Raw genomic sequence first — 114287 nt, forward strand, 5'->3', positions numbered from 1 at the left:
CGCTGCGCGGCAAGATTGCCATTTTGCCGCGCAATACCGATATTGGAGGGGCGATGACCAACGCAGACGCGTTTCCCCTCGATCCCGGCCAGACCCAGCGCTCCGAGCCCCGCCTCAGCGATCGGCAGGTGGTGCTGATCTCGAAGGCGCTGGCCGAGCCGCGCCGCTACCAGATCCTGAAGGACCTCGGCGCCTCCAGCGCGCCGCTGGCCTGCAGCTGCGTCGTCCAGAACCAGCAGGTCAGCGCCGCCACCATTTCCCATCATCTGAAGGAACTGGAGACGGCGGGGCTGATCGAGATCGTGCGCGAAGGCAAGTTCGCAAGCCTCGTCCTGCGCCGCGACGTGCTCGACGCCTACCTGGCCCAGCTCTCCCAGATCTGACCCAAGAGAAGGAAATCCGGCCGCGGCCGAAAATTTCACCGGACTCGCCTCTTGTAACGATTAGACGATTATCTAACTGTCTAATCAACTCATACCAACAGGAGTGAATGAGTTGAGCAAACTGACAGGCAAGGTTGCGGTCGTAACGGGCGCATCGAAGGGCATCGGGGCGGGCATCGCCAAGGAGCTGGCCGCCGCCGGCGCCTCCGTCGTGGTCAACTACGCCTCCAGCAGGGAGGGCGCCGACCGCGTCGTGGCGGAGATCGAAGGCAGAGGCGGCAAGGCCGTCGCTGTCCAGGGCGACGTTTCGAAATCGGCCGATGTGACGCGGCTCTTCGCCGAGGCAAAGGCGGCCTATGGCTCGCTGGACATCCTCGTGAACAATGCCGGCGTCTACCAGTTCGGCGCGCTCGAGGACGTCACCGAGGACGAGTTCCACCGGCAGTTCAACACCAACGTGCTCGGCCTCCTGCTCACCACCCAGGAAGGCGTGAAGCATTTCGGTGCCGAAGGCGGCAGCGTCATCAATATCGGCTCGACCATCAGCCAGCTGCCGATGCCCAATTCGTCGATCTATACCGCCACCAAGAGCGCGGTCGACGCGATCACGCATGTGCTGTCGAAGGAGCTCGCGGGCCGGAACATCCGCGTGAACTCCATCAATCCGGGCGGCGTCGAGACCGAGGGCACGCGCACGGCCGGCGTCATCGGCAGCGATCTGGAGAAGCAGCTGGTCGCGCAGACGCCGCTCGGCCGAATCGGCCAGCCGGGCGATATCGGCACGATTGCCGTATTCCTGGCTTCTCCCGATTCGGGCTGGCTTACCGGTGAACTGCTGCTCGCCTCCGGCGGCATGCGCTAACGGGCAATACCCGGCACGCGCGCATCCTCCGATGCGGGCGTGCCGGTCTCGCCGCGGCCTCACTTGACCGCTAAACCTTGCCGGAAGGCTCGCCCGTCCCAACTTCAGTTGCTACACTAGCCGGGGCGGCGGGCGTGGCGGACAAGACGGAGCGGCAATGACCGAGCCCGCGGGCAAGACTGCGGACAGCAACAAGACGGGATCGGCGCTGCCGGCCGCGCTGGAAGCGGCGGCGCAGCGGCGGATCACGACGGCTGTCGGCCGCGCGCGCCGGGTGCTGGTCTGGGAAGCCGCCTGGCCCCGCATCGTCCCCATCCTTTGCCTCGGCGGTCTCTTCCTCGTCCTTTCCTGGCTCGGCCTCTGGCCGCGCATGGCCGATCCGCTGCGCTATGTCGTGCTGGCAGCGTTCGGCATCGCCTATGTCGGGCTCATCCTCCATCTCGCGCGGATGCCGCTGCCGTCCCGCGACGAGGCGCTCGCCCGCGTCGCGCGCGAAAGCGCCATGGAGCATCGCCCGGCCACCGCCTTCGGCGACCGGCTGTCGCAGCCGAGCGACGATCCGCTGACACAGTCGCTCTGGCGTGCCCATCGGCTGCGCCTGCTCGAGAGGCTCGACCATCTCTCCGCCGGCCTGCCCTCGCCGGGCATGAACGCGCGCGATCCCTATGCGCTGCGCTTCCTGCTGCCGCTGGTCCTGGTCGTCGCCTTCCTGATGGCCGGGCCGGACCGGATCGACCGCATCGCCGACGCCATCCGCCCGGCCGCCGCCGCGACGGAGGCGCCGCCGCGGATCGACGCCTGGGTGACGCCGCCGGCCTATACCAGCCGGCCGCCGATCTTCCTGACCGGCGACGCGGCCCGTCCCGGCTCGCTCGATCCGAATGTGCCGCTCAAGGTGCCGCAGGGCTCCGTCGTGACGTTGCGCATGCCGGCCGAGCCGGATCTCGCCGCGCACGCGGTCTCCACGGGCGGCCAGCCCCTCGTCTTCGATGCGGCGCCGCCGCCGAAGACGCAAACCGACGCGCCGACGCCTGCCGAGCACAAGCTTACGCTTTCCAGGGACAGCGCCCTCACGGTCGCGCGCGGCGACCGCACCCTGCTCTCCTGGTCCTTCGCCGTGACGCCGGACGAGCCGCCGAAGATCGAATTGACGCGCGAGCCGTCGGCGACACAGAGCGGCGCGCTGTCTCTCGGCTACTCGGTCAGCGACGACTATGGCGTGATGTCGGCCGCCGCCGCCATCAGCGCCCCGGAAGCCCCGGCCGAAAGCGGCGCGCGGCCGCTGGTCGCCGCGCCCGAACTGCCGCTCAATTTGCCGCGCCTGCGCATGCGGGAAGGCAATGGCGAGACGATCCGCGACCTGTCGGCCCATCCCTGGGCCGGCGCCAAGGTCAAGATGCGGCTGACCGCCACCGACGAGGCCGGTCAGACGAGCGAGAGCCCGACCATCGAATTCACGCTGCCGATGCGCGCCTTCCGCAATCCGATCGCGCGCGCCGTCGTCGAGCAGCGCCGCGTCCTGGCGCTCGACGCCCGCAAGGCGCCGAACGTCGCCATGGCGATCGACGCCATCACGCTCTATCCGGACAAGTTCAAGACCAACGGCCCCTATCTGGCGCTGCGCACGGCCTATCACCGGCTGACCGGCCAACCGAGCGACGCCGAGCTGGTCGAAACGGTCGATTTCCTCTGGCAGATCGCTCTCGGCATCGAGGATGGCGACCTGTCGCTGGCGGCACAGGACCTGCGCGCCGCGCAGGAGGCCCTGCGCAAGGCGATCGAGAGCAACGCCTCCGACGCCGAGCTTGAAAAGGCGATGCAGGACCTGCGCGAGGCGATGGACAAGTATCTGGAGGCGCTGGCGCAGGACGCGGCCCGCAATCCGCAATCGGCCAACCGGCAGCCGATGGATCCGAACACCCAGGTGCTGCGGCCGGAAGACCTGAAGAAGATGATGGACCAGATCGAGAATCTGGCGAAGACCGGCTCGCGCGACGCCGCCCAGCAGATGCTGAGCCAGTTGCAGCAGATGATGGAGAACCTCGAGGCGAGCCGCTCGCAGCAGGGCCAGGACGGCCAGAACGGCCCGATGAACCAGGCGCTCGACAAGCTCGGCGAGATGATCCAGCGCCAGCAGCAGCTGATGGACCGCACCTTCAAGATGGATCCCGATACCGATGGCAGCGGCGCCGAGGCGCAGCCGATGTCGCCGGAGGAGCGCCAGAAGGCGCTGCAGGAACTGCGCGAGGGCCAGCAGGGCCTGCAGAAGATGCTGCAGGAGCTGCAGCAGACCATGAAGCAGCAGGGCATGCAGCCGGACGGCAAGCTCGGCCAGGCCGACCGCTCGATGGGCGACGCCGCCGACCAGCTCGGCGAAGGCGCGCCCGGACAGGCCGTCGGCCCGCAGGGGCAGGCGCTGCAGGCGCTTCGCGAGGGCGCGCGCAGCCTCGCCGACCAGATGGCCCGCCAGAACGGCTCGGCCACCCGCCAGGGCGGCCCGATGCCCGGCCAGGACCCTCTCGGCCGCCAGCAGCAGGGCCGCGGCACCGATCTCGGCTCGACGGTGAAGGTGCCGGATGCGATCGACACGCAGCGCGCCCGCGAGATCCTCGACATGATCCGCAAGCGCCTCGGCGACCCGTCACGGCCGCTGATCGAACGCGACTATCTGGAACGGCTGCTGCAGAAGTACTGAGGCGAGATCGCTTCAGCGGAGCGGCGCATCTGGCATGCAGGCACGCCAGCGCCCCACCCTCGCCGTCATCCCGGGCTTGACCCGGGATCCATTCAGCCGAGGCGACGGCGGATCCCCTCTCCCTCGCGCGGGAGAGGGCTAGGGTGAGGGTCTACGCCCCTACGCCACCGCAGCCCGGAGATTATTGGAGTTCAGCGCGCATTTGACGACGTGACGGATCTCGGCGAGCGAGAACGGCTTCGTCACCACGTCGAAGATCAGTTCGGCGAGACCGTCGGCGCGCTCGCGCTGATCGGCGAAGCCGGTCATCAGCAGGATGGTCAGGTCGCGATATTGCGACGCCGCCGCGTGGGTCAGCGCGATGCCGTCCATGATCGGCATCTTGATATCGGTCAGGAGCAGGTCGAACTGGCCGTTCTCGCGGATCAGCACGTCGAGAGCGTCCTCTCCATCCTCCGCCGTCAGCACCTCATGGCCGTCGAGCATGAGCGCGCGCGATACGAACATGCGCACCGCGTCATCGTCTTCGGTCACCAGAATGCGCGCCATCAGGTCCGTTCCCAGAGCATGATCCTCCGGAACGAAACGCTTCCCGGATCGGATCATCGATCAAACAATCAGGCTGGGATCATCCCCCATTCCCCTAAACAGATCGTGACTTCCGTGCCGGAAGAGGTCGCCCAAAACGGAACAGGCGCGCCGGAAACCGACGCGCCTGTCCAAAAACCGTGGAAAACAGGGCCTATTCCGCGTCTTCGACGACGCCGACGAAGGGCAGTTCGCGGAACGCGTGCGCCACGTCCATGCCGTAGCCGACGACGAACAGGTCCGGGCAGTTGAAGCCGACATGCTCGGCCGTGATCTCGGTCGCGCGCTTGCCGGGCTTGTCGAGCAGTACGGCGATGCCGACCCGGGCGGCGCCCCGCTCCAGCATCAGCTTGCGGGCGAAATCGAGGGTTCGGCCGGATTCGAGGATGTCGTCGATCAGGAGGACGTCGCGGCCGGCGACCTCGCTTTCGATGTCCTTGACCACCCGGACCGAGCCCGACGAGGTGGTGCCGGCGCCATAGCTCGACAGCGAGATGAACTCGACCTCCGGCGCCATCCCGGCCGCGTGCAGGGCGCGGATCAGGTCGGCGGCGAAGACGAAGCTGCCCTTGAGGATCGAGATGACCAGGAGGTCGCGATAGCCGGATCCGGCGATCTCGGTGGCGAGCTCGGCGTTGCGCGCGGCGATCTCGGGAATGTCGTAGAGGACGCGGATCGACCGGCCACGGACAACAGGCATCAGTTCATTCCTTCGTTGGCGGAAGCGGTGGCGCGCGCCGCGCGCCGTCCCGCTCACCCGGCCGGGCGATCGGGCCCGGGGAAAGCAGTTCTCTTAGTCGCCGGCCGCGCGAATGTCACCGAAAACGCGACGGCGGCGCATGAATCCGGGCCGATCTCCGCGATTTGTCGCAAGTCGTAGCCATTGCACGGCGGAATACCCGCGCCGATTAGCGAAAAAGAGCCTCGTACCGCGGCTTTTCGCGCCGGCGCCGACGCCAGGCATGCCGTCGCTTTGCCTTGATCGGATGGCATATCGGGCAGGAACCGCCCGGAGACCGGGCATCGCTAACAACTCGTTAACGCTGATCCCGGCAAGCTGTGCGAATCGTCCGCCGCCTCGGCGCGGCGGCCTTCAGCGCGGCCGGACCAGCGGCCGCCACGACACAGAGAGAGCGGAAGCAGGAAAAATACGGTGATCCGCTTCGAGAATGTCGGCCTGCGCTATGGCATGGGAGCCGAGGTCCTCCGCGACCTCTCCTTCCAGATTGCGCCGAAATCCTTCCAGTTCCTGACCGGCCCTTCCGGCGCCGGCAAGTCGACGCTGCTGCGCCTGCTCTGCCTGTCGCTGAAACCGACCCGCGGCCTGATCACCGTGTTCGACCGCGACGTCGTCACGCTGCCGAAGGCGGAGCTGCCGGCGCTGCGTCGCCGCGTCGGCGTGGTGTTCCAGGATTTCCGCCTGCTCGACCACCTGACCACCTTCGAGAACGTCGCGCTGCCGCTGCGCGTGCTCGGGCGCGAGGAGGCGAGCTATCGCGCCGATGTCATCGAGCTGCTGAAATGGGTCGGCCTCGGCGACCGCATGCAGGCGCTGCCGCCGATCCTTTCCGGCGGCGAGAAGCAGCGCGCCGCGATCGCCCGCGCCCTGATCGGCCAGCCCGAGATCCTGCTCGCCGACGAACCGACAGGCAATGTCGACCCGCCGCTGGCAAAGCGCCTGCTGCGCCTCTTCGTCGAATTGAACCGGCTCGGCACTTCCGTCGTCATCGCCACCCACGACATCGGCCTGATGAACCAGTTCGATGCCCGGCGCCTCGTGCTGCATGAAGGACGGCTCTCGATCTATGAGTGAGCTCGCCACCCACCGCGGTCCAGGCTTCTTCGGCCGCATGTTCGGCTCGATCCTGCCGTCGCGCCGCCGCGCCCGCTCGGGAAACACCGTCTCGGCGCCGATCGTCCCGTCGCAGTCCATCGCCGGCAAGTCGCTGATGATCGTCATCGCCATCATGAGCTTCCTCGCCTGCCTGACGCTCGGCGCCGTGTCGCTGGTGCGCGACGCCTCGCTCGGCTGGCAGGCCGACATCGTGCGCGAAGTCACTATCCAGGTTCGTCCGGTCGACGGCGTCGACACGAATGCCGAGGCGCAGAAGGCGGCGACCATCGCCGCATCGATGGCCGGCGTCGCCCAGGCCCGCGTGCTGGAGGACTGGGAAAACGCCAAGCTGCTGGAACCCTGGCTCGGCAGCGGCCTCGACATGAGCGACCTGCCGATCCCGCACCTGATCGTCGTCGAACTGGCGGATCCCGATGCCGTCGATCTCGTCGCGCTCGCCTCCCGCCTCAATACCGAAGTGAAGGGCGCAAGCCTCGACGATCACCGCAGCTGGACCGACCGGCTGAAGACGATGGCCAACGCCACCGTGATCATCGGCGTCTCGATCCTCGGCCTCGTCTTCATCGCCACCGTGCTGTCCGTGATCTTCGCGACGCGCGGCGCCATGGCCTCGAACCGCGACATCGTCTCGGTGCTGCACTATGTCGGGGCGGAAGCGAATTTCATCGCGCGCGAGTTCCAGCGTCATTTCCTGTTTCTCGGCTTGAAGGGCGGGTTGCTCGGCGCATCCGGCGCGGCGATCCTGTTCGCCGTCCTCTCCTTCTTCATCGGCCGCTCGATCGCGACGCCCGAGGGCGACCAGGTCTCGGCGCTGTTCGGCCGCTTCGCCATCGGCCCGACCGGCTATCTCGGCGCCCTCGTCATCGCGCTGCTGATCGGAATCATGACCGCGATCACCTCGCGGCTCACCGTCTACCGCCACCTGGCCTCGATCGAATGACCGGCGGCGCGCCCTTGTCCCCGTCACTCGGTCGTCACCATGGTGTGACTTCTGCCCCTTCTTGGCCGCAATCGGCTCGCAAGCTGATCGGCATGAGTGACGCGGCCCAAACCGGAACGGATCTTGGCCGACGGAATTTTGCCGGCCCGGCCTCGCATGGCCGCTTGCCGGCCCCCGGCCGCCGCCCATTCGTCACGGTGCTGCTGCTCGTCGCCATCGCCGGTTCGATCGCCGGCCTCGACTTCGCCCGCTTCGCCAGCCAGGTCGCCAACACCACGCCGCCGACCGACGTAACCGCCGAAGGCATCGTCGCGCTGACCGGCGGCACGGCGCGAATCGACGGCGCACTGGCGTTGTTGCGCGACAATCGCGCCGAAAAGCTGCTGATCTCGGGCGTCAATCCGGCGGTCGGCCGGCACGACATCGCCCGCGCAGTCGAAAGCGCCTATGGCGCCGTGCTGGACCAGCGCGTCGATCTCGGCCATGCGGCACGCGACACGATCGGCAATGCCGACGAAACCCGCGCCTGGGTCGAGAAGCAGGGAATCCACTCGCTGATCATCGTCACCAGCGACTACCACATGCCGCGCAGCATGGTGGAGCTGGCCCGAGCCATGCCCGGCGTGCGCCTGATTCCCTACCCGGTTTCGAACAAGCAGCTCGAAATGGACCGCTGGTGGCGACATGGCGCATCAGTAAAGCTTCTCCTCGGCGAGTACCTGAAGTATACGCTCGCTCGTGCGCGGCTCGCCTTCGAGACGCCGCGGGGGGAAAGCGGGACCGCGATGGCGGCGGAAACGCATACTCACGCGACAACCGGCGGGGTCCTGCGCTGACGCCGTATCTTTCGACGCCGACGTAGAACCGCACCATGCTGACCCTTCGTTCACTGCTCTTCCAGGCCGCGTTCTATCTGATCATGGCGATCATCCTCGCCGTGACGCTTCCGTTTTTCTTCTTCCTGCCGCACCGCGCCGCCATCGCCGTGGTCAAGTTCTGGACCGCCTCGTCGATGTGGGCGCTGCGCGTCTTCGCCGGCACGAAGATCGAGGTGCGCGGCATCGAAAAGCTGCCGAAGGGCGGCGGCCTGATCGCGCCGAAGCACCAGTCTGCCTTCGAGACGATGGCGCTGTTCCATCTGCTCGATGACCCGACCTATGTCATGAAGCGGCAGCTGATGTGGATCCCCCTGTTCGGCTGGTACACGTGGAAGGCTGGCATGATCCCGGTCGACCGCGCCGGCGGCTCGAAGGCGCTCCGGAAGCTCGCCGCCGATTCGAAGGAAGCCGTCGAGGCGGGCCGCCAGGTCATCCTGTTCCCCGAGGGCACACGCCGCACCGCCGGCTCGCCGCCCGACTACAAGTTCGGCATCATCCATCTCTATCGCGAGCTGAAGGTGCCGGTGGTGCCGATCGCGATGAATTCGGGCCTCTACTGGCCGCGCCAGAGCTTCCTGCGCTTTCCCGGCACCATCGTCATGGACGTGCTCGACCCGATTCCGCCCGGTCTCGATTCGAAGACCTTCCTGGCGACCCTGATCGGCGCGCTCGAGCCGGCGACCGACAAGCTGCTGATCGAGGCGGCCGAGGGTCCGAACCCGCCGCCGCTGCCGCCCGAAGCGGTCGCCCGCATCAACGCCGTCCAGGCGAGCGAATCAGCGTGATCAACTGGCAGGCTCGGCCATCAGCCGCGCCGCCAGCCATTCGAGCAACGGATCCTCTATGCCGAGCCCGGCGAGGTGAGCCGCGGTCGCCAGCACATAATCGCGGTTGCTGCCGGCCTGGCCGACGCTGTCGCGCACCTGCGCCAACACCGCCTCGCGCGAGAGGTCGCCGGCATATTGCGGGTGGGTGCGATCGACGACATAGGTGATCGCCCGCACATAATCGCGCGCCGGCCGCTCCAGCCGGATGTTGCGCTCGACCTCGATGTAGGAATTGGTGACGAGCTCTCGCTCGCGCAGATAGGCGAGGACGACATCACGCGCGCCATCGGCAACGCGAAACGCCATGCCTCGGCACGAGCCGCCCTTATCGAGGCCCAGCACAAGGCCCGGATGTTCCGGCGTGCCGCGATAGACATAGGACTGGATGCAGAAGGCCCGGCGCTCGCCCTCGAGATGGGCGGGAATCGCCTCTTCGAAGGCGAAGCCCGGCCGCCACATCAGCGAGCCATAGCCAAAGACCCAGAAATCGGACATGAGTTCGTCCTCGAAAAGACAGATTGTCACCGCGTAACAGCCGCCGCCCGCCACATCAACGGAGGAAACGGATGATCGACCCGGCCAAGACGGACGCAACCGCGACAGTGGACGCCGCCCGGCCCCGTTCCGCCCGGCGCAAGTTCCAGTTCGTCATCGTCGCAGCCTTGCTGCTGTGCGCGATCTGGGCCGGCGGCTGGTTCTGGGCCAACCGGATCGCCAGCGAACGCATCGCCGCCATGAAGGCCGATTTTGTCGCCGAAGGCGGCGTTCTCGGCTGCAACGCCGAATCGCTCGGCGGCTTCCCGTTCAAGTTTACGCTCGACTGCGCACCCGCTTCGCTCGAACTGCCGTCGAAGGGGCTCAAAGCCCAGGTCGGCGCGATGGAGGCGATCGCGCTCATCTACAATCCCGGCCATGTGCTCGCCTCGGTGCAGGGGCCGCTGGCCCTGAAGGCGCCCGGCGATCTCGGCGTCGAGGCCAACTGGACCTCGCTGCAGACCAGCGTCCGCGTCGGCACCTCGCGCCTGAAGCGTTTTTCCGCCGTCGCCGACGATCTGACGACCACGATCAACGCCCCCGCCAATCCGCGCCTTCCGACGGCGGCAAGCGCCAAGCACGCCGAACTGCACCTGCTGCAGAACGACGCGGACGCAACGGCTCTCGACCTCGCCGGCACGGTCGACAATTTCGCCGCGACGATTCCCGGCGCGCCGCCGCTGCCCGCTCTCTCGGCCAAGCTCTACGCCATCCTGCCGGGCGCGTTGCCCGAGCTCCGCGACGGCCACGTCGATCCGCTGCCAGCCTGGATCGCCGCCGGCGGCCAGGTCAAGCTCGGCCAGCTCAGCCTCGATGTCGGCGGCTTCCTGGCGAATGCCAGCGGCGATCTCACGGTCGCGCCGGACGGCGTCATCTCCGGCAAGGTCGCGATCCGCGTCGACCAGCTCGAGAAGCTGCCGGACCTCGCCGAAACCATCCATCCCGGCAGCCGCGACCAGGTCGCACAGATCCTCGGCCCGCTCTCGGCCTTCCTGAAGCCGGTCCAGGTCGACGGCAAGACCTGGCGCGAGACGACGCTGACGATCAAGAACGGCAAGGTGTCGGCCGGCTTCATCCCGCTCGGCCGCCTGCCGCCGCTGAGGCTCGGCACGGCCGCCGCCATCGCCGGGAGCTGAGGTTTCTGGCGCGCGGCTTGCTTGCAACGGGCATGATGAGACATCGGGAGACGCGCACATGAACGACAATTCCCAGCCCGCCCAGAGCCCGCTGCGGCTGATGGTGATCAATCCGAACACGTCGGAGGCGATCACCGCGAGGCTTCGTGCGCTGGCCGAGGACGAAGCCGGCAGCGCCGTCACCGTCTCGGCCGTCACCGCCCGCTTCGGCGCGCCCTACATCTCCGACCGCGCCGGCGCGGCGATCGCGGCCGAGGCCGTCGTCGATGTCGCCAAGGCTGAACTGCTGGATGGCGCGGCACCGGATGCGATCGTCATCGCCTGCTTTGGCGATCCCGGCATCGACGCCCTGCAGGAGGCGGTCCCCTGCCCCGTCGCCGGCTTTGCCGAGGCGGGACTGCGCGCCGCGGCGGAACAGCCGGGACCGTTCATGGTCGCCACCAATGGCGAAGCCTGGTGCGACATGCTCGCCGAGCTGGCGGCGACGATCGGCCTCTCCGACCGGATTTCCAGCTTCCTGTCGATCGGCGACGCGGCGGCGCGCGATGCCGAACTGTGCCGCGCGATGATCACGGAAGAGGCAGAACGCACCGGCGCGGCGCGCGTCGTGCTCGGCGGCGCCGGGCTGATCCCGATCCTCGCCGACGTCGCGGCGGAGCTGCCGCTACCGCTCGTCGACCCACACCGCGCCGCCATCCGCAAGGCGATCGCGCTGGCGCGGACGAGCTGAACACTCACCTCTCCCTCAGAGAGGTGAGGAAGAGCCTCCAACCTCAGGTCTTGGCCTGATCCGGCTTGGTATGATCCCGGCGGCCGAAATCGGGGGCGGACGTGTCCTGGCCAATGGCGACGATCGAACGACGTATGGCGCGGGTCCGCGTGAACAGGTCGAAGAGCGTGTCGCCGTCACCGTTGCGGATCGCCCGCGTCAGCGTCGCCAGATCCTCGTTGAAGCGACCGAGCATCTCGAGCACGGCTTCCTTGTTGTTCAGGAAGACGTCGCGCCACATCGTCGGATCCGAGGCCGCGATGCGGGTGAAATCGCGAAAACCGGAAGCCGAGAATTTCAGCACTTCGGAGCGGATGCCCGATTCGAGATCCGAGGCGGTGCCGACGATGTTGTAAGCGATCAGATGCGGCAGATGGCTGGTGATCGCCAGCACCAGGTCGTGGTGCTCGGCGCTCATCGCCTCGACATTGGCGCCAAGCGCCCGCCAGAACGCCATCAGCTTCTCGACCGCGGCGGGATCGGCCGTCTCCGCCGGCGTCAGCACGCACCAGCGGTTCTGGAACAGGTCGACCAGGCCAGCGTCCGGGCCCGAATGCTCTGTGCCGGCGAGCGGGTGGCCGGGGATGAAATGCACCGCCGACGGCAGGTGCGGCGCCATCGCCTTGACGACCGAGACCTTGACCGAGCCGACATCGGAAACGATCGCGCCGGCCTTCAGATGCGGGCCGATCGCCTTGGCGACGTCGCCCGACGCGCCGACCGGCACGCAGACGATGACAAGATCGGCGCCGCGCACCGCGTCGGCCGCGTCGGCGAAATAGACGTCGCCGAGGCCGAGTTCCTCGGCGCGGGCGAGCGTCGCCGGACTGCGGGTCGATATCGCGATCTCGCCGACCACGCCGCCCCGGCGCGCCGCGAGCGCGATCGAGGCGCCGATATGGCCGATGCCGACCAGGGCGAGCTTGCCGAAGAGAGGATCCGTCATCAGCGCGCCGTCCGGTGCAGGAAGTCGCGCAGCGCCGCGATCGTCGCCTCGTTGGCCTCGGCCGAGCCGATGGTCATGCGCAGCGCATTGGGCAGGTGATAGCTGGTCATGGCGCGCAGGATGATGCCGTGCGAGACCAGATAGTCGTCGGCGTCCGCGGCGCGGCGGCCCTTCTCGTCCGGGAAATGGATCAGCACGAAATTGCCGACGCTCGGCGTCACCTCGAGGCCGAGCGCACGGATACCCTCGGTGACGCGCGGCAGCCATTCCTCGTTGTGGGCGACGGCGGCGTCGAGATGCGCGCGATCCTTCAGCGCCGCGATGCCGGCGGCCATGGCCGGCGCGGAGACGTTAAACGGACCGCGGATGCGGTTCATCGCGTCGATGACCTCGGCCGGACCATAGCCCCAGCCGAGGCGGACGCCGGCAAGGCCATAGATCTTCGAGAAGGTGCGCGTCATCAGCACGTTCGGCGAGGTGCCGGCGAGCTCGATGCCGCTCTCGTAGTCATTGCGGCGGACATATTCAGAGTAGGCGGCGTCGAGCACCAGCAGCACGCGCGGCGGCAGCGCCGCATGCAGGCGGCGGATCTCGCTGAACGGCAGGTAGGTGCCAGTCGGATTGTTCGGATTGGCGACATAGACGATGCGCGTCCTGTCGGTCACCAGTTCGAGAATGCCGTCGACATAGGTCGTCATGTCCTTCTCCGGGGCAACGACCGGGGTGGCGCCGGCAGCCTGGATCAGGATCGGATAGACGTTGAAGCCATGCTTCGAATAGATCGCCTCGTCGCCCGGCCCGAGGAAGACATGGCTCGCCAGCGCGAGCACGTCGTCCGAGCCGTTGCCGCAGATGACGCGGGACGCGTTGATGCCATAGGCGTCGGCGATCGCGGCGCGCAGTTCCGCGGCCGAGCCATCGGGATAGATCTCGAGCTTGGCAGCGACACCCTGGTAGGCGGCGACCGCCGCCGGGCTCGGCCCGAGCGGCGTCTCGTTCGAGGAGAGCTTGTAGACCTTGGAGCCGCCCGTCGCCTTGGAGCGACCCGGCACATAGGGGGCGATATCCAGCACGCCCGGCCGCGGCACGGGCCGGTCGGCGGGCTTGGTGTCCGGCGTCTTCGACGACTTGTTCATCACGATACTCCCGCCTCGTCGAGGCGCTCATAAAGAACGGGGTTGGCGTCGACATCGCCGATGGCGATGCCGCGCGACAGCGCGCCGACGCGCGCGACATCCTCGAAGCCGGCACGCGCCGCCAGGGCGGCGACAGCGACGCCGGCCGGCAGCGCGATCAGCTTCTCGGCGCCAGCTTCCGCGAGAACGGTGCCGCCGGCGGCCGTGATCGCGGGCCAGGGATCCTTGCCGATCGCCGTCACGGCGAACAGGTCGAGATCGGGCGGCGTCGGGTCGGCCAGCTCCGGCGCGATGACGAAGGCCGGATGCTCGGCCGGACGGCCGGCGATGCGGATATAGGGCGACAGCGCCATGATGCGCGGCGCCGACGGACGGCCAAGCGCGCGCCACCAGGCGCCGGCGGAGGCCGGCTGTTCAGCCGAGACGAGACCGAGGTCGGTGCCCGTCTCGCGGATATGGTTGATCGTCGCCACCGCGTCGGCATAGCCGTGCAGCGCTACCGTAAAGCCGAACAGGAAGCGGGCCGTATCGCGCAGCTGGTCGCGGGCGACGCCCTGGTCGATGCCGACGTCGAAGCGCGCCTGCATCCGCGTGAAGGTGGTGATGATCTCGCGCCAGATGTGCTCGACGGTCCAGATCGGCAGAGCGCCCTCGTGGCGGGAGACCAGGCGGCGCATCATGTCGGCCTCGCGGCCGGGCCGGAACGCCGCACCGGGGCGGCTCGTGCCCTTGACCTTGATCAGCGTGTCGATCGCGGTGCCGCGCTCGATCAGACAGCGATGCATCTCGGCATCCAGCTCGTCGATGGTTTGCCGGATGCGGGCGAGTGTCGCCGCATCTGCTTCGCTGGCAGAATTCTTTGTCACGGTCGGGGCCATCGTCGGATCGGCTCTGGGCGGGAAAAACAAGGACCGCCCGAGGCGGCCAAGGCGGCCGATTCATAGGCAAGCGCAAAGGCAAAATCAAAGAAAACATTGCGGATCGGCATCACCGCGGGAACCGCAAAGCCGGCGGCGCCGAGGCGGACGACGACCGAAAGCGCCTATCCGGGTGGCGCCAAGGCCGGCCGGAAGGCGGGCTGGTGGCGACGGCGGCTCCGCGCCGGCAGGCCCTGATAGACGAGCTTCGTCGCCTCGACGATCTGCACGCCGGCGAAGCCCGGCCACAGCATTTCGCCGGCCCGCTCCCAGGCGCGGCCGTTCTGGATCATCAGCCGGCTGCTGAAGGGAGGTGCGAACAGCGCGCCGCTCCAGGCGGTCTCGCTGAATTCGGTATTGCGCAGCAGCGTCGCGAGCTGGCGGCGGCTGAAGGGTCGGCCATAGCCGAAGGGAGTGCGCTCGACCCGCGCCCAGATGCCGCGCCGGTTCGGCACGACGATGACGATCTTGCCGCCCGGCACCAGCACGCGCCAGAGCTCGCGCAATGTCTCGCGCGCGTTCGACGCGGTCTCAAGGCAGTGGATGACGAGGATGCGGTCGATCGACGAATCGGTGAGCGGCAATTCGTCGTCGGCGACGAGCGCGGCGAGATTGCCGCCCTCGGACGGCCAATTCATCACGCCCTGCGCCGCCGGCATGAAATTCAGCACGCGTTCCGCATGCGGCAGGAACGGCGCGAGATAGGGCGTCGCGTAACCGAGGCCGAGCACCCGGTCGCCGGTGACGCGCGGCCACAGCGCCGCCAGCTTGGCGCCGACGAGGCCCTGCGCCACGCCGCCAAGCCGCTCGGCATAGAAGCTGGCGAGGTCGAGCACGTCGGGCGTCAACGTCCGGCCCTGTTCCAAGCACGATCTCCCCTGTCGATGTCGGCGCGACGATGTTAGGTAACGATCCGAACCCACGCCACCCCATCCATACGCCCATATCGGAGATCGTCATGGCTCTCGCAATCTTCCAGTTCCCGTGTCTTTCCGACAATTACGGCGTTCTGATCCACGACGAGGCTTCTGGCCGCACCGCGGCGATCGACGCACCGGACGCAGCCGCCGTCAGCGCCGCCCTGGCCGAGAAGGGCTGGACGCTGACCGAAATCCTTACGACGCATCACCACCCCGACCACACGGACGGCAATCTGGCGCTGAAGCAGGCGACCGGCTGCACCATCAGCGGCCCGAGCTACGAGGCCGACACGATTCCCGGCATCGACCGCAAGCTGAGCGAAGGCGACGTCTATGATTTCGCCGGCCATCCCGTGCATGTGATCCACACGCCGGGCCACACGCTCGGCCACATCGCCTATTACCTGCCGCAGGACGGCGTCGCCTTCGTCGGCGACACCATGTTCGCGCTCGGCTGCGGCCGCGTGTTCGAGGGCACGCTCGACCAGATGTGGAGTTCGCTGCAGAAGCTCGCCGCCCTGCCGGACCAGACGGTCGTCTATTGCGGCCACGAATACACCGAATCGAATTTCCGCTTCGCCATGACCATCGACGGCAGCAACCCCGCCCTCGTCGCCCGCGGCGAGGAGATCCGCAAGCTGCGCGCCGCCGGCAAGCCGACCGTGCCGACGACGATCGCCGCCGAGAAGGCGACCAATCCCTATCTGCGCGCCGACGACCCGGCCGTGCGCGCCGCCCTGAACATGCCGACCGCGCCTGCCTCCGACGTCTTCGGCGCCATCCGCACCGCCAAGGACAATTTCAAGTGAGTTCGGCCGAGGAGATCATTGGCCTGCTCGGCCTCGAGCCGCATCCGGAGGGCGGCTATTATCGCCGCACCTTCGAGGACGGCGTCACGCAGGACGGCCGGCCGGCCTCGACGGCGATCTACTACCTGCTCGCCGCCGGCATGAAGTCGCACTGGCACCGGATCGATGCGATCGAAGTCTGGCACTATTATGCCGGCGCGCCGATCGCGCTGTCGCTGTCGGAAGATGGCGGCGTCACGGAAACCCACCGCCTCGGCCCGGATCTTCTGGCCGGAGAGCGGCCGCAGGTCGTGGTTCCGACCGGCTGGTGGCAGGCGGCAGAGAGCCTCGGCGACTGGACGCTGGTCGGCTGCACAGTGGCGCCGGGCTTCCGTTTCGAGGGCTTCGAACTGGCGGCGCCGGAGTGGGCGCCGCTCGACCAGCCCGAGCGATACTGAGGGGAAAACCGCCATTCTTTACCGAGAGTGGCGAAGCGCCATCGCCAAATCAGAGATCGCCCGTTAAGGTGCTTGCGCCGTTGGGGCGACGGCTTGGGTCTGCGATCGGAGTGGGGGGATGACGTTGGTGCACCGCAGGAATAGGTCATGACGGCCCCAATCAAGAGCGTTCTCTTCGTCGACTATGACAGCCTCTACCTCAGCCTTCGCGCCCGGGACCCCGGCATGGCGCGGCGTTTCGCGCTGCGCCCCGGCGTCTGGCTCGAGGCGATCGAAGCCGGATTGCTGCAGGAGCCCCGCGGCGAGGAAACGGCCCGCCGTCGCATCCTGATGCGGCGCTGCTATGCCGATCCGAAGCTGCTCGGCAAGGCGCGCGCCGCCTTTACCGGTCAGGGCTTCCAGATCGTCGATTGCCCGCCGCTGCCCGGCCGCGAGCGCAACTCGGCCGAGATCCACATGGTTCTCGACACGATCGACGCGCTGGCGCACCAGACCGGCTTCGAGGAATTCATCCTGCTGTCGGCGGATTCGGACCTGACGCCGGTGATCTTCCGGCTGCGCTCCTATAACCGCGCCACCTCGATCTACACGACGCTGACCACCTCGGCCGGCTACCGCGCCATCGCCGACGGCGCCATCGACGAGCAGGCCCTGATCGCGCTGCTGGCGCCGACTGCCGACGCCGAGACACCGGAAGCGACGGAAGACGCCGAAGAGGAAAACGCGCAGCGGCCGAATGGCGGCGAGCGCGACGGACTGGCGGGCCTCGCCCGCCGCATCCACCAGGCGACCAACGTCCCGCTGTTCGCGCCGCGCGTGTATGGCGAACTCTTCCGTGCGCTGACGCGCGAAGTCGCCGAGAACGGCTATCACTTCCAGACCACGGCGGAGAACGTCGCCGCCCGGCTCTCGGCCAATGGCCGCAATGCCTCGCGCCGGCAGATCGCCTTCGTCGTCAAGGGCCTGGCTCTGAAGGGCCATGTCTTTTCGACCAGCGACAGCCCGGAAAAGCTCGCCGAGGCCTTCAAGGAGCAGGTGCTCTATCTCGCCCGCAACGCCGGCGTCGAGATCGACGAGGGCATGGAGACGCTGATCAGCACCTGGATCGTCGGCCGCGAGACCGGCAACGCCCCGGCGGCGCTGCCGCCGCCGACGCCGGCCCCCGTGCAGGCCCCTACCCAGATCGCCGCCGCGCCGGCTCCGGCCGAACGCCCGGCGCAGCGTCCGATTCCGTCGCCGCCGCCCATGTCGGTCGCGCCGTCCATTGCGGTCGCGCCGCAAGCCCCCACGGCGCAGCCGGCCTGGGCTCGCCCGTCGGCGCCGCAGCCTGACGTGGCCCACTTCCAGGTGCAGCCGCCGGCAACGCAGCCGCCGATCCCGGCCGCCCCGGTCTTCGCGCCGCAGCCCGCGCCGACGCCTTCGGTTTCACCGGCGCCTGTTTCGCCTTCGCCCGTGTCGGCTTCCCGCCTGTCGGCGCAGCCGCTGGCCCAGCCGGCCGCTCCCCAGGCGGCGCCGCGCGAGGCACGCCCGATCAGCCTGCAGCCGATCTCGGCGACGATGCAGCCGCCGGCCCGGCCGATCCAGGTCCGCGCCATCGTCGAGCCGGTCCCGGAGCCCGGGGACGAGGCCACGGCGGCAGCCGCGCCGGTCGAGAAGGCGCCTCGCCCCGTCGTGCAGCCGGCCGCTCCGGTCGTCGCCACGCCGCCATCGCCGCCGCAGGCGGTGCTGCGCACGGAAGTGAAGGTCGAGGCGCCAGCCCCGGCGCCCGAACCGGCGCCGCGCCGGAGCCAGGTCGACCCGGAATCGCTTCTGGCGGAGATTTCCTCGCCCCAGCCGACCGCCCGTTCCAACATCGCGCCGCCGCGTGCGCGCGTCGCCCGCCCCGCCCAGCCGGAGCCGGTCGAGGAGCCGGCGTCGCGTCCGGCCCAGCCGCGGCCGGCCGCGCCGCGCAGCGGCACCGTCAATCCGATCGCCGTTCGTCCGCCCGCGCGCCGCAGCGCCGCCCCGGCCACCGCCGAGGACGAGATCGACCCGCGCGATCCGATCGAGAGCTCGATCCTCGCCGCGATCGCCCAGGCGGTCGATGTCCTGGTTGATGATGGCAGCCAGACGGAAGCGCAAGCGCCCGCGGAGGCCGAGCCGCGGCAGCCGCAGCGTTCGACCCCGCCACGGGCCCAGACCCGCGCACCCGCCCGGATTGCGGCGCAGCCGGAGCCCGCCGCCTCGCCGCAGAACCTCCTCCAGGAGGTCCCCGACGATGGCGACATCGGCGACGAGATCCAGCGCATCCTCGCCGCCTACAGCCAGAACCGGAAGCCCGGCCGCTGAGCGAACCCGGCGCGGGAGGTTCCAGAAAAGAAAAGGCCGGTGCTCCGCACCGGCCTTTCTCGTATCAACCGCCCGCCCAAGCCGGAAGGCGGTCAGCCATTCTCCGCTCAGCCATTCGCCATGTACTGGCCGCCATTGATGGTCAGCACCGCGCCGGTCATGAAGGCCGAGGCGTCGGAGGCGAGATAGGTCACCAGCGCCGCGATCTCGTCGGCCTTGCCGATGCGACCGATGGGGATCTGGCCCAGAATGCCTTCCATCACCTTCGGCGGCACCGCCATCACCATGTCGGTGTCGACATAGCCCGGACAGACGCAGTTGACGGTGATGCCCTTGCGGGCGTTCTCCAGCGCCAAGGCCTTGGTGAAGCCGATGACGCCGGCCTTGGCCGTGGCGTAGTTGACCTGACCGAGCTGGCCCTTCTGCGCGTTGATCGACGAGATATTGACGATGCGGCCGAAGCCGCGCTCGCGCATGCCCTCGATCACGGGCCGGGTCATGGTGAACATCGAATCGAGATTGGTCCGCATCACGCTCGACCACTGCGCCTGGTCCATCTTGTGGAACCAGCCGTCGCGCGTGATGCCGGCATTGTTGACCAGGATGTCGATCGGCCCGACCGCCAGTTCGACCGCGCGGACGCCCGCTTCGCAGGCCTCCGCGTCGCTCACGTCCCACTGGAACACCGGAATGCCCGTCTCCGCCTGGAAGGCATGCGCCTTCTCGACATTGCCGGCGAAGCTGGCCGCCACCGTATATCCGGCAGCCTGCAGACCCCTTGCGATGGCCGCGCCAATGCCGCGCGTGCCGCCGGTAACCAGGGCGACTTTCCCCATGTGTTCCTCCCTGAAGCGACCGGTTGAGTTCCGGTCCTCGATGAAATCCGCCGAAGCGTTAGCGCTCGACGGTCAGAGCAATTCCCATTCCACCACCGATGCAGAGCGTCGCCAGTCCCTTCTTGGCGTCGCGGCGAGCCATCTCGTGCAGCAGCGTGACGAGGATGCGGGCACCCGACGCGCCGATCGGGTGGCCGATGGCAATGGCGCCGCCATTGACGTTGACCTTCGAGGTGTCCCAGCCGAGGCCCTGGTTGACGGCGCAGGCCTGTGCCGCAAAGGCCTCGTTCGCCTCGATCAGGTCGAGGTCCTCGACCGACCAGCCGGCCTTCTGCAGCGCCTTCTTCGAGGCGGGGATCGGGCCCGTTCCCATCACGGCGGGATCAACGCCGGCCGTAGCCCAGGAGGCGATGCGCGCCAGCGGCGTGACGCCGCGCTTCGCCGCTTCCGCCGCCGTCATCAGCAGCAGCGCCGCGGCGCCGTCGTTGAGACCGGACGCATTGCCGGCCGTGACCGTGCCGTCCTTGGCAAAGGCCGGGCGCAGCTTGGCGGCCGCCTCCAGCGTCGCACCGGCGCGGATATATTCGTCCTGGTCGACGATGATGTCGCCCTTGCGGGTCGAGATCGTGAAGGGCGTGATCTCGTCCTTGAACCGACCTGCCTTCTGCGCCGCCTCGGCCTTGTTCTGCGAGGCGGTGGCGAAGGCGTCCTGCTGCTCGCGGCTGATCTGGAACTCGCGCGCGACGTTCTCGGCGGTGACGCCCATGTGGTAGCCGTTGAAGGCGTCCCAGAGGCCGTCCTTGATCATGGTGTCGACCATGGCGAGGTCGCCCATCTTGGTGCCGGCGCGCAGATGCGCGGCATGCGGGGCGAGCGACATCGATTCCTGGCCGCCGGCGACGATGATCGAGGCGTCGCCGGTGGCGATCTGCTGCATGCCGAGCGCGACGGAGCGCAGGCCCGAGCCGCAGACCTGGTTGAGCCCCCAGGCGGTGGTCTCCTTCGGCAGGCCGGCCAGCATCGAGGCCTGGCGCGCCGGGTTCTGGCCCTGCGCGGCCGTCAGCACCTGGCCGAAGATCAGCTCGCTGACCGCCTCGGGTTCGGTCTTGCCCTGCTCCAGCACCGCCTTGACCACGGCGGCGCCGAGTTCATGGGCCGGCACGTTGGCGAAAGCGCCATTGAACGACCCGACCGCGGTGCGCGTGGCGGCGGCGATGACGATGTCGGTTTCTGAAGCCATGATGCTTTCCTCAATCAAACTGCGGCGACTGCCGGTTGAAACAATCAGAGCCTCGCGGAGGAAGGCTGTCAATCGAGGCTGACGCGGCGACATTGCTGCAATGCAGCGATTGCGCAGCATCGGCCTGACAATGCAGCGCACAAATCAATTTGGTGGATTCCGAGAAAGCTCCTATCGTGGTGCTTCTTGAGAGGCAGGTTGCAAGAAAACCGCGCAGAGGCGCGTCGCCCGGACAATCAGCAAGAGGGACGAGGGGAGCTGACATGACCAAGGAAAAAGAACCGACCACGATCAAGAAATATGCGAACCGCCGGCTCTACAACACCGGCACCTCGACCTATGTGACGCTCGAAGACCTCGCGAGCATGGTGAAGGCGGGCGAGGATTTCGTGGTTTTCGACGCCAAGTCGGGCGACGACATCACCCGTTCGGTGCTGACGCAGATCATCTTCGAGCAGGAGAACAAGGGGCAGAATCTGCTGCCGATCACCTTCCTGCGCCAGCTGATCCGCTTCTATGGCGATTCGATGCAGAACCTGGTTCCGACCTATCTCGACTTCACGATCGACAGCCTGACCCGCGACCAGGACAAGCTGCGCGGCCAGATGGCCAATGCCTTCGGCCCGGGCGCCTTCACGGCGATCGAGGACACGGTCCGCCGCAACACCGAGATGTTCGAGCAGGCGATGCGCATGTTCCTGCCCTTCAGCGGCGGACGCCCCGAGCCGACTCCGGCGCCGGAGCGCGGCAACGGCAAGGGCGAAGCGCGGCCCGAGGCGAAGCCGGCCGAGCGCGACGCCGGCGAGTTCGACATGCTGAAGCGCCAGCTCGACGAGATGCAGAAGAAGATCGAGAAGCTGGCCGAGAAGGGCTGAGCCCGCCAGCAAGGTCCATGCCCCCGTCCGGCCGCTCGCCCTGCGGCCGGCGCATGCGATCCTTGGAAAGCGATTCGTTGTAGAGCGCCCCGGCAATTCCTAAATGGATGCGGACCCTGGCCGGATCGCGAATGTTTCGCTGTCCTTCCCCCGGGCCGACGAGGCGTTGCGCTATGGCAAAGATCCGATTTGGCGACATTCTGGGCCGTGGAAAGGCGAACGCGGGGGACGATTCGGCCCGCGCCGAGACGGTTCGCCGCGACTTCTGGAAGACGCTTCGTTCGGCCGCGCGCCACATTCCCTTCGCCGAGGACGTGGCAGCCGCCTATTTTTGCGCCTTCGACAGCGCCACGCCGATTCGAGTGCGGGCGACGCTGATCGCGGCGCTGGCCTATTTCGTCCTGCCGATCGACGCCGTCCCCGACTTTCTGGTCGGCATAGGCTTCGCCGATGACGCCACCGTGCTGATGACGGCCCTGACGCTGCTGCGCGCTCATCTGAAGCCGGTCCACTACGAGGCCGCGAGGCGGGCGCTCGCCGCGGAAGCGGCGGCCTGAGCGGCTCGACGCCCGGCTTCGGCGCGCCGTCCGGCCGCCGAGGCCACACTCTCGCCCCATTGGCCGCACCTTCTTCTCATTCGACTGTCTCGCCGGCATACGACACGGTGTGGTTCATGAATTGTTAACGGAACCCGCGCAGTTTTGAGGCAATTGTTCGGGTGACGGATCCACCCGCCCGATCGTTTTCTGGCAAATTTGGTGGGAAGAATATGAACGGAAAAAGGATCGCAACGGCAGCGCTCCTCATGGGTGCCGTGTTCGGCTTCGCGGGAACTGCGGCGGCGCAGACCCCGAAACGCATCGGCACCTTCAAGGACTGGAGCTCCTACGCCTATTCCGATTCGCGTGGGAAGGTCTGCTATGCGGCCTCGCAGCCGAAGACGCAGGCGCCGCAGGGACTGAACCGCGACCCCGCCTATTTCATGGTGACGGCGCGTCCGGCGGAGAATGTCCGCAGCGAAGTTTCCGTCATCATCGGATACCCGTTCAAGGAAGGCTCGAAGCTGACGGTCGACATCGACGGCCAGAAGTTCTCGATGTTCACCAAGGACGACGGCGCCTGGATCGAGAACGCGGCGCAGGAGACGGCGCTGATCGCGGCCCTGAAGAAGGGGCATTCGATGTCCGTCAGCGGCACGTCGCGCCGCGGCACGCAGACGACCGACAGCTACTCGCTCTCCGGCATCTCGGCCTCGCTCGACGCGCTCGCCAAGAACTGCCCTTGATGACGCCCGGCCCGCAATGCGCGGGCAAGCAGACACGTTTCGAATGGCCGGGCTCGTCCCGGCCATTTTCTTTTCAGGCGGAGGTCGGCTCGACCGCGCGAAGCGCGGCCCGCAGCGGCGCCAGATATTCGGCCGGCCTGAGCCGGTCGCGCAGCACCTCCGGCCGGGCGAGCGGCGCATGAAGCTTGGTCCAGCGCGCGAGACTGGCGGGATCGCGGACCTCCGCCCAGTCGTCCACGATGACCACCGGTAGCCCGGCGAAGAGCGGATCGAGCGGCGATGTCCGCGTGATAACGATCGAACCCAGCATCAGCGCCTCCCAGGTACGGTGGCAGTCGAGGCCGTGGCCGATCGCGCTCAGGACGAAGGGATGGCGCGCATAGCCTCGCCAGATCGCCGCCTGCGACACGCGCTTGCGCTGCATGACGACATGCGGGCAACCGGCCAACTCGCGGAGCAGCGCGCGCCGCTCTTCGGTGTGGGCGTTGATGCCGAGGTCGCAGAAGACGTGCGGCTTCTGCGTTTTCAGCGCGGCGCGCGCTCGCGCCAGCTTCTCCAGGAGGGCCAGAAGCCCGCGCGGGCTCGCGAAGGGCCGGCGCGTATGCAGATCGAGGCCGATCGGGAAGTGCCGGATGCGCGGATCGCCGCCGCCGACATAATTCTGGGTCGCCCAGGCAACCAGGTGCGGCGATGCGAGCAGGCGTTCCACCGTTTCGCGCGCGAGTTCCGACGGCACCGACAGGTCGCCGTCCGTCGTCACCAGCACAAAGGGCTCCATGATGGTCGGCAGCGCCTCGCGGACGAAATGATCGAGGTCGCAGGGTTGGCCGTTCCGCGCCGTCGTGCCGAGCCGCACCCAGACCAGTCCGCGGGCGCCGGCATAGTGCGTGCGGAAGAATCCCGCCGGCTGAACGGTCTCCGTCGGGTCGAACCAATAGTTCGCAGGTCCTGCAACATCGCAGAACTGTGCTATCCCCTTCGACCAGAGGCAGTCGAGCGGCGCGTCGCCCGCCCTTGGCGGCGAGAAGGTCGTTTCGGTGATCCAGCGTCGGATGGCGCTTCGGCTCATGGGTATTTCCAGCTGCGACCCGAACGATTCGGGGCGGCGAAAGCTAGCAGTCACCGCCACCGGGGCAAGTCTGCGGGCGCAGCTTGATTGACTCCGGCCGCCCATCCGCGCTAAAAGCCGCCAAATTCTCGCGAAGAGGTAACCTCTGAGCCGCCGACCGGGACCCGATCCCGGAGGTCAACGTCCGCCAGCGCGTCGCGCCCGCGGGCGCTGAACGTCTTTGGAATTTCGGCGGATCGGAACGATCCCTTCGAGGAAAGCGGAACCGATGTTCGACAATCTGTCAGAGCGCCTTTCAGGCATTTTCGACAAGCTCACCCGGCGCGGCGCGCTGACGGAGAGCGATGTCAACGAGGCGATGCGCGAAGTTCGCCGCGCGCTGATCGAGGCCGACGTGGCGCTCGACGTCGTCCGCTCCTTCACCGACAAGGTGCGCTCGCGCGCCGTCGGCGCCGACGTCATTCGCTCGGTCACGCCCGGCCAGATGGTCGTCAAGATCGTCCACGACCAGCTCGTCGAGATGCTGGGCGCCGAGGCCGAGCCGATCGACCTCAACGCCCCCGCCCCGGTCGCCATCATGATGGTCGGCCTGCAGGGCTCGGGCAAGACGACCTCGACCGCCAAGATCGCCCGCCGCCTGACGCTGCAGCAGAAGCGCAAGGTGCTGATGGCGTCGCTCGACGTGCGCCGCCCCGCCGCGCAGGAGCAGTTGCGCGTGCTCGGCGAGCAGAACGGCATCGACACGCTGCCGATCGTCGCCGGCCAGTCGCCGACCGACATCGCCACCCGCACGCTGCAGGCCGCCCGTCTCGGCGGTTATGACGTCGTCATCCTCGACACCGCCGGCCGCACGCATATCGACGAGCCGCTGATGGTCGAGATGGCCGACATCAAGGCCATCGCCAAGCCGCACGAGATCCTGCTCGTCGCCGACAGCCTGACCGGCCAGGACGCCGTCAACCTCGCCCGCTCCTTCAATGAGCGCGTCGGCATCACCGGCATCGTGCTGACCCGCGCCGACGGCGACGGCCGCGGCGGCGCCGCGCTCTCGATGCGCGCCGTTACCGGCAAGCCGATCAAGCTGATCGGTACCGGCGAAAAGGCCGAGGACCTCGAGGACTTCCATCCCGGCCGCATCGCCAACCGTATCCTCGGCATGGGCGACATCGTCTCGCTCGTCGAGAAGGCGGCGCAGAACATCGACCTGGAAGAGGCGGCCAAGGCGGCCGAGAAGATGCGCAAGGGCATCTTCGACCTCGACGACCTCGCCAACCAGCTCCGCCAGATGGAGAAGATCGGCGGCATGTCCGGCATGCTCGGCATGCTGCCCGGCGTCGGCAAGATCAAGAAGCAGATCGAGGGCGCCAATCTCGACGACAGCGTGATCAAGCGCCAGGTCGCGATCATCTCGTCGATGACCAGGGCCGAGCGTCGCAACCCCGACATCCTCAAGGCGAGCCGCAAGAAGCGCATCGCCGCCGGCTCCGGCGTCAAGGTCGAGGACGTCAACCGCCTGCTCAAGATGCACCGCCAGATGGCCGATATGATGAAGGCCATGGGCAAGCAGAAGGGCGGCGGCATGCTCGGCAAGATGATGGGCGCGCTCGGCGGCGGCATGGGCGGGATGGGCGGCATGCCCCCCGGCGGCATGCCCAACATCGATCCGGCCCAGCTCGAGAAGCTCGCCAAGCAGATGGGCGGCGGCGCCGGCCTTCCGCCGGGCCTGCCCCCCGGGCTTGGCAAGGGATTGCCCGGCCTGCCGGGTCTCGGCGGCAAGCTGCCGGGCCTCGGTGGCATCCCGGGCCTCGGCAAGAAGAAATAACCGATACGGACCCGACGGTCCGCAACCCTACAGAAGATCTCGTTTTAGAAGGAAGAGAAGCATGTCCCTCAAGATCCGTCTTTCCCGCGGTGGCGCCAAGAAGCGTCCGTTCTACCGCATCGTCGTCACCGACGCCCGTTCGCCGCGCGACGGCCGCTTCATCGAGCGCATCGGCTCGTTCGACCCGATGGTCGCCAAGGATGCCCCGAACCGCGTCGTGCTCGACCTCGACCGCGCCAAGCACTGGCTGTCGGTCGGCGCCCAGGCCACCGATCGCGTCGCCCGCTTCCTGAGCGATGCCGGCCTGGTCAAGCGCGAGCCGCGCAACAACCCGCAGAAGGCCGAGCCGGGCAAGAAGGCCCAGGAGCGCGCCGCCGAGAAGGCCAAGAAGGCCGAGGCCGCTGCGGAAGCCGCTGCCGAGTAATTCCGGGTTCGTTCCCGCGCCCTTCCCTCTCCCGCACGCGGGAGAGGGTTTTCGCCCGACGACACCCGCCGGGCCCGATCGCGCCGCGATCCCACGACCGCAGACAGAGAGACTCGCCGATGCCCGCTCCGGACCCAGACCAGGTTCTCCTCGGCCAGTTCGGTGCCGCCCATGGCATCCGCGGCGAGATCAAGATCCATTCCTATACCGAAGACCCGTTCGGCATCGCCGACTACGGCCCGTTCGCGCTCGATGACGGCCGCGTCGTCGAGATCGAAACCGTGCGCGAGCAGGGCGAGAACCTGATCGCCCGGGTCAAGGGCATCAACGACCGCAACGCGGCCGAGACGCTGCGCAACCGCAAGCTCTTCGTCGACCGCGCCGCCCTGCCGGAACTGGACGAAGAGGACGATTTCTACCACGCCGACCTGATCGACCTGGCGCTCGAGCTCGGCGACGGCAGCGCCTATGGCCGGATCGTCTCGGTGCAGAACTTCGGCGCCGGCGACCTGATCGAGATCGAGCCCGCCGGCGGCGGCCGCACCTTCTATCTGCCGTTCACCCGCGCCATCGTGCCGACCGTCGACATCAAGGCGGGCCGCGCCGTCGTCGTGCCGCCGCCCGAGACCGAGGCCCGGCCGGAAGACGGCGAGCCCGAGGACGAGGCGTGAGCGATTCGTTCGCCGCGTCGAAGGACGAGGCCGAGACAGCCGCGCCGGCGGGCACGGAGCCCTGGCGCGCGACCATCCTCACCCTCTATCCCGAGATGTTCCCCGGCACGCTCGGGCAGTCCCTAAGCGGCAAGGCGATGGCCGAGGGCAAGTGGTCGCTCGACGCGGTGAACATCCGCGATTCCGCGACGACCAAGCACCGCAATGTCGACGACACGCCGGCCGGCGGCGGCCCCGGCATGGTGATGCGCGCCGACGTCGTCGCCCGCGCGCTCGATGGCGCTGCGCCGGCCGACGACCCGCGCCCGCGCCTTTTGATGAGCCCGCGGGGCAAACCGCTCGACCAGGCCCGCGTCCGCGAACTCGCCGCCGGGCCAGGCGCCCTGATCCTCTGCGGCCGCTTCGAAGGCGTCGACGAACGCGTCATCGAGGCGCGAAAGCTCGAGGAAGTCTCGATCGGCGACTATGTGCTTTCCGGCGGCGAGCTCGGCGCCATGGTGCTGCTCGACGCCGTCGTGCGCCTGCTGCCGGGCGTGATGGGCGGCGCCGAATCCGGCACCGAGGAAAGCTTCGAGGGCGGCCTGCTCGAATATCCGCACTATACCCGCCCGCGCGAATGGGAGGGGCGGACGATTCCCGACGTGCTGCTTTCCGGCGACCACGCCGCGATCGCCAAGTGGCGCCGCCAACAGGCGGAACGGATCACGGCCGAGCGCCGGCCCGACCTGCTCGACAAGGGCTGACGTCAGCCTTCGCCACCGGGCGCGGCGGCGGCTTCGAAGATCCGCGAAAAGCCCTCGACGAGTTGCTCGTCCGAATAGAGCAGCGGATCGTCCATCGGCTCGACCATGCCCTTCATCGTCAGCAGCCCGATCGCCGAGAGATAGGCGAGGAACGCCATCAGGCGCGGCTCCACCGCCGCGCGCGGCGGCCGCTCGCCCTGCTCCTGGCGCAGGATATCCGTCGCCTTTGCAAACAGCAGGTCGTTGAGCGGCCGGATGCGCTCGAACTGCTCGCGATCCCAGCGGATCGCGCCCGCGCCGGCGACCTGGCCAAACAGGAAGGCAAGGCGGAAATCGTCGAGCCGCGGCGCGAAAGCATCGACCGTCCCGCCGAGGATCGCCCGGAGCGCGCCGCCGCCATCCGCCGCCTCGCCGACCCTTGCCTCCACCGCCTTCGCCTGCGCCTCGATCACGCCGTGCACGAGCTCGAACGCCAGCGCGTCCTTGGACGGGAAATAATAGTAGAGCCCCGTCTTCGACATGCCGACCTCGTTCGCCACGGCGTCGAGCGTCATCGCGCCGATGCCATGGCGGAGCAGGACACGGCGGGCGCCCGCCAGAATCTCCTCGCGGGACTGGTCGCGCTTGCGCTCGCGCCGCGCCGCCCGCGCCGCCGTCCTGTCGTGCCCCTGCCCGTCCGAATCCGCACTCGTCACGCTGGCCATTCTCCCGGCTGCATCGCCCAATTTTACCAAAAATCTAAAAAATTATCTCACGTTTGACTTTTTCGAACAACGGTCTAAAAATCAAATCAACGTCGCTTGCGATATCGGCGAAGACCGCCGATCGGAGGAACTGGCAATGGACAGGCTGAGCTTCGACAACCCGCTCTTCGCGACCTATGTGATCGCGGCAACGCTCCTGATCCTGAAGGCGGCGGCCATGTCCTGGCTGGTCGTCTTCCGGATGATCCGGGAAAATGGCGGCTTTCGCTCCCCGGAAGACGGCCGCAAGACCCTCGCCAACCCGAACCCGCATCCGGACCAGCTCGCGCCGAACGAGCGCGTCGAGCGGCTGCGCCGAATCCAGCTGAACGATCTCGAAAGCCTCCCCTACTTCCTGGTGGCCGGCTTCCTCTGGATCCTGACCGAACCCTCGCTCGTCCTCGCCCATTGGCTGTTCTACGGCTACGTCCTGACCCGGCTCGCGCATTTCGTCGCCTATTGGACCGCGCAGATCCACGACATCCGGGCCCTGCTCTGGACCCCCGGCTCGCTGATCCTGATCTACATGGCGGCCAGCACGCTCCTGACCGCGCTCTTCTAGGTTCATTGGAAAGGGAGATGGAAATGACCGTTCAGAACCCGATCGCCGGAACGCAGGCCAAGCCCGCGATGCGCGATTTTCTGTCGCTGCCGACCTGGATCCACGCCGGCCGGATCGAAAGCGGCGGATCGCTGAGCCTGGTCGAGCAGATCATTCCGCCCGGCTTCACCTCGCCCTGGCATGTGCACCAGGACGAGGACGAATCCTTCTTCGTCATTGCCGGCGAGATCACGGTCTACGTCTCCGGCCGCGCGCAGATCGTGGGAGCCGGCCAGTTCGCCTTCGGCCCTCGCGCGGTGCCGCATGGCTTCCGCGTCACCGGCGCCGAGCCGGCGAGACTGCTGCTCATCACCACCGGCTCCGGCTTTGCCGATTTCGTCAACGCCGTCAGCGATCCGGTCGCCGACGGCGCCGCGATCGAGCCGCACGAGCCCGATATTGCCCGCGTCATCGCCATGGCCGAACGGAATGGGCTTGCCATCCTCGGCCCGATTCCCGACATCGCTGCGGCATGACGTCCGGACGAGGCGCGTGCCCGGCCGGCGCCGTGCCGGCGCGGGCGCGGCCCCCGCTGGACTTTCCCCGCCAATTCCTGTACACGCGCGCCATCCATCGCCTTTGACGGCTTTGGACCAATAACTGAAAACAGCGCACCGAAACGCTAGCGGCTCGCGAGAGACCGCATCGGCAGGAGTTGAGACCATGACCAACATCATCGAACAGCTCGAGAAAGAGCAGCTCGAAATCGTCGCCGCCATGCGCGCGGTTCCCGAGTTCCAGCCCGGCGACACGCTGAAGGTCAGCGTGAAGGTTGTCGAAGGTTCGCGTTCGCGCGTGCAGGCCTATGAAGGCGTCTGCATCGCCCGTTCCGGCGGCGGCCTCTCCGAGAGCTTCACCGTTCGCAAGATTTCCTACGGCGAAGGCGTCGAGCGCGTCTTCCCGGTCTACTCGCCGCTGATCGCCGGCATCGAAGTCGTCCGCCGCGGCAAGGTTCGCCGCGCGAAGCTTTACTACCTGCGCGATCGTCGTGGTAAGTCGGCTCGTATCGTCGAGCGGACCGAGGCCCGCAAAGAGAAGGCATAAGCCCTCTCGGCTTTCCGGTTACGAAGGCGGGTCCAGCGGACCCGCCTTTTTCTTTTGGGGGACAGGGATATGGACGCGTTCAAGCAGAGCAACCGCGCCAGTTGGGACGAGCGCGCCGACATCCATGCCCAGGACCGCACCGGCTTCTACGCCATCGACCGCTTCCTCGGCGGCGAGGACGTGCTCTACCCTATCGAGGCGGCCGAGATCGGCGACGTCGCCGGGCTGAAGCTCGCTCATTTCCAGTGCCATATCGGCATCGACACCCTCTGCCTCGCCCGCCGCGGCGCGAAGGCCACCGGCCTCGACTTCTCCCCGCACGCCATCGCCAAGGCGCGCGAGCTCTCCGCGCGGTCGGACCTTGCGGCCGAGTTCGTCGAGGGCGAGGTCTATGACGCGCCGGAACTGCTCGGCACCGATTTCGACATCGTCTTCACCAGCTGGGGCACCATCACCTGGCTCGACGACATCCGAGCCTGGGCGCAGGCGATCGCCGGCACGCTGAAGCCGGGCGGCCGTCTCTATTTCGCCGACACCAGCCCCGCGATCGCGACACATGAGGAAATTGACGGCGTGATCCTCCCGCACTACGACTGGCGCTCGGCGCGCGAGAAGCCGCAGCGCTTCGACGCGACCACCACCTATACAGGCGACGAGACGCCGCTCGTCACCAACTTCACCTATGAGTGGATGCGCGGCGTATCCGACGTCATCGACGCCCTGCTCCGGGCCGGCATGCGACTCGACTTCCTGCACGAGCACGAATTATTGCCTTTCAGGCTGTTTCCGATGATGGTCGAGGCCGGGGGCCGCATGTTCCGCCTGCCGGCCGGGATGCCGCGGATGCCGCTTGCCCTGTCCCTCGGCGCGACGAAACGCTGAGCTCGATTCGCCTGTCCCGGAGCGATGATCCGAATTGTCGTTCCGGCCATTGACTGCTATTTAGAAACGCTATGAACAGCCCCTTCGCCCGCATCCATCAGCCGACGACCGCAGAATTCGCGGCGCTGACGGATCATGCGCGGCTTCCCTGGCGGTTTTTCGCTCGTCTGCTGGCCACCGAGGATCGCGGATCCGATCGACTTTGACGGGGCAGTGGCCCCGATCGATCACCCCTCGCGCAAGCATTTTATCCTTCAGGAAGAAGACGTCATGACCACGTCGAACGGCAATCCCCGCACTCTCTACGACAAGATCTGGGACGACCACGTCGTCGAGAAGAACGAAGACGGCAACACGATCCTCTACATCGACCGCCACCTCGTGCATGAGGTGACGAGCCCGCAGGCCTTCGAGGGCCTGCGCATGGCCGGCCGCAAGGTCCACCAGCCGAAGAAGACGCTCGCCGTCGTCGACCACAACGTGCCGACGACCGACCGCACGCACGGCATCGAGAACCCGGAATCGGCGCTGCAGGTCGCGACGCTCGCCGAGAACGCGGCCGAGTTCGGCGTCGAATACTATTCCGAGCTCGACCGTCGCCAGGGCGTCGTCCACATCGTCGGCCCCGAGCAGGGCTTCACCCTGCCCGGCATGACCATCGTCTGCGGCGACAGCCACACCTCGACGCATGGCGCCTTCGGCGCGCTCGCGCACGGCATCGGCACGTCGGAGGTCGAGCATGTGCTCGCCACCCAGACGCTGATCCAGTCCAAGGCCAAGAACATGCTGGTCACGGTCGACGGCGTGGCGCCGGAAGGCGTCTCGGCCAAGGACATCGTACTCGCCATCATCGGCGAGATCGGCACGGCCGGCGGCACCGGCCACGTGATCGAATATGCCGGCGACGCCATCCGCGCCCTGTCGATGGAAGGCCGCATGACCGTCTGCAACATGTCGATCGAAGGTGGCGCCCGCGCCGGCCTGATCGCGCCGGACCAGACGACCTACGACTACATCAAGGGCCGCCCGAAGGCGCCGACCGGCGAGACCTGGGAAGCGGCTCTGCGCTACTGGGACACGCTCAAGACCGATCCCGGCGCGCATTTCGACACCGAGATCCGCCTCGACGCCGCCAGCCTGCCGCCGATCGTCACCTGGGGCTCCTCGCCCGAGGACGTCGTCTCGATCGCCGGCGTCGTGCCGAACCCGGACGACATCGCCGACGAGAACAAGCGCAAGTCGAAGTGGCGCGCGCTCGAATATATGGGCCTGAAACCCGGCACCCGCATGGTCGACATCCCGGTCGAGCGCATCTTCATCGGTTCCTGCACCAATGGCCGGATCGAGGACCTGCGCGCCGCCGCCTCGATGATCCGCGGCCAGAAGGTGCGCGAGGGCGTCAACGCCATGGTCGTCCCCGGCTCCGGCCTGGTGAAGGCGCAGGCGGAAGCCGAGGGCCTCGACAAGCTGTTCCGCGACGCCGGCTTCGAATGGCGCGAACCCGGCTGCTCGATGTGCCTCGCGATGAACGACGACCGCCTGAAGCCGCATGAGCGCTGCGCCTCGACCTCGAACCGCAATTTCGAGGGTCGCCAGGGCTTCAAGGGCCGCACCCATCTGGTGTCGCCGGCCATGGCCGCCGCGGCCGCGATCGCCGGCCACTTCGTCGACATCCGCAGCTGGCGCTGAGCCGCCTCTGCCGAAGCCAATGAAAAAGGGGCCCGGACGGCGACGTCCGGGCCCCTTTCGCATTCCAGGGCGCGATCACCAGTGGCGGGGGCCGCCGCCGCGCGTCCAGAAGCAGCGCTGGCCCACGACGACGCGGCGCCACTCCCAGCGATGATGGCGCCAGACCTTGCGGTCACGGACCACCGGCCGGCAGACCCGGTGCGGCCTGCCCCAGCCATGATGCCCGCGCGGGCCGTTGTCCCAGCCGCGCCGGTCCCAGCGGTCGTCGTGGCGGCCGTGATGGGGTTCGCCGCGATGCCAGGCGAGCGCGCTGCCCGTCGAAACGGCCAGCGAGCCGGTGGCGAGGACAAGGGTGGTCGCGGCGGCAATCATGGTTTGCTTCAGCATGGTTTGCTCCCTTGAGGACGTGCAGGCCGGGGGTCGGCCTGCTCCGCCTATTCAAGAGGGCAACGCATGAACCCCGGCTGAGATGCATGTTCAGCCGACGTTCAGGAAAACCGCCCGTCTGTCCTGTCGACGATCAGCCGGCCTTACCAGCCCGGCCTTTTACCAGCCATAGCCATTGTCGACCCAGTAGCAGCGATTGCCGACGAAGACGCTGCGCCAGCGCCAGCCGCCGGGCGTGCTGACGCGGACATTGCGGAACACCGGCCGGCAGACCCGGGACGGGCCCGTGTCCCAGACGCCGGCGCCATAGCCGAGACCGAGGCCAAGCCCGAAGGCGGGGCCCCAGCCCCAACCCCAGCCGCCGTTCCAGCCGCAGTTCCAGCAGCCGCCACCGCCGTGCCAGCCGCCATTCCAGCCGCCGCCACCGTGCCAGCCGCCACCGCCATGCCACCCGCCGCGCGGCCACATCATGCCGCCACCGCCGTGACCGCCCCAATGCTGGGCGTATGCCGTTTCCGTCGTAGCGCCGAGCGTGCCCAGGACGAGCGCCAGCGCGGCCGCGGCGGAGATCAGGATATGCTTGAACATCACCTTTACTCCTCGAAACCCACGGCGACGCCACCCCGCCACGATCCCGGCGAGCGCCGTAGCGAATGGGGATCAACGACCGGACCGACCCGAGGATCCGGGCTCCCTGTGGTCCAACCGGCCGCAGGGATCGGGCTACATTCGCGATTGCATCCCGAAACCGATGCGACAATGTTATGAAATGGGACAAGGACCGGTCGCCGCCAGTGGCCACCGGCCAGCTGCCGACACGGAATCATGGAAACGCTGCCTCTTTCGACCCGCTTCGAGACCGCCGCCCTGACGATCGACGATGCGCTGGAATTCGCGCCCCTGCTGGCCGCCTATGTCCAGGACATGAAGCGAGGCGCGCCGCGCCACCCCGACCTCTATTATGCCGAGACGCTGCTGCGCGACCGCACGGCCGAGATCCTCGGCGCCCGCCTCGATGGCGTGCTGGTCGGCTTCGCCGTGTTCTGCGACCTGCCCGATGCCATGTCCGGCATGCGCGTCGGCCAGCTCGAGGACCTGTTCGTCATGCACGAATCGCGCGGCCGTGGCGTCGCCCGCGCCCTGGTCGAGGCGCTCGCCCGCAAGGGTCGCTCGCGCGACTGGCTATCGCTGCGCTGGATGGTGCCGGAAGGCTCCTCGATGCGCACGACCTTCGCCGAGACGCTGGGCAAGAAGGCGCGGCTGGAGAGCTTCATCGTCCGCATCGATCGCGGCTCGGCGACCTGACGGCGCTCTCCACGCGGCTGGCGAAATCCGCGCCCCCGACCCATATCAGGCGACCGTGCCGCCGGTCGCGGTTCCTCGTTTCCACTTCCAGCCGGATGCGACTGCGTATGGCAAAGCTCGACCTCGACGCGCTCAAGGCGCCCTCGCTCGACGATTTCCAGGCCCTCGGCCAGGCGGCGCTCGAAAGCCTGCCGGACGAATTCCGCCAGTTGACCGGCGAGATCGAGATCCGCGTCGACGATTTTCCCGATGACGAGGCGCTCGACGCGCTCGGCATCGAGTCCGAGTTCGACCTGCTCGGCCTGTTCCAGGGCGTCGGCCTCGCCCATGCATCGGCGGTCGAATACACCGGCATGATGCCGAACCGCGTCTGGCTCTACCGCCGCCCGATCCTCGATTACTGGGCCGAGCACGACGAAACGCTGGGCGCCATCGTCAGCCATGTGCTGATCCACGAGATCGGCCATCATTTCGGCCTTTCCGACGCCGACATGGAAGCGATCGAGGCGGCGGCCGATTAGCCGTCGCCCAATGCGTCCGCAAACGCCGAAAGCCTTGACCTAGGCGGCTTTTCGGCGCATTTACCGCCGTCTGACGGCTAATTGGGAATGATCACCATGGAAAAATTCACGACGCTGACCGGTGTCGCGGCTCCGCTGCCGCTGATCAACATCGATACCGACATGATCATTCCGAAGGACTATCTGAAGACGATCAAGCGCACTGGCCTCGGCAAGGGCCTGTTCGCCGAGATGCGCTTCAACGAGGACGGCAGCGAAAACCCGGACTTCGTGCTCAACAAGCCCGCCTATCGCGGCGCGACGATCATTGTCGCCGGCGACAATTTCGGCTGCGGCTCGTCGCGCGAGCACGCCCCCTGGGCGCTGCTCGACTACGGCATCCGCTGCGTGATCTCGACCTCGTTCGCCGACATTTTCTACAACAACTGCTTCAACAACGGCATCCTGCCGATCCGCGTGTCGAAGGAAGATCTCGACAAGCTGTTCGATGACGCCGACCGTGGCGAGAACGCTCGCCTGACGGTCGATCTGGAAGCCCAGGAAATCCGCGGTCCCGATGGCGGCTCCGTGCATTTCGACATCGATCCGGCCCGCAAGGAGAAGCTTCTGAGCGGCCTCGACGACATCGGCCTGACCCTGGTCAAGGCGCCTCGGATCGAGACCTACGAGAAGACCACCGAAGCGGCCCGCCCCTGGGCCTGAGGCCAGCGGGACCTTGAATTGGAAAGGCGCCGGAGCGATCCGGCGCCTTTCTTGTTTTGGCGACAAGGATCCGAAAGGTGGATCCCTGCTTCCGCAGGGATGACGGCGAGTATTCGGACACGCTGAGCCCGACCCGCGCTCGTTCGCGTCTCCCTAGGTACGTGCCTCCCCGCGACAATGCTCTTCATCCCATCCGGACAGATGACCGCCCCAACCCCACCCTCGCAGTGATCCCGGCCCCCGAGCCGGAATCCACTCAGCCGAGGCTTTGGGGAGGCTCGTGCGACGGAGAACCCGGCCGCATGGATCCTCGCTTTCGCGAGGATGACGGCGAGCGTCAGAACCAGCGGAGCCGGAGCTGGGCGACGAGTGCGGTAGGAGAGAAGCCCTACCCTTTCGCCGCGATCGCCGCCGCCAGCGCCAGCAGGCGCTTCGCCATGTCGGCGTGAAGGCGCTCGACCATGTGGCCCTCGACCCGGAGGACGCCCTTGCCGGCGTTCTCTGCCAAGTCGAACACGGGAGCGATCCGCGCAGCCCAGGCCAGTTCCTCCGGCCCCGGCGCAAAGGCGGCGTTGGCGCCGGCGACCTGCTGTGGGTGGATCACCGTCTTGCCATCGAAGCCGCAGTCGCGGCCCTGGAGGCATTCGGCCGCGAAGCCGGCAGCGTCGACAATGTCGTTGAAGACGCCATCGAGGATCTCTATGCCCGCCGTCCGTGCCGCGGCGAGCGCCGTCATCATCCAGGGCAGCATCGGCGCGCGGCCCGGCAGCTGCCGTACCCCCGTCTCGCGGGAGAGATCGTTGAGGCCGAGCACCAGCACCGCGAGCGGCAGCCGCGCATCCTGCGCCTCGGCGATCGCAAGCGGGTCGAGCACGGCGCGCGGCGTCTCGATCATCGCCCAGAGCGGCAGCGCCACGTCAGCGGCGATCCGGGCGCGGACGCGCGCGAGGTCGTCCGGCCGCGAGATCTTCGGCAACAGCAGCGCATCCGGCCGCGCCGCGCCGACCGCCGCGAGATCGGCCTCGATCCAGGGCGTATCGAGCCCGTTGGCGCGGACGACGATCTCGGTGGACGTGCCGGCCTGACGCAGCGCCGCCACCGCCTCGACGACGCGCTCGCGGGCTGCGTCCTTCTCGGAAGGTGCGACGGCGTCCTCGAGATCGAAGATCACGACATCGGCGCCGAGCGTCGGCGCCTTCGCCATGGCGCGCGGATTGGAGCCGGGCACATAGAGGGCGGAACGGCGCGGACGGATCGGCTTCATGCGGGACTTTCCGGATCAGAGGAACGGCCGATCCGGCATGCCGGAAGTCGGGCTCGGCCGCCAGCATAGGAGCGGGAGCAGCGAAACGGAATCGAATCGGCTAGTTTCGCACCGCCGGCCCGGAACCGCCGGCGTCGCAGGAAGCACGCGCATGACCGTCTCGACCGAACTGGTGAAGAAGCCCGCGATCCTCGTCATCTCCTCGACCGTCGTGCGCGGCGCGGTCGGCGGACGCGGCGCGGCCTTCGCGCTGGAGCGCTTCGGCCATCCGGTCTGGTCGGTGCAGACGGTGACGCTGCCCTGGCATCCCGGCCATGGCCGTTCCAGCCGGATCGTTCCGGACGCCGCCGCCTTCGAGGTGCTGGTCGACGACCTGATCCGCGCGCCCTGGCTCGGCGAGATCGGCGCCGTGCTGACCGGCTACATGGGCGCGCCCGGCCAGCCTGCCGCCGTGGCGCGGCTGGTCGATGCCGTCAAGGCGGCGCGGCCCGACGCGCTCTATCTCTGCGACCCGGTGATGGGCGACGCCGGCGTCCTTTACGTGCCGGAGGCGACGGCGGCGGCGATCCGCGACCACCTCGTGCCGCGCGCCGACATCCTGACGCCGAACCCGACCGAACTCGGTTTCCTGACCTGCAATCTCTCGCTGCCGGCCGAGGCGCTGCATGCCGCCGCGACCACGCTCTCGACGCCGCGCATCGCGGTCACCTCGGCCGCCGGCACCGAGGGCGAGATCACCACGCTGCTGCTGTCGCGCAACGGCGCGGGCCACGACACCATCCGCGCCAGCCACGCGGCGATCGGCGGCCGCGTGCCGAACGGCACCGGCGACCTGTTCGCCGCGCTGTTCCTGGCCCGCCTCGTCGAAGGCGCCTCGGACGCTGAGGCGCTGCGCCTCGCCACCGCCGCCGTTGCCGACGCGATCGATGCGGCGGCCCGCCTCGGCACCGACGAACTGCCGCTCGCCGCGATCCAGGACCGCCTGCTGGCGCCGTTGACGCCGGTGCGGATCATCCCGTGACCGCGCGGGTCGTCGGCGTCGACGGCTGCCCAGCCGGCTGGATCGCCGTCTCGATCGCCTCTGACGGCCCGCTTGCGCCCGAGGTACGCGTCCATGCCCGTTTCGCCGATCTGGTCGCCGAGACCGGAGACGCCGTCCTCGCGGTCGACATGCCGATTGGCCTGCCAGACTTCATCGGCCCGGAGGGACGCGGGCCGGAACGGCCGGTACGCCAGAAGCTCGGCCCCCGCCAGAGTTCGGTCTTCTCGGTGCCGTCGCGAAGCGCGGTGATGACCGAGGACTATCGCGTTTCCTGCGCGGTCGCGAGCGCCAGCTCGGAGCCGCCCCGCATGGTGGCGAAGCAGTGCTTCCACCTCTTTCCAAAGATACGCGAGATCGACGCGCTGATGACGCCGGCGCTGGAGGCGCGGATCTTCGAGGTCCATCCCGAACTGGCCTTCTGGCGGCTGAACGGCGACGCGGCCATGACCCTGCCGAAGAAGGTGAAGAGCCGGCCCAACCCGGCCGGGCTCGACGAGCGCCGCGCCCTGCTGGTCCGCCATGGATTTGCCGCTGACGACCTCGTCCGCCCGCCGCGCGGCGCCGCCGCGGACGATCTGCTCGACGCGGCGGCGAACGCCCTTATCGCCCGCCGCCTGCTCAAGGGCGAGGCGAAGAGCTTCCCGGCCGAGCCGGCGCGCGACGCACGAGGGCTACGGATCGCGATCTGGGCCTGAACGCCGTTTCCCGGCCCGCCGCGTCGCCCTGCCGTCATCGCGACCCGGCCCGGCGCGCGAACCCTCTCGACCCATGCGGCAAAGCCGTTTATTGGATCGCTACGATCATGCTGCACCGCATGATGCTGTGTCAGGCCCCCATTGGAGCACCACCGGATGGCTAAGGCCCCCGATTTCCCGTCCCGTCTTCTGCGCGGCTACTCGACCTTCCGCGAACAGCGGCTGCCGCAGGAGAGTTCGCGCTACAAGGTATTGGCGGAGACCGGCCAGCGCCCGCGAACGATGATCGTCGGCTGCAGCGACAGCCGCGCCGCACCGGAGACGATCTTCGACGCCGCCCCGGGCGAGCTCTTCGTCGTGCGCAACGTCGCCGCTCTCGTACCGCCCTTCACGCCGGATGGCGAACACCACGGCACCTCGGCCGCGATCGAATTCGGCGTGCTGAGCCTGAAGGTGCGCGATCTCGTCGTCATGGGCCACGGCCGCTGCGGCGGCATCACCGGCTATCTCGCCGCCCGCGACGCGCCGCCGGACTTGAAGGGTCACACCGATTTCGTCGGCAAGTGGATCTCCCTGTTGAAGCCGGCCGAGGCGCTGATCTGCGAGGACCCGGCCGAGACGGCCGACCGCCAGCGCGCCATGGAATTCGCCTCGATCCGCCAGACGATCGCAAACCTGCGCACCTTCCCCTGGATCCGGAGCCTGGAGGAGATCGGCGAGCTGGAGCTGCACGGCGCCTGGTTCGACATCTCGACCGCCGAGCTCTACCTCCTCGACAAGGAAACCGGCCGCTTCACCGTGCCGGAAGAGATCGAGGTCTGAGCCCTTCGCGCCAGATGGATACCGGATGCAAAAAGGGCGGCCCCGGGGCCGCCCTTTTCATTGGAAGCAGGACGAAGCCGAACCGCCTCAGGCGGCCTTCTTCTTCGGCTGGATCAGCTTGCGGTTGACCAGGACCTCGGCGATCTGGACGGCGTTGAGCGCGGCGCCCTTGCGCAGGTTGTCGGAGACGACCCACAGGTTGAGGCCGTTCTCGACGGTAGCGTCCTCGCGGATGCGCGAGATGAAGGTCGCGTCCTCGCCGGTCGCCTCGTAGGGGGTGATGTACTGGTCTTCTTCCGGATTATCGATGACCAGGCAGCCCGGCGCCTCGCGCAGGATATCGCGCGCCTCGTCGGCCGAGATCGGCTTCTCGAACTCGATGTTGACGGATTCGGAATGCGAGACGAACACCGGCACGCGCACGGCGGTGCAGGTCAGCTTGATCTTCGGGTCGAGGATCTTCTTGGTCTCGGCCATCACCTTCCACTCTTCCTTGGTGTAGCCGTCCTCCATGAAGACGTCGATGTGCGGAATGAGGTTGAAGGCGATGCGCTTGGTGAACTTCGTCGCTTCGATCGGGTCGTTGACGAAGACGGCGCGGGTCTGCGTGAACAGTTCATCCATCGCTTCCTTGCCGGCGCCGGAGACCGACTGGTAGGTCGAGACGACGACGCGCTTGATCGTCGCGACGTCGTGCAGCGGCTTCAGCGCGACGACGAGCTGCGCGGTCGAGCAGTTCGGATTGGCGATGATGTTGAGCTTGGAGAAGCCCGTGATGGCGTCGGCGTTCACTTCCGGCACGATCAGCGGCACCTGCGCGTCGTAGCGCCAGGCCGAGGAATTGTCGATGACGACGCAACCCTGCGCGCCGATCTTCGGGGCCCATTCCTTCGAGATCGAGCCGCCGGCCGACATCAGGCAGATGTCGGTGTCGGAGAAGTCGTACTGGTCGAGCGCCTTCACCTTCAGCGTCTTGTCGCCGAACGACACTTCCGTGCCCTGGCTGCGGCGGGAGGCAAGCGCCACCACCTCGTCGGCGGGGAAGCCGCGCTCCTCGAGGATCGAAAGAATTTCGCGGCCCACATTGCCCGTGGCGCCGACGATCGCGACCTTGTAACCCATTTTTTCCTGCTCCTTGTCCGTCTTTCTCCCCCACCGTCGTCCGCGGAAAACCCACGTCCGGTCGGCCCCGTCTCCCTCGGGGCCCCGGGGGAGATTGGGGGGCGCGGAGGGACGTCAGGCAGTCGTCGTGGTTTTCGACGTTTTGTCAGTGGTGGAGGTGCGCGTGACGGCCGTGCCTGTCCGGGTGACGGAAGCCACCAGGTCGACTAGAATCGAAGATGCAACGACGTGCGCGGTCATCGGTCAGTCCGAAGAAAGTTGGCGCACGTTCTGCCGTCAAACCAGAGAGAAGTCAACGGAGACGAACCGCGTGAGCAGATTGCAACGGGATTGGATACGCCGTTTCGCCCTGCTGGCGGCGGCAGGAGCCCTCGGCCTGGCGGCGCCCCTGTCGGCGACGGCCGGCCAGCGCGTGCCCGCGGCGGAGATAGAGGGGCTCTTTTCGGGTGTCACGCTGGACGGCATCTACAACAACGGCGCCTTCTTCAGCGAGAGCTACAATATTGACGGCACGATCCGCTATCACGACATGGACGGGTCGGATTCCGGCCAATGGTCGGTGCGCGACGGCAAGTTCTGCACCTTCTACGACAGCCAGGAAGGCGCCTGCTTCTTCGTCGAGCGCGACGGCGGCAACTGCTTCACCTTCTTCGCACCCGAGGAATCCGGCGGCCCCAATGCCGGCCCGGCCAAGGACTGGACCTCGCGCGGCTGGGATCGGCGCAAGCCATCCACCTGCAAGACCGCGCCGGAAATCCATCTCTAGGGCGCTTTCAGGCGAAGCGGATCCGGGTCAGGCGCTGTCCCGGCGCTCGCTCTGCCGCTTGATCGAAGCGAGGATGCGCGACCGGATCAGCCCGCTGACCGGACGGATCGCATACCAGTAGGGCGCGAAGCGCAGCCAGGCGCCGCGATCCGGACAGAAGACACGCGTCTCGGTGGAGAGGCGCGTCCGCCCGGGGCCGACCGGCTCGGCCGAAAAGGCCAGCGCCAGTTTCGGCACGCCCGGCTCGCGATAGGCGCGATACGCCGACCCGTCCGCCAGCGTCACCAGCCCGTAGTCGGCGCGCCAGAAACGCCCGACCAGGCCATAAACCAGGCCACCGGCGGCCTGCTCGAGCAGCAGGAAATTCTGAAGGCCGAACGCGGCAGGCGCCGGATCCCGCCGCCCCAGGATCTGCCGCAATCCACGCATCGGCACTTCGCGGAGCGCGATCATGCGGCGGAAAAACGGATCGGATTCCGGACGATAGTCGGCCGCCACCGCGATCACCGCCTCCGGCGACGCCGCCACCTCGCAGGCATGGCGCTCGACGAAATCGTAGTCTGGTAGATAGGTGTCGATCCGTTCCATCCCAAAATCTCGTAACGGCCTCACGCGCCGGTCAGCGTGTCCGCGCCAGCGCCAGCCAGACGCCTCCACCGACCAGGCAGGCGCCGCCGATGCGGGCGATCAGTCGCGACCGCGCTTCCGTCAGCCATCTCCCCGCACGGCCGGCGAGCAGGGCGAACAGGCTGTCATTGATCGCGGCCACCGCCAGCGCCGTCACGCCCATGATCGCGATCTGCACCAGCTTGTTGCGGTTGGGATCGATGAACTGCGGAAAGAACGCGCCGAAGAACAGCAGGATCTTCGGGTTGCTCAGCGCGACCACCAGCCCCTGTAGCAGGAAGCCGCCGCGCGGCGGCGCCGGTGTTCCCGCCGCGGTAGTGATGCCCTCGGCGCGCAGCATCCTGATGCCGAGCCAGACGAGATAGGCGGCGCCGGCGAGGCGCAGCCAATCGAACCAGTGGCCGGCGGCGGCGATCAGCGACGACAGGCCGATCGAGGCGACCGTCACCATGACGGCGAGCCCCAATTGCGTCCCGGCGACGTTGAGCAGCCCGGCGCGCGCGCCGTGGCGCAGGCTGTTGGCGATGATCAGCGTCACCGTGGGACCCGGTATGATGGCGATGACGACGCAGGCGAGCAGGAAAGCGGCGTAGACTTCCATCGACATGATGTGTCCTCCCCGCTGCCGACGATCGCATGCCGCGCCGTCACGCGCCAGCGCGCTCCGCTACGCCGGGAGCGCGGCGAAGGCGGCGAGATCGGCGGCGCTGAGCTGCCAGTTGCCGGCCGCCGCATTGGCCTCGATCTGCGCCGCCGAGGTGGCGCCGGCGATGACCGACGGCACGGAATCCTGCGCCAGCAGCCAGGCGAAGGCGAGTTCGAGCAGCGTGTGGCCGCGCGCCCTGGCAAAGGCCTCGTACTGGTCCGCCAGCGTCAGGTTGCGCTCGGTCAGGTAACGGTCGCCAAGCGCCGTCCAGGCGCCGAACCGGCTGCCCTCCGGGCGCTGGCCCTGGCTGTACTTGCCGGTCAGAAGGCCGGCCGCGAGCGGGAAGAACGGGATCAGCGCCAGCTTCTCGGCGCGGATCACCGGCAAGAGTTCCGCCTCGATCGAGCGCTCGACGAGGCTGTATTCGTCCTGGCTGGCGACGAAGCCGCGATAGCCGGCTTTGCGGGCCGCCGCCTGCGCTTCCCCGAGCCCCGCCGGCGTGAAGTTGGAGGCGCCATAATAGCGGATCTTGCCGACCTTCACGAGTTCCTCGAGCGCGCCCAGCGTCTCCTCGATCGGCGTATCGGGATCCGGCTCGTGCTGCTGGTAGAGATCGATGCGGTCGGTCTTCAGCCGCGCCAGGCTGGCGTCGACGGCGCGGAAGATATAGTCGCGCGACGCCCGCTTCTTCTCCGGCGAGCCCTGGATCGGCTTGCCGAACTTGGTGGCGAGCACGATCTTGTCACGCCGCGCGCCCAGCACCTCGCCGATGATGCTCTCGGAATGCGTGTCGGCATAGATGTCGGCGGTATCGAAGAAATTGATGCCGTGATCGATCGCCGCGTCGATCACCCGGCGCGACCCTTCGAGGTCGATGCGCCCGCCGAAATTATTGGTGCCGAGACCGATCACCGAAACATCGAGATCGGTAGTGCCGAGCTTGCGTGTCTGCATCGAGGTGCCTCATGTTGGGTCGGAGATAGTCAGGCAATCAAACTAGGGCCTGCCGGATGTTCCCGCCAGTCGCAGCCGTCCGATTCCGCGATCGCGCGTCCGCGGCGGCTCCCGCGCTGCCGTTGCGCCGCCGCCGCGTTCGCGCCGCCTGTCGCAACGTTCCTGTTGACTTCGCGGCCAACTCGTCCATTTAATGCGAATAGTTCTCAGTTGCATTTCTGAAAGCCCATCATGCGGACGATCGAGGAAGAGAAGGCAGCGGGCGGCGGGTGGCGTCGCGAACGTGGCGCTCCTTCGCTCGCCGAGGTGCATGGCTCGATCGCGGTCGCCCCGGGAGCGCCGAACTGGCGCAAGGCGGCCGCCTTCCTCGGCCCCGGCTATCTGGTCGCCGTCGGCTACATGGATCCCGGCAACTGGGCGACCTCGATCGCCGGCGGCTCGCGCTTCGGCTACACGCTGCTCTTCGTCGTGCTGCTGTCGAGCCTGATGGCGATGATCCTGCAGGCGCTGGCGACGCGGCTGGCGATCGCCACCGGCCGCGATCTCGCCCAAGCCTGCCGCGACGCCTATCCCGCCCCGGTCGCCGGCCTGCTCTGGATCCTGGCCGAGATAGCCATCTGCGCCACCGACCTCGCCGAGGTGATCGGCACGGCGATCGGCCTCAATCTCCTGTTCGGCATCCCGCTCGAGATCGGCGTGCTGATCACCGCCCTCGACGTCTTCCTGGTGCTCTATCTGCAGACCAAGGGGTTTCGCTGGGTCGAGGCGCTGGTGATCACGCTGCTCGGCGTCATCGCGGTGTCGTTCCTGGTGCAGATCGTCATGGCCGACCCGGTCTGGGGCGAACTGGTGCGCGGCTTCGTGCCCTCGACCGAGATCGTCTCCAACCCGAACATGCTCTATCTGGCGCTGGGCATCATCGGCGCGACCGTGATGCCTCACAATCTCTACCTGCATTCCGGCATCGTGCAGACCCGCGCCTACCATGCCGACAGCAAAGGCAAGCGCGAGGCGATCCGCTTCGCGACGATGGATTCGACGCTGGCGCTGCTGTTCGCGCTCGCCATCAACGCCTCGATCCTGATCCTCGCGGCCTCGGCCTTCCACGCCAAGGGCAACACGGAGGTAGTCGAGCTCGACAAGGCCTACACGCTGCTGCATCCGCTGCTCGGCTCGGCGCTGGCGCCGACCCTCTTCGCCGTGGCGCTGCTCTGCTGCGGCCTCAACTCGACGGTCACCGCCACCATGGCCGGCCAGATCGTCATGGAGGGCTTCCTCAACATCCGCCTGGCGCCCTGGCTGCGCCGGCTGATCACGCGCGGCATCGCCATCGTGCCGGCCGCCGCCGTCACGATCTATTACGGCGACAAGGGCGCAGGCCAGCTGCTGATCCTGTCGCAGGTGATCCTGAGCCTGCAGCTCCCCTTCGCCGTGATCCCGCTGGTGGTGTTCACCGCCGAGCGCCGCAAGATGGGCGAGTTCACGACGCCGCGCTGGCTGACCGCGGTCGCCGCCGTCATCGCCGCGACGATCATCGTCCTCAACATCAAGCTGATCTTCGACGTGATGGCCGGCGGGTAGCAAGCCGCACCGCCTTCCCTGCCCGTCTCCTTCCATGACCTGATAACAAAAAAAAGCCCCCGTCCGGTCGGACGGGGGCTTTTTGTTTTCAAGACAGCGGTAAGGCCGGGCCTTACATCACGGCGCCGATCTGCCACGGCACGAATTCCGCGTCGCCATAGCCGAGGTCTTCCGACTTCGAATGCTTGCCGGACGCGACCGCGACGATCTCGTCGAAGATCTCCTGGCCCTTCTCCTCGATCGACACGCCATCCAGCACGTCGCCGCAATTGATGTCCATGTCATCGATCATGCGGGTGTAGACGTCGGAATTGGTCGCGAGCTTGATCGACGGGGTCGGCTTGTAGCCGGCGGCCGAGCCACGGCCCGTGGTGAACACGATCATGTTGGCGCCGGAAGCGATCTGGCCGGTGACGGCGGCCGGGTCATAGCCCGGGCTGTCCATGTAGACGAAGCCATGCGTATCGACCGGCTCGGCATACTTGTAGACGCCGCGCAGCGTCGAGGTGCCGCCCTTGGCGGCGGCGCCGAGCGACTTCTCGAGAATCGTCGTCAGGCCACCCAGCTTGTTGCCCGGCGACGGGTTGTTGTTCATCTCGCCCTGGTTGCGCTCGGTATAATCTTCCCACCACTTGATCAGGCCGACCAGCTTCTCGCCGACCTCGCGGTTGGCGGCGCGGCGGGTGAGCAGGTGCTCGGCGCCGTAGATCTCCGGCGTCTCCGACAGGATGGTCGTGCCGCCATGGCGGACGAGAATATCCGAGGCATGGCCGAGCGCCGGGTTGGCGGTGATGCCGGAATAGCCGTCCGAGCCGCCGCACTGCAGGCCGACCATGATCTCGGAGACCGGGGTCGCCTGGCGCCGGTAGGCGTTGGCGGCCGGCAGCATCTCCTTGATCGTGGCGATACCGGTCTCGATCGTCTTGCGCGTGCCGCCCGTGTCCTGGATCGTCATGGTGCGGAAGCCGTCATGCTCGACCAGATTGTACTGCTTCATCAGCCGCGGAATCTGGAACACTTCGCAGCCGAGACCGACGACGAGCACGCCGGCGAGGTTCGGATGCGCGGCATAGCCCCACTGCGTGCGCTCCAGCGTGTCGTAGCCCTCGCCCGAACCGCCCATGCCACAGCCGGTGCCGTGCACGAAGGAGACGACGCCGTCGACGTTCGGATAGTCCTTGAGGATATCCGAGCGATTGAAGGCGTCGGCGATGTAGCGGGCGACGGTCGCCGAGCAGTTCACGCTGGTCAGGATGCCGATGTAGTTGCGCGTGCCGACCTTGCCGTTCGGACGGTGGAAGCCGTCGAAATGACGGCGCTCGGCGAGCGGCAGCAGGCCGTCGTCATGCGCGCCCTCGGCGAACTGGTAGTCGCGGTCGAACTCGGACATGCCGCAATTGTGCTCGTGCACCCACTCGCCCGGCGCGATCGGCGCCTTGGCGAAGCCGATGATCTGGCCGAACTTCAGGACCGGGGCGCCTTCGGCGATGCCGGTGACGGCGATCTTGTGGCCTTTGGGCACGCGCTGGCTGGCGGTCACGCCCTCCACGACCGACCCCGGCATGATGGTGTCGATGGCGACGCGGACATTGTCCGTGCCGTTCAGGCGCAGGGTACGGGGTTGTGCAGCGGTGGTGACGCTCATCGATGATCTCGGAATAGAGGGCTACGGCACGACCGGAAACCGCGCGCAGGCGCAGGCCGGATGCGACTCAGATTGGTTTTCAGATGAATATGATATTCACCAGTGATCAGTCTTGTCAGTCGTCATACATCAGCCCCGTCCCGCTGTCACGGAAAAGCGGGATCGTCGATCAGCGACAATTCGATCGCCTCCCGCAGGGGGAAGCTGGGCTGCGCGCCCGGCTTGGCACAGGCAAGCGAACCGGCCACGGCGGCCCGGCGCATCGCGGTCGCGAGGTCGGCGCCCTCGTCGAGCAGCGCCGCCAGCACGCCGCAGAACGTGTCGCCAGCGCCGGTGGTGTCGACCGGCACGACCTTCAGCGCCGGCACGCTGATGGTGTCCGCCTCGGTGGTGGCGGCGACGGCGCCATCCGGGCCGAGGGTCGCGATCACCGTGCGCTTCAACTCCCCGGCCAGCCGGCTGACCGTCTCGGCGCCGGTCGATCCGGGGCTAAGGCCGAGATGCCGGGCGAGGTCTCCCGCCTCGGTCTCGTTCACGAGGATCATGTCGATATCGGCGAAGGCCTCGCGCTCCACCGGCAGGAAGGGCGCGATCGAGAGCACGACGCGCGCGCCGGCGGCCTTGGCGAGGCGAGCGGCGGCGAGCGTCTGCTCGAACGGCACTTCCATCTGCAGCAGAAGCGTGTCGCCGACGCCGACCGAGCCCGGCGCGATGTCATCGGCGGAAAGCTTCGCATTGGCGCCCGGCGACAGCACGATGGTGTTCTCGGCATGGTCATCGACGGTGATCACCGCCATGCCGGTCGTGTTGCCCCGGCGCTGGACGCCGGTCAGGTCGACGCCGCCGGCGTCGAGCTCGGCGAGCGCGGTCGCGGCCATGTCGTCATTGCCAACCGCGCCGATCATACGGACATTCGCGCCCGCGCGCCGCGCCGCCAACGCCTGATTGGCGCCCTTGCCGCCGGGGATCAGCTGGTATTCGGATCCGGGCACCGTCTCGCCCGGGCGCGGCAGGCGCGCGGTCCGGCTGACGAGATCGATATTGATGGAACCGAAAACCGTGATCATGACTGCTTCCTCAGCGGAGGTTTCTTTTGGTGTTGTGCACTCGAATCGAATGCAATCTGGGTCGAATGGGCCCGGGCCGAACGCACTTCGGCCGATGAGCGCCGCAGAGAATGCCTAGGCGCGACGACGCGCACAAGTAGCCGCACAGGTTGCAGGCGCGCCCGCGCTTCCTGGCCCGTCGTCCCCCAGCGGCACCCCCCGGGAAAAAATGGCTTCAAATATGATCGCAGGCGACCTCCGGCGACGTTCCGCATTCTCGAAAACGCGGCTAAGCTATGTGGGATTTGACGGGAATCATGGCGTCGGGGAACGCGACATTGTCGGACTTGAGCAACCAACCGGAAGGTGGGAATCCGCTCCGGATCCGCACCTTTGTCGCGACAGGGCCATGGCGGACGGAAGCCTTCGGCCCTATAGGGAGCCAACGACCTCCGCAGCCGGTTCGGCTGCGGCAAACGGGCCGTGTTAATTTCACCACAGTTCGACCCTAAGTTCGGGTAACCACTCCGGTTTTCCGAGAAAACAGACAGAAAATGACTGAGACTCCGTTCAAGATCTCGCGGCGACGCCTGCTCGCATCGGCCGGCGCCTTTGTCGCCGCCGCTGCCATCGGCAACCTGTACCCGGTCGAGGCCATGGCGCAGGCGAACAACGTCGCCGCGTCGCTTGCGACGGACGGTCCCTTCACCCGGTCGACCGTGGCGGAAATCGCGCGCCGCCTGTCGCGGGTGCCGTTCGCCGCGCCGACCTCGCGCCTGCCGGACGTACTGCAGAACCTGACCTACGACCAGTATCGCGACATCCGCTTCAAGCCGTCGGCTTCGGTCTGGGCCGATGACGGCCTGCCGTTCAAGCTGCAGCTCTTCCATCCCGGGTTCTACTACAAGGAGCCGATCGAGGTCGCGATCGTCAAGGAAGGCCAGGCCAAGCACCTGCCCTACTCGACCAACATGTTCGATTTCGGCCCGCTGGTGCCGAAGGGCATCCCCGACGTCGACATGGGCTTCGCCGGAATCCGGGTGCACGGCCCGATCAACAATCCCAACTATTTCGACGAAATCCTCGTCTTCCAGGGCGCCAGCTATTTCCGCGCGATCGGCCGCGGCCAGGTCTACGGCATCTCCGCGCGCGGCCTCGCCATCAAGACGGCCGAGCCCGAGGGCGAGGAATTCCCGATCTTCCGCGCCTTCTGGGTCGAGACCCCGATCAAGGAAGGCGAGACCATCGTCCTGCACGCGCTGCTCGACAGCCCGAGCGCGTCCGGCGCCTATCGCTTCACGATCCGGCCCGGCTATCCCACCACCATGGATGTCGAGGCGACCCTGTTCCCGCGCGTCGATCTCACCAAGGTCGGCCTGGCGCCGGGCACCAGCATGTATTTCTTCGGCTCGAACGACCGCATCGGCGTCGACGACTTCCGCCCCGAAGTGCACGATTCCGATGGCCTGCTGATGGTCAATGGCCGCGGCGAACGGCTGTGGCGGCCGATCTCCAATCCGACGACGCTACAGATCAGCGCCTTCGTCGACGCCGGCCCGCGCGGCTTCGGCCTGATGCAGCGCAACCGCGTCTTCGACAATTACGAGGATCTCGAGGCCTCCTACGAGGCGCGGCCGAGCCTCTGGGTCGAGCCGGTCGGCGACTGGGGCCAGGGCGCCGTCACGCTGGTCGAGATCCCGACCAATTCCGAGGTGCACGACAACATCGTCGCCTACTGGCAGCCGAAGGACGTCATCGCTGCAGGCACCGAATACGCCTTCGCCTATCGCTTGTCCTGGGGCGGCGACCCGGCCTATGCGCCGGGCGGCATGGTCGTGGCCGGCACCCGCATCGGCCGCGCCCAGTCGGATGGCGACAATCCCAATCGCCGCTTTGTGATCGACTTTTTCCCGCCGCAGGCGTTGGAAGGCCAGCCGGCGAAGGAACCGAAGGCGACGGTCACCACATCCAGGGGTAAGATCAGCAATGTCGTGCTGATCCCCAACCCGAAGCTGGGTGAAGGATGGCGCGTCAATTTCGAACTCGACCCGGAAGACGCGACCCTCGTGGAGTTGAGGGTCGTGCTGCAGTTCCCGGATGAGCGGCCAGCGGAGACCTGGGTCTATCGATGGACGGCGTGATCGCTTTCCCTGCCGTGGAAACGGCCCAGCCGGCGGATCTGCCGCCGCCGGCCTCCCGCGTCCCGGGGGACGAGGCGACGGCCCATCCGACGCGCGGCACGCCGCCGGAGACGCCTTCGGACATGCCGACCCAGTCGCTCTGGCGCTTTCGCCGGCGCGACCGGCGCAAATTCGTCGATCCGCGCCGCTCGCGCTCGTCCTGGATCCGCCGCATCGGCATCCTCGGCAGTGCGTTCCTGCTCGCCGCCGTCGCCGTCTTCGAGATGGAGCAGGTGCTGATCGTCGGCGGCCTGACGCCGATCGAGATCGCCGTGCTGGTGCTGTTTGCGCTGAATTTCGGCTGGATCGCGCTCGCCTTCACCAGTGCGATCGCGGGCTATGGCGTCGTCATGGCCCGGCGATACCGCCAGAAGCGTACCCCGCCAGGCCCGCTCGGCGGCAGGACGGCCATGCTGATGCCGACCTACAACGAAGACCCGTCGCGGGTCTTCGCCGCAGTCGAGGCCATGGCGGTCGGGCTCGACGAACTGCACCAGGGACCCGCCTTCGACTGGTTCATCCTCTCCGACACCACCGATCCCGACGTGGCGCTGGCGGAGGAAGCGGCGCTGCTCGCGCTGCGCGGCCGCCTCGGCGACCGGGCCAGGATCTATTATCGTCGCCGCCGCAAGAACGTCGCCCGCAAGTCCGGCAACGTCGCCGATTTCTGCACCCGCTGGGGCGCCGCCTACGACCACATGCTGGTGCTCGACGCCGACAGCCTGATCGCCCCGGAGACGATCGTGGAGCTGGCGCGCCGGATGGAGGAAGACCCCGATGCGGGCCTGATCCAGACCATCCCGGCCCTCGTCAACGGCACCACCATCGTCGCCCGGCTGCAGCAGTTCGCCGGCCGCGTCTACGGCCCGGTCGTCGGCGCCGGCCTCGCCTTCTGGACCGGCTCCGAGGGCAACTACTGGGGCCACAACGCCATCATCCGCACGCGCGCCTTCATGGAGGCCGCGGGCCTGCCCCACCTGCCCGGCAAGCCGCCCTTCGGCGGCCACATCCTCAGTCATGATTTCGTCGAGGCGGCGCTGCTGCGCCGTGCCGGCTGGACGGTACGGATCGCCGAGGACCTCGCCGGCTCCTATGAAGAAAGCCCGCCCTCGCTGATCGACCTCGCCGTGCGCGACCGGCGCTGGTGCCAGGGCAATCTGCAGCACACGCTGGTGTTGCCGGCGCGCGGTCTGCACTGGGTCAGCCGCATCCACCTTTTGACCGGAATCGGCTCCTATCTCGCCTCGCCTCTGTGGCTGATGCTGATCCTCGCGGGCCTGGCGCTGTCGCTGCAGGCGCATTTCATCCGCCCGGAATATTTCACCGAGGAGTTCCAGCTCTTCCCGACCTGGCCGGTCATCGACGCCGAGCGCGCCCTGCGCCTGTTCGGCCTCACCATGGTGATCCTGTTCGGCCCGAAGCTGCTCGGCCTGATCTCCTTCCTGCGCACGCGCGACGATCGCCGCAAGGTCGGCGGATTCCGCACCATTGCGAGCTTCGTGTTCGAGATCATCGTCTCGGCGCTCATCGCCCCGATCATGATGCTGGTCCATACGGGCGCCATCCTGTCGATCCTGCTCGGCCGCGATTCCGGCTGGAAGCCGCAGCGCCGCGACGATGGCGGCGTGCCGATCAAGTCGCTGATCGTCCGCCATCGCTGGCATTTCCTGATCGGCGTCGCGCTGCTGTTCGCCGCCTGGCTCGATTCGCTCGTGCTCGTCGCGTGGATGTCGCCGGCGATCCTCGGCCTGCTTCTGGTCGTGCCGGTCTCCGGCATGACCGGCTCCAACACGATCGGCCGCTTCATCCGCCGGATCGGACTGCTGCGCACGCCGGAGGAAGTCGACCCGCCGGCGGTCGCGATCGCCGCCGCTGCGGCGCGCCCGGTCTATGAGCAGGCGGTCGCCGAAGCGCCGGATCTCGTCGCGATCGCCCGCGACGAGAACCTGCGCGCCGTCCACCTCGCCCTGACCGATGCGGTACCGCCGCGGCCGCGCGGCAAGATCGATCCGCTGGAAGCGCAGGCGATTGCCAAGATCGAGGAAGCCGGCACGATCGAGGAAGCGGTGTCGTTCATGACGCCGGCCGAGCGCGCCATGGTGATGGCGACGCCGACTTTGCTGCGACGGCTGAGTTCGATCCCCGCCTAGGCGCACTGGAAGTCTTCTCAGGCGGCTTTGTTTTCCGCCGCCTGAGAATGCCATGCCGCCGCCGCGCTGCAGCGCAAAACTCCGGTCTTTTCGCAACCGCACAAACCTAGTAATCATTCCCCCAGCAGCCTCGTCGGCAGCGACGATGCCCGGCCAATGTTTGGGGGAATACGTGACCATCAAGAAAATCCTGGTCGCCAACCGGTCCGAAATCGCCATTCGCGTGTTCCGCGCGGCGAACGAACTGGGCATCACAACCGTTGCGATCTTCGCCGAGGAAGACAAACTCGCGCTGCACCGTTTCAAGGCCGACGAAGCCTATCAGGTCGGCAAGGGCCTCGGCCCGATCGAAGCCTATCTGAACATCGCCGACATCATCCGCATCGCCCGCGAGGCGAAGGTCGACGCCATCCATCCCGGCTACGGCCTGCTGTCGGAGAGCCCCGAATTCGCCGAAGCCTGCCGCGAGGCCGGCATCATCTTCATCGGCCCGTCGCCCGACACGATGCGCATGCTCGGCAACAAGGTCGCCGCGCGCAATCTGGCGATCTCGGCCGGCGTGCCGGTCATGCCGGCAACGGCCCCTCTGCCGGACGACGTCGAGACCATCAAGGCCGAAGCCGCCCGCATCGGCTATCCGCTGATGCTGAAGGCCTCCTGGGGCGGCGGCGGACGCGGCATGCGCGTCATCCGCGACGAGGAGACCCTGCTCAAGGACGCGGTCACCGCCCGGCGCGAGGCCAAGGCCGCCTTCGGCAAGGACGAGATCTATCTCGAGAAGCTGGTCGAGCGCGCCCGTCACGTCGAGGTGCAGATCCTCGGCGACCAGCACGGCAACATCGTCCATCTCTATGAGCGCGACTGCTCCGTGCAGCGCCGCCACCAGAAGGTGGTCGAGCGCGCGCCGGCGCCTTACCTCTCCGAGGCCGAGCGCAAGGAACTGACCGATTACGGCGTCAAGATCGCCACCGCGTCCGATTATTACGGCGCCGGCACGGTCGAGTTCCTGATGGATGCCGACACCGGCAAGTTCTACTTCATCGAGGTCAATCCGCGCATCCAGGTCGAGCACACCGTCACCGAGCAGGTGACCGGCATCGACATCGTCAAGGCGCAGATCCACATCGCCGAGGGCGCCGCCATCGGCACGCCGGAATCGGGCGTGCCGAAGCAGGCCGACATCCGCCTGAACGGCCATGCCCTGCAGTGCCGCATCACGACGGAAGACCCCGAGCAGAACTTCATCCCCGACTACGGCCGCATCACCGCCTATCGCGAGGCATCCGGCTTCGGCATCCGCCTCGACGGCGGCACCGCCTATTCGGGCGCGGTGATCACGCGCTTCTACGACCCGCTGCTGGAGAAGATCACCGCCTGGGCGCCGACGCCGCAGGAAGCGATCTCGCGCATGGACCGCGCGCTGCGCGAGTTCCGCATCCGCGGCGTGGCGACCAACCTGACCTTCGTCGCCAACATCATCAACCACCCGCAGTTCCGCGACAATTCCTATACGACCCGCTTCATCGACACGACGCCGGAGCTGTTCTCGGCCGTGCGCCGGCGCGACCGCGCGACCAAGCTGCTGAACTACATCGCCGACGTCACCGTCAACGGCCATCCCGAGACGCGCGGCCGCGTCAAGCCGAAGGCCGACGCGCTCGCCAAGGTGATCCCGCAATACGCGGCCGACCCCGCGCCCGGCACCAAGCAGTATCTCGACGCCCACGGCCCCGAGGCGCTCGCCAGGTGGATGCGCGCGGAGAAGCGCGTGCTCGTCACCGACACGACGATGCGCGACGCGCACCAGTCGCTGCTCGCCACCCGCATGCGCACGCATGACATCGTCGGCATCGCCGACGCTTACGCACGGGGCCTTCCCGGGCTTCTCAGCCTCGAATGCTGGGGCGGCGCCACCTTCGACGTCTCCATGCGCTTCCTGACGGAAGATCCGTGGGAGCGGCTCGCCATGGTGCGCGAGCGGGCGCCGAACATCCTGCTGCAGATGCTGCTGCGCGGCGCCAACGGCGTCGGCTACACCAACTACGCCGACAACGTCGTCAAGTTCTTCGTCAAGCAGGCGGCCGCCGGCGGCGTCGACCTGTTCCGCGTGTTCGACTGCCTGAACTGGGTCGAGAACATGCGCGTCTCGATGGACGCGGTGCGCGAGGAGGGCAAGGTCCTCGAGGCGGCGATCTGCTACACCGGCGACATCCTCGATCCCGACCGCGCCAAGTACGACCTGAAATACTATGTCGGCCTCGCCAAGGACCTGGAAAAGGCCGGCGCGCATGTGATCGGCCTCAAGGACATGGCCGGCCTGCTGAAGCCGGCGGCCGCCAAGAAGCTGGTCGCGACGCTGCGCGAAGAGACCGATCTGCCGATCCACCTGCACACGCACGACACGTCGGGCATCTCGGCGGCGACCGTGCTGGCCGCCGTCGAAGCCGGCGTCGATGCCGTCGACGCGGCAATGGACGCGCTCTCCGGCCTGACCTCCCAGCCCTGCCTCGGCTCCGTCGTCGAGGCGCTGAAGGGCTCGGAGCGCGACACCGGCCTCGACACCGACGCGATCCGCAAGATCTCGTTCTACTGGGAAGCGGTGCGCGGCCAGTACGCCGCCTTCGAAAGCGACCTGAAGGCCGGCGCCTCGGAAGTCTATCTGCACGAGATGCCGGGCGGCCAGTTCACCAACCTGAAGGAACAGGCCCGCTCGCTCGGCCTCGACACGCGCTGGCACGAGGTCGCGCAGGCCTACGCCGACGTCAACAAGATGTTCGGCGACATCGTCAAGGTGACGCCGTCGTCGAAGGTCGTCGGCGACATGGCGCTGATGATGGTGTCGCAGAACCTTTCCGTCGCGGATGTCGAGAACCCGGCGAAGGACATCGCCTTCCCTGATTCCGTCGTGCAGATGATGCGCGGCGACCTCGGCCAGCCGCCGGGCGGCTGGCCGGAAGGCATCCAGAAGAAGGCACTGAAGGGCGAGACGCCGTCGACCGCGCGCCCGGGCTCGCTGATCGCCGCCGCCGACCTCGAGGCCGAGCGCAAGGCGGCCAAGGACAAGGTCGGGAATGGCGACATCGACGACTTCCAGCTCGCCTCCTACCTGATGTACCCGAAGGTCTTCACCGACTTCGCCAAGGGCCAGCAGACCTGGGGACCGACCAGCGTGCTGCCGACACCGGTCTATTTCTACGGCCTGCCGATCGGCGAAGAGATCCTGGTCGAGCTCGAGAAGGGCAAGACCATGGTGATCCGGATGCAGGCGATCGGCGACGCCGACGAGGAAGGCCTGATCCGGGTCTTCTTCGAGCTGAACGGCCAGCCGCGCGTCATCAAGGTGCCGGATCGCGCCAATGCCGGCTCGGTCGTCGCCAAGCGCAAGGCCGAGGACGGCAATCCGAACCATGTCGCGGCGCCGATGCCGGGCGTCGTCTCGACGCTCGCCGTCAAAGCAGGCCAGACGGTCAAGGCCGGCGACGTGCTGCTGTCGATCGAGGCGATGAAGATGGAAACCGCCATCCACGCCGACCGCGACGGCACCATCGCCGAGGTCCTGGTCCACGCCGGCAGCCAGATCGACGCCAAGGATCTCCTGGTGGTGTTCGGCTAAGCCATTTCGGGACGCGGTTGTCTGCGATCGCGTCCCGGTTTCTCGACTTGCCTTGCGGGACGCGCGTGCGGACTGCCTGGCGTTTGCTGAACGCTCAGTGACAATACTTCTTCCCGCCGCCCTTGCCGCGCTGGCGCAGGTCGAGGTGGTAGTGGTCCTCGTGATAGCCGTCAGAACCCGGCCCGAGCACCGTATTGAACTTGTCGCAGGCGGAGACGCGCGCCGCCTTCAGGAAGCTGTCTTCCTTCTCCGTGCGGCCCTCGGTCTTCTTCACCGTTACCCACCGCCCGTTCACCTGGAAGGCGGCGATATCGACCGCATTCAGGAAGGCATGCTCGGACAGCATGGCGGTGGCGATCTGGTTGCGACCGCGGCACGAATAGGAATCGGCGACGCGGAGCGCCGTGACCCGGCCACCGAGCGTCGCCTCGGCCGAGGGCTGGATGTCCTCATCGACCCAATGGGCGAGCGTCGTCGCCATGGCGCAATTGATCTTGGCGGCCGGCTCGAGATCGACCTTGCCGCCTTCGAGCGCCGTCACGTCGAACGGATCCGGTCCGCCGCACTGGCCGGCCTCGATCGCCGGCAGCGCCTTCGCCGAAATCTTCAGCCCGCTCAACAGCGCCTTGCAGGCGGCAAGTTCCGGCAGTGCCGGAATGATCCGCGGCGCCAGCGCCGCCAGCATGATTTCCGGCTTTCGGCGCGGCATCGGAAGCGACGATGGCGGCGGCGCCTCGGCGACGAGCGATTTCTCCTCTGTGGGATGGTCGATCGGCTTGGTATCGGTCGGAGCGAGCGCCGCCTGCTTCTCCGGCGGCGGCAACCGGTCGCCCTTCTTCAGGCTGCCGTCATCGTTCCGCCCCTCGGCCGGCGTCGGCTTCAACAGCGTCGGCAGCACAGGCGGCGCGAAGGCCAGTTGCTCCTCGGTCGGCGGATCGGCCGGAACGGCGCCCGCAAGCGCCGAAGCCGCCGCAAGGGCGCCTGCGGCCAGCGCCGGATCGGCCGGCACCGGCACAGTCCGCACCGTGCCGACAGTCGCCTCGGCAGGAGCCGGGATGGCGATCAGCCCGGCCGCCTTCCGCTCCTCCGCCGGCTTTTCTCGTGGCAGAGGAGTCGCGGTAGCGACTGCCGGAGGCACGGCAACAGATCTATCGGTATCGACTGACTCGGCCCCGTCGGCCGGCCGGCGAGTGGGCAACGGGGTATCGACCGGCGCGGCGGGACCCGTCGGGCTCTCGACGGCCGGAGCGATCGCGGATTTCGCCGGCAGAGAGGCGGGCATCGCCTTGTGCGGCTTCCGCTTGGCCGGCTTCCTCGCCGAGGAGCCGTCCACCTTCGGAATGACCTTCTGAAACAGTTCGTCGGCCGTAATCGCGCGCGCCTCGAACGGCGCCGCGCCGACAAGCAGGGCGGCCAGAAGGCCGCCCATGCCGAACGTCAGTACCCGCAATCCTGCCATCGCCGTACCCGTCCGCTTTGCGATCAACATTCGCCTCTCGTTCCGATGCTGACGAGAGGCAACGCAATCCATTGGCGTTCCGTTCCGGCGGGCGTCGCGGGACGCCCTCGCCCTACCAGACGAAGGCCTCCGTTTCCTCGCGCCGCCCGACCAGCATCGCGTCCGCTACCAGGCGAAGCGGCGCGCCGTCGACATCGCTCTGACCCGACGCCAGCAGATCGGCGAAACGGGCGTAGATCCGCTCATATTCCTCGCTCGGCGCCTCGACGGCGAGCTTGCCGTCGACGTCGAGCGCCGCGCCGCCCTTGTAGAGACGCAGCTTCCTGCCATTGGCGGTCTCGATCGTCATGTGCCACTTCTCGTCGCCCTGCTCGCGCCAGTCAAAATCGGCGGTCAGCGCCGGCTGCGACGCCACGGCGCTGCCGAAGACGAGCTTGGCGGCGATCGGCGTCTGCCGGTTTTCCGGATAGGTCAGGGTCGCCGACTTTACGAAGGGGGCGAAGGGCAGGATCTTGACGAAGATCGAGAGCGCGTTGATGCCGGGATCGAAGACGCCGAAACCGCCGGGCTCGAATACCCAGTCCTGGCCAGGGTGCCACTTCTTGACGTCCTCGCGCCACTCGATCTTGACCGAGCCGACGCCATGGGTCGCGAGCAGCGCCTTCGCCTCGTCGACGGCCGGGTTGAACTGCGAATGCCAGGTGGCGAACAGAACCTTGCCCTGCGCCTTGGCGAACGCCTTCAGATCCTCGAATTCGGCCATGGTGGCCGCCGGTGGCTTTTCGAGCAGCACATGCTTGCCGGCGGCGAGCGCCTCACGGGCGATGGCGTGGCGCACGTCCGGCGGCGTGTTGACCGAGACGATGCCGATCTCCGGCATCGCCGCATAAAGTTCCGCCGCCGTCTTGAAACTCGGCACGCCGTTATGGCTGAGCCCGCGCTGGCTGACGACCGCCGCGACCTCGAAATCGGCGCCCTTGTCGATCACCGGCAGATGCTGGTCCTGCGTGATCTTGCCGAGCCCGATGATCGCGATTTTATGCTTGGCCATGTATTTCCGCCCTAGTGGTCTTGTTGGCTGTTGAACCGGTTATCCGCGATCTAACACGATGCGGCGGCGGACCGCAAAAGGACCCGCCCGGCGGCGAGTTCAGAGAACCTTGCCTGCCCCTTCGGCATCGAGATGCCGAATGAAGATCGCAAGATTATGCGGGCCGACGCCGCGCTCCACTTCCGTCCAGCCGCGACGGGCGTAGTAGGCGCTCTTTTCCGGCACGGCGCAGAGATAGATGCGATCGAAGCCGAGCGCGCGCGCTTCGTCGACGATCCGCTTCGACAGCGCCTCGCCCATGCCCTGCATGCGCTCTTCCGGCTCGACCCAGAGCGCAGCCAGCCAGGGCGTGTATTGCGGCCGTTCCTCGACGTCGCTGTCGATCAGGATGGCTGAGCCGACGAAATCATCGCCCCGATGCGCGACGACGCCGAGCGGCACGGCATCGGTCTTGAACTCGCGCAGATGGCCAAGCAGCGTCGCGAGCGGTTCGCCAGCCTCGCGCCACCAGGCGTGCCACATGCGGTCGGCGACGGTGCCGATGAATTCCGGCCGCGCGGCGAGATTGGAGAAGGTTACGTCGGTCACTGGAACTGCGCCCTCAAGTCCACGGTATCGCGCACGCCTATATCGTCGAAATGAGCCTGAAGCCATTCCCCGGCCGCCTCACGGCCAGCGGCATGGAGTTCCTCGAAGAAGGCGCGCGACGTATCGAACTTGGTCGAGGCGCTGAAATTCTCCAGGGCTTTGCCGGCGTCGACGCGATGGACTCGGCTGCGACGATAGACGCCGGGATCGAGCCGGCCCTGGTCGAGCATCCGGTTGACGAAGTCGATGGCTCGGAATTCGCGCAGCAGCGAGGCGTTGAACGTGATCTCGCTCATCCGCTCGAGGATCTCCTTGGCCGAGGTCGGCACCGTTGTACGCTCGATCGGGTTGATCTGGACGAGCAGAATGTCGCTCGACTTCGTCTCGGTGAAGAAAGGGAAAAGGGCGGGGTTTCCCGTGAAACCGCCGTCCCAATAAGGCTCGCCATCGACCTCGACGGTCTGGAACAGATAGGGCAGGCAGGCCGAGGCCATCACGGCATCGGCAGTGATGGCGCCATCTGAAAACACCTTGATCTTGCCGGTCTTTACCGCCGTCGCGGAGATGAAGAGCCTTGGCGCGGCGCAGGCGCGGACCCGCTCGAAATCCACCATCTCGACGACGATCTCGCGCAGCGGGTTGATGTTCATCGGGTTGAAGCCGTAGGGCGACGAGAAATTCGTCATCGCCTCGATCATGCGGAAGGGCTGCATCGCTGGCATCCGCCACGCCCCCATCCAGGCGCCGATGAAATCGCGCGCCGAGGCGCCGGCCCGGCCTGCGGCACTGACCCGCATCCAGAACTCGTGCAGGCGGGCGCGCGCGCCCGCCGCGCCATCACGCGCCATTCCGTCGGCGAGCGCCACGGCGTTCAGCGCGCCGGCGCTGGTGCCGGAAATGCCCTCGAAGCGGAGCCGGCCATCCTCGAGCAGCCTGTCGAGCACGCCCCAGGTGAAGGCGCCATGGGCGCCGCCACCCTGCAGGCCGAGATTGATCGTCTTCCGCCCCGTGGCCGGCGTGCTCATGCCGCCGTCCAGCCGCCGTCGATCGACTGCAGCGAACCGGTGATCGAGCGGGCGGCCTCCGTCGTCAGGAACAGCGCCAGCGCCGCCACCTCCTCGACCTTCACGAACTCCTTGGTCGGCTGCGCCGCGAGGATGACGTCCTTCTTCACCTGCTCCTCGGTCATGCCGCGCGCCACCGCGGTCGCCGGAATCTGCTTCTCCACGAGCGGCGTCCAGACATAGCCTGGGCAGATGGCGTTGACGGTGATGCCGTGCTCGGCGGTCTCCAGCGCCACCGTCTTGGTGACGCCGGCGATGCCGTGCTTCGCCGCGACATAGGCGACCTTGAAGGGCGAGGCGACCAGCGCATGCGCCGAGGCGGTCGAGATGATGCGACCCCATCCCTTCCGCCGCATCGCCGGCAAGGCGAGGCGGATGGCGTGGAAGGCGGCGGACAGGTTCAGGGCGATGATCAGGTTCCATTTGTCGATCGGAAACTCGTCGATCGGCGCGACATGCTGGACGCCGGCATTGTTGACCAGCACGTCGACGGCGCCGAATTCCTTCTCGACATCGCCGATCATCGCCGCGATCTCGTCCTCGCGGGTCATGTCGGCGGCGGAGTAGCGGACCTCGACGCCGAACTCGGCCGCGAGGTCTGCGCGCAGCTTCTCGATCGCCACCGCATCGCCGAAACCGTTCAGCACCAGATGCGCGCCGGCGCCGGCCATGGCCCGCGCCATGCCGAGGCCGATGCCGGATGTCGATCCTGTCACCAGCGCGACCTTGTCCTTGAGGTGACCGTCCTTCGCCATGAATTCGTCTCCGGGATGAATGATAAGGGGTGAGAACCGACCCAATCGACCATATATTGCAGCGCAACAGCAAGGGAAGGCGGCGCCGATGTCGCGCCCCGCTCGGTCTTGCAGGCGATCCGTGCTAGAACGCGGCGCAGCGGACCCGCAACGGCTGCCTTGGGCCATGCGCATGAGGATTGGATGACGAGCGGAGCAAAGCACGGAACCGGCGAGATCATGCTCGAACACCGCGACCATGACCACGACCATTGCGCGCGCGATGCGATCGCCCATGCCGAGGCGATCTCCGCCGCCGAGGGACTGCGCTTCACCGAGCAGCGCCGCAAGGTTCTGGCGGCGCTCGCCGAAAGCCACGTTCCCGCCAGCGCCTATGAGGTGATCGACCGCCTTGCCGCCGACGGTCCACGCCCGGCGCCGGTCTCCGTCTACCGGGCGCTGGAGTTCCTGGTCGAGCACGGCTTCGCGCACCGGATCGAGAGCCGCAACGCCTATATCGCCTGCTCGCGCGGGCCGGAGGGGCACGACAAGCCCGGCCATGGCGCGGCGACCGTGTTCCTGCTCTGCGAGAACTGCGGGGCCGCCGGCGAGGCGTCCTCCGCCGCGCTGACCGAAGCGCTCGCTGCCGTGACGCAGGCGGCCGGCTTCGCGCCGAGCGCCCCGATCATCGAAATCCGCGGCCTCTGCGCCCGCTGCCGCAAGGCGGGGTAGCGCAATGTCGCGGCACGGGCTGATGTCTCGCGATATCGCGCCCCTTCACCTCTCCCTGAGGAAGACGTCGACGACGAAGTCGGCGGGTGAGGGCTTACGCCCTCTCCGGAAACGCCGTAAACCCTCAACCGGCCCTGTCGGGCCGACCTCTCCCTCGGGGAGAGGTGAAAGTCATGACTGAGCCCGCCATGAACGCTCCCGCCGATCTGCCCTCCGAATCCCTCGCCGGTCCGCTTGCGCGCCGACGCGCCGTATCCGTCCGCGTCGGCAAGGTGCGCGTCGGCGGCGATGCGCCGGTCGTCGTGCAGTCGATGACCAACACCGACACCGCCGACATCGACGCGACGGTGGCGCAGGTCGCGGCGCTCGCCCGCGCCGGCTCGGAACTGGTCCGCATCACCGTCGACCGCGACGAGGCGGCGGCGGCCGTGCCCTTCATCAAGGAAAAGCTTCTCGCCAGGCGGATCAACGTGCCGCTGATCGGCGACTTCCACTATATCGGCCACAAGCTCCTGACCGATCACCCGGCCTGCGCCGAGGCGCTCGACAAATACCGCATCAATCCCGGCAATGTCGGCTTCGGCGAGAAGCGCGACCGCCAGTTCGCGACCCTGATCGAGCTCGCGATCCGGTACGACAAGCCGGTGCGCATCGGCGTCAACTGGGGCTCGCTCGACCAGGACCTTTTGACCCGGCTGATGGACGAGAACGCTGCCTCCGCCACGCCGATCTCCGCCGCGGCCGTGATGCGCGAGGCGATCTGCCAGTCGGCCATCCTGTCGGCCAAGCTCGCCGAGTCGATCGGCCTGCCGCGCGACAAGATCATCCTGTCGGCCAAGGTCTCGAACGTGCAGGACCTGATCGCCGTCTATCGCGATCTCGCCCGCCGCTCCGACCATTGCCTGCATCTCGGCCTGACCGAGGCCGGCATGGGCACCAAGGGCATCGTCGCCTCGTCCGCCGCCATGGGCATCCTGCTGCAGGAAGGCATCGGCGACACCATCCGCGTCTCGCTGACGCCGGAGCCGAACGGCGACCGCACCCGCGAGGTGCAGGTGGCGCAGGAACTGCTGCAGACCATGGGGTTCCGTGCCTTCCTGCCGATTGTCGCCGCCTGCCCCGGCTGCGGCCGCACGACGTCGACGGTGTTCCAGGAACTGGCAAGCCGCATCCAGGAAGACATCCGCACCTCGATGCCAGTCTGGCGCGAGCGCTATCCGGGCGTCGAGGCGCTGAAGGTCGCGGTGATGGGCTGCATCGTCAACGGCCCCGGCGAATCGAAGCATGCCGACATCGGCATCTCGCTCCCCGGCACCGGCGAGACGCCGGCGGCCCCGGTCTTCATCGACGGCAAGAAGGCGGTGACCTTGCGCGGCCCGCAGATCGCCGACGACTTCCGCAAGCTGGTCGATGACTACATCGAAAAGCGGTTTGGGCTCGGCCACAAGGCGGAGTCGCCGGAAGCGGCGGAGTAGGCCGAAGCTGGCGCCATAGCCACGCGTCATTTTCTCCCCGTTTACGGGTGCTTCCGTAACGACTAGATCTTTGTCATCCGCTGGTTCTGACGAGGATCGATCGTGGTCAACATTCTGCCGATGCGCCTGTTGTTTGCCGTCGCCATTCTGGCCGCCCCGAGCGTGGCGCTGGCGCGGCCGCTCGACGGATCGGTCACCTATCGCGAGCGCATCGCCCTCGACCCGAAAGTGGCCGTCACCGTCAGCCTGGTCGATGTCTCGCATGCCGACCGGCCGGCCAAGCTGATCGCCAAGCAGCGCATTCGCCCGCGCGGCCGCCAGGTGCCGATCGATTTCCGCCTTCACTACGCGCCCGCCAAGATCAAGCCGGGCCACCGCTACCAGTTGCAGGCCCGGATCGACCTCGGCGACGACCTGCTGTTCATCAACAAGGAGGCCGTTCCCGTCGACCCCCTCGCCACCAAGGGACCGGTGACGATCCTGGTGCAGCGGATGGCCGACAAGGACGCACCCGCCAAGGTGCAGGTCAAGGATAAGGTCGCGGCGCCGTCCGGCCCGGCAGCCCCGCTGAAGGGCACGGAATGGCTGGCCGAGGACATCGGCGGCAGCAGCGTGCTCGACATCGTGCAGTCGACGCTGGTGATCGAGGGCGGCGGCCGCATCTCCGGCTCCGGCGGCTGCAACCGCTATTTCGGCACGGCCACCGTCGAGGGCGGCAAGATCAAGATCGGCCCGCTCGGCGCGACGCAGATGGCCTGCGTACCGGCGCAGATGGAACAGGAGCGGAAATTCCTCGACGCGCTCGGCGCCACCAAGGGCTTCCGCCTCGACGACGGCAAGCTGATCCTGCTCGACGCCGGCGGCAAGCCGCTGATGCGTCTCATCAAGAACACCAAGGCCTGAACCATCAGGACCTGAGGAAAGCGGGCCGGCGTTGCCGGCCCTTTTCGGTCACGCCTCGCGAATGGCGACGAAACGGGCCGCCTCGGCCAGCGTCACGGCACGCGCGCCGAACGGCGCCAGCAATTCTTCCGCCTCGGCGACGAGACCGTCGAGCATGGCGCGCACCGGCGTCACACCATAAAGCCCGACCAGCGTCCCCTTGCCGCGCGAAGAGTCCTTGCCGGTCGCCTTGCCGAGCGCTTCCGCCGTCGCCGTCTCGTCGAGAATGTCGTCGGCAAGCTGGAAGGCGAGGCCGATGACCTCGCCGAACCGGCGGATACGGTCGCGGTCTTCCGCCGTGGCGCGGCCGAGGATGGCGCCCGCCTCGCAGGAGAAGCGGATCAGCGCACCGGTCTTCATCGCCTGCAGGCGGCGGATCGCCGCCTCGTCCGGCGTGTCCTTCTCGGCCTGCAGGTCGAGCATCTGGCCGCCGGCCATGCCGCCGAGGCCGGAGGCGCGGGCAAGGCCGAGCACGAGATCGGAACGGACCTGCGGATCGGCATCGGTCGCCGGATCGGCCAGGAGATCGAAGGCGAGCGTCTGCAGCGCGTCGCCGGCGAGGATCGCCGTCGCCTCGTCGAAGGCGCGGTGCACCGTCGGCCGGCCGCGGCGCAGGTCGTCGTCATCCATCGCCGGCAGGTCGTCATGCACGAGGCTGTAGGCATGCAGGCATTCGAGCGCCGCGCCGACACGGAGCGCGCTTTCGCCATTCGCCTCGAACAGGCGCGCCGTCTCGACCGCCAGGAAGGCCCGGAGCCGCTTGCCCCCGCCGAGCGTCGCATGGCGCATCGCCTCGATCAGGCGCACCGGCCGAGCGATCTCGCCCTCGCGCGGATTGGAGCCGAGCACGCGATCGAGCACGCGTTCGATCGCCGTCGCCGCGCCGGACAGGCGCGCCAGAAACTCATCGTCAAGCAGAACCAAGATTGCCTCATCAAAACGCCGGGGTGCCGGAAGCCTTGCCGCGACTTCGAGGGGCGCGTCAAGCGCGGGCGTGCATCCCGCTCGCCGGAAGCCGCCTCTCCGCGTCGAGCCCCAGCAACCAGCGAGACTAGAGACGGCCGCGTCAGTGTCGCCGACGCGGCCGTTTCGAGGCGTGAGCCGATGTCAGGACACGGCCCGCCGGGCCGACGAACCGGAACCGGCGAGAGTGCGCGCTCAGGCCGCCTCGGCGGCCTCGAGCGACACGGCGACCGACTGGATGATGGCGGCGAAGCGGACGGAAGCCTGGATGACCTCGGCCGAGACATTCGCCTTGCGCAGCACCGCCTCGTGGCTGTCCATGCACATGCCACAGCCATTGATGGCCGAGACGGCGAGCGACCAGAGCTCGAAATCGACCTTGTCGACGCCGGGATTGCCGATCACGTTCATGCGCAGCTTCGCCGGCATGGTGCGGTATTCGGCGTTCGAGACGAGATGGCTGAAGCGGTAGTAGACGTTGTTCATCGCCATGATCGACGCCGCCGACTTCGCCGCCGCCAGCACGGCCGGGGAAAGATGCGGCGCGGCCTCGGCCTCCAGTGCGGCCTTCACCTCCGGATTGCGGGTGGCGATGCCGCAGGCGACGATCAGGCCGTACTTCTGCTGCGGCGTCAGCGTCTCGTCGGAAGCGAGCGTCGACAGATTGAGGCGGACATCCTTGGCGAAATCCGGGATCCGGGACTTCAGCGAATCGATCGACATGTCAGACTTTCAAGGCAAGGCGCCTCGAAGACCCTGGGCCCGTGCGAAGCGCGGTAGAAGACGGGAAACGGAAGCGGACGGGCGTCCGGAAGCATAAGGGGCGTTCCGGGCCGGCGCTTCTGCGCGCCCCGGAACGCCCGTAGTGCCTTAGGCGGCCAGCGTGGCGCCGCCGACTTCACGGTTGCACGGGCACAGTTCGTCGGTCTGCAGCGCGTCGAGGACGCGCAGCGTGTCCTTCGGGTTGCGGCCGACGTTCAGGTTGGTCGCGTAGCTGTGCTGGATCGTGCCTTCCGGGTCGACGATGTAGGTGACGCGGTAGGCGACGCCGTCCGGCGAACGGACGCCGAGGCCGTCGACCAGCGAACCATTGGTGTCGGCGAAGTTCCAGATCGGCAGCTTGTCGAGATCCTTGTGATCGCGGCGCCAGGCCAGCTTCACGAACTCGTTGTCGGTCGAACCGCCGAGCACGACGGCATCGCGATCCTCGAAGTCACCGGCCAGGCGAGCAAACTCGGCGATCTCGGTCGGGCAGACGAAGGTAAAATCCTTCGGGTAGAAGAAGATCACCTTCCACTTGCCCGGGAAGCTTTTCTCGGTCAGCGTCTCGAAAGCGCTCTCGCCGTTCTCTTCGTGGCTGTTGAAGCCGGGCTTCACGCCGGTCACGGAAAATTCGGGCAGCTTGTCGCCAATGCCGAGCATCTTACTCTCCTGTCACGATGGGGATCGTGTTGTGATATTTTGCAGTGCAGCCAGACCAACGGAATCGCCGCTGCATGTGCGAATGGATCCCACGCAGGCGTCGTTCGGTCAAATCGTAATAACCGAAGATTGGCATCGGAAATCCCGATTGCCGCCCCTGCAACCTGCGGCTATAGCAAGCCGCATGCTGCTGCCCACGCTCCGCCAGATGCAATATTTCGTCGCGCTCGCCGAAACCGGATCGTTCAGCCGGGCGGCTCAGGCGTGCCACGTCACCCAGTCGACGCTCTCAGACGCCATCCGGCAGCTGGAAGAGACCATCGGCGTCTCGCTGATCGACCGCTCCAACCGGACGGTGGTGCTGACGGCGGCCGGCGAGGACACGGTGCGGCGGATGAAGGCGCTCCTGGTCGACGCGCGCGAGATGGTCGATGCCGCGCGCTCGACCGAGGCGCCGCTCTCCGGCCGCATCCGGCTCGGCGTCATCCCGTCGATCGCGCCCTATTTCCTGCCGCGCACGCTGCCGGAACTGCGCCGCGCCTATCCGCAATTGCGGCTGCATCTGCGCGAAGACCTGACGCGCACCCTGCTCGAGGACCTGCGCGCCGGCCGGCTCGACATCTGCCTGATCGCCTTCCCCGTCCAGACGGAGGGGCTCGAAACGGAGATCATCGCCGAGGACAGCCTGTTGCTCGCCGTCGATGCCGGTCACGCGCTGGCCGGCCGTGAGACGGTGCGGCGCGAGGAGCTCGCCGACGAGACGCTGCTGCTGCTGGAGGATGGCCATTGCCTGCGCGACCATATCCGCGCCGTGGCGCCCGGTCTCGCCGACAAGCAGAACGAGGACATCCGCGCCTCGAGCCTGACCACGCTGGTTCACATGGTCGATAACCAGCTCGGCATCACCTTCCTGCCGCGCATCGCCGTCGAGGCCGGCATCCTGTCTGGAACCGACATCCGCCTCTCCGAGCTCGACGGCCAGCCGGCGCGTCGCTCGCTCGGCCTGGTGTGGCGCAAGGGATCGAGCCGGGAGCGCGATTTCCACCTGCTCGCCGGCTTCCTGCGCCAGTTCGCCATCGAGCCCGTCCGCGACCGAGCTGCATTGGATCCCGCATGACCCTAAGAGTGCCGGCCGCCCTCTCCCGACCGTTCGAAGGCCGCAAGGGCCTGATCGCAGGTATCGCCAAAGTGTTCGCCATCATCGTCGCCCTGCCGCTCATCCTGACGCCGATCTACGCCTTCGTGCCGCCGGTCTCGACGCTGATGCTGTGGTCGGGCATCACCGGACAGGGCATGAAGCGCGACTGGGTGCCGTTCGACGAGATCTCGCCGAACCTGGTCAACTCGGTGATCATGTCGGAGGATGGCCAGTTCTGCTCGCATTGGGGCGTCGACTGGAACGCGCTCAACGCGGTGCTCGACCGCGCCGGCGGCCCGTCGCGCGGCGCCAGCACCATCGCCATGCAGACGGTGAAGAACCTGTTCCTGTGGTCGTCGCGGTCCTACATACGCAAGGGGCTGGAGATTCCCCTCGCCTATTACGCCGATTTCATCCTGTCGAAGCGGCGGGTGCTGGAGATCTATCTGAACATCGCCGAGTGGGGCCCGGGCCTGTTCGGCGCCGAGGCGGCCTCGCAGTATTATTTCAACAAGCCGGCCGCCAAGCTGACGCCGCGCCAGGCCGCCCTGCTGACGGCGGCGCTGCCGAACCCGATCACCCGCAATCCGGCCAAGCCGACGCGCTATCTGAACAACCGCGCCCGCAACATCGAGGCGCGCGCCCGCGCCGCGCGCGACTATGTCGGCTGCCTGTAGGCCTTCCTAGGCAGAGAGGTCCGGGTCGGCGATCACGCTGACATGGGCGGCCACAACTCGCCATCCGGCCGGGGTGCGGATCCAGGTCTGCATCTGGCGGCCGATCTTGCCCGGCGCCGTCTCGCGCCGGAACAGCGTCGAGGCGGTGCCGAAGTCGCGGCCATAGGTCGTCACCACCGTGCGCTCGATCACGCGGGCGAGCCCGGCCGACGACCGCCCGGCCCGGAACGCCGCGATCTCCGCATAGCCATAGAGGTTCTCGCCGCCGCCATAGCGAATCGTCGTCGGCGCGGCATGGAACAGTTCGTCCAGCGCTTCGACGTCGTTGGTGACCAGCGCCGTCTCGTAGCGCGCGAAGGCGGCCTCGAGTTCGGCCTTGACCTCCGGTATGTCGATTTCCATGGCATGCATTCCCTTCAAGCCGTCCGGCCGGGAAAATTGCACGGAAACGCGCCGCATGCATGCGCAAATCCGTGGCCGCTTCTGCTCGAAAACAGACCAGACATATGGCCTATCCGCGAACGCAGGGTATAACGGTGGCCCGCTCTTTCATTCCTCAAGATCGGCTTCATCGCTGAACGTCCTGGAGATCGCCTATGCCGCTCGATACCGCTGCCCCCTTCGCGCTGCCCGAGGATGCGGAGGCCGCCACGCTGGTCGGCCGCGTCTTCCGCCCCGATGTCGACGGCCCATCGGTCGTCGCTCTGCGCGACGGCCAGCTGATCGACATCACCGCGTCGGTCGTCACCATGCGCGACCTCTGCGAACACCAGGATCCGGCCCGCGTCGCCGCCACCGCTGACGGCGAATTCATCGGCAGCTTCGAGGAAATCCTCGCCAACACGCCGCTCGCCAGCCGCGACCCGTCCAAGCCCTACCTGATCGCCCCGATCGACCTGCAGGCGGTCAAGGCCGCCGGCGTCACCTTCGTCGTGTCGATGCTGGAGCGCGTCATCGAGGAGCAGGCCCGCGGCCTGCCCGAGCGCGCCAACGCCATCCGCGCCGAGATCAACGCCACCATCGGCGACGACCTGGCGGCGCTGCGTCCCGGCTCCGAGCAGGCGGCGGCGCTCAAGAAGCTGCTGATCGAGAAGGGCATGTGGTCCCAGTATCTCGAGGTCGGCATCGGCCCCGACGCCGAGATCTTCTCGAAGGCGCAGCCGATGTCGGCCGTCGGCCACCTGGCCGAGATCGGCATCCATCCGATCTCGACCTGGAACAATCCCGAGCCGGAAGTCGTGCTGGTCGTCTCGTCGACCGGCAAGATCGTCGGCGCGACGCTCGGCAACGACGTCAACCTGCGCGACGTCGAGGGCCGCTCGGCCCTGCTGCTGTCGAAGGCCAAGGACAACAATGCCAGCGCCTCGATCGGCCCGATGATCCGCCTGTTCGACGGCGGCTTCTCGCTCGACGACGTGCGCGCCACCGAAGTCCGCCTGACGGTGGACGGCGAGACCGACGGCTTCCGCCTCGACGGCTCCAGCGCGATGTCGAAGATCAGCCGCGACCCGGAAGACCTGGTCAAGCAGACGGTCGGCAAGAACCACCAGTATCCGGACGGCTTCGTGCTCTATCTCGGGACGATGTTCGCGCCGGTGCAGGACCGCGACGGCCCCGGCCAGGGCTTCACCCACAAGGTGGGCGACATCGTCACGATCAGCGCGCCGAAGCTCGGCAAGCTGTCGAACCGCGTCGTGCTCTGCCCCGACGCCGAGCCCTGGACCTTCGGCACGGCGGCGCTGATGCGCAACCTCGCCGGCCGCGGCCTGCTCTGAGGCTCCCCCGCTAGATCCGCGTCTCGCCATCTGTGCAGGAGACCCGCCCGGCCCGCCATCGCCGGCCGATACAGCATAGCAAAACGGCGTCGCTTGCGACGCCGTTTTGGCAATTCAGGCTGTTATCGAGGTCCGAAGCGCCGGCTCAGGCGATCGCTCTCTCGATCTTTCCCTCGTCGAACTGGTAGCGGTAGAGCTTCTCGTAGACGCCGCTCATGCCGACCAGCTCGGGATGCGTGCCGACCTCGACGACGCGGCCGCGCTCGATCACCGCGATCTTGTCCGCATTCAGGATCGTCGCCAGGCGATGGGCGATGACGATCGTCGTGCGGCCTTCGACCAGCTTGTCGAGGGCGATCTGGATCATGCGCTCGGATTCAGAATCGAGCGCCGAGGTCGCCTCGTCGAGCAGCAGGATCGGCGCGTTCTTCAGGATGGCGCGGGCGATGGCTATGCGCTGGCGCTGGCCGCCCGAAAGCTGGACGCCATTCTCGCCGACATTGCTCTGGAAGCCCTGCGGCAGGCCCTGGATGAAATCATAGGCGAAGGCGTCGCGCGCCGCCTGCTCGACTTCCGCGTCGGTCGCACCGAGGCGGCCGACGCGGATATTGTCGGCGACGGTCCCGGAGAACAGGAACACGTCCTGGCTGACGAAGGCGATCTGGTGCCGGAGCGAGGCGACCGAGACGGTGCGGATATCCTGGCCGTCGACCCGGACCGCCCCCTCCTGGACGTCGTAAAAGCGCTGGATCAGCGACAGGATCGTGGACTTGCCGCCGCCGGAGGGGCCGACAAGCGCCAGCCGCTCGCCGTGATCGACCGACAGGCTGACGCCATGCAGGACACGATCCTTCTTGCGATAGCCGAAGCCGACATTGTCCAGTTCGATCTTGCCGCGCGTGAGCTGCAGCGCCGGCTTGTCGTCGGCCTCGGTGACGCTGGCCGGATGATCGAGGATGTCGAACAGCGCCCGAACCGCTATCAGGCTTTCGGCGATGCCGACATTCATGCGCGCCAGCCGCTTGGCCGGCTCATAGGCGAGCAGCAGCGCGGTGATGAAGGACATGAACTCGCCCGGCGTCTTGCCGGCCGAGATCGTCGCCCAGCCGGCATAGAGGATGACGAGGCCGATCGAGATGCCGCCAAGCGATTCCATCAGCGGGCTGGTGCGGGCCTGTAGCTGCGACACCTTGTTGGCACGCTGCTCGACCTGCGAGACGGCCTCTCCGAGCCGGTCGCGCATATGATTGGCGAGGCCGAAGGCCTTGACCATCTTGGCGCCGTGCACGGTCTCCTGGATGATCGCGACGATCTGGGTGCTCGAGGTGAATTCCGACTTCGAGATGTTGCGGATGCGCTTGACCAGCCGGGTCACGAACATGATGGCGATCGGCGCGAAGACGAGCGCGATCAGCGACATCAGCGGCGCCTGGTAGACCATGACGAAGATCAGGCCGATCAGCGTGACGAGGTCGCGCCCGAGGCTGAGCACGATGGTGTCGAGGATCGAGCGGATGGCGTTGGAGCCCCGCGAGATCGACATGATCAGCTCGCTGGAAGCGCGATCGGTGAAGAAATCGAGGCCGAAGGTCAGGCAGCGGTCGTAGAAGCGCTTCTGGTTCTCGGCGACGATCCGGTTGCCGATCCGGCTCTGCACCACGATCTGGCCATAGGTGGCGAAGCCCTTGACGATGAAGATCACCATCACGCCGATCGACAGCACCCAGAGCATCCGCACGTCCTGCGCGACGAAGATCTGGTTGACGACGTCGCGCATGATCCAGGCGGACAGCGACGTCATCGCCGCGACGACGAAGAGGAAGCCGAACGAGATCAGGTAGCCCTTGCGATGATCGCGGAAATTCGCGCGCAGGATGCGCACGACCACGCCGATCGTGCCCTCGTCATTGTTGATGAGCGCTCGATAGAAATCGCCCCAGCGGCGCAGATTGAGCTTGCCCTCGTCGGAAGGCTGCGGGGATTTGGGAAGCACTTTCGCTTCGGGCTCTGTCATGTGCGCGCGATCCGGCGCCATATCGACTGGCGTGGGACCTCTGCTCCGTCCTGTTGTTGACAGCGCCTTTTATCGGCTGCCGGCCCCCCTGTCCACAAACGGCCCCATGGCGAAGGGCTGCGCCGACGCCGCAGCCCTTCGCCTGCCCGCCGCGCGGGCACCGGCCGACGCGCAAATCCTCTGGCGTTTCGGCGCCGGGTATCGGATCGTGTCGGGTCTTTGCCGGCGCCGCCAATCCAGCGCCGGCCCCTTCGAACGGTCCTCCCGAAAGGATGCCGACATGACGCAGCGGGCAATCCGCGCTCCCGCCATGACCTTTCACGGCGACCCTTTCCTCGTCCCCGCCGGCGAGGCGCTTCGCCATTGGCCCGACGCGCTGATGCGGATCGAGGATGGCCGGATCGCGAGCATCGAGGACGCCGAGGAAGGATTGAAGCGGCTGCCCGCCGGCGTGCCGGTGACGCATTATGAAGATGCCCTGATCTGCCCCGGCTTCATCGACGCCCATGTCCACTATCCGCAGACCCAGATGATCGGCGCCTTCGGCGCGGAACTGCTGGAATGGCTGGAGCGCTACACCTTCGTCGCCGAACAGGATTTCGCCGATGCCGGCCATGCGCGCGACGTCGCGGCGCGCTTCCTGCGCGAACTGCTGCGCGCCGGCACGACGACGGCCTCGGTCTATTGCACCGTTCACCCGCAATCCGTCGACGCTCTGTTCGAGGAATCCGAGCGCTTCAACACACGCATGATCGCCGGCAAGGTGCTGATGGACCGCAACGCGCCGAACGCCCTGCTCGACACGGCCGAACGCGGCTATGCCGAGTCGAAGGCGCTGATCGGCAAGTGGCACGGCCGCGGCCGCCAGCTCTACTGCATCACGCCGCGCTTCGCCCCCTCCTCCTCGGAAGAGCAATTGCAGGCGGCGGGAAAGCTCTGGCGCGAGCATCCAGGCACCTACATGCAGACCCATCTCTGCGAGAACCAGGGCGAGATCGAATGGGTCCGCCAGCTGTTCCCGGAGCGATCGAGCTATCTCGACGTCTACGACCATGCCGGGCTGACCGGGCCGCGCGCCATCTTCGGCCATGCCGTGCACATGGACGAGGAGGATTTCGCCTGCTGCCATCGCACCGGCTCGGCGCTGGCGCACTGCCCGACCTCGAACCTCTTCCTCGGCAGCGGCCTCTTCCGCATGGTCGACGCCAAGCGGATCGAGCGACCGGTTCGCGTCGGCCTCGGCACGGATATCGGCGCCGGCACCAGCTTCTCGCAGCTGCAATCGCTCGGCGAGGCCTACAAGGTGGCGAAGCTCGGCGGCCATGCGCTGACCCCCGAACAGGGCTTCTACCTGGCGACGCGCGGCGGCGCCGAAGCGCTCAGGCTCGATGACCGGATCGGCTCGCTCGCGCCCGGTTTCGAGGCGGACTTCGTCGTGCTCGACCTGAAGGCGACGCCGCTCCTCGACTTCCGCCTGTCGCACGCGCGCGATCTCGCAGAGACTCTGTTCGTGCTGATGACTCTGGGCGACGACCGCGCCATCCGTGCGACCTATGTCGCCGGCGAGTGCGTCTACGAGCGCGACCGGCCGGAAAGCTTCCTCTATCCGGGGGCAGCCTCCAGCGCCTGAAGAAAGCCCCTCCCCCACGCCTCTCCCGCGAGCGGGAGAGTGCCGAGGTGAGGTCTTCGCCTAGTCCGCCGTCGTCACGCCACCCTGGGCGATGATCTCGCGATAGGCGTCGAAGCTCCGCTTCGGCGTCCGCCGCTGCGTGTCGAAATCGACGTGGACGAGGCCGAAGCGACGGCCATAGCCCTGCAGCCATTCGAAATTGTCGAAGAGGCTCCAGACCATGTAGCCGCGCAGGTCGACCCCATTCTCCTTGGCCTTCAGCGCCGCCTCGATGTGGCGGCGGATATAGTTGGCGCGGCGCGGGTCGTGCACGCTGTCACCGACCATCTGCTCGTCGACCGGGCCGAAGCCGGCGCCGTTCTCGGTGATGTAGATGGCCGGATTGCCATATTCGTCGCGAATCCGCTCCAGCAGCCGGCGCAGGTAGTCCGGCCGCACCGGGCCGTTGAAGGCGGCCGGCTCCGGATCGGGATTGGTATCGAACCAGTTGTAGCCGAGCGGCGCCGCCTCGTCCTGGCGGACATAGGCCGGGGCGTAGAAATTGACGCCGAGGAAATCAGGCTTGTTGGCGGCAAGAATGCCGAAATCCGCCTCGAACGGCGCAAAGTCCGGATTGAGCTGGCGGAAGGTGGTCATCACCTCGATCGGGTAGCGGCCCTTGAACAGGGCGTCGAGGCACCAGCGGTTGATGACGGCGTCGGCGAGCGCGGCAGCGCGGATGTCCTCGGACTTGCCGGGATTCTCGGGAATCGTCGGCATCAGCGGCAGTGCCACGCCGATCTCGCCCGTATAGCCGGCGGCGCGGAAATCGCCGATCGTCTCGGCGCTCGCCACCAGCCAGTGATGCAGCGCCACCGCCTGCTGCGCATAATGCGCGTCGGTGATGGCGAAGGGGCTGCCGACCCCGAGCTTGATGTTGTCGACCATCGGCTCGATCAGGAAGAGATCGATGAACGGCTCGTTGAAGGTGATGAACTTCGACACCCTGTCGCCGAGCGCCTCGCGCACGATGCTGGCGTAATTGCGGAACCAGCCGACCGATTCCCGGTTGTACCAGCCGCCGCGATCGTCGAGCGCGCGGGGCAGGTCCCAGTGATAGAGCGTCACGACCGGCTCGATGCCGGCCGCCAGCAGATCGTCGACGAAGCGCTGGTAATGCGCGACGCCCGCCTCGTTGACCCGGCCGACGCCATCGGGAAGGATCCGCGCCCAGGAGAGCGAGAAGCGGTAGCAATTGATGCCGAGCTCGCGCATCAGCGCGATATCAGCGAGATATTGGGCGCGGTCATAGGCGTTGATCGCGACATTGCCCGTCTCCTGCCTGCCTGTGACGGATTCGGTCGCGCGGTAGACGTTGGTATAGAGATCCCAGTTCGACAGGCCCTTGCCGTCAGCCTGCCAGGCGCCCTCGACCTGATAGGCGGCGCTCGCCGCACCCCAGAGAAATCTCGTCGAAACCATGGAAGGCGCTCCTTGTCACGCCGCCCCCCTGGGCGACGCGACGGATACGACGCCCGGAACGCGGCTTCTTTCGGGCGGCGCCTGTGAGCCGGCTACATCCGTTCCTGGCCTCAACTCCTCGCCTTGGCGCCGCGCCCATAGATCAGCAGCATCACGATGATGACGCAACCATAGATCACCTGGCGCCCGGCCTCCGGCATCTGCATCACCGACAGGATCGACTGCAGCAGCGTGATCAGGATGACGCCGGCGATGGTGCCGAGATAATTGCCCTTGCCGCCGAGGATGTTGGTGCCGCCGAGCACCACTGCGGCGATCGCCGGCAGCAGGTAGGCGTCGCCCATGTTCTGATAGGCCTTGTTGGAATAGCCGGCGAGCAGCACGCCGGCGAAGGCGGCCATGGCGCCGGAGAAGGCAAAGCAGCCGATCAGGACGCGGTTGGTGTTGACGCCGGAGAGATAGGCGGCCGCCTCGCGGTTGCCGACCGCGTAGATCGCGCGGCCGAAGGCCGTGCGCTTCAGGAGATAGATAACGAAGGCGCCGACCACCGCCCAGACGAACAGGGCATTGGGAATGCCGAACAGGCTGCGCTGCACGGCCAGGAAGTGCATCGCCTCCGTCGCCTGGTCGAGCGGGGCGAAGCCGCCGGTGTGCAGCACCATCAGCCCCTGCACGACGGCGTTCATGCCGAGCGTGAAGATCATCGACGGCAGGCGGAGATAGGCGACGCCGAGCCCGTTCAGCACGCCGACGACGGCGCCGCAGAAGACGCCGAACGGAATGCACAGCCAGACGCCCGCCGGGCCGCCCCAGCCGACCATGGCGGTCGCCATCATCGCGCCGAGCGTCACCACCCAGGGAATCGACAGGTCGATGTGGCCGAGCAGGATCACCAGCATCGCGCCGGAAGCGATGATGCCGAGGAAAGCCCCGACCTGCAGCTGCTGCAGCAGATACTCCGGCGACAGGAACTCGCGCGAATAGAGCGCGCCGGCGCAGAGAATCAGCACGATGCAGCCGAAGGCGATCGCGACCGAGCGATCGATGCCAAGGCGCGCGGCCAATGTCGGGCCCCGGGCGGGCCCCGTGTCGACGCTGGTCACGAGAAGAGCTCCAGACGGTTGCGGACGCGCAGGATGCGGAAGGCGCCGAGGCTGACAGCAAAGAGCAGCACGACGCCCTGGAACAGCGGCTGCCAGAGCGGCGGCAGGTCGAAGACGAACAGCAGGTCCTCGATCGTGCGGAGCACGAAGGCGCCGAAGATCGAGCCGATGGCCGAACCCCAGCCGCCGAACAGCGACGTGCCGCCGATCACCACGGCGGCGATCGAATTCAGCGTGTAGGTGCCGGCGATCGGCGCCGACGCCTCGCCCGAATAGGTATTGAAGGTCAGCATCAGCCCGGCCACAGAGGCGAGCAGACCCGCCAGCGTGTAGGCCAGCAGCTTCGCCTTCTGCACCGGCACGCCCGACATGTAGGCGGCCTGCTCGTTCGAGCCGACGGCATAGGCGGCGCGGCCGAGCACGGAACGGCGATAGGGGATCCACACCACCAGCACGATGACGAAGAGGACCACCAGCGCCGCCGGCACGACGCCGAACACCTGGCCGGTCAGGAGATCGGCGATGTCGGACTGCACGTCGCCGCCCGGTCCGGGCCGGACGAACAGCGCGATGCCGTAGTAGACGGCGCCGGTCGCGAGCGTCGTGATGATCGGCTGCAGCCGGCCCCAGACCACGATGGCGCCGTTGATGAAGCCGGCGAGCGCGCCGATCAGGAGCACGGCGACGATGCCGAGCAGCCCCTCGCCGACCGTGCCGACGACGATGGTCGAGGCGATGCAGTTCGCCATCACGAACACCATGCCGACCGATAGGTCGAGGCCGCGTGTCAGCACCGGCAGCGTCTGCGCCATGGCGACCAGCGCCAGCAGCACCGCCTTGTTGGCGGCGGTGGTGGCGACGGCGGGCGTCAGGCCGGCGCTGTGGTTGGAGATGTAGAGGGTGAACATCGCCGCGAACAGGACGACGGCGGTCAGCACGCCGGCATTGTGCGCGAACCAGTAGCGCCAGTTGCTCATGCTGCCTGCTCCGCCGCGTCGATGTTGAGGGCGCTCTGCAGCAGGTTGCGCTCGTTGAGCGCCTCGCCGGCCAGTTCGCGGCGGATCTTGCCGTCATAGACGACGAGCACGCGGTCGCAGCAGCCGATCAACTCGGCATAATCGGTCGAATAGAACAGGATCGACGCCCCCTGGTTCGCGAGTTCCCGCATCAGGCGGTAGATCTCCTGCTTGGTGCCGACGTCGATGCCGCGCGTCGGGTCGTTGAGCAGGATGATGCCCGGCGCCGTCATCAGCCACTTCGCCAGCACGACCTTCTGCTGGTTGCCGCCCGACAGCGCCGACACCGGCGCCTCGAGGTCGGGCATCTTCACGCGCAGCCGGTCGACCATGCCCTGGATGGCGGCGCCCTCCTTGGCGGCGTCGATGCCGAAGCGTCCGAGCAGGCGCGGCAGCGCGGCGAGCGTCATGTTGTCCCGCACGCTCATCGGCAGCATCAGGCCTTCGGTCTTGCGGTCCTCCGGGATCAGCGCCATCGGCAGCGGCGCATGCATCGCCCGGCGCGGCCCATCGAGCGCGATCGGCTTGCCGTCGACGGCGACCGTGCCCGAGACGCCCTTCAGCACGCCGAAAAGCGCGAGCAGCAATTCGCGCTGGCCCTGACCGTCGAGCCCGCCGAGACCGACGATCTCGCCCTTCCCGAGATTGAACGAGACGTCCTGGATCTCGCGCCCCCAGGAGAGATTGGCGACCTTGAGCGCCACCGGCGCGTCCGGCTTCGGCGCCGGCTTGTCGGGATATTGGTGCGTCACCTCGCGACCGATCATCATCTCGATGATGGCGTCGACCGAGCGCGCGCCCTTGGCGAAGGTCTCGATCCTGCGACCGTTGCGGAAGACGGTCGCCGTGTCGGCCAGCGCCTCGATCTCGCGCATGCGATGCGACACGTAAAGAATGCCGACGCCGGACTTCTTCAGGTCGCGGATGATGCCATAGACGCGCTCGACGTCGTCGGCCGTGAGCGCCGAGGTCGCCTCGTCGAGGATGAGGATGCGCGGATCGCGGCCGAGCGCCTTGGCGATCTCCACCATCTGGCGGCGCGACAGCGGCAGGTCGCGCACCAGTTCGAGCGGATGCACGTCCTCGCAGCCGACGCGCTTCAGAAGCGCCCTGGCGCGCTCGCGCTGGCTCCCGGCATCGATCATGCCGAGCCATTTCGGCGGGTCGACGATGGAGAGGTTGTCGGCGACCGTCATTTCCGGCAGCAGCGACAATTCCTGGAACACGCAGACGACGCCGGCGCGCATCGCCTCGGTCGGATTGCGGAAGCGGACGGGGCGGCCCTCGATCAGGACTTCGCCCTCGGTCGGATCGGTGACGCCGGAGGCGATCTTGATCAGCGTCGACTTGCCGGCGCCGTTCTCGCCCAACACCGCCTGGATCTCGCCCGGATAGACCGAGAAATCCACCTCCGTCAGCGCGGCGATGCCGCCATAGCGTTTCGAGATCCGCTTGAGCTCGAGATAGGGCTTCCGGTCAGACAAGGCACAATCCACACGAGAAGAGGGCGAGACGCGACTGGCGGGCCCTTGGGCCCGCCAGCAACGGAAAAGAGAATTACTTGTTCTCTTTGGTCTGGCCCATGATTTCCTGGGCGGTGAAGTTGATGCCGCAATCCGGGAAAGAGTTGCCGACGAAGAAGTTGTCGGACTCCTTCGAGTAGAAGTTGACGCCGTCCTTGAAGTCCGGATCGTGGTCGATGGCGAGCGGCAGGGCGATCGACTGCGGCACGACATCGCCTTCGAGCGCCGCGATGGCGGTCTTGATGGCGACGGCGACCTGCGCCGGGCCGCTGCCGGCCGAGGTGCACTTCAGGCCGTCGGCCGAATGCTCGGCGCAGAGCTTGCGGAAGCCGTTCTCCGTCTCGCCGCCGACCGGCACGAAGGCATGACCGGCATCCATCAGCGCGCGGACCGTACCGGTCGAGCCGCCCTGGACGGTAACGCCATCGAACTTCTTGTGCACGGCGACGGCATCGGCCGTCACCTTCTGCGCCGTACCATCGTCCCAGCGGCCGATGACTTCGACGGTCTCGAACTTCTTGCCCGACTTGCCGAGCACTTCCTGCACGCCTTCATGGCGGTCGCGATCGACCGAGGTGCCGGTCACACCACGCACTTCGAGCACCTTGCCGCCATCCGGCAGATGATCGACCAGCCACTGGCCCCAGAGTTCGCCGAGGCCCTTCTGGTTGACGTTGACGTTGATCGCCTCGTCGGTGTCGAGCGTGTTGTCGAAGGCGACGAGCACGACGCCGGCCGCCTTGGCGCGCTTGATCACCGGCTTGAAGGAAGTCGGGTTCTGCGCGTTGACGACGATCGCGTCATAGCCGGAGTTAATGAAGTTATCGACCGCGGCGATCTGTGCGGCAACGTCGTCACCGGTCGAGACGACCTTGAATTCCTTCAGCTTCGCCTTGACATCCGGCTGCTCGGCATAAGCCTTGGCGGTCTGGATCATCTGGATGCGCCAGGTATTGCCGATGAAGCCGTTGGCAAGCGCGATCCGGTACGGACCTTCCTTCTTCGGGAACTTGAAGAACTTGGTCTCCGGCGTCCAGGGCTTGAAGCACTTGGCGTCGGCGCTCGGTCCGGCGACGATCTCGGGGCCTGCCGCGTGCGCGGCGGTTGCAAGGGCACCCACGGCGATCGTCGTCGCCAGAAGCTGCCGGATGAGCTTCACCATGTCGTATCCTCCCATTGATGTTCTTTGCTCGCCGGCTGAGCGACGGCCACGCCTGTGGCGCGCTTCCTCCCGTCGTTCAACCGCCTCGACTGCCTACCCTCGATCGAAGCCCGTGCACTCGTCATCTGAGATACGATGCTCTCTTAGCGAGCCACGATGCTCCTTGCACGCAAAATGCGTCCTAGTGGGATCGCCGTCCAGAACTTCTTTGCGGCCGGCGCCGACACTGCACATCCCTCTGCGACACCCCGAAAGTTACGTTTGGGAAACTGCTCGCGTGCGACGACTGACGGAAGCGCGATTGTCCATTCTCCGGAGACAACCTTATTCTGGCGAGCCGGTTGAGTTTCGAGCCAGGAAGTCCATTTTCCTGCCAACGCACTCGTTTGGAGAACTCATCATGGATCTGAAGCTCGGTGGCTTCCATCATCTTACCGCGATCACGGCGGACGCGCCGGGCAATCTTGCCTTCTACACCAAGGTGCTCGGGCTCCGGCTGGTGAAGAAGACTGTCAACCAGGACGATACCAGCGCCTACCATCTCTTCTATGGCGACGGCGCGGCAACGCCCGGTTCCGACATCACCTTCTTCGACTGGCCGGTCGGCCCCGCCCGGCGTGGAACGCATTCGATCGTCCGCACCGGCTTCCGCGTCGACGGCAACAGCCTCGGCTGGTGGCGCGACCACCTGCGCGGCCTCGGCGTCAATACCGGCGACGTGACCGATCTCGGCGGCCGCCAGGGCCTGATCTTCGAGGACCCGGAAGGCCAGCGCCTGTCGCTGGTCGACAACGGCGCCAGGGCGGAAGCGCATCCCTGGGAGCGCAGCGCGGTTCCGGCCGAGCACCAGATCCTCGGCCTCGGCCCGATCACCATCAGCGTGCGGGACCTCGCCCCGACCGACATGGTGCTGACCCGCGTCATGCACATGAAGAAGGTGCGCGACTATCCGCAGAGCGCCATCTCGTCCAACCAGGTGCATGTCTACGAGATGGGCGATGGCGGCCCGCATGCCGAGCTGCACGTCGTCGTCGAGCCGGATGCGCCGACGGCGCGGGAAGGCGCCGGTGGCGTCCACCACGTCGCCTTCCGCACGCCGGACAATGACAGCCTGCGGCTCTGGGCCGAGCGGGTGCGCGATTTCCGCATCGGCTCCAGCGGCGAGGTCGAGCGCTACTACTTCCGTTCGCTCTATTTCCGCGAGCCGAACGGCATCCTGTTCGAGATCGCCACCGACGTCCCCGGCTTCACCGCCGACGAACCGCTGGAGACGCTCGGCGAACATCTGTCGCTGCCGCCCTTCCTGGAAGGACGCCGGCAGTCGATCGAGGACAATCTGAAGCCGCTCTAGGGCGCCTTCGACCGTCTGTGAATGCGTACCGGATCGCCTGCGGGTCGGGCGATCCAACAAGAAGCCGGCCGTTCATCGCCCGCCAGGAAGCGGTGGACGGCTGCGGCTGGAAAGGGGCACGGAGATCATGACCATCGACAAGACCAGGGGCGCCGCCCCCCATGCGGGACAGCGCATTCTTTCCGCCGGCGCGCCGGTCGAGAAGGCGCGCGCGGCCGTCGTCATGCTGCATGGCCGCGGCGCCACCGCCGACGACATCATCGGGCTTGCCGACCATCTCGGCCAGGACGACGTCGCCTATTTCGCGCCGCAGGCGGCCGGCTATGCCTGGTATCCGCAGCGCTTCATGCAGCCGACGGCGCTGAACCAGCCCTATCTGGGCGCGGCGCTCGACGTGGTCCACAATCTGGTGGAGGACATCGTCGCGGCGGGGATCGCCCGCGAGCGGATCGTGCTGCTCGGCTTCTCGCAGGGCGCCTGCCTGGCGCTGGAGGCGGTGGCCCGCAAGCCCGGCCGCTATGGCGGCGCGGTCGGCCTCAGCGGCGGCCTGATCGGCGCGGACAACGAGGTATGGAACGGGGCGGACGATCTGGCGGGAACGCCGGTCCTGCTCGGCTGCGCCGAGCTCGACGCCCATATCCCCCTCTCGAGGGTGCAGGAGACGGCCGCCCGGTTCGAGAAGGCCGGCGCCGGCGTGACGACGCGGATCTATCGCGGCTCGGCCCATGGCGTGAACGCCGACGAGATCGAGCTGACGACGGCGCTGCTCTCCGGCATCGGCAAAACCGCCGCGGTCTGAGCGTCCGGTCCAGGACAGGCCCTCACCCCGTCCCTCTCCCGCACGCGGGAGAGGGAGAGCGCCTGCGCCGGTGACGGACATCGCTCCACGCGAATAATGGTCGCGGTCGCAAAGCCCTCGCCCGCTTGCGGGAGAGGGTTGGGTGAGGGTCTTCGCTAGCTTCCTCAGCTCGGCGTCAGACGGAAATCCTTGCTTTCCGGCAGCGTCTGGCCGCCATCGACGACGATGGTGGTGCCGGTGATGTAGGCGGATTCATCGGAGGCGAGGAACAGCGCCGCATTGGCGATGTCCTCCGGCGTGCCGAGCCGGCCGAGCGGGATCGAATCCTCCATGCCCTTGATGAAGGCGGCGCTGCGGCCGGCCTTCATGCCTTCGGTCAGGATGTTGCCCGGCTCGATGCCGTTGACGGTGATGCCGTAGCCGGCGAATTCGAGCGCCGCCGACTTGATGAAGCCGTTGATGCCGGCCTTGGACGCCGAATAGTGGCCGTGGCCGGGGCTGGTCACGCGCGGGCCGGTGATCGACGAAGTGAAGATCATCCGGCCGTAGCCCTTGGCCTTCATCGCCGGCAGCGCCGCACGCGCCACCAGGAAGGTGCCGCGCAGGTTGACGCCGAGCACGGCGTCCCATTCCTCCGGCTCGATGTCCTCGATCAGCGTCCACGGATAGATGCCGGCGTTCTGAACGACGATGTCGATGCCGCCGAAATGCGCCACCGCCTCGGCGACGGCGCGCTCGGCGTCCGCCTTCCGGGAAATATCGGTCTCGATGAAGCGAACGCGGTCGGGCCCGCCGAGCGAGGCAGCGAAGACGGTGCCAGCCTCGATTTCCGTATCGGCGATGACGACGCGCGCGCCCTCGGCGGCGAAGCGGGCGGCGATGGCGCCGCCGATGCCCCGCGCTCCACCCACGACGAGGGCGGAGCGGCCGGCGAGACGCTGGGACGAAATGCTCATCAGGCGAGCCTCTTTCTGATGTTGAGCTTGAAGGTATCGAGCAGCACCGCCACCAGGACCATGCCGCCCTGGATCAGCTGGGTGAAATGCGCGGGCATGCCCATCAGGTTGATCGCGGTCTGGATCGAGGCGAGCAGCAGCACGCCGGCATAGACGCCGGGCAGGCTGCCGACGCCGCCCTTGAGGCTGACGCCGCCGATGACGACCGCCGCGAAGGTCTGGAACAGCATGCCGACACCGAGATTGGCCGTCGCGCCCGAGGTGCGGATCGCCAGCAGCCAGCCGGCGAGGCCGGCGATCGAGCCGGCGAGGACGAAGGTGATCGCCGTCAGCCGGTCGACCTTGATGCCGGCGCGATAGGCCGCGGTCGGATTGCCGCCGATCATCAGCAGGTGACGGCCGAACGGCGTGCGGTTCAGGATGAAGGCGAAGACAAGGGTGGCGATGATGGCAAACCAGGCCATCAGCGGGATCTGCAGGAAGCGCTCGATCGCGATGATGCGGAGCTCCTGCGGCAGTTCCTGCGCCGAACGGCCGCCCGACAGCGCCACGACGAGGCCGCGGCCCCAGATGAAGGCGGCGAGCGTGACGATGAAGGAGTTCATCTTCAGGCGCACGACGAAGAAGGCGTTGCTGGCGCCGACCAGCGCGCCGACCGCGAGCGCGATCAGCAGCGAGATCGGCACCACCAGCCAGGCCGGCGTGAAGCCGAAGCCGAGGCCGACGCCCGATTTGGCGAACAGGATGCCGACCACCATCGCCGCCAACGCCATGACCGATTCGATCGAGAGGTCCATGTAGCCGGCGATGATCAGGAGCGACAAGCCGATCGCCAGAGTGCCGACGAAGGTCGACTGCTCGACGATGTTGGCGAAGATGCCGATCTGGAAATAGTTCGGGATGGTCAGCGAGAACAGCGCCAGCACGGCGATGAGGATGAACCAGACGAGGTGATCGAGGACGAACTCGATCGCGGCCCTGCGGTTGGTCGAGAGCATGAAGCGTCTCCGGATGTTGCGGCGGTAGGAGGCGGTCGGGGGCGCAGTCTCGGCTGTGTCGAAGCGCGACGCGGGACCGGCGAGAACGGGCATGCGCGGCCCGGCCGGAACGACCCGGCCCTGGCGGCGATGGCTGCCGCCCCGGCCCTTTGGCCGGAGCGGCAAGTTCAGGCGCGGAGCGCTTACTCGACCGACTTAACCGGGGCTTCCGGGGTCTTCATGTTGCCCCAGAAGCGCGGATCGTCGACATTCGCCTTGGTGATGGCGGCACCCGGGATCTTGATGTTCGGACCCCAGCTTTCTTCCGTCAGCACGCCTTCGAGGCCGAGCACGTCATAGGTGCCGGGCTTGATCTCCTGCTTGTTGACGACCTTGTCGGCGAACATGGCGAGCGCCGCCGCCTGGGCGAAGAGCGGCTGCTCGACTTCCACCTGCTGCCAGCCCTTGCGGATCAGGTCGAGGCCGACCGGCGCGCCGTTCGACGAGACGAGCAGGACGTCGCCCGGCTTCTTGCCGGCCGCTTCGAGCGAAGCGACGGCGGCGACCGAGAGATGGGCGGCGTGCACGAAGATCAGGTCGATGTCGGGATTGGCGAGCAGCTGGTCGGCGACGATCGAACCGGCGTTCGACGCTTCCCACTGCATGGCCGGCTTGGAGATGATGGTGACGTCCGGGAACGCCTTCATCTTCTCCTCGAAACCCTTCTGGATGTCGAGCGTGTAGGGATCGCCGGGGTCGCCGAGGACCTGCAGCACCTTGCCCTTCACGGCGCCGTTCTTCTCCTTGAGCAGGCGCTCTACTTCGCCGGCCGCGACATGACCGATCTCGACGGTGCCGGCGACCGAGGTCAGGTCGCTCTTGGTCGAGGTGATCTGGCGGTCGAACTGCATCACGGGGATGCCGGCGGCGCGCGCCGCCTCGATCTGCGGCTTCAGGGCGTTGAAGTCGACGGCGGCGAGCACGATCGCGGCCGGCTTCAGGGCGATGACGTCGTTCATCTGGCCCTGCTGGACGTCGGTCTTGTTGTCGGCGTTGAGCGCGACCGTCTCGTAGCCGACATCCTTCATGAACTTGGTGATCGCCGTCACCGAGCCGGTCTGGAATTCGTCCAGCAGCGTCGGCACGAGATAGTAGATCTTGCCCTTGTCCGCGGCCCATGCGGCCGGGGTCAGGAAGGTCGCGGCGCCGAGCACGACGGCTCCCGCCAGAAGTCCCATAAGTCGCTTCATCTTGCTGTTCCCTTCGTTCTTGTCGTTCAGTCTGGAAGTCCGGATGAGCTGTTGAACCAGCCCTATCCCGCGTGCTGGGCTTGGCCGTTCTCCTGGCCGACAGTCCGCGCGCGGCCGCCCAATGCCTCGCCGGTGATCAGATGCACGATCTCGTCCGGCGAGGTCTCCTCCCGTCGCACGTCGCCCGCCACCTTGCCCTGCCGGATCACGACCATGCGGTCGGCGACCTGGAAGGCCTGGCTCATGATGTGGGTGATGAAGACGACGCCGATGCCCTGGTCGGCGATGCGCCGGATCAGTTCGAGGCCGCGCCGCGTCTGCTCGACGCCGAGCGCGGCGAACGGCTCGTCGAGGAGCACGAGCTTGCCGCCCCAATGGACGAAGCGGTTCAGCTCGATCGCCTGGCGCTGGCCGCCGGAGAGGTGCTCGACATTGGTGCGGAGCGACGGGATCTTGGTGCCGGCGGCGGCCATCGCCTTGGCGACCACGGCCTCCATTTCCTTTTCCTGCAGCACCGGCACGCCGAAAACCTTCTTCACGATCTCGCGGCCCATGAAGAAATTGGCGACGACGTCGACATTCGTGCAGAGCGACAGGTCCTGGTAGACCGTCTCGATGCCCGCCGCCTTGCCGTCGGCCGGCGAGGTGAAATGGCGTTCGGCGCCGTCATAGACGACCTTGCCGGAGCTCGGCTCCAGGCCGCCCGAGATGATCTTCACCAGCGTCGACTTGCCGGCGCCATTGTCGCCCAGCAGAGCAACGACTTCGCCGCGCCCGATCTCGAACGAGATGTCGCGCAGCGCCTGGATCGCGCCGAAGCTTTTGGAAATGTTCTCGAGCCGCAGGAGCGGGGCTTCGGTGGTCATGCAGCTACCTCCTTCTTGGTCGGGCCGGCCATGATCGGATCGCGCTCGGCCCGCTCCTCCTCGCCGGCGAAGAGGAGGCCAAATCGGGGCGACAGCACGCCGGAGATCGCCAGCGCGGCGGCGCCGCGCATGACGGCGTCCTTGCCCTCGGTCGAGAGCAGCAGCCGCGGCGACGTTCGCCCGCTGCGTTCGGCGACGGAATGCATCAGCGGCTCGGTCGCGGCGAACAGCCGGCGCAGCAGTGCCTCGGAGACGAAGCCCGAGATGACGATGCCTTCCGGATCGAACAGGTTCTCGATCGTGGCGATCGCTCGCCGCAGTACGGGGGCGGTCTCGACGATCCAAGCCTCGACGACCTCTAGATGATCTTCCAGCGCCGTCTCGACGCGTGCGGTCGGGTCGACGGCCTTGAGGCGGCGGTCGAGCGCCTCCTGCGACACGTAGCGCTCGAGGCAACCGCGATTGCCGCAGGGGCAGAGGTCGCCGTCCGGCACGAGCGGGATATGGCCGATCTCGCCGGCATTGCCATGCGCGCCAAGCAGCACGCTGCCGCCATGCACCATGGCGCCGCCGAAGCCGACGCCGACATAGAGATAGTAGAAGGAACTGAGGCCCCGCCCCTTGCCATAGAGGCGCTCGCCCAGCGCCGCGGCGCTCGGCTCGGTGCCGACGAAGGTCGGAAGCCCGGTCATCGCGGTGAGGCGGGCGCCGACATCGACGCCCTTCCAGCCCTCGAGCGTCGTCGGACCAACGAAGCTCATGGATTCGACGTCGTTCGGCCCCGGCATGGCGACGCCGATGCCAAGCATCCGCCCCTCGGGCCTGAGCGCCCGCATCTCCGCGATCAGGATCTCGAAGATCTCGAAGGACCGCTCCGGGGTTACGGGCGCGAGCGCGTGATAGCGGCTGCCGATGATGTCGCCGGCCAGATTGACCAGCGCCGCGCCGATGCCGACCGGCGTCACGTGCAGACCGATGGCGAAGCCGCCGTCCGGGTTGAGCATCAGGCTGGTGCGCGGCAGCCCCCTGCCCTTCGGCGCCTCGCGGGCGCCCATGACGAAGCCCTGCAGTTCCAGTTCGCGGATGATGGTGGAAACGGTCTGGACGGTGAGGCCGACCTGGCGGGCGATGTCGCCACGGGCAATGGGCGCCTCCAGCCGGATCGTCTCGAGCACGATCCGCCGGTTATAGGGCCGCCCAAACTCCTGGTTCGTACCGCGCAGGGCCATCGTCACTCCCGTCCGATACCCCTACGTTAGACGGGCGATTTATTAAGTCAAATGGATTTCTAGATTAGGGAAACGCACCGGCGACAGCCGCCCCGGATCGGTGCGCAAGCGGCGCACAAGTCATGGAAAAGCCTGTGGAAGGGCTGTGGGACGCCTGGGCTCCGGTTGTGGACAAGCCGCGTCGGAAGCTGTGGGCAAGCCTATGGAGAGGCAGTTGAAAAGCACGGCAAAGGCCTGTGGAAGGCCTGGGGGCGAACGGTGCGTTCGCTGTGGATGGCGGTGGCCGGCGGCGCGGCATCCAGCCCGGCGCGGCGGCTGGCGCCGCGCCGGGAATTCGTTGGAAAGCGGTCCGCTTATTCGGCCAGTTCGAAGACGATGTCCTGCGCACCCTTCCAGAGGGTGAGCTTGCCGAGCGCGACGAGGTTCTCGCGGCCTTCGGTGATCGTCAGGAAATGGTTGCCGGCGAGCTGGCCGACCTTCGACGAGAAGTCGACGCCGCCATAGGCGAGCAGGATCTCGGTTTCGCTGATTCCGCCGGGATAGAGGATGAACTCGCCCGGAGCCGGGTGGCTGGTGTGGTTCTCGTAGCCGAGGCCGAGGTCGAGATCGCCAAGCGGGATCCAGCAACCCTCGCCGCTCCAGCGGACATGGATGATCTTCTCGCGGTAGGGCAACAGCGACTTGAAGACGGCCGTCGTCTTCGGCGCGAGTTCTTCCTCGAGCTTGCCGTAGAAAGTGAACGGGCCGGCGGTAATTTTCAGCTTGGTCATTCGATCGCGTCTTTCTCGCTTCGCGCAGATTCTGTTCGTCGGCGGTCGCCGTTTCATCACAGTGACTTGATGGTCCGCCGCCCGCAACCGGTCCGGAAGACGGGAACGATGGCCGCGACCCGCCGTTTCCCCTGACTGTCACCTAGCACGAGGTTTGACATGTCCGCTTCCCTGAAAATCGTCATAGCAGCTTCAACGCTAGCCGCCATCTCGACGCTCGGAGCCGGCACAGCCACCGCCGCGACCCGCACCGGCACCCTCGTCTGCCGGGTAGCGCCCGGCATGGGCTTCATCGTGGGATCCAGCAAGAGGCTCGATTGCACCTACAACTCCAAGCGCGGCGCGGAGTATTACAGCGGCAAGATCAACAGGATCGGTCTCGACGTCGGCGTCACGACCGGAGGGCAGATCGTCTGGGCGGTGCTCGAGCCGTCCAGGCGGCACGGCGATCTCGCCGGGACCTACGCGGGCGCCACGGCGGAAGCTACGGCCGGCGTCGGGCTCGGCGCCAATGTGCTGGTCGGCGGCGGCAATGGCATCTCGCTGCAACCGCTCTCGGTTTCCGGACAGAAGGGGCTCGACCTCGCGGCCGGCATCGGTTCGGTAACGCTGAGCCGCACCCGCTAGCGCGACATCCGGACCCTAGCCAACCCGCATCATTTAGGGGATGGTCAACACAATTGTCATAAGCTGGGAACGCTGCTGCTTTGGGATGGGTCAACAAAGTGGTCATCCCAGGCTTTGGCCCCTCCCCGAAACGTGCGGGTTGGACCTATGCAGAGTGAGCCGAACACCGACAGCAAGATGTTCGACATCGCGCCGGTTTCGCTATGGGAAGAAGACTATAGCGGCCTGAAGGCGCTTTTCGACGAGTGGCGGCAGGCGGGGATCACGGATCTCGGCGCTTATCTGCGCGCCGACCTGTCGCGCGTGAAGAGCTGCTCAAGCCGCCTCCGCGTGCTCAAGGTCAACCGCAAGACGCTTTCCCTGCTAGAGGCGGACAGCCTCGAAGAGCTGGTCGCCAATCTCGGCAAGGTCTTTCGCGACGACATGCTCCACGCCCATGTCGACGAACTGGTCCAGCTCTGGAACGGGGACACCGAATTCACCAGCCATACCGTCAACTACACGCTGAACGGCAAGCGCCTCGACATCCAGCTGAAGGGCACCATCGTGCCCGGCTACGAAGCCGGCTGGGAGCGCGTGCTGGTGGCGATCGAGGACGTAACGGAGCGCGAGACGGCGCGCCGCGGCCTCGCCTCGAGCGAGCAATATGCCCGCGGCCTGTTCCACCACTCGCCCGTTTCGCTCTGGGTCGAGGACTTCTCCAGCGTCAAGCGGCTGATCGATGAGATCCGCCTGAAGGGAATCATCGACTTCCGCGTCTTCACCGACGTGCATCCCGAGTTCGTCACCCGCTGCATGAGTGAGATTCGCGTCATCGACGTCAACCGGCACACGCTGCAGCTTTTCGGCGCCGACGACATCGAGATGCTGCTGCTGCGCCTTGGCGACATCTTCCGCGACGGCATGAACCGGCCCTTCCGCGAGCAGTTGGTCGATCTCTGGGACGGCAAGCTGTTCCAGCAGCGCGAGGTCGTGAACTACGCCATCGACGGCAGGGAACTGCATCTGCACATGCAGTTCTCGGTCCTGCCAGGCCACGAGCGCGACTGGTCGCTGGTCCAGGTGGCGCTGACCGACATCACCGCGCGCAAGGCGGCCGAGGCCTATCTCGAATTCCTTGGCAAGCACGACGTCCTGACCAAGCTCTACAACCGCTCCTTCTTCGTCGACGAGCTGAACCGCCTGCGCCGTAACGGCCCGGCGCCGATCTCGATCATCATCATCGACCTGAACGGGCTGAAGGCCGCCAATGACCAGTGGGGCCACGCCGCCGGCGACGAACTGCTGCGCCGGGCCGGCGAGGTGCTGGGCAAGCTGGTGAGCGCGCCCGCCCATGCCGCGCGCATCGGCGGCGACGAATTCGCCGTGCTGCTGCCGGGCACCGACGAGGCCGGCGCCGAGCAGACGATCGAGGACATCCGCCGCCTGGTCGATCTCAACAACCAGTACTATTCCGCCACCAATCTGAGCCTGTCGATCGGCGCGGCGACGAGCACGCCAGGCGAAATACTGGAAGACGTGGTGAAGCGCGCCGACGCGCGCATGTACCAGGAAAAGCACCGCTATTACGGGCTGACGCCGCTGGAGAGCCGCCGGGAGGCGGCGCGCGCCGACGCCGACGTCTAGCTCCGAGCGGCATCCAGCAGGCGCACCGGAAGAAAGAAGCGCCTTCCGGTTGTGAAAAACCGCCGCAGGATGATCCTGGTCATCGCGGGGAAACCTTCTGTGCCTATACGATCACGGCAACGGATTGCGCGCCGATTCCCCGTGGGCGGCGCAGCGTCCGGATGACCGTGCATATCGAGGAAGCGAGATGACCCAGACGAGCCAAGACACGACCGGCGAAAACTTCGGCTATCAGGAGCGCGAGGCCGTCGCGGTCTTCGACAGCGAAGCCGCCCTCAACGCCGCCGTCGACGCGCTGATGCAGTTTGGCGTCCGCCAGGCGGATCTGAGCGTGCTGGCGCCGAGCGACAAGATCTCCGCCCCGGCCAGCGCCCTCGAAGACAAGGAAGACGCGCCGCGCGCCGCCTTCGTGACCAGCGATTCGCGCGTCGAAGGCGCGGCGGCGCTGACCGGCGGCCCGGCGTTGATCACCGGCCTCGGCGCGGCGCTCGTCGCCGGCACGGTCGGCGTCGCGATGATCCCGGCGCTGGCGGTGACGATCGGCGGCACGCTCGCCACCGGCTCGGCCGGCTTCCTGCTGTCGCGGCTGTTCGGCCGCAAGCATGCCGACGCGATCCACGAGCAGCTGAAGAATGGCGGCCTGCTCCTCTGGGTGCATGCTCCCGAGGCCAAGGACGACGAGCGCATCCTCGCCATCCTGCGCGACAATGGCGGCCGTGACGCTCATTTGCATGTCGTGCATCGCCGCTGGGGCACGGACGACGTGCCGTTCGATAACGCCCAGCCCGACCCGCTGCTCAAGCTCTGATACCGAAGTCCATCGATGCCGAAGTCCATCGCCTGGCCCCGGCCGGGCGATGGCTTCAGTCGTGATAGACGACGGAGCGGCCGCCATCCATGGTCAGCACCGAGCCGGTGCTGAAAGCGGATTCGTCGCTGGCGAGAAATACCGCCGCATGCGCGACCTGTTCCGGCGTACCGATGCGGCGGAGCGGGATCAGCCCCTCGATCCGCGCCCGTGCCGCGGCGGGATCCGGAAATTCCGCCAGCCAATCCCGGACCTTGTCGGTCTCGATATAGCCGGGCGCGATCGCATTGATGCGGATGCCCTGCGGCGCATAGTCGACGGCGAGCGCCCGGGTCAGGCCAAGCAGGCCATGCTTGGCGACCGGATAGGGAAACGTACCCGGGATGATCGAGAAGGCATGGGTGGAGGCGATGTTGACGATCGCGCCCCGCCCTGCCGCCAACATGGCGGGCAACACGGCGCGGATCATGTGCCAGGCGCCTTCGAGGTTGACGGCCATGCAGCGCTGCCAGGCCTCGTCGGATAGCTCGAGCGGATCGGCGAAGACGTTGATGCCGGCATTGTTGACCAGCACGTCGACCCGGCCATGGCGCGCGAGGATCGCCGCGACGGCCGCCTCGACCGCCGCGCGTTCCCCGATGTTCGCCACCGCCGTCATCGGCCGCGCTCCCGTCGCGCCGAGTTCGGCGGCGAAGGCGGCGAGCCCATCCGCGTCGATGTCGACCAGGCCGAGCTGCGCGCCCTCGGCGGCGAAGGCGCGGGCGATCGCCGCGCCGATGCCGCGCGCCGCGCCGGTGACGATCGCGACCTTGTCCGTGAGACGTCCCGTCATGACGCGCGCCTACCAGTCGACGATGGTGCCGTCCGGCAGGACGGCTTCGCGGGTCGGGAACGGCTCCTGCTTCCAGGGATGCTTCGCCGCCACGGCGAGATCGACCTCGACGCCGAGGCCGGCCGCCTGCGGCACCTGCCAGGCGCCGTCGACGCGCTCGATCGGCCCCTGCACGACGTCGAAATACCAGGGCACCGCGCCGGTCATCTCCTCCTGGATGATGACGTTGGGCGTCGCGACATCGAAATGCAGCGCCGCGACGCCGGCGATCGGCCCGAGCGGATTGTGCGGGGCGAGGCCGATGCCGGCCACTTCCGCCAGCGCCGCGATCCGGCGCGCCTCGCTGAAGCCGCCGCAATGGCAGAGATCCGGCTGCGCCACCGTCATCGTGCGCGCCTCGATATAGGGCGCGAATTCGGCGGCGCTCGTCAGCCGCTCGCCATGCGCGATGGCGACCGGCGAGGCGGCCGCGATCACCTTCATCGAGGCGACGTCGCCGGGCGGGATCGGCTCCTCGGCAAACATGACATTGAACGGCTCCAGCGCGCGCAGATAGGAGAGCGCGGCGCCGGCCGAGGCGCAGCGGCCGTGGAAATCGACCATCAGCTCGATCTCGGGCCCGACCGCATCGCGCAGCGCCGCCATGCTCCGGACGAAGTCGTCGATCGCGGCCGGCGTCGCCGTGTAGTGGGTGTAGGGCACGTTGACGACCTTCATCGCCTTGTAGCCCTGCTCCTTGACGGCAAGGCCGCGCTCGACCAGCGAGGACGCGTCCATCGAATGATAGACGGCGTCCATCTGGCCGAGGCCGAGATGGGTATAGACCGGCACGCGGTCGCGCACCTTGCCGCCGAACAGCCGCCAGACCGGCACGCCGAGCGATTTGCCGAGAATGTCCCAGAGCGCCATCTCGATGCCCGACAGCGCCGTCATGCCGATGACGCCGAGCGGCTGCCAGAAGCCGTGCTTCTTCATCGCGCGGACGGCGTTCTCAATGTCGCGCGGGTCATGCCCAAGCAGGATCGGTTCGAGATCGGCGATGGCGCCGACAATGGCGCGCGCCTTCCATTCCAGCGTCGCCTCGCCCCAGCCATGGAGCCCCGGCTGGTCGGTCAGGACGCGGACGAACACCCAGTTCCGCATCTCCGCATTGACGACATGCGTCTCGATGCCGGTGATCTTCATGCAAAAGGCCTCGATGCCGTCCCGGCCAGCGGGACCTGAAGGGAAAGCGCGGCGTCCGCGCCGCCGGGCGTTCAACCGCAGCACGCCGGACAGCATCGGAGGCTAGAAACAATGATCATACCCGTCAATCTTGTTGTATGATCATTTCATGATCGAAACCCGAAACAAGGCGGACGCCGTCCCTGGAGCGCCGCGCCGGACCCGGCCGCGCGTGCAGAACGAGATCGTGGCGGCGCTCGCCCGGTCGATCGCGACCGGCGCCCATCCGCCCGGAACGCGGCTGCCGCGCGAGCAGGATCTCTGCGCCCGCTTCGGCGTCAGCCGCACGGTCATCCGCGAAACGCTGAAAGTGCTGGAATCGAAGGGGCTGCTGCGCGGCAAGCCGCGCGTCGGCACGTTCGTGCGCGCCAAGGCCGAGTGGAACCTGCTCGATCCGGACATCCTGACCTGGCTCGGGGCCGATTTTCTCGACGAGGCGCTGCTGCGCTCGGTCCTCGAGGCGCGGCAGGCGATCGAGCCGATGGCCGCCGAACTCGCGGCCTCCCGGGCGACGCTGCAGGAAATCGCCGACATGGACGGGGCCTGGCGACAGATGGCGGGCGCGGCGGACACGGGCGCCTTCACGGCGGCCGACCTCCGCTTCCACGCGCTCCTGCTCGGGGCGAGCCACAACCCGGTCTTCGCCCGGTTCTCCGGCCTGGTCCACGCGGCGCTGGAAAAGGCGTTCGACGCGTCCAACCGCGCCGTGCCGGACCATGCCGAGACGCTCCGCCTGCACCGGGACCTGGTCGAGGCGCTGCGGCTGCGCGACGCCGCCGGCGCAAGAATGGCGGTCGAAGCCATCCTCGCCCGGGCCGAGCACGATCTCGCCCGCGTGCTGGACGCGGCGGCGGCAAGGGGCTGAGCCGGCGGCGATGACGCCGGCTCGGCTTTTGGATTAGGCGGTCAGCTTGGATCAGGCGGTCAGCGCCGCAGCGTTGTCAGCCGCATAGGTCTCGACCGAGCGCGGCGACTTGCCGGTGAGGGTCTCGACATCCTTCGTCACCACGGCCGTCCAGCCCTGGCGCACCGGGTAGAAGATCGAAGTCAGCAGGCGGGCATAGTCCTCCGGCACGCCGGCGCCGGTCAGGATGGCGATGAACGCGTCGTCCTCGACCGGGGTATAGGCGATCGGCTTGCCGACAACACCGGAAAGGATCGTCGCCGCCTCGGCATAGCCAAGTGCCTCGGGGCCGGTCAGGTTGAAGGCGCGGCCGTCGAAGCGGTCGGTGGTCAGCGCTGCCGCGGCGCTCTCGGCGATGTCGCGGACATCGATAAAGCTCGACTTGCCGTCGGCCGCCGGCACGGCGATCGCGCCATGATCGACGCCGGCCTTCCAGTAGGTATGGAAATTGTCGGCGAACCAGTTCGGCCGCAGGATCACATAGGGCACGCCGGATTTTTCGATCGCGATCTCGACCTGGCGATAGGGGATGGAATCGTCCGCCTCGACGCCGAAGACGCTCTGGAACACGATCTTGACGCCGCGCGCCACGGCCGCCTCGACCACCGGCAGCAGCAATTCCTTCGCCGCGACATAGCCGGCCGGCAGCATGACATAGGCGCGGTCGACGCCGTCGAAGGCCGGACCGAAGCTCGCCGGATCGGCATAGTCGAACACGACGCCCTCGGCGCCCTCCACCGGCTGGCCGGATCGCGACGCGGCCTTGACCGCCTCGCCCTTCGCCAGCAGCGCCTTCACCAGCGGCCGGCCGACATTGCCGGTCGCGCCGAGCACCAGAATCTTCTTCGTCATCACGATCATCCCAGTTTCGTTTGGAAACCTTGTTTCGATTTGCTACATACTGCGGATTGAGACAGTTATGAAGAGAGCACTTTCAGCTCACAAGGTTCCCTCGAGGATACCGGCTACCCGGAGAAGACGGATGGAAACGACAACGCTGCAGCGCGCCTATGACGTCTACGAGGATCGCTGCCCGACCCGGCTGGTGCTGGACCGGATCGCCGACAAATGGGCGCTTCTGATCCTCGACCGGCTCGATGGCGAACCGGTGCGGTTCAACCACATCCGGCGCGACATCAAGGGCATCTCGCAGAAGGTGCTGTCGCAGACGCTGAAGAAGCTGGAGCGCGACGGGCTGGTCTCGCGCACCGTCTTCGCCACCGTGCCGGTGACGGTCGAATACGCGCTGACGCCGCTCGGCCGCACGCTCACGGAGACCGTGGCGACGCTCGCCCACTGGGCCGAACGCAACATGGATGCCGTGCTGACGGCGCAGCGGACTTATGACGCCGCGGCGGAGCTGCGCTGAGGCTGCTCCTCCTTATCAAGGGGCGAAGCCCCTCCATTTCACCCCTCCCTGAGGGAGAGGTGAAATGGAGCGTGGAGGATAGAGGGGTGTGCCAAGCTGGCACCAACCCCGATCTCTCGTGGGCAAGGGTCTTCCTGATCAATCCCAGGCGAGCGCGCCGCCGTTCTGGTATTCGATCACGCGCGTCTCGAAGAAGTTCTTCTCCTTCTTGAGATCCATCGCCTCCGACATCCACGGGAACGGATTCTCCGTCTCCGGGAACACCGGCGCCAGGCCCAACTGGGCACAGCGGCGGTTGGCGATGAAGTGCATGTAGCTCTCGCAGAGCGCCGCGTTGAGACCGAGGAAGCCGCGCGGCATCGTATCCCGGCCATAGGCCGCCTCGAGCTCCGCCGCCTCGCGGATCATCGAGCGCAGCTCGTCCTGGAACGACGCCGTCCAGAGATGCGGGTTCTCCGCCTTGATCTGGTTGATGACGTCGATGCCGAAATTCAGGTGGATAGACTCGTCGCGCAGGATGTACTGGTACTGCTCGGCGATGCCGACCATCTTGTTGCGCCGGCCGAGCGACAGGATCTGCGCGAAGCCGGTGTAGAACCACATGCCCTCGAAGATGACGTAGAAGGCGACGAGATCACGCATAAACGCCTGGTCGGTCTCGGGCGTGCCGGTCTTGAAATCGGGATCGTCGAGATGCTGGGTGTGCTTCAGCGCCCAGGCCGCCTTGTCGGTGATCGACGGCACCTCGCGATACATGTTGAACAGCTCGCCCTCGTCGAGGCCGAGGCTTTCGACGATGTACTGGAAGGTGTGCGTATGCACGGCCTCCTCAAAGGCCTGGCGGAGCAGATACTGCCGGCACTCGGGATTGGTCAGGTGGCGATAGATCGCCAGAACGATGTTGTTGGCGACGAGCGATTCCGAAGCGGCGAAGAAGCCGAGATTGCGCTTGATGGCGCGGCGCTCGTCCTCGGTCAGCCCGTCCTTCGACTTCCACAGCGCGATGTCGGCCTGCATCGAGACCTCGGTCGGCATCCAGTGGTTGTTGCAGCCGGCGAGGTACTTTTCCCAGGCCCAGCGATATTTGAGCGGCAGCAGCTGGTTCACGTCGGCGCGGCAATTGATCATCGCCTTGTCGTCGACGGAGACGCGGCCGCCGGCGCGGTCGATGGCGCCGAGGCCGGTGGCATCGGCGACGGTATCCCCCTGCCCGGTAGTCGCGACAAGCGCGCCCGGCGCGGGAGCGGATTTGGGTTCGGACCAATCGAGCATGGTCAACTCCTTTGAAATTTTGGCTGCGCGGCACGGAGGCGCGCGACGACACGATTCTTCACCTCTCCCTGGGGGAGAGGTCGACGGCGAAGCCGGCGGGTGAGGGGTCGAGGCATTGCCGGGTGAGGCTGGAACCCCTCACCCGGACCTGCGGTCCGACCTCTCCCCATGGGAGAGGTAAAGCCCAGCCCCTCCCCCTGCCCTTACTGGCAGGCCTCGCAGTCGGGGTCGTCGATCGCGCAGGCCTTGCCCCAGGCTTCGCCGATCGGGATCGCGATCGGCTGGGGGGCCGGCTTGATCGCCGCCGGCACGACGATCGGCGCGGCGGCTGCCGGCGCGGTGGCGATCACCGCAGAGACGGCGTTCAACTTGCCGTCCGTACCCTTCAGCGTCGACTTCTCGACATGCGTCGCCGAGCGCGAGCGCAGGTAATACGTCGTCTTCAGGCCGCGCTGCCAGGCGAGCCGGTAGAGCGCGTCGAGCTTCTTGCCCGAGGGATTGGCGATGTAGAGGTTGAGCGACTGCGCCTGGTCGATCCACTTCTGCCGGCGCGCCGCCGCCTCGATCAGCCAGGACGAGTCGATCTCGAAGGCCGTGGCATAGAGCGCCTTCAGATCGTCCGGGATGCGGTCGATCGGGCCGATGCTGCCGTCGAAATATTTGAGGTCGGAGACCATCACCTCGTCCCAGAGGCCGCGCGCCTTCAGGTCGTGCACCAGGGCGGCGTTCACCACCGTGAAGTCGCCCGACATGTTCGACTTGACGTAGAGGTTCTGGTAGCCGGGCTCGATCGACTGCGCCACGCCGCAGATGTTGGAGATCGTCGCCGTCGGCGCGATCGCCATGGTGTTGGAATTGCGCATGCCGACGGTCTTCACCCGCTCGCGCAGGCCTTCCCAGTCGAGCACGGTCGAGCGGTCGAGATCGAGGCCGCCACGGGCTTCCGAAAGCAGCTCGACCGAGTCGATCGGCAGGACGCCCTGCGACCAGAGCGAGCCTTCGAAACTCGGATAGCGGCCGCGCTCGGCGGCAAGGTCGGTCGAGGCCGAGATCGCATGGAACGAGATCGCCTCCATGCTCTCGTCGGCGAAGCGGACGGCCGCCTCGGAAGCGTAGGGAATGCGCAGCGCCTGCAGCGCGTCCTGGAAGCCCATCAGGCCAAGGCCGACCGGACGATGGCGCAGGTTGGAGCGGCGCGCCTCCGGGATCGTGTAGAAATTGATGTCGATGACGTTGTCGAGCATCCGCATCGCCGTCTGGACGGTGCGCGCCAGCCGGTCGAGATCGAGGCCGTCGCCGACGATGTGGTGGGCGAGGTTGATCGAGCCGAGATTGCAGACCGCGACCTCGTCGTTCGAGGTGTTGAGCGTGATCTCGGTGCAGAGATTGGACGAGTGCACGACGCCGGCATGGCGCTGCGGCGAGCGGATGTTGCAGGGATCCTTGAAGGTGATCCAGGGATGCCCGGTCTCGAACAGCATGGTCAGCATGCGGCGCCAGAGGTCGGTCGCCTTGACCTCCTTGTGGACGCGCATCTCGCCGCGCTTCGCCTTCGCCTCGTAGCCCTCATAGGCGGTCTTGAAGGCGGGGCCGTAGAGGTCGTGCAGGTCCGGCGTCTCGTCGGGCGAGAACAGCGTCCAGACGCCGTCCTCGGCGACGCGCTGCATGAACAGGTCCGGCACCCAGTTGGCGGTGTTCATGTCATGCGTGCGGCGGCGGTCGTCGCCGGTGTTCTTGCGGAGATCGAGGAATTCCTCGATGTCGACATGCCAGGTCTCGAGATAGGCGCAGACGGCGCCCTTGCGCTTGCCACCCTGATTGACGGCGATCGCGGTGTCGTTCGCCACCTTCAGGAACGGCACCACGCCCTGGCTCTCGCCATTCGTGCCCTTGATGTGGGCGCCGAGGCCGCGCACGCGCGTCCAGTCATTGCCGAGGCCGCCGGAATACTTTGCCAGCAGCGCATTGTCCTTCACCGACTTGAAGATGCCGTCGAGATCGTCCGGCACCGTGGTCAGGAAGCAGGAGGAAAGCTGCGGCCGCAGCGTGCCGGAATTGAACAGGGTCGGCGTCGAGGCCATGAAATCGAACGACGACAAGAGGTCGTAGAACTCGATCGCCCGCGTCTCGCGGTCGATCTCGCGCAGCGCCAGGCCCATGGCGACGCGCATGAAGAAGGCCTGCGGCAGCTCGATGCGGGTGCCGCCGGTCTGCAGGAAATAGCGATCGTAGAGGGTCTGCAGGCCCAGGAACTGGAAGTTGAGGTCGCGTTCGGGCTTCAGCGCCGCGGCAAGGCGGGCGAGGTCGTAGCGGCCGAGCTCGGGATCGACCAGCTCGTGCTCGATGCCGACGCGGATGAAGGCGGGGAAATAGTCGGCATAGCGGGTCGCCATCTCGGCCTGGGTCGGCTGCGCCACGACGCCCTCGACGAAGGAGACGGCCTCGGCGCGCAGCATGTCGAGCAGCAGGCGGGCGCTGACAAAGGCGTAGTTGGGCTCGCTCTCGACCAGCGTGCGCGCCGCCATCACCGGCGCCAGCGCCAGCTCGGCCGGCGAGATGCCGTCATAGAGGTTGCGGCGCGTCTCGGCGAGGATCGCGGCGGCGTCGACATCGGCGAGGCCGGCGCAGGCCTCGTCGACCACGAGCTGCAGGCGGCGCTCGTCGAGCGGGCGGAGGATGCCGTCGGCGCCGCGCACCTGGAACAGCGGCGCGCCGGCGGGAACGGCCGCCTCGGCCGTGCGGCGGGCGCGGGCGCGCTCCTCGCGATAGAGCACATAGGCGCGGGCGACCTTGTGGTGCTCGCCGCGCATCAGCGCCAGCTCGACCTGGTCCTGCACGTCCTCGATATGCAGCGCGCGATCGGAGCCGACGCGGCGCGTCAGCGCGCTGACGATCTGGCCGGTCAGGTCGTCGACGATCTCGTGCACGCGGCGCGAGGCGGCGGCGCTGTTGCCCTCGACGGCGAGAAACGCCTTGGTGAGCGCGACGGCGATCTTGGCGGCGTCGAAGGGCGACACCGAGCCGTTGCGACGAATGACATGAAATGCCGGCGTGGCGGCGGCAGACGCCTTGGACGGAACCGGAACCGGCGAATGCGACGGGTTGGACGCGAGGGGTACGCTGCGGTCGGAATCGATCGTGAGTGACATCGGCTTCAGCCCAGATGTTGGAGCGGGGGCGAGCCGAAGCGAATAGAACGCGCGGCCCGAAAAAGGCCGCACGGTTCCAGCGCTCCACCGGGACACCCCGCCCGAGGACGTTTTCAATCTGTCGAGGCAGGTCTCCTGGCTCACGGGTCGTCGTTCTGCCCACCTTCCCGGAACCTCACGGTTCCAGTGGTCTCTCCGGACAGATACTCGCCGTTCACAGTTGCGGGGGCAGCTCCGGCTTCACCCTTTTCAGGGCGTCCCGGCATTCCCTCAAACTCCCGGATCTTGCGACTCGAAAGAGCCTCGACACGCAGATGTAGTGCGCTTCTCGGCTTTCTCCGTCAACATGTAGTTATTCTTGACTCACAACGAATCAGGTGGGCGGCCGGCCTCAGCAGGCGCTCGCATACATGCCGGTGGTGCGGAACTCGGTCGGACTGGTGCCGAAGAAGCGGCGGAACACCTTGGCGAAATAGTTGGAATCGTCGAAGCCGGACAGCACCGCGACCTCCTTCACCGACAAGACCTGCTGGCCGGCGAGCAGGCGGGCGGCGCGGCGCATCCGCTCCTGCAGCACGAACTCGGCCGGCGGCATGCCCTCGCTCGCCGCGAACATGCGCGAGAAATGCGCCCGGCTGAAGCCGGAGAATTCGGCCAGCTCCGGCACCGACAGCGGCTTGTCGAGATTCGCGAGGATGTGCTCGATCACGCGCTGGATGACGCCATTGTCGGCGAGCGAGGCGCCATGCGAGCCGAACACGTCGTCATAGAGCGCCGTCGCCGCCTCGTAGGCGATCGCCGAAGCCGCGCCGGGGGTCTCGCCGCCGCCCTCGACCAGCCGCAGGCTGCAATCGGCGAGGTGGTCGATGGTGTCGGGCCGGAGCCGCAGGATCGGCCCCGTGGCTTCCAGGATCTGGCGATGGATGCGGAGCGCTTCCTGCCCGTTCATCGAGATCCAGAAGAACTCCCAGGGCGTGCCCGGCTCGACGGAATAGCAGTGGTTGTGCGGCACGATCACCAGCATCGTCTCGCCCGCGCCGACGCGATAATTGCGCCGCTCATAGCGCAGGTTGCCGAAGCCCGAAACGGTGTGCTGAAGCACGGTGAAAGGGGTCTGGCCGCGCTTGCGGCCGTCCCAGCTATAGCTCGCGTCGCTGCGCGTCTCGTAGCCCGTGCTGGTCGGCATGGTGTGCAGCCTGTGGCGGCCGCGCGGCAGCGAAACCGTCTTCATGACCGGGGCGCGAAGCGCCAGTTTGTCGAGCATAAAATCACCCGCGAAAGCACAAATTCTCTCTGGTCCGTGCCTGAACCTTGCGCATACTAGCCTCACGCAGAGCGACCGGGCGAAGAAAAAGAGCAGCCGGATGAGCCAATACCACCCAAGGCTGCCAGCGCCCTGCCGAATTCGAGGCAATTTCGAACCTTTTCTGAATGCCCCATCGCGCCGCGCGGCCTGGCATAGCGCCGCTGGCGCGACGACCGCCCCCGAGGAACCCCAGAAACGCCATGTCTAGTTTCAAGATCGCCATTATCGGCGCCGGCAGCGTCGGCTTCACCAAGAAGCTGGTCTCCGACATCCTCTGCGTGCCGGAACTGCGCGAGGTCGAATTCGCGCTGACCGACATCAGCGAGCACAATCTCTCCATGGTCCGCCAGATCCTCGACCGCATGGTCGCGGAGAACAAGCTGCCGACCCGGATCACGGCGACCACCAACCGCCGCGAGGCGCTGGCCGGCGCCCGCTACGTGATCAGCTGCGTGCGCGTCGGCGGCCTCGAAGCCTATGCCGACGACATCCGCATCCCGCTGAAGTACGGCGTCGACCAGTGCGTCGGCGACACGATCTGCGCCGGCGGCATCCTCTATGGCCAGCGCAACATCCCGGTCATCCTCGATTTCTGCAAGGACATCCGCGAAGTCGCCGAGCCGGGCGCGCGCTTCCTGAACTACGCCAACCCGATGGCGATGAACACCTGGGCGGCGATCGAATACGGCAAGGTCGACACGATCGGCCTCTGCCACGGCGTGCAGCATGGCGGCGAGCAGATCGCCGAGGTGCTCGGTGCCACCGACGAGAGCGAGCTGGAATTCATCTGCTCGGGCATCAACCACCAGACCTGGTACGTCGACATCCGCTTCCGCGGCCGCAAGATCGGCAAGGACGAACTGATCGCCGCCTTCGAGGCGCATCCCGTCTATTCGCAGCAGGAAAAGGTCCGCATCGACGTCCTGAAGCGCTTCGGCTTCTACTCGACCGAGAGCAACGGCCACCTGTCGGAATACCTGCCCTGGTACCGCAAGCGGCCGGACGAGATCCATCGCTGGATCGACATGTCGAACTGGATCCATGGCGAGACCGGCGGCTATCTCCGCCACTCGACCGAGACGCGCAACTGGTTCGAGACCGACTTCCCGAAGTTCCTGGAAGACGCCGGCAAGCCGCTCGATCCGAAGAAGCGCTCGAACGAGCATGCCAGCCACATCCTCGAGGCGCTGGAGACCGGGCGCGTCTATCGCGGCCACTTCAACGTCAAGAACCGCGGCATCATCGCCAACCTGCCGGAGGATGCGATCATCGAGTCGACCGGCTTCGTCGACCGTTTCGGCCTCAACATGACGGCCGGCATCCGCTTGCCGGAGGCCTGCGCCGCCACCTGCCTGTCGTCGATCAACGTCCAGCGCATGGCTGTGCATGCCGCCGTCACCGGCGACGTCGAGCTTCTGAAGCTCGCCGTGCTGCACGACCCGCTGGTCGGCGCGATCTGCCAGCCGGACGAGGTCTGGCAGATGGTCGACGAGCTGCTGGTCGCCCAGGCGCGCTGGCTGCCGCAATACGCCCACGCCATCGACGACGCCAAGGCGCGGCTCGCCAACAAGACGGTCGCGACCCGCGACTGGCAGGGCGCCGCCCGGCGCGAAGTCCGCGGCATCGAGACCGTCCGCGCCGAGCGGGCCAAGGAAAGGGCCGAGGCGGCGGAGTAGCCGCCGGCCCGACAGCTGGATCCGGCGCGGCGGGAGGAGCCACCGCGCCGGATCGGTGGCCGCTGACGCGCCCTTGGGACGGCGCTTCGGCGGCTGCCGCTGTGGAATGCAAAAGGGACTAGGCGGCGGCGCGTCGCGTCGATGCCGTTCAAAGGGGAGGAACTATGAACAGATACGCATTGGCTCTTGGTGGGGCCGGCCTGCTCCTGAGCGTTTCGGTCCTGGCCGCGACGGCCCAGGTGAAGGCTCCGATCACGCCGCCCGATCCGCCGAAATTCGATGCCCAGGGCAAGATCGACTATGTCGGCGTCAACGACATCCTCGAATTCAAGGCGCTGCCCGAATATCACGAGCCCGACTGGGTCACGAAGAACTTCGTCGCCACCGGCAAGCTGCCCGCCGTCAAGGACCGCCTGCCGAAGGAGCCGATGGTCTACAAGAAGAGCAACACCGTCGACGGCATCGGCGTCTATGGCGACACGATGCGCCACGTCATCGGCGGCCGGCCGGAAGGCTGGAACTACACCGCCGGCCAGTCGCAGGGCTGGGGCGGCATCGACATCGGCCTGTCCGAGTGCCTGACCCGCACGGGTCCGCTGTTCCAGATCAAGGTCGACGAACTGCAGCCGCTGCCGAACCTCGCCAAGAGCTGGGAATGGTCGGAAGACGGCCACACGCTGACCATGCACCTGGTCGAAGGCGCCAAGTGGTCGGACGGCGTGCCCTTCACCACCGCCGACGCGATGTTCTACTGGAACGACAACGTCAACGATCCGAACGTCACGCCGCTGAACGGCGCCACGCCGGCCTCGTTCGGCGAAGGCACGACGCTCAAGGCGGATGGCGACTACACGCTGATCTGGACCTTCAAGGAAGCGTTCCCGAAGCAGTATCTCTACCAGATGGCCTATGGCACCTTCTGCCCCGGCCCGGCGCATATCCTGAAGCCGCAGCATCCGAAATACTCGAAGAACACCTACGAGCAGTACAAGAACGCCTTCCCGCCGGAATATCTGAACATCCCGGTGATGGGCGCCTGGGTGCCGGTCGAATATCGCCCCGACGACATCATCGTCATGCGGCGCAACCCCTACTACTGGAAGGTCGACGAGGCGGGCAACCAGCTGCCTTACCTGAACGAGCTGCACTACAAGCTCTCGACCTGGGCGGACCGCGACGTGCAGGCGGTGGCCGGTTCGGGCGACTTCGCCAATCTCGAGCAGCCGGAAGGCTTCGTCGAGGCGCTGAAACGCTCGGCAAGCGCCGACGCCCCGGCCCGGCTCGAATTCGGCCCGCGCATCATCGGCTACTCGCTCTACCCGAACCTCTCGGCGAATGGCTGGGGCGAACCGGACGAGCGCGGCCAGGCCGTGCGCGAACTGAACCGCAACGAACACTTCCGCAAGGCGATCACATCGGCCGTCGACCGCAAGCGCCTCGGCGAGTCGCTCGTCAAGGGTCCGTTCACGACGATCTACCCGGGCGGCATCTATTCCGGCACGACCTACTACGACAAGGATTCGACCGCCTACTATCCCTTCGACCTCGAAGGCGCCAAGGCTGAACTGGCGCTGGCCGGGCTGAAGGACACGGATGGCGACGGCATCGTCAACTTCCCGGCGGGAACGGCGGGCGGCAAGAACGTCGAGGTCACCCTCCTCGTCAACGCCGACTACCAGACCGACAAGAGCCTCGCCGACGGCATCGTCGCGATGATGGAGCCGCTCGGCATCCGCGTCCTGTTGAATCAGGTCGAGGGCAAGCAGCGCGATGCACTGGCACAGGGCGGCCAGTTCGACTGGATGGTCCTGCGCAACCAGGAAGAGCTGACCTCCGTCGTGCAGAAGACGGTGAACCTCGCGCCGGTCGGCCCGAAGACCAGCTGGTTCCACCGCGCCGGCAAGGATGGCCAGCTCGACCTGCTGCCGTTCGAGACGGAGATCGTCGACGTCGTGAACAAGTTCATCACGACGCCGGACGCGACCGAGAAGAAGGAGCTGATGAAGCAGTTCCAGAAGCTCTACACCGACAATGTCTACGGCATCGGCCTGACCCAGTATCCGGGCGCTCTGATCATCAACAAGCGCTTCGCCAACATCCCGAAGGGCGTGCCGATCAACCTGTTCAACTGGGCTGAGGACAGCATCATCCGCGAGCGCGTGTTCGTGCCGGCCGACAAGCAGGGCAAGTACGAACTGTTCCCGGAGACGCTGCCCGGCGCTCCCGGCGGCAAGGAAGGACCGGCCAAAGGCTGACCGGCAGCGGGCTGACGACCGAGCCCGTTCCATAGATCCGGACAAGGGGGCGGCATGCCGCCCCCTTGTTCCCCTCCGGCCCAAGCAGGGAGCTGTTGCCCCCCATGTTTCGCTTCCTGATCATGCGGATCCTCGCGGCGATCCCGGTGCTGATCGTGCTCAGCGTCGTGACCTTCGCCATCATCCAGGCTCCGCCCGGCGACTATGCCGACTTCATCCGTGCGCAGTTGATGAACCAGGGCGGCGCTTCCGCCGTCGTCGCCGAGGCGCAGGCCGAGGCCTACCGCCAGGCGCATGGCCTGAACGACCCGATCATCGTGCAGTATTTCCGCTGGATCTGGGGCATCCTGACCCGCTTCGATTTCGGCGACAGCTTCTTCTACAATAAGCCCGTCTCGACGGTTGTGGCCGAAAGGCTGCCGCGCACCCTACTGCTGGCGCTCACCTGCCACATCCTGGCGTCGATGTTCGGCATCGCCTTCGGCATCATCGCCGCGACCCGCCAGTACAGCTGGATCGACTCGACGCTCTCCTTCGTGTCGTTCCTCGGCATGACGGTGCCGCGCTTCCTGATGGCGATCATCATCGTCTACATCCTCGCCTTCAAACTGAACGTGCAGGAGATCGGCAGCTTCTTCTCGCCGCAATATGGCGGCGCGCCCTGGTCCTGGGCCAAGTTCGTCGATCTGGTGAAGCATATCTGGCCCGTTGTCGCGATCGCGACCTTCGGCGGCCTCGCCTACAACATGCGCGTCATGCGCGGCAATCTGCTCGACACGCTGAACGCCCAATATGTCGAGACGGCGCGGGCGAAGGGCCTGCGGGAATCGCAGGTCGTCCTGCGCCATGCCGTGCCCAACGCGCTGCATCCGCTCGTCATGTATCAGGGCGTCGTGCTGCCTTACATGCTGACCGGCGAGATCGAGGTGGCGATCGTCTTCGCGCTCGCCACGGTCGGCCCGGCCATCGTCGGCTCGATGGCGGTCGGCGACGTCTATGTCACCGCGACCTTCATGCTGGTGCTCGCGACAACCCTGATCATCGGCAACATCATCGCCGACATGCTGCTGGCGCTGCTCGATCCGCGCGTCCGGCTGGGCGGAGGCAACGCATGACCGACACGACCGATACGACGACCACGTTGCCGCCCGCGAGCCCGAGCACCACCAACGCTCGCTTCGTCCATGGCAACGAGGGCTACTTCGCCCTCGTCTGGCGCCGCTTCCGCCGCTCGGTGATGGGCATGATCGGCCTCGTCATGGTGATCGGCCTGCTGCTGATGGCGCTGTTCGCCGATTTCGTGGCGCCGGTGGACCCGCGCGCCAACGGCATCGGCTTCGCCCCGCCCGACCACATCTCCTTCTTCGAGCCGGACGGCTCCTTCACCTTCGTGCCGCGCATCTATCCGATCGTCGAGACGGACGAACTCGACCCGGTGACCTTCCAGCCGATGAACGGCCCGGATCTCAAGAACCCGCATGTGCTGAGCCTGTTCGTGCGCGGCTTCGACTACAAGATCCTCTGGCTGATCCCGTCCAACATCCACCTGTTCGGCTCGCGCGACGGGGCGCCGATCCACCTGCTCGGCACCGACAAGTTCGGCCGTGACATTCTTTCCCGCGGCATAGTCGGGTCGCGCATCTCGCTTACTATCGCGCTGATCGTCGTCTTCATCACCACCACCGTCGGCACCACGATCGGCATCACCTCGGGCTATATGGGCGGACGGATCGATGCCTGGGTGCAGCGCTTCGTCGAGCTGGTGCTCGCCTTCCCGCAATTGCCGCTCTACCTGGCGCTGACCTCATTGATTCCGATCACGGCGCCCTCCAACGTCTTCATCGCCTTCGTCATCGGCGTGATGGCGGCGCTCGGCTGGGCGCAGCTGTCGCGCGAGGTGCGCGGCAAGACGCTGGCGCTGGCGCGCGTCGAATATGTCCGCGCCGCCATGGCGATCGGCGCCGGCGACGGGCGGATCATCTTCCGCCACATCCTGCCCAATGTCATGAGCCACGTGATCGTCGGCGTGACGCTGGCGATCCCGACCATCGTGCTGCTCGAATCCTTCCTGGGTTTCCTCGGCTTCGCCGTGAAGCCGCCGCTGATCTCCTGGGGCCTGATGCTGCAGGATACCGGCGCCTTCTCGGTGATCGGCTCCTATCCGTGGATCCTCTCCCCCGTCGTCTTCGTGCTGATCACCGTCTTCGCGTTCAACGCGCTTGGCGATGGCCTGCGCGACGCGATCGACCCGTATTAGGAGGCGAAGCACATGGCTCCGACCCCAAACGAATTCGCCCCGGCCGAACGCTACGACCTGAACGCGCATGGCCGCGAGCTGATCCTCGACGCCCGCAACGTCGCCGTCACCTTCAAGGTCGAGGGTGGCACCGTCGATGCCGTGCGCGACGTCTCGTTCCAGCTGCACAAGGGCGAGACGATCGCCATCGTCGGCGAGAGCGGCTCCGGCAAGTCGGTGACGGCCCGCACCATCATGGGCCTCTTGTCGAAGCGGGCAACGGTCGCCAAGGAGGCCAGCATCGACTTCGAGGGCAAGAACGTGCTCGCCTTCAACGACGTGCAGAAACGCCGGCTGCGCGGCAACCGCTTCGCCATGATCTTCCAGGAACCGATGAGTTCGCTGAACCCGGTCTACACGATCGGCCAGCAGATCGCCGAAGTGCTGCACATCCACAACCGCAAGATGACCCGAGCCCAGGCGCGCGCACGGGTGCTTGAACTGTTGAAAGAGGTGCAGATCCCCGACCCGGAAGCGCGGATCAAGCAGTATCCGCATCAGCTTTCCGGCGGCCAGCGCCAGCGCGTCATGATCGCCATGGCGCTCGCCAACCGGCCGGACATCCTGATCGCCGACGAGCCGACCACCGCACTCGACGTCACCGTGCAGGCGCAGATCCTCAACCTGATCCGCGAATTGCAGAAGCGCTACGGCATGGCGGTGATCCTGATCACGCACGACCTGACCATCGTCCGGCAGTTCTCCGACTATGTCTATGTGATGCAGCATGGCGAGGTGAAGGAGCACAACGTCACCGAGGCGCTGTTCCAGAACCCGCGCCACTTCTATACGCGCCACCTGCTCGCCTCCGAGCCGAAGGGATCCGCCAATCCGCTTCCCGAGGGCACGCCGGTCGTGCTCGAGGGCCGCAATGTCCGCGTCGCCTACACGCTGAAGCGCGGCGGCCTGTTCAAGCCAGACTTCTTCCAGCTGCTCGCCTGCGACAACCTCAGCCTCGAACTGCGCCGGCACGAGACGCTCGGCATCGTCGGCGAGAGCGGCTCCGGCAAGACCACCTTCGGCCAGGCGCTGATCCGGCTGATCCAGCATTCGACCGGCGAGATCGTTTTCGACGGCGAGCCGATCCATACGAAGGACCGCAAGGCGATGCGGCCGCTGCGCTCGCGCATGCAGATCGTCTTCCAGGATCCGTTCTCGTCGCTCAATCCGCGCATGTCGATCGGCCAGATCATCGAGGAAGGCCTGATCGTCAACGGCATCGGCGCCGATCGCCGCGACCGGCTCGAGCGCGTCCGCCAGGCGCTGCGCGATTCCGGCATGCCCGACACAATCCTCGGCCGCTTCCCGCATGAATTCTCCGGCGGCCAGCGCCAGCGCATCGCCATCGCCCGCGCCATCGCGCTGGAGCCGGAATTCATCCTGCTCGACGAGCCGACCTCGGCGCTCGACCTCTCCGTGCAGGCGCAGATCATCGATCTCCTGCGCAAGCTGCAGGACGAGCGCGGCCTCTCCTACCTGTTCATCTCGCATGACCTGAAGGTCGTGCGCGCGCTCTGCCATCGCGTCATCGTCATGCAGCACGGCAAGATCGTCGAACAGGGGCCGGTCAGCGAGGTGCTGACCCGGCCGCAAAGCGAATACACCGCCCGCCTCGTCCGCGCGGCGTTCGAAATAGCCGCCTAACTATTCTGCCTACCCCGGAGCTTCTTCCATGACTGCCAATCCCAGGATCACCTTCATCGGCGCCGGCTCGACCGTGTTCATGAAGAACATCGTCGGCGACGTGCTGCAGCGCCCGGCGCTGTCCGGCGCCACCATCGCGCTGATGGACATCAACCCGCAGCGCCTCGAAGAAAGCGCCGTCGTCGTCCGCAAGATCGCCTCCACCCTCGATGCCAAGGCGAAGGTCGAGACCTATACCGACCAGAGGAAGGCGCTCCAGGGCGCCGATTTCGTCGTCGTCGCCTTCCAGATCGGCGGCTACGATCCCTGCACGATCACCGATTTCGAAGTGCCGAAGCGCTTCGGCCTGCGCCAGACCATCGCCGACACGCTCGGCGTCGGCGGCATCATGCGCGGGCTTCGGACCGTTCCGCATCTCTGGAAGATCTGCGAGGACATGCTCCAGGTCTGCCCGAACGCGATCATGCTGCAATACGTCAACCCGATGGCGATCAATACCTGGGCGATCACGGCCAAGTATCCGACCATCCGCCAGGTCGGCCTCTGCCACTCGGTGCAGGGCACGGCGATGGAGCTGGCGCATGACCTCGACATTCCCTACGAGGAAATCCGCTACCGCGCCGCCGGCATCAACCACATGGCGTTCTACCTGAAGTTCGAGCATCGGCAGAAAGATGGCTCCTATCGCGACCTCTACCCGGACCTCGTCCGCGGCTATCGCGAAGGCCGCGCGCCGAAGCCCGGCTGGAACCCGCGCTGCCCCAACAAGGTGCGCTACGAGATGCTGACCCGCCTCGGCTATTTCGTTACCGAAAGCTCCGAGCACTTCGCCGAATACACGCCCTATTTCATCAAGGAAGGCCGCGAGGACCTGATCGAGAAGTTCGGCATTCCGCTCGACGAATACCCGAAGCGCTGCATCGAGCAGATCGCCCGCTGGAAGAACCAGGCGGAAGAGTACCGCACGGCCGACCGGATCGAGGTTTCGCAGAGCAAGGAATACGCCTCCGAGATCATCAACTCGGTCTGGACCGGCGAACCCTCGGTCATCTACGGCAACGTCCGCAACAATGGCTGCATCACCTCGCTGCCGGCCGATTGCGCGGCGGAAGTGCCCTGCCTGGTCGACGCCTCGGGCGTGCAGCCGACCTATATCGGCGAGCTGCCGCCGCAGCTGACCGCGCTGATGCGCACCAACATCAACGTGCAGGAACTGACGGTGAAGGCGCTCCTGACGGAAAACCGCGACCACATCTACCACGCCGCGATGATGGACCCGCACACTGCCGCCGAGCTCGATCTCGACCAGATCTGGCATCTCGTCGACGATCTGCTCGCAGCCCACGGCGAATGGCTGCCGGAATGGGCGCGCGGAGCCGCCAGGCAGCGCGTCGCCTGATCGATCAAGCCAAGGCGTGGCGTAGCCTGCCCCTCCCCCCGGCGCGCGGCACGCGGAAGCCCCGGCGATTTCATCGCCGGGGCTTTTTTCGTTTCAGGAGAGCGCGGGGTCAGCGGCCATGCTGGTTCACATGCTCGAGGAATTCGGCGTGACCGAGCGCCTTCGACGCCGCCTGGCGGTATTCCTTGACGAGGCTGTCGACGGTCTGGCGGGCGAAGGCGCGGAGCGCCGGCGACTTCGCCATTTCCGCCTGCGCCACGGCTGGATCGAGCAGGCCGAGCCCGTCGAGGACGGGATAGTGCAACTGCGTCTCGACATGCGGCAGGCCGTCGAGGAAATCGCCAAAATGCTCGCGACGGGGCATTTCGCGCTTCCAGTGCGCCAGCCGCTCCTTGGTTTCGGGATGCAGCCGCTCGGCCTTGACGTTGCGCCAGAACGGCGTGTCGTCGCGCTCGGTGACGTAGTGGGTGTTGACGAAGGTGCGGAAATCGTCGACCTGCCGGCCGACGCGGCGGTTGTAATCGGCGCGGTCGGCGGCGGTCATCGCCTTGGGCAGCTTCATGTAGCGCTGCGTGAACAGCATCATCTGCACGATGGTGCCGTGGATCGAGGTCGATTCCAGCGGCTCCAGAAAGCTCGACGACAGGCCGACGGCGAGGCAGTTGCCGATCCAGGCGTTTTCCAGCCGGCCGATCTGGAAGCGGATGTCGTCGCGCACCTCGATCTCGCGGCCGAGCGTCGCCTCGACCTCGCGCTTCGCCTCCTCCGGCGTCTTGAACTCGTCGGAATAGACGTAGCCGCAGCCATAGCGGCCCTGGGTCGGGATCTGCCAGATCCAGCCGGCTTCCTGCGCCCAGGCATGGGTATAATTATTGATCTCCTCGCCCGGCTGGATGTCGAGCCAGAACGGCAGCGCCCGGTTGACCGGCAACTCCTTCTGGTAGGAGATCCAGGGCGCGTTCAGCTCCTTGACGATCAGCCGCTTGCGGAAGCCGCTGGCGTCGATGAAGAAATCGCCTTCGAGCCGCTCGCCGGTATCGAGCTGGAGCGCGGTGATGTCGCCGCTCTCGCCGTCACGCTCGACGCCCTCGATCACCGCGTCGACGATGGCGACGCCTTTCGACTTCGATTTCAGGAACTTGCCGACCCGCGCCTGGTCGAAATGGAAGGCGTGGTGGAACGGCCCGAGCGCGATCAGCGAGCCGTCCGCCTTCCTGGCATAGGGCGCCTTCTTCTGCTCGAGCAGCGGCCCGAACAGGTGCATGTCCTGCACCTTGCGGCCGGCGGCGACGCAATAGACGTTGAGATAGTCGGAGGGCGCGCCCGGCGGCGCGGCGACGACCTGGTGCGGGTCGTCGATCGGGCCGTAATAGGTGAAGCCCTTGCGGCGCCAGTCGGTGTGGCGGATGCCGAGCTTGAAGGTGGCGCCGGTCTCGCGGAAGAACTCGAACTCGTCGATCTTGAAATGCTGGAACAGCACGCGCATCGCCGCCGTACTGCCCTCGCCGACGCCGACGGTCGGGATCTTGGAGGATTCAACCACCGAGACGCGGATGTCGAGCTTCTGGCGGCGGGCGCTGTCCTCGATGATGAAGGCGGTCAGCCAGCCGGCGGTGCCGCCGCCGACGATGACGAAATGTGCTCGTTCCGCCAAGCGGATGTCCTCCCCGGTGCAGGCGAAAGATCGTCGCGATCTCCGCCCTTTTTCACCAGTCTAGGACGCCGACTTTCCCCGCCTCCAGAGCGATTTTGGCTCATGGCGGGTAATCCTGTGCTCGGCCGGGCCGACGGCCCGGCCGAGAAGCGATTGGGCGCTAGCGGCCCATGAAGACGCGGCGGGCGATCTGGTCTTCCAGGCTCAGCCAGCGGCGCGAGACCTCGTCGTCGCTATGGCGCGACGCCTCGCGGGCCTCGCCCTTCAGCGCCTTCAGCCGCTCGACCGGCAGCTCGATGTTCGCGTCCAGTTCCTCGGCGACCGCAACGAAGCGCTCGGCCGCAGCCTGGCCGCCGAGCAGCGGCGCCGCGTCCTCGGCGATGAAGCGCTCCCAGGAGAGATCCGGCTCGTAGCCGAAGCGGGCGAAGGCCAGATAGGAAAGCTCGACCGTCGCGTGATAGGGCGACGGCTCGCCCCAGACCGTCAGGCCCTCCATGCCGACATCGGCACAGAACTTGTTCATGTCGGCGAAGACGCGGCCGTTGAAGGCATAGCGCTCGGTGCGGCGGTCGCCGTTCCACTGGCAGGCGAACTGGCAGCGCAGGACGTTCGGCTGCGTCGGCAGTTTTTCCACGTCGGCGCGCGTCAGTTCCTTCTGCAGCCGGCCCCAGAAGGTGCGGTTGGTGGTGTGCTGGTAGATCGCGCCCTTCGGCATGCTGCGCTGGGCGTCATGCGCGACCGGGTCGAACAGGTTGTCCCACTGCAGCTCGCTGTAGATCCACGCATCCGGCTTCTTGGCCTTCGCCGCGCGGTAGAGGCGCGGGAAATTCTCGGCCATGTCGGTGTGCGACCAGCTATCGCCGTGATCGTCGACGCGACGGGCGGCTTCCGCCTCGTTGTTGCGGCGGGCGACGCAGCGCGCGCAGCCGCAGACGCCGTAGTCGCCGCTCTCGATGTTGACGCCGCCGATCTCGAAGGTGTCGGCGAGCCAGGAGACCGCCTCCTCCATCCAGTCCATCGTCTCCGGCGCGCTCGGGCAGGCGCTCATGGTGTAATCGGAGCGCGGGAAATTGAGCGGGAAGTCGAGGTCAGCGATCTGGAAGCCGACGCCCTTCTCCATCGTCGCGGCGTGCTGCGGGTTCTTCTTCAGCCAAGTGGCGAGATTATAGGGGTGGTCGCCCTCCCAGTAGACGCCGCCATAGGAGCCGATGGCGATGCCCGGCACGATGCGGACGCCGCGCTCGGTCGCATAGCGGCAGAGCTCCTGCGCCGCCTCAATGCCGCCATGCGAATTGCGCAGGAAGCCGTAGATCACGACCGAGGGAATGCGGTTGCGGCTGGCGAAATCGACAAGGCGCGTATAGTCGCCGAGGAAGCCGGCCGGCGGCTTGCCATAGGGATTGAAGACGCCGATTTCCTGGTGGCCGACCTGCGACAGTTCCCAGTTGGTCGAATGGTCCCAGGTCCAGAAGGTGCGATAGGCGAGGCCCGGCGCAACGCGGCGCTCGCCGGCCGGAACCAGCACGGCGCCACCTTCGACCTTGCCGCGAGAAATCAGTTCTTCGGCGCCATAGATGACACCGGAGAACGGACCACCGGTGATCGTGATCTCGGCGTTCGAGCCGCCCCTCGGCCGCACGGTGAGCGTGAAGGCGCCCTCGGCCTGCGACTTGTCCTCGACCAGGCGAATGACGGGCAGGCTGGAAGAAGCCGCGGTGGCCGGCACGAATTCGAGCATCGGAAACGCCGCGCTGAGCCGCCGTGCCGCATGCACGTGCCGTTCGCCGCCCTCCAGCCCGACCCGTCCCGCGATCCGAACCTCACCCGTACCAACCATCCCGTCATCCTCCTCTGGACTGTCGCGCGGCGACTTCCCGCGTTGTTGACAGGATTGCCCATCTCATATCAAATATCAACGTCGACTATCGTCAGTGATACAAATAGACAGTTTCAGGCTGCCGGATCGCTCTGGCGGCACTTCGGAGGGTGGCATGACGGCTGGCTTGAATCTCGAACAGACCTGGCCGATGCCGAGCCAGCCGCGGCCGATCACGATCATTGGCGCCGGCGACATCGTCAGCAGCGCCCACATGCCCGCCTATCGCAAGATCGGCCTGCCGGTCGCCGGCATCTTCGACCTCGACCAGGCCAAGGCGCGCGCCGTGGC

General features: G+C 67.1%; 104 protein-coding genes, 1 pseudogene and 1 riboswitch (1 of these 106 running past the window's edge). Of the genes and pseudogenes, 56 read left to right on the forward strand and 49 right to left on the reverse strand.

From position 1 onward, the window contains the following. From OSH07_RS10865 to OSH07_RS10875, 3 genes are all read left to right on the forward strand, one after another. Nucleotides 1-383, forward strand: a 383-nt coding sequence (locus tag OSH07_RS10865) for an ArsR/SmtB family transcription factor (RefSeq protein WP_266338669.1), incomplete at its 5' end; no start/stop codon positions are given. A 112-nt stretch (nt 384-495) separates the two neighbouring features. Then, nucleotides 496-1245 (forward strand): SDR family NAD(P)-dependent oxidoreductase, encoded by a 750-nt coding sequence (locus OSH07_RS10870; RefSeq protein WP_266338670.1) that lies wholly within the window; start codon nt 496-498, stop codon nt 1243-1245. Between the two features lie 157 nt (nt 1246-1402). Beyond that, complete coding sequence (locus OSH07_RS10875; protein WP_266338671.1) at nt 1403-3940, forward strand: TIGR02302 family protein; 2538 nt, start codon at nt 1403-1405, stop codon at nt 3938-3940. A gap of 159 nt (nt 3941-4099) precedes the next feature. On the opposite strand, the gene OSH07_RS10880 is transcribed toward OSH07_RS10875, so the two are convergent. Continuing rightward, entirely contained in the window at nt 4100-4489 is a 390-nt protein-coding gene (locus OSH07_RS10880) for a response regulator (RefSeq protein WP_266338672.1), read from the reverse strand. Nucleotides 4490-4682: 193 nt separating this feature from the next. Then, complete coding sequence (gene hpt / locus OSH07_RS10885) at nt 4683-5228, reverse strand: hypoxanthine phosphoribosyltransferase (RefSeq protein WP_266338673.1); 546 nt, start codon at nt 5226-5228, stop codon at nt 4683-4685. 453 nt (nt 5229-5681) lie between these two features. Between hpt and ftsE the strand changes: the two genes are divergently transcribed. Genes ftsE through OSH07_RS10905 form a run of 4 tightly spaced genes read left to right on the forward strand, consistent with a single transcriptional unit; the run spans nt 5682 to nt 8986 of the window. Continuing rightward, nucleotides 5682-6341 carry a cell division ATP-binding protein FtsE gene (ftsE, locus tag OSH07_RS10890; protein ID WP_266338674.1) on the forward strand — a complete coding sequence of 220 codons (660 nt, stop codon included), beginning with the start codon at nt 5682-5684 and terminating at the stop codon, nt 6339-6341. Continuing rightward, nucleotides 6334-7323, forward strand: coding sequence for a cell division protein FtsX (locus tag OSH07_RS10895; protein ID WP_266338675.1), 990 nt, complete (start codon nt 6334-6336; stop codon nt 7321-7323). The genes ftsE and OSH07_RS10895 overlap by 8 nt, the downstream gene beginning before the upstream one ends. Continuing rightward, nucleotides 7320-8159 (forward strand): YdcF family protein, encoded by an 840-nt coding sequence (locus OSH07_RS10900; RefSeq protein ID WP_266338676.1) that lies wholly within the window; start codon nt 7320-7322, stop codon nt 8157-8159. The genes OSH07_RS10895 and OSH07_RS10900 overlap by 4 nt, the downstream gene beginning before the upstream one ends. Nucleotides 8160-8194: 35 nt before the next feature. Further along, nucleotides 8195-8986 carry a lysophospholipid acyltransferase family protein gene (locus tag OSH07_RS10905; RefSeq protein WP_266338677.1) on the forward strand — a complete coding sequence of 264 codons (792 nt, stop codon included), beginning with the start codon at nt 8195-8197 and terminating at the stop codon, nt 8984-8986. On the opposite strand, the gene OSH07_RS10910 is transcribed toward OSH07_RS10905, so the two are convergent. Beyond that, the gene (locus OSH07_RS10910; RefSeq protein ID WP_266338678.1) at nt 8987-9523 is read right to left on the reverse strand and encodes a gamma-glutamylcyclotransferase; all 537 of its coding nucleotides are present in this window, start codon (nt 9521-9523) and stop codon (nt 8987-8989) included. Between the two features lie 71 nt (nt 9524-9594). On the opposite strand from OSH07_RS10910, the gene OSH07_RS10915 reads away from it, so the two are divergent. Next, nucleotides 9595-10698, forward strand: coding sequence for a DUF2125 domain-containing protein (locus tag OSH07_RS10915; protein ID WP_266338679.1), 1104 nt, complete (start codon nt 9595-9597; stop codon nt 10696-10698). Between the two features lie 58 nt (nt 10699-10756). After that, a complete protein-coding gene (locus OSH07_RS10920) occupies nt 10757-11428 on the forward strand; it encodes an aspartate/glutamate racemase family protein (RefSeq protein WP_266338680.1) in 672 nt (223 codons plus the stop codon). 43 nt (nt 11429-11471) lie between these two features. Here the strand turns inward: OSH07_RS10920 and OSH07_RS10925 are convergent, their stop codons facing one another. The 4 genes from OSH07_RS10925 to OSH07_RS10940 all read right to left on the reverse strand — a co-directional run bounded on the left by OSH07_RS10925 (nt 11472) and on the right by OSH07_RS10940 (nt 15332). Then, nucleotides 11472-12413: a prephenate/arogenate dehydrogenase family protein gene (locus OSH07_RS10925; protein ID WP_266338681.1), complete on the reverse strand. Its 942-nt coding sequence runs from the start codon at nt 12411-12413 to the stop codon at nt 11472-11474. After that, nucleotides 12413-13549 (reverse strand): histidinol-phosphate transaminase, encoded by a 1137-nt coding sequence (gene hisC, locus OSH07_RS10930; protein WP_266338682.1) that lies wholly within the window; start codon nt 13547-13549, stop codon nt 12413-12415. Before hisC ends, OSH07_RS10925 begins: the two co-directional genes overlap by 1 nt. Beyond that, entirely contained in the window at nt 13549-14415 is an 867-nt protein-coding gene (locus OSH07_RS10935; protein WP_266338683.1) for a chorismate mutase, read from the reverse strand. Before OSH07_RS10935 ends, hisC begins: the two co-directional genes overlap by 1 nt. Nucleotides 14416-14591: 176 nt before the next feature. After that, nucleotides 14592-15332, reverse strand: coding sequence for a class I SAM-dependent methyltransferase (locus OSH07_RS10940; RefSeq protein WP_420909616.1), 741 nt, complete (start codon nt 15330-15332; stop codon nt 14592-14594). 92 nt (nt 15333-15424) lie between these two features. Here OSH07_RS10940 and gloB point away from each other — a divergent pair, with 92 nt between their 5' ends. The 3 genes from gloB to OSH07_RS10955 all read left to right on the forward strand — a co-directional run bounded on the left by gloB (nt 15425) and on the right by OSH07_RS10955 (nt 18960). After that, entirely contained in the window at nt 15425-16195 is a 771-nt protein-coding gene (gloB, locus tag OSH07_RS10945) for a hydroxyacylglutathione hydrolase (protein ID WP_266338684.1), read from the forward strand. After that, a complete protein-coding gene (locus OSH07_RS10950; RefSeq protein ID WP_266338685.1) occupies nt 16192-16632 on the forward strand; it encodes a cupin domain-containing protein in 441 nt (146 codons plus the stop codon). Before gloB ends, OSH07_RS10950 begins: the two co-directional genes overlap by 4 nt. Before the next feature lie 147 nt (nt 16633-16779). Continuing rightward, a complete protein-coding gene (locus OSH07_RS10955) occupies nt 16780-18960 on the forward strand; it encodes an NYN domain-containing protein (protein WP_266338686.1) in 2181 nt (726 codons plus the stop codon). 107 nt (nt 18961-19067) lie between these two features. On the opposite strand, the gene phbB is transcribed toward OSH07_RS10955, so the two are convergent. Further along, nucleotides 19068-19796 carry an acetoacetyl-CoA reductase gene (phbB, locus tag OSH07_RS10960; protein ID WP_266338687.1) on the reverse strand — a complete coding sequence of 243 codons (729 nt, stop codon included), beginning with the start codon at nt 19794-19796 and terminating at the stop codon, nt 19068-19070. Nucleotides 19797-19854: 58 nt separating this feature from the next. Further along, nucleotides 19855-21036 carry an acetyl-CoA C-acetyltransferase gene (locus tag OSH07_RS10965; RefSeq protein WP_266338688.1) on the reverse strand — a complete coding sequence of 394 codons (1182 nt, stop codon included), beginning with the start codon at nt 21034-21036 and terminating at the stop codon, nt 19855-19857. A gap of 263 nt (nt 21037-21299) precedes the next feature. Here OSH07_RS10965 and phaR point away from each other — a divergent pair, with 263 nt between their 5' ends. The 3 genes from phaR to OSH07_RS10980 all read left to right on the forward strand — a co-directional run bounded on the left by phaR (nt 21300) and on the right by OSH07_RS10980 (nt 23196). After that, a complete protein-coding gene (phaR, locus tag OSH07_RS10970) occupies nt 21300-21911 on the forward strand; it encodes a polyhydroxyalkanoate synthesis repressor PhaR (protein ID WP_266338689.1) in 612 nt (203 codons plus the stop codon). A gap of 173 nt (nt 21912-22084) precedes the next feature. Beyond that, a complete protein-coding gene (locus OSH07_RS10975; RefSeq protein ID WP_266338690.1) occupies nt 22085-22468 on the forward strand; it encodes a YkvA family protein in 384 nt (127 codons plus the stop codon). Nucleotides 22469-22716: 248 nt separating this feature from the next. Continuing rightward, nucleotides 22717-23196, forward strand: a complete 480-nt coding sequence (locus OSH07_RS10980; RefSeq protein WP_266338691.1) for an invasion associated locus B family protein — start codon at nt 22717-22719, stop codon at nt 23194-23196. Nucleotides 23197-23269: 73 nt separating this feature from the next. Here OSH07_RS10980 and OSH07_RS10985 read toward each other — a convergent pair whose 3' ends face one another. Beyond that, the gene (locus tag OSH07_RS10985) at nt 23270-24265 is read right to left on the reverse strand and encodes a hypothetical protein (RefSeq protein WP_266338692.1); all 996 of its coding nucleotides are present in this window, start codon (nt 24263-24265) and stop codon (nt 23270-23272) included. A gap of 268 nt (nt 24266-24533) precedes the next feature. Here OSH07_RS10985 and ffh point away from each other — a divergent pair, with 268 nt between their 5' ends. The 4 genes from ffh to trmD all read left to right on the forward strand — a co-directional run bounded on the left by ffh (nt 24534) and on the right by trmD (nt 27925). Beyond that, on the forward strand, nt 24534-26087 hold the full coding sequence (gene ffh / locus OSH07_RS10990; RefSeq protein WP_266338693.1) for a signal recognition particle protein: 1554 nt from the start codon (nt 24534-24536) through the stop codon (nt 26085-26087). A 61-nt stretch (nt 26088-26148) separates the two neighbouring features. Continuing rightward, nucleotides 26149-26511, forward strand: a complete 363-nt coding sequence (rpsP, locus tag OSH07_RS10995) for a 30S ribosomal protein S16 (protein ID WP_266338694.1) — start codon at nt 26149-26151, stop codon at nt 26509-26511. Nucleotides 26512-26630: 119 nt separating this feature from the next. Further along, a complete protein-coding gene (gene rimM, locus OSH07_RS11000) occupies nt 26631-27182 on the forward strand; it encodes a ribosome maturation factor RimM (protein WP_266338695.1) in 552 nt (183 codons plus the stop codon). Further along, nucleotides 27179-27925, forward strand: a complete 747-nt coding sequence (gene trmD / locus OSH07_RS11005; RefSeq protein ID WP_420909617.1) for a tRNA (guanosine(37)-N1)-methyltransferase TrmD — start codon at nt 27179-27181, stop codon at nt 27923-27925. The genes rimM and trmD overlap by 4 nt, the downstream gene beginning before the upstream one ends. A 2-nt stretch (nt 27926-27927) precedes the next feature. Here the strand turns inward: trmD and OSH07_RS11010 are convergent, their stop codons facing one another. After that, nucleotides 27928-28620: a TetR/AcrR family transcriptional regulator gene (locus OSH07_RS11010; RefSeq protein WP_266338696.1), complete on the reverse strand. Its 693-nt coding sequence runs from the start codon at nt 28618-28620 to the stop codon at nt 27928-27930. A gap of 145 nt (nt 28621-28765) precedes the next feature. Between OSH07_RS11010 and OSH07_RS11015 the strand changes: the two genes are divergently transcribed. The 5 genes and pseudogenes from OSH07_RS11015 (at nt 28766) to leuC (ending at nt 32884) form a co-directional block, all read left to right on the forward strand. Further along, a complete protein-coding gene (locus tag OSH07_RS11015; RefSeq protein ID WP_266338697.1) occupies nt 28766-29230 on the forward strand; it encodes an MAPEG family protein in 465 nt (154 codons plus the stop codon). A 17-nt stretch (nt 29231-29247) separates the two neighbouring features. Next, nucleotides 29248-29745 carry a cupin domain-containing protein gene (locus OSH07_RS11020; RefSeq protein WP_266338698.1) on the forward strand — a complete coding sequence of 166 codons (498 nt, stop codon included), beginning with the start codon at nt 29248-29250 and terminating at the stop codon, nt 29743-29745. Nucleotides 29746-29932: 187 nt separating this feature from the next. Next, nucleotides 29933-30307 (forward strand): annotated as a pseudogene (rplS, locus tag OSH07_RS11025) (50S ribosomal protein L19); the annotation flags it as partial. Nucleotides 30308-30382: 75 nt separating this feature from the next. Next, the gene (locus OSH07_RS11030; protein ID WP_266338700.1) at nt 30383-31195 is read left to right on the forward strand and encodes a class I SAM-dependent methyltransferase; all 813 of its coding nucleotides are present in this window, start codon (nt 30383-30385) and stop codon (nt 31193-31195) included. Between the two features lie 270 nt (nt 31196-31465). After that, complete coding sequence (gene leuC / locus OSH07_RS11035; protein WP_266338701.1) at nt 31466-32884, forward strand: 3-isopropylmalate dehydratase large subunit; 1419 nt, start codon at nt 31466-31468, stop codon at nt 32882-32884. Between the two features lie 75 nt (nt 32885-32959). Here leuC and OSH07_RS11040 read toward each other — a convergent pair whose 3' ends face one another. Both OSH07_RS11040 and OSH07_RS11045 read right to left on the reverse strand, forming a co-directional pair. Beyond that, complete coding sequence (locus OSH07_RS11040; protein ID WP_266338702.1) at nt 32960-33271, reverse strand: hypothetical protein; 312 nt, start codon at nt 33269-33271, stop codon at nt 32960-32962. Nucleotides 33272-33430: 159 nt separating this feature from the next. Continuing rightward, nucleotides 33431-33859 carry a hypothetical protein gene (locus OSH07_RS11045; RefSeq protein WP_266338703.1) on the reverse strand — a complete coding sequence of 143 codons (429 nt, stop codon included), beginning with the start codon at nt 33857-33859 and terminating at the stop codon, nt 33431-33433. A gap of 237 nt (nt 33860-34096) precedes the next feature. Between OSH07_RS11045 and OSH07_RS11050 the strand changes: the two genes are divergently transcribed. The 3 genes from OSH07_RS11050 to leuD all read left to right on the forward strand — a co-directional run bounded on the left by OSH07_RS11050 (nt 34097) and on the right by leuD (nt 35799). Further along, the gene (locus OSH07_RS11050) at nt 34097-34576 is read left to right on the forward strand and encodes a GNAT family N-acetyltransferase (protein ID WP_266338704.1); all 480 of its coding nucleotides are present in this window, start codon (nt 34097-34099) and stop codon (nt 34574-34576) included. Nucleotides 34577-34683: 107 nt separating this feature from the next. Next, nucleotides 34684-35097 carry a metallopeptidase family protein gene (locus OSH07_RS11055; protein WP_266338705.1) on the forward strand — a complete coding sequence of 138 codons (414 nt, stop codon included), beginning with the start codon at nt 34684-34686 and terminating at the stop codon, nt 35095-35097. Between the two features lie 96 nt (nt 35098-35193). Next, nucleotides 35194-35799, forward strand: coding sequence for a 3-isopropylmalate dehydratase small subunit (gene leuD, locus OSH07_RS11060; protein ID WP_266338706.1), 606 nt, complete (start codon nt 35194-35196; stop codon nt 35797-35799). A gap of 388 nt (nt 35800-36187) precedes the next feature. On the opposite strand, the gene OSH07_RS11065 is transcribed toward leuD, so the two are convergent. Beyond that, nucleotides 36188-37063, reverse strand: a complete 876-nt coding sequence (locus OSH07_RS11065) for an HpcH/HpaI aldolase/citrate lyase family protein (RefSeq protein WP_266338707.1) — start codon at nt 37061-37063, stop codon at nt 36188-36190. Between the two features lie 151 nt (nt 37064-37214). Here OSH07_RS11065 and pdxY point away from each other — a divergent pair, with 151 nt between their 5' ends. The 3 genes from pdxY (at nt 37215) to OSH07_RS11080 (ending at nt 39622) form a co-directional block, all read left to right on the forward strand. Beyond that, a complete protein-coding gene (gene pdxY / locus OSH07_RS11070; RefSeq protein WP_266338708.1) occupies nt 37215-38084 on the forward strand; it encodes a pyridoxal kinase in 870 nt (289 codons plus the stop codon). Beyond that, nucleotides 38081-38800, forward strand: coding sequence for a DUF429 domain-containing protein (locus OSH07_RS11075; protein ID WP_266338709.1), 720 nt, complete (start codon nt 38081-38083; stop codon nt 38798-38800). The genes pdxY and OSH07_RS11075 overlap by 4 nt, the downstream gene beginning before the upstream one ends. A 156-nt stretch (nt 38801-38956) precedes the next feature. Further along, entirely contained in the window at nt 38957-39622 is a 666-nt protein-coding gene (locus OSH07_RS11080; RefSeq protein ID WP_266338710.1) for a carbonic anhydrase, read from the forward strand. Nucleotides 39623-39709: 87 nt separating this feature from the next. On the opposite strand, the gene OSH07_RS11085 is transcribed toward OSH07_RS11080, so the two are convergent. Then, nucleotides 39710-40744: an aspartate-semialdehyde dehydrogenase gene (locus tag OSH07_RS11085; protein ID WP_266338711.1), complete on the reverse strand. Its 1035-nt coding sequence runs from the start codon at nt 40742-40744 to the stop codon at nt 39710-39712. 310 nt (nt 40745-41054) lie between these two features. On the opposite strand from OSH07_RS11085, the gene OSH07_RS11090 reads away from it, so the two are divergent. Beyond that, nucleotides 41055-41510 (forward strand): hypothetical protein, encoded by a 456-nt coding sequence (locus OSH07_RS11090; protein ID WP_266338712.1) that lies wholly within the window; start codon nt 41055-41057, stop codon nt 41508-41510. Nucleotides 41511-41537: 27 nt separating this feature from the next. Here the strand turns inward: OSH07_RS11090 and OSH07_RS11095 are convergent, their stop codons facing one another. The 3 genes from OSH07_RS11095 to OSH07_RS11105 are packed head-to-tail and all read right to left on the reverse strand — an operon-like array spanning nt 41538 to nt 43737. Beyond that, the gene (locus OSH07_RS11095; protein WP_266338713.1) at nt 41538-42098 is read right to left on the reverse strand and encodes a hypothetical protein; all 561 of its coding nucleotides are present in this window, start codon (nt 42096-42098) and stop codon (nt 41538-41540) included. Between the two features lie 31 nt (nt 42099-42129). Then, the gene (locus OSH07_RS11100) at nt 42130-42744 is read right to left on the reverse strand and encodes a LysE family translocator (protein WP_266338714.1); all 615 of its coding nucleotides are present in this window, start codon (nt 42742-42744) and stop codon (nt 42130-42132) included. Between the two features lie 60 nt (nt 42745-42804). Beyond that, complete coding sequence (locus OSH07_RS11105; protein ID WP_266338715.1) at nt 42805-43737, reverse strand: aldo/keto reductase; 933 nt, start codon at nt 43735-43737, stop codon at nt 42805-42807. A 231-nt stretch (nt 43738-43968) separates the two neighbouring features. Between OSH07_RS11105 and OSH07_RS11110 the strand changes: the two genes are divergently transcribed. Further along, nucleotides 43969-45318, forward strand: a complete 1350-nt coding sequence (locus OSH07_RS11110) for an Nramp family divalent metal transporter (RefSeq protein ID WP_266338716.1) — start codon at nt 43969-43971, stop codon at nt 45316-45318. Nucleotides 45319-45430: 112 nt separating this feature from the next. Here OSH07_RS11110 and OSH07_RS11115 read toward each other — a convergent pair whose 3' ends face one another. After that, nucleotides 45431-46963 carry a UxaA family hydrolase gene (locus tag OSH07_RS11115; protein WP_266338717.1) on the reverse strand — a complete coding sequence of 511 codons (1533 nt, stop codon included), beginning with the start codon at nt 46961-46963 and terminating at the stop codon, nt 45431-45433. Between the two features lie 146 nt (nt 46964-47109). Continuing rightward, nucleotides 47110-48030 carry a ribokinase gene (locus OSH07_RS11120; RefSeq protein WP_266338718.1) on the reverse strand — a complete coding sequence of 307 codons (921 nt, stop codon included), beginning with the start codon at nt 48028-48030 and terminating at the stop codon, nt 47110-47112. 533 nt (nt 48031-48563) lie between these two features. Here OSH07_RS11120 and OSH07_RS11125 point away from each other — a divergent pair. From OSH07_RS11125 to pyc, 3 genes are all read left to right on the forward strand, one after another. Continuing rightward, nucleotides 48564-50150 carry an OpgD/OpgG family glucan biosynthesis protein gene (locus OSH07_RS11125; protein ID WP_266338719.1) on the forward strand — a complete coding sequence of 529 codons (1587 nt, stop codon included), beginning with the start codon at nt 48564-48566 and terminating at the stop codon, nt 50148-50150. Further along, entirely contained in the window at nt 50138-52339 is a 2202-nt protein-coding gene (gene mdoH / locus OSH07_RS11130) for a glucans biosynthesis glucosyltransferase MdoH (protein WP_266338720.1), read from the forward strand. The genes OSH07_RS11125 and mdoH overlap by 13 nt, the downstream gene beginning before the upstream one ends. Before the next feature lie 172 nt (nt 52340-52511). Then, entirely contained in the window at nt 52512-55952 is a 3441-nt protein-coding gene (pyc, locus tag OSH07_RS11135; RefSeq protein ID WP_266338721.1) for a pyruvate carboxylase, read from the forward strand. A 94-nt stretch (nt 55953-56046) separates the two neighbouring features. On the opposite strand, the gene OSH07_RS11140 is transcribed toward pyc, so the two are convergent. The 5 genes from OSH07_RS11140 to OSH07_RS11160 form a co-directional block, all read right to left on the reverse strand. Beyond that, nucleotides 56047-57441, reverse strand: a complete 1395-nt coding sequence (locus OSH07_RS11140; RefSeq protein WP_266338722.1) for an extensin family protein — start codon at nt 57439-57441, stop codon at nt 56047-56049. Nucleotides 57442-57523: 82 nt separating this feature from the next. Next, the gene (locus tag OSH07_RS11145; protein ID WP_266338723.1) at nt 57524-58462 is read right to left on the reverse strand and encodes a Gfo/Idh/MocA family protein; all 939 of its coding nucleotides are present in this window, start codon (nt 58460-58462) and stop codon (nt 57524-57526) included. Between the two features lie 99 nt (nt 58463-58561). Beyond that, entirely contained in the window at nt 58562-59050 is a 489-nt protein-coding gene (locus OSH07_RS11150) for a GNAT family N-acetyltransferase (protein ID WP_266338724.1), read from the reverse strand. Next, on the reverse strand, nt 59047-60075 hold the full coding sequence (locus OSH07_RS11155) for a patatin-like phospholipase family protein (RefSeq protein WP_266338725.1): 1029 nt from the start codon (nt 60073-60075) through the stop codon (nt 59047-59049). Before OSH07_RS11155 ends, OSH07_RS11150 begins: the two co-directional genes overlap by 4 nt. Then, nucleotides 60072-60869 (reverse strand): 3-hydroxybutyrate dehydrogenase, encoded by a 798-nt coding sequence (locus OSH07_RS11160; RefSeq protein WP_266338726.1) that lies wholly within the window; start codon nt 60867-60869, stop codon nt 60072-60074. The genes OSH07_RS11155 and OSH07_RS11160 overlap by 4 nt, the downstream gene beginning before the upstream one ends. Nucleotides 60870-61052: 183 nt before the next feature. On the opposite strand from OSH07_RS11160, the gene OSH07_RS11165 reads away from it, so the two are divergent. The 3 genes from OSH07_RS11165 to OSH07_RS11175 all read left to right on the forward strand — a co-directional run bounded on the left by OSH07_RS11165 (nt 61053) and on the right by OSH07_RS11175 (nt 63958). Further along, nucleotides 61053-61580 carry a Fur family transcriptional regulator gene (locus OSH07_RS11165; protein WP_266338727.1) on the forward strand — a complete coding sequence of 176 codons (528 nt, stop codon included), beginning with the start codon at nt 61053-61055 and terminating at the stop codon, nt 61578-61580. A 188-nt stretch (nt 61581-61768) separates the two neighbouring features. Then, the gene (gene ispG, locus OSH07_RS11170; RefSeq protein ID WP_266339075.1) at nt 61769-63055 is read left to right on the forward strand and encodes a flavodoxin-dependent (E)-4-hydroxy-3-methylbut-2-enyl-diphosphate synthase; all 1287 of its coding nucleotides are present in this window, start codon (nt 61769-61771) and stop codon (nt 63053-63055) included. A 102-nt stretch (nt 63056-63157) separates the two neighbouring features. Continuing rightward, nucleotides 63158-63958, forward strand: coding sequence for an META domain-containing protein (locus OSH07_RS11175; RefSeq protein WP_266338728.1), 801 nt, complete (start codon nt 63158-63160; stop codon nt 63956-63958). Between the two features lie 48 nt (nt 63959-64006). Here OSH07_RS11175 and OSH07_RS11180 read toward each other — a convergent pair whose 3' ends face one another. The 3 genes from OSH07_RS11180 to OSH07_RS11190 all read right to left on the reverse strand — a co-directional run bounded on the left by OSH07_RS11180 (nt 64007) and on the right by OSH07_RS11190 (nt 66382). Then, a complete protein-coding gene (locus OSH07_RS11180) occupies nt 64007-64897 on the reverse strand; it encodes a polyprenyl synthetase family protein (RefSeq protein ID WP_420909625.1) in 891 nt (296 codons plus the stop codon). 258 nt (nt 64898-65155) lie between these two features. Continuing rightward, nucleotides 65156-65683 carry an alkylhydroperoxidase, AhpD family gene (gene ahpD, locus OSH07_RS11185; RefSeq protein ID WP_266338729.1) on the reverse strand — a complete coding sequence of 176 codons (528 nt, stop codon included), beginning with the start codon at nt 65681-65683 and terminating at the stop codon, nt 65156-65158. Between the two features lie 147 nt (nt 65684-65830). Next, complete coding sequence (locus OSH07_RS11190) at nt 65831-66382, reverse strand: peroxiredoxin (protein WP_266338730.1); 552 nt, start codon at nt 66380-66382, stop codon at nt 65831-65833. A gap of 184 nt (nt 66383-66566) precedes the next feature. Here OSH07_RS11190 and OSH07_RS11195 point away from each other — a divergent pair, with 184 nt between their 5' ends. Together OSH07_RS11195 and mtgA are read left to right on the forward strand one after the other, a co-directional pair. Then, a complete protein-coding gene (locus tag OSH07_RS11195; RefSeq protein ID WP_266338731.1) occupies nt 66567-67499 on the forward strand; it encodes a hydrogen peroxide-inducible genes activator in 933 nt (310 codons plus the stop codon). Next, the gene (gene mtgA / locus OSH07_RS11200; RefSeq protein WP_266338732.1) at nt 67496-68197 is read left to right on the forward strand and encodes a monofunctional biosynthetic peptidoglycan transglycosylase; all 702 of its coding nucleotides are present in this window, start codon (nt 67496-67498) and stop codon (nt 68195-68197) included. Before OSH07_RS11195 ends, mtgA begins: the two co-directional genes overlap by 4 nt. Before the next feature lie 6 nt (nt 68198-68203). Here mtgA and hpxZ read toward each other — a convergent pair whose 3' ends face one another. After that, complete coding sequence (gene hpxZ / locus OSH07_RS11205; RefSeq protein WP_266338733.1) at nt 68204-68599, reverse strand: oxalurate catabolism protein HpxZ; 396 nt, start codon at nt 68597-68599, stop codon at nt 68204-68206. A 194-nt stretch (nt 68600-68793) separates the two neighbouring features. Here hpxZ and OSH07_RS11210 point away from each other — a divergent pair, with 194 nt between their 5' ends. Next, nucleotides 68794-69972, forward strand: coding sequence for a fumarylacetoacetate hydrolase family protein (locus tag OSH07_RS11210; RefSeq protein WP_266338734.1), 1179 nt, complete (start codon nt 68794-68796; stop codon nt 69970-69972). A 145-nt stretch (nt 69973-70117) separates the two neighbouring features. On the opposite strand, the gene OSH07_RS11215 is transcribed toward OSH07_RS11210, so the two are convergent. Next, entirely contained in the window at nt 70118-71986 is a 1869-nt protein-coding gene (locus OSH07_RS11215; protein ID WP_266338735.1) for an ABC transporter ATP-binding protein, read from the reverse strand. Nucleotides 71987-72266: 280 nt separating this feature from the next. On the opposite strand from OSH07_RS11215, the gene guaD reads away from it, so the two are divergent. Next, nucleotides 72267-73616: a guanine deaminase gene (gene guaD, locus OSH07_RS11220; protein ID WP_266338736.1), complete on the forward strand. Its 1350-nt coding sequence runs from the start codon at nt 72267-72269 to the stop codon at nt 73614-73616. Between the two features lie 60 nt (nt 73617-73676). On the opposite strand, the gene OSH07_RS11225 is transcribed toward guaD, so the two are convergent. The 5 genes from OSH07_RS11225 to OSH07_RS11245 form a co-directional block, all read right to left on the reverse strand. Continuing rightward, nucleotides 73677-75077, reverse strand: a complete 1401-nt coding sequence (locus OSH07_RS11225; RefSeq protein WP_266338737.1) for a glycoside hydrolase family 1 protein — start codon at nt 75075-75077, stop codon at nt 73677-73679. Between the two features lie 110 nt (nt 75078-75187). Then, nucleotides 75188-76180: an ABC transporter permease subunit gene (locus OSH07_RS11230; protein WP_266338738.1), complete on the reverse strand. Its 993-nt coding sequence runs from the start codon at nt 76178-76180 to the stop codon at nt 75188-75190. Continuing rightward, nucleotides 76177-77157 (reverse strand): ABC transporter permease, encoded by a 981-nt coding sequence (locus OSH07_RS11235; protein WP_266338739.1) that lies wholly within the window; start codon nt 77155-77157, stop codon nt 76177-76179. The genes OSH07_RS11230 and OSH07_RS11235 overlap by 4 nt, the downstream gene beginning before the upstream one ends. After that, nucleotides 77154-78680: a sugar ABC transporter ATP-binding protein gene (locus OSH07_RS11240; RefSeq protein WP_266338740.1), complete on the reverse strand. Its 1527-nt coding sequence runs from the start codon at nt 78678-78680 to the stop codon at nt 77154-77156. The genes OSH07_RS11235 and OSH07_RS11240 overlap by 4 nt, the downstream gene beginning before the upstream one ends. Nucleotides 78681-78753: 73 nt before the next feature. Next, nucleotides 78754-79881, reverse strand: a complete 1128-nt coding sequence (locus OSH07_RS11245) for a sugar ABC transporter substrate-binding protein (protein WP_266338741.1) — start codon at nt 79879-79881, stop codon at nt 78754-78756. A 400-nt stretch (nt 79882-80281) separates the two neighbouring features. On the opposite strand from OSH07_RS11245, the gene OSH07_RS11250 reads away from it, so the two are divergent. Together OSH07_RS11250 and OSH07_RS11255 are read left to right on the forward strand one after the other, a co-directional pair. Further along, a complete protein-coding gene (locus OSH07_RS11250) occupies nt 80282-81232 on the forward strand; it encodes a ring-cleaving dioxygenase (protein WP_266338742.1) in 951 nt (316 codons plus the stop codon). Nucleotides 81233-81359: 127 nt separating this feature from the next. Next, nucleotides 81360-82031, forward strand: coding sequence for an alpha/beta hydrolase (locus OSH07_RS11255; RefSeq protein WP_266338743.1), 672 nt, complete (start codon nt 81360-81362; stop codon nt 82029-82031). A 164-nt stretch (nt 82032-82195) separates the two neighbouring features. On the opposite strand, the gene OSH07_RS11260 is transcribed toward OSH07_RS11255, so the two are convergent. The 6 genes from OSH07_RS11260 to OSH07_RS11285 form a co-directional block, all read right to left on the reverse strand. Next, on the reverse strand, nt 82196-82987 hold the full coding sequence (locus tag OSH07_RS11260; RefSeq protein ID WP_266338744.1) for an SDR family oxidoreductase: 792 nt from the start codon (nt 82985-82987) through the stop codon (nt 82196-82198). Further along, a complete protein-coding gene (locus OSH07_RS11265) occupies nt 82987-83985 on the reverse strand; it encodes an ABC transporter permease (RefSeq protein ID WP_266338745.1) in 999 nt (332 codons plus the stop codon). Before OSH07_RS11265 ends, OSH07_RS11260 begins: the two co-directional genes overlap by 1 nt. A 182-nt stretch (nt 83986-84167) precedes the next feature. Next, a complete protein-coding gene (locus tag OSH07_RS11270) occupies nt 84168-85214 on the reverse strand; it encodes a sugar ABC transporter substrate-binding protein (RefSeq protein WP_266338746.1) in 1047 nt (348 codons plus the stop codon). 62 nt (nt 85215-85276) lie between these two features. Continuing rightward, on the reverse strand, nt 85277-86080 hold the full coding sequence (locus OSH07_RS11275; RefSeq protein ID WP_266338747.1) for an ATP-binding cassette domain-containing protein: 804 nt from the start codon (nt 86078-86080) through the stop codon (nt 85277-85279). After that, entirely contained in the window at nt 86077-87309 is a 1233-nt protein-coding gene (locus OSH07_RS11280; protein WP_266338748.1) for an ROK family transcriptional regulator, read from the reverse strand. The genes OSH07_RS11275 and OSH07_RS11280 overlap by 4 nt, the downstream gene beginning before the upstream one ends. A 353-nt stretch (nt 87310-87662) precedes the next feature. Beyond that, nucleotides 87663-88079, reverse strand: coding sequence for a DUF3830 family protein (locus OSH07_RS11285; RefSeq protein WP_266338749.1), 417 nt, complete (start codon nt 88077-88079; stop codon nt 87663-87665). A gap of 159 nt (nt 88080-88238) precedes the next feature. Between OSH07_RS11285 and OSH07_RS11290 the strand changes: the two genes are divergently transcribed. The 3 genes from OSH07_RS11290 to OSH07_RS11300 all read left to right on the forward strand — a co-directional run bounded on the left by OSH07_RS11290 (nt 88239) and on the right by OSH07_RS11300 (nt 91140). After that, on the forward strand, nt 88239-88706 hold the full coding sequence (locus OSH07_RS11290; protein WP_266338750.1) for a DUF992 domain-containing protein: 468 nt from the start codon (nt 88239-88241) through the stop codon (nt 88704-88706). A 147-nt stretch (nt 88707-88853) separates the two neighbouring features. After that, on the forward strand, nt 88854-90332 hold the full coding sequence (locus OSH07_RS11295) for a sensor domain-containing diguanylate cyclase (protein WP_266338751.1): 1479 nt from the start codon (nt 88854-88856) through the stop codon (nt 90330-90332). A 187-nt stretch (nt 90333-90519) separates the two neighbouring features. Next, a complete protein-coding gene (locus OSH07_RS11300; RefSeq protein WP_266338752.1) occupies nt 90520-91140 on the forward strand; it encodes a hypothetical protein in 621 nt (206 codons plus the stop codon). Between the two features lie 55 nt (nt 91141-91195). On the opposite strand, the gene OSH07_RS11305 is transcribed toward OSH07_RS11300, so the two are convergent. Both OSH07_RS11305 and OSH07_RS11310 read right to left on the reverse strand, forming a co-directional pair. After that, complete coding sequence (locus OSH07_RS11305; protein WP_266338753.1) at nt 91196-91972, reverse strand: SDR family oxidoreductase; 777 nt, start codon at nt 91970-91972, stop codon at nt 91196-91198. A gap of 9 nt (nt 91973-91981) precedes the next feature. Next, nucleotides 91982-93157, reverse strand: coding sequence for an enolase C-terminal domain-like protein (locus OSH07_RS11310; RefSeq protein WP_266338754.1), 1176 nt, complete (start codon nt 93155-93157; stop codon nt 91982-91984). Nucleotides 93158-93308: 151 nt separating this feature from the next. On the opposite strand from OSH07_RS11310, the gene OSH07_RS11315 reads away from it, so the two are divergent. Beyond that, nucleotides 93309-94061 carry a FadR/GntR family transcriptional regulator gene (locus tag OSH07_RS11315; protein WP_420909626.1) on the forward strand — a complete coding sequence of 251 codons (753 nt, stop codon included), beginning with the start codon at nt 93309-93311 and terminating at the stop codon, nt 94059-94061. Nucleotides 94062-94112: 51 nt separating this feature from the next. On the opposite strand, the gene OSH07_RS11320 is transcribed toward OSH07_RS11315, so the two are convergent. Then, entirely contained in the window at nt 94113-94952 is an 840-nt protein-coding gene (locus OSH07_RS11320; RefSeq protein ID WP_266338756.1) for an SDR family oxidoreductase, read from the reverse strand. 130 nt (nt 94953-95082) lie between these two features. Here OSH07_RS11320 and OSH07_RS11325 point away from each other — a divergent pair, with 130 nt between their 5' ends. Next, a complete protein-coding gene (locus tag OSH07_RS11325; RefSeq protein ID WP_266338757.1) occupies nt 95083-95469 on the forward strand; it encodes a winged helix-turn-helix transcriptional regulator in 387 nt (128 codons plus the stop codon). A 138-nt stretch (nt 95470-95607) separates the two neighbouring features. Here the strand turns inward: OSH07_RS11325 and OSH07_RS11330 are convergent, their stop codons facing one another. From OSH07_RS11330 to OSH07_RS11340, 3 genes are all read right to left on the reverse strand, one after another. Further along, nucleotides 95608-96741: a ribonucleotide-diphosphate reductase subunit beta gene (locus OSH07_RS11330; protein ID WP_266338758.1), complete on the reverse strand. Its 1134-nt coding sequence runs from the start codon at nt 96739-96741 to the stop codon at nt 95608-95610. A gap of 203 nt (nt 96742-96944) precedes the next feature. Next, a complete protein-coding gene (locus OSH07_RS11335) occupies nt 96945-99890 on the reverse strand; it encodes a ribonucleoside-diphosphate reductase subunit alpha (protein WP_266338759.1) in 2946 nt (981 codons plus the stop codon). A 108-nt stretch (nt 99891-99998) separates the two neighbouring features. After that, nucleotides 99999-100211, reverse strand: a riboswitch (cobalamin riboswitch). Between the two features lie 70 nt (nt 100212-100281). Next, entirely contained in the window at nt 100282-101154 is an 873-nt protein-coding gene (locus tag OSH07_RS11340; protein ID WP_266338760.1) for an AraC family transcriptional regulator, read from the reverse strand. A gap of 242 nt (nt 101155-101396) precedes the next feature. Between OSH07_RS11340 and melA (OSH07_RS11345) the strand changes: the two genes are divergently transcribed. From melA (OSH07_RS11345) to melA (OSH07_RS11370), 6 genes are all read left to right on the forward strand, one after another. Further along, a complete protein-coding gene (melA, locus tag OSH07_RS11345) occupies nt 101397-102872 on the forward strand; it encodes an alpha-glucosidase/alpha-galactosidase (RefSeq protein ID WP_266338761.1) in 1476 nt (491 codons plus the stop codon). A 164-nt stretch (nt 102873-103036) separates the two neighbouring features. Further along, nucleotides 103037-105127, forward strand: a complete 2091-nt coding sequence (locus tag OSH07_RS11350) for an ABC transporter substrate-binding protein (protein ID WP_266338762.1) — start codon at nt 103037-103039, stop codon at nt 105125-105127. Between the two features lie 104 nt (nt 105128-105231). Then, entirely contained in the window at nt 105232-106242 is a 1011-nt protein-coding gene (locus OSH07_RS11355) for an ABC transporter permease (RefSeq protein WP_266338763.1), read from the forward strand. Next, entirely contained in the window at nt 106239-107384 is a 1146-nt protein-coding gene (locus OSH07_RS11360; RefSeq protein ID WP_266338764.1) for an ABC transporter permease, read from the forward strand. The genes OSH07_RS11355 and OSH07_RS11360 overlap by 4 nt, the downstream gene beginning before the upstream one ends. 12 nt (nt 107385-107396) lie before the next feature. After that, nucleotides 107397-109067, forward strand: a complete 1671-nt coding sequence (locus OSH07_RS11365) for an ABC transporter ATP-binding protein (protein WP_266338765.1) — start codon at nt 107397-107399, stop codon at nt 109065-109067. Nucleotides 109068-109095: 28 nt separating this feature from the next. Next, nucleotides 109096-110466, forward strand: coding sequence for an alpha-glucosidase/alpha-galactosidase (gene melA, locus OSH07_RS11370; protein WP_266338766.1), 1371 nt, complete (start codon nt 109096-109098; stop codon nt 110464-110466). 109 nt (nt 110467-110575) lie between these two features. Here the strand turns inward: melA (OSH07_RS11370) and OSH07_RS11375 are convergent, their stop codons facing one another. Together OSH07_RS11375 and OSH07_RS11380 are read right to left on the reverse strand one after the other, a co-directional pair. Beyond that, nucleotides 110576-112120 carry a tryptophan halogenase family protein gene (locus OSH07_RS11375; RefSeq protein WP_266338767.1) on the reverse strand — a complete coding sequence of 515 codons (1545 nt, stop codon included), beginning with the start codon at nt 112118-112120 and terminating at the stop codon, nt 110576-110578. A 160-nt stretch (nt 112121-112280) separates the two neighbouring features. Next, nucleotides 112281-113957, reverse strand: coding sequence for a hypothetical protein (locus OSH07_RS11380; RefSeq protein WP_266338768.1), 1677 nt, complete (start codon nt 113955-113957; stop codon nt 112281-112283). A gap of 154 nt (nt 113958-114111) precedes the next feature. Between OSH07_RS11380 and OSH07_RS11385 the strand changes: the two genes are divergently transcribed. Further along, nucleotides 114112-114287 carry the 5' portion of a Gfo/Idh/MocA family protein gene (locus tag OSH07_RS11385; RefSeq protein ID WP_266338769.1) on the forward strand. Its footprint extends 895 nt past the window's final position, so 176 of the gene's 1071 nt are visible here — the first part of the coding sequence; its start codon is at nt 114112-114114; its stop codon lies beyond the right edge, outside the window.

The organism is Kaistia nematophila, assembly GCF_026343855.1.
Lineage (GTDB): Bacteria > Pseudomonadota > Alphaproteobacteria > Rhizobiales > Kaistiaceae > Kaistia > Kaistia nematophila.

Coding starts and splice junctions, on each gene's coding strand:
- OSH07_RS11350 (WP_266338762.1), top strand. CDS start 103,037: ATGAACAGATACGCATTGGCTCTTGGTGGGGCCGGCCTGCTCCTGAGC.
- OSH07_RS10905 (WP_266338677.1), top strand. CDS start 8,195: ATGCTGACCCTTCGTTCACTGCTCTTCCAGGCCGCGTTCTATCTGATC.
- OSH07_RS11105 (WP_266338715.1), bottom strand. CDS start 43,737: ATGCAGACACGCAAGCTCGGCACTACCGATCTCGATGTTTCGGTGATC.
- mdoH (WP_266338720.1), top strand. CDS start 50,138: ATGGACGGCGTGATCGCTTTCCCTGCCGTGGAAACGGCCCAGCCGGCG.
- OSH07_RS11110 (WP_266338716.1), top strand. CDS start 43,969: ATGCGGACGATCGAGGAAGAGAAGGCAGCGGGCGGCGGGTGGCGTCGC.
- phbB (WP_266338687.1), bottom strand. CDS start 19,796: ATGGGGAAAGTCGCCCTGGTTACCGGCGGCACGCGCGGCATTGGCGCG.
- OSH07_RS11100 (WP_266338714.1), bottom strand. CDS start 42,744: ATGTCGATGGAAGTCTACGCCGCTTTCCTGCTCGCCTGCGTCGTCATC.
- OSH07_RS11055 (WP_266338705.1), top strand. CDS start 34,684: ATGGCAAAGCTCGACCTCGACGCGCTCAAGGCGCCCTCGCTCGACGAT.
- OSH07_RS10920 (WP_266338680.1), top strand. CDS start 10,757: ATGAACGACAATTCCCAGCCCGCCCAGAGCCCGCTGCGGCTGATGGTG.
- OSH07_RS11290 (WP_266338750.1), top strand. CDS start 88,239: ATGTCCGCTTCCCTGAAAATCGTCATAGCAGCTTCAACGCTAGCCGCC.
- rpsP (WP_266338694.1), top strand. CDS start 26,149: ATGTCCCTCAAGATCCGTCTTTCCCGCGGTGGCGCCAAGAAGCGTCCG.
- ffh (WP_266338693.1), top strand. CDS start 24,534: ATGTTCGACAATCTGTCAGAGCGCCTTTCAGGCATTTTCGACAAGCTC.
- OSH07_RS11310 (WP_266338754.1), bottom strand. CDS start 93,157: ATGAAGATCACCGGCATCGAGACGCATGTCGTCAATGCGGAGATGCGG.
- OSH07_RS11335 (WP_266338759.1), bottom strand. CDS start 99,890: ATGTCACTCACGATCGATTCCGACCGCAGCGTACCCCTCGCGTCCAAC.
- OSH07_RS10985 (WP_266338692.1), bottom strand. CDS start 24,265: ATGAGCCGAAGCGCCATCCGACGCTGGATCACCGAAACGACCTTCTCG.
- OSH07_RS11380 (WP_266338768.1), bottom strand. CDS start 113,957: ATGGTTGGTACGGGTGAGGTTCGGATCGCGGGACGGGTCGGGCTGGAG.
- OSH07_RS11325 (WP_266338757.1), top strand. CDS start 95,083: ATGGAAACGACAACGCTGCAGCGCGCCTATGACGTCTACGAGGATCGC.
- OSH07_RS11160 (WP_266338726.1), bottom strand. CDS start 60,869: ATGGCGAAGGACGGTCACCTCAAGGACAAGGTCGCGCTGGTGACAGGA.
- melA (WP_266338761.1), top strand. CDS start 101,397: ATGTCTAGTTTCAAGATCGCCATTATCGGCGCCGGCAGCGTCGGCTTC.
- OSH07_RS11365 (WP_266338765.1), top strand. CDS start 107,397: ATGGCTCCGACCCCAAACGAATTCGCCCCGGCCGAACGCTACGACCTG.
- OSH07_RS10915 (WP_266338679.1), top strand. CDS start 9,595: ATGATCGACCCGGCCAAGACGGACGCAACCGCGACAGTGGACGCCGCC.
- OSH07_RS10980 (WP_266338691.1), top strand. CDS start 22,717: ATGGGTGCCGTGTTCGGCTTCGCGGGAACTGCGGCGGCGCAGACCCCG.
- OSH07_RS11265 (WP_266338745.1), bottom strand. CDS start 83,985: ATGCTCTCGACCAACCGCAGGGCCGCGATCGAGTTCGTCCTCGATCAC.
- OSH07_RS11285 (WP_266338749.1), bottom strand. CDS start 88,079: ATGACCAAGCTGAAAATTACCGCCGGCCCGTTCACTTTCTACGGCAAG.
- OSH07_RS11045 (WP_266338703.1), bottom strand. CDS start 33,859: ATGTTCAAGCATATCCTGATCTCCGCCGCGGCCGCGCTGGCGCTCGTC.
- OSH07_RS11215 (WP_266338735.1), bottom strand. CDS start 71,986: ATGACAGAGCCCGAAGCGAAAGTGCTTCCCAAATCCCCGCAGCCTTCC.
- leuC (WP_266338701.1), top strand. CDS start 31,466: ATGACCACGTCGAACGGCAATCCCCGCACTCTCTACGACAAGATCTGG.
- rimM (WP_266338695.1), top strand. CDS start 26,631: ATGCCCGCTCCGGACCCAGACCAGGTTCTCCTCGGCCAGTTCGGTGCC.
- OSH07_RS11270 (WP_266338746.1), bottom strand. CDS start 85,214: ATGAAGCGACTTATGGGACTTCTGGCGGGAGCCGTCGTGCTCGGCGCC.
- leuD (WP_266338706.1), top strand. CDS start 35,194: ATGGAAAAATTCACGACGCTGACCGGTGTCGCGGCTCCGCTGCCGCTG.
- phaR (WP_266338689.1), top strand. CDS start 21,300: ATGACCAAGGAAAAAGAACCGACCACGATCAAGAAATATGCGAACCGC.
- OSH07_RS11190 (WP_266338730.1), bottom strand. CDS start 66,382: ATGCTCGGCATTGGCGACAAGCTGCCCGAATTTTCCGTGACCGGCGTG.
- hpxZ (WP_266338733.1), bottom strand. CDS start 68,599: ATGGAAATCGACATACCGGAGGTCAAGGCCGAACTCGAGGCCGCCTTC.
- OSH07_RS10965 (WP_266338688.1), bottom strand. CDS start 21,036: ATGGCTTCAGAAACCGACATCGTCATCGCCGCCGCCACGCGCACCGCG.
- OSH07_RS11340 (WP_266338760.1), bottom strand. CDS start 101,154: ATGCTCGACAAACTGGCGCTTCGCGCCCCGGTCATGAAGACGGTTTCG.
- OSH07_RS11330 (WP_266338758.1), bottom strand. CDS start 96,741: ATGCTCGATTGGTCCGAACCCAAATCCGCTCCCGCGCCGGGCGCGCTT.
- ispG (WP_266339075.1), top strand. CDS start 61,769: ATGAACGCTCCCGCCGATCTGCCCTCCGAATCCCTCGCCGGTCCGCTT.
- gloB (WP_266338684.1), top strand. CDS start 15,425: ATGGCTCTCGCAATCTTCCAGTTCCCGTGTCTTTCCGACAATTACGGC.
- OSH07_RS11050 (WP_266338704.1), top strand. CDS start 34,097: ATGGAAACGCTGCCTCTTTCGACCCGCTTCGAGACCGCCGCCCTGACG.
- mtgA (WP_266338732.1), top strand. CDS start 67,496: ATGACCCTAAGAGTGCCGGCCGCCCTCTCCCGACCGTTCGAAGGCCGC.
- OSH07_RS11360 (WP_266338764.1), top strand. CDS start 106,239: ATGACCGACACGACCGATACGACGACCACGTTGCCGCCCGCGAGCCCG.
- OSH07_RS11305 (WP_266338753.1), bottom strand. CDS start 91,972: ATGACGGGACGTCTCACGGACAAGGTCGCGATCGTCACCGGCGCGGCG.
- OSH07_RS11275 (WP_266338747.1), bottom strand. CDS start 86,080: ATGACCACCGAAGCCCCGCTCCTGCGGCTCGAGAACATTTCCAAAAGC.
- OSH07_RS11195 (WP_266338731.1), top strand. CDS start 66,567: ATGCTGCTGCCCACGCTCCGCCAGATGCAATATTTCGTCGCGCTCGCC.
- OSH07_RS11145 (WP_266338723.1), bottom strand. CDS start 58,462: ATGGCCAAGCATAAAATCGCGATCATCGGGCTCGGCAAGATCACGCAG.
- OSH07_RS11085 (WP_266338711.1), bottom strand. CDS start 40,744: ATGGGTTACAAGGTCGCGATCGTCGGCGCCACGGGCAATGTGGGCCGC.
- OSH07_RS10875 (WP_266338671.1), top strand. CDS start 1,403: ATGACCGAGCCCGCGGGCAAGACTGCGGACAGCAACAAGACGGGATCG.
- OSH07_RS11095 (WP_266338713.1), bottom strand. CDS start 42,098: ATGGAACGGATCGACACCTATCTACCAGACTACGATTTCGTCGAGCGC.
- OSH07_RS10900 (WP_266338676.1), top strand. CDS start 7,320: ATGACCGGCGGCGCGCCCTTGTCCCCGTCACTCGGTCGTCACCATGGT.
- OSH07_RS11250 (WP_266338742.1), top strand. CDS start 80,282: ATGGATCTGAAGCTCGGTGGCTTCCATCATCTTACCGCGATCACGGCG.
- OSH07_RS11155 (WP_266338725.1), bottom strand. CDS start 60,075: ATGAGCACGCCGGCCACGGGGCGGAAGACGATCAATCTCGGCCTGCAG.
- OSH07_RS11210 (WP_266338734.1), top strand. CDS start 68,794: ATGCCGCTCGATACCGCTGCCCCCTTCGCGCTGCCCGAGGATGCGGAG.
- OSH07_RS10895 (WP_266338675.1), top strand. CDS start 6,334: ATGAGTGAGCTCGCCACCCACCGCGGTCCAGGCTTCTTCGGCCGCATG.
- OSH07_RS11320 (WP_266338756.1), bottom strand. CDS start 94,952: ATGACGAAGAAGATTCTGGTGCTCGGCGCGACCGGCAATGTCGGCCGG.
- OSH07_RS11030 (WP_266338700.1), top strand. CDS start 30,383: ATGGACGCGTTCAAGCAGAGCAACCGCGCCAGTTGGGACGAGCGCGCC.
- OSH07_RS11015 (WP_266338697.1), top strand. CDS start 28,766: ATGGACAGGCTGAGCTTCGACAACCCGCTCTTCGCGACCTATGTGATC.
- OSH07_RS11115 (WP_266338717.1), bottom strand. CDS start 46,963: ATGAGCGTCACCACCGCTGCACAACCCCGTACCCTGCGCCTGAACGGC.
- OSH07_RS11120 (WP_266338718.1), bottom strand. CDS start 48,030: ATGATCACGGTTTTCGGTTCCATCAATATCGATCTCGTCAGCCGGACC.
- OSH07_RS10880 (WP_266338672.1), bottom strand. CDS start 4,489: ATGGCGCGCATTCTGGTGACCGAAGACGATGACGCGGTGCGCATGTTC.
- OSH07_RS10955 (WP_266338686.1), top strand. CDS start 16,780: ATGACGGCCCCAATCAAGAGCGTTCTCTTCGTCGACTATGACAGCCTC.
- ahpD (WP_266338729.1), bottom strand. CDS start 65,683: ATGTCGATCGATTCGCTGAAGTCCCGGATCCCGGATTTCGCCAAGGAT.
- guaD (WP_266338736.1), top strand. CDS start 72,267: ATGACGCAGCGGGCAATCCGCGCTCCCGCCATGACCTTTCACGGCGAC.
- hisC (WP_266338682.1), bottom strand. CDS start 13,549: ATGAACAAGTCGTCGAAGACGCCGGACACCAAGCCCGCCGACCGGCCC.
- OSH07_RS11280 (WP_266338748.1), bottom strand. CDS start 87,309: ATGGCCCTGCGCGGTACGAACCAGGAGTTTGGGCGGCCCTATAACCGG.
- OSH07_RS11020 (WP_266338698.1), top strand. CDS start 29,248: ATGGAAATGACCGTTCAGAACCCGATCGCCGGAACGCAGGCCAAGCCC.
- OSH07_RS11140 (WP_266338722.1), bottom strand. CDS start 57,441: ATGTTGATCGCAAAGCGGACGGGTACGGCGATGGCAGGATTGCGGGTA.
- OSH07_RS11065 (WP_266338707.1), bottom strand. CDS start 37,063: ATGAAGCCGATCCGTCCGCGCCGTTCCGCCCTCTATGTGCCCGGCTCC.
- OSH07_RS10910 (WP_266338678.1), bottom strand. CDS start 9,523: ATGTCCGATTTCTGGGTCTTTGGCTATGGCTCGCTGATGTGGCGGCCG.
- OSH07_RS11080 (WP_266338710.1), top strand. CDS start 38,957: ATGGCTAAGGCCCCCGATTTCCCGTCCCGTCTTCTGCGCGGCTACTCG.
- OSH07_RS10975 (WP_266338690.1), top strand. CDS start 22,085: ATGGCAAAGATCCGATTTGGCGACATTCTGGGCCGTGGAAAGGCGAAC.
- OSH07_RS11040 (WP_266338702.1), bottom strand. CDS start 33,271: ATGCTGAAGCAAACCATGATTGCCGCCGCGACCACCCTTGTCCTCGCC.
- melA (WP_266338766.1), top strand. CDS start 109,096: ATGACTGCCAATCCCAGGATCACCTTCATCGGCGCCGGCTCGACCGTG.
- OSH07_RS10925 (WP_266338681.1), bottom strand. CDS start 12,413: ATGACGGATCCTCTCTTCGGCAAGCTCGCCCTGGTCGGCATCGGCCAT.
- OSH07_RS11125 (WP_266338719.1), top strand. CDS start 48,564: ATGACTGAGACTCCGTTCAAGATCTCGCGGCGACGCCTGCTCGCATCG.
- OSH07_RS11225 (WP_266338737.1), bottom strand. CDS start 75,077: ATGGTTTCGACGAGATTTCTCTGGGGTGCGGCGAGCGCCGCCTATCAG.
- hpt (WP_266338673.1), bottom strand. CDS start 5,228: ATGCCTGTTGTCCGTGGCCGGTCGATCCGCGTCCTCTACGACATTCCC.
- OSH07_RS11300 (WP_266338752.1), top strand. CDS start 90,520: ATGACCCAGACGAGCCAAGACACGACCGGCGAAAACTTCGGCTATCAG.
- OSH07_RS11235 (WP_266338739.1), bottom strand. CDS start 77,157: ATGAGCAACTGGCGCTACTGGTTCGCGCACAATGCCGGCGTGCTGACC.
- OSH07_RS11165 (WP_266338727.1), top strand. CDS start 61,053: ATGACGAGCGGAGCAAAGCACGGAACCGGCGAGATCATGCTCGAACAC.
- OSH07_RS11255 (WP_266338743.1), top strand. CDS start 81,360: ATGACCATCGACAAGACCAGGGGCGCCGCCCCCCATGCGGGACAGCGC.
- OSH07_RS11245 (WP_266338741.1), bottom strand. CDS start 79,881: ATGGTGAAGCTCATCCGGCAGCTTCTGGCGACGACGATCGCCGTGGGT.
- OSH07_RS11260 (WP_266338744.1), bottom strand. CDS start 82,987: ATGAGCATTTCGTCCCAGCGTCTCGCCGGCCGCTCCGCCCTCGTCGTG.
- OSH07_RS11295 (WP_266338751.1), top strand. CDS start 88,854: ATGCAGAGTGAGCCGAACACCGACAGCAAGATGTTCGACATCGCGCCG.
- pdxY (WP_266338708.1), top strand. CDS start 37,215: ATGACCGTCTCGACCGAACTGGTGAAGAAGCCCGCGATCCTCGTCATC.
- OSH07_RS11355 (WP_266338763.1), top strand. CDS start 105,232: ATGTTTCGCTTCCTGATCATGCGGATCCTCGCGGCGATCCCGGTGCTG.